Origin of the sequence: Nesterenkonia maliinae, assembly GCF_051262655.1 — a bacterium.
GTDB lineage: Bacteria > Actinomycetota > Actinomycetes > Actinomycetales > Micrococcaceae > Nesterenkonia.
In genome coordinates this window covers 506,410-621,752 of record NZ_JBIMEY010000001.1, presented here as the reverse complement: position 1 = coordinate 621,752, position 115,343 = coordinate 506,410, and the positions used below count along the sequence as shown (strand labels likewise).

Annotated in this window: 103 protein-coding genes (2 of these 103 only partly in view); 76 read left to right on the top strand and 27 right to left on the bottom strand. The window is 67.5% G+C overall.

Features of this window, described 5'->3' with window-relative positions; genetic code table 11:
* The 5 genes in view from ACHAA4_RS02870 to tatC are tightly spaced (at most 37 nt apart) and all read left to right on the top strand, a layout consistent with a single transcriptional unit that may run on beyond the window.
* On the top strand, positions 1-169 hold the final stretch of the coding sequence (locus ACHAA4_RS02870; protein ID WP_435772677.1) for an FKBP-type peptidyl-prolyl cis-trans isomerase. It extends 950 nt beyond the left edge of the window; 169 of the gene's 1,119 nt are visible here — the last part of the coding sequence; its start codon lies beyond the left edge, outside the window; its stop codon occupies positions 167-169.
* Positions 169-573, top strand: a complete 405-nt coding sequence (locus tag ACHAA4_RS02865; RefSeq protein ID WP_435772676.1) for an FKBP-type peptidyl-prolyl cis-trans isomerase — start codon at positions 169-171, stop codon at positions 571-573. The genes ACHAA4_RS02870 and ACHAA4_RS02865 overlap by 1 nt, the downstream gene beginning before the upstream one ends.
* A 25-nt stretch (positions 574-598) precedes the next feature.
* Positions 599-2,623: a helix-turn-helix transcriptional regulator gene (locus tag ACHAA4_RS02860; protein WP_435772675.1), complete on the top strand. Its 2,025-nt coding sequence runs from the start codon at positions 599-601 to the stop codon at positions 2,621-2,623.
* 37 nt (positions 2,624-2,660) lie between these two features.
* Entirely contained in the window at positions 2,661-2,975 is a 315-nt protein-coding gene (gene tatA / locus ACHAA4_RS02855) for a Sec-independent protein translocase subunit TatA (RefSeq protein WP_435772674.1), read from the top strand.
* Positions 2,976-2,980: 5 nt separating this feature from the next.
* On the top strand, positions 2,981-3,784 hold the full coding sequence (tatC, locus tag ACHAA4_RS02850) for a twin-arginine translocase subunit TatC (protein ID WP_435772673.1): 804 nt from the start codon (positions 2,981-2,983) through the stop codon (positions 3,782-3,784).
* Between the two features lie 55 nt (positions 3,785-3,839).
* On the opposite strand, the gene pepN is transcribed toward tatC, so the two are convergent.
* Entirely contained in the window at positions 3,840-6,563 is a 2,724-nt protein-coding gene (gene pepN, locus ACHAA4_RS02845) for an aminopeptidase N (protein ID WP_435772672.1), read from the bottom strand.
* Positions 6,564-6,667: 104 nt separating this feature from the next.
* The gene (locus tag ACHAA4_RS02840; RefSeq protein ID WP_435772671.1) at positions 6,668-8,740 is read right to left on the bottom strand and encodes an acyl-CoA dehydrogenase family protein; all 2,073 of its coding nucleotides are present in this window, start codon (positions 8,738-8,740) and stop codon (positions 6,668-6,670) included.
* Between the two features lie 196 nt (positions 8,741-8,936).
* Here ACHAA4_RS02840 and ACHAA4_RS02835 point away from each other — a divergent pair, with 196 nt between their 5' ends.
* The 7 genes from ACHAA4_RS02835 (at position 8,937) to hemW (ending at position 17,754) form a co-directional block, all read left to right on the top strand.
* Positions 8,937-10,229, top strand: coding sequence for an acetyl-CoA C-acetyltransferase (locus ACHAA4_RS02835; protein ID WP_435772670.1), 1,293 nt, complete (start codon positions 8,937-8,939; stop codon positions 10,227-10,229).
* Between the two features lie 7 nt (positions 10,230-10,236).
* Positions 10,237-11,598 (top strand): 3-oxoacyl-ACP reductase, encoded by a 1,362-nt coding sequence (locus ACHAA4_RS02830; RefSeq protein ID WP_435772669.1) that lies wholly within the window; start codon positions 10,237-10,239, stop codon positions 11,596-11,598.
* Positions 11,599-11,601: 3 nt separating this feature from the next.
* Complete coding sequence (locus ACHAA4_RS02825; RefSeq protein ID WP_435772668.1) at positions 11,602-12,666, top strand: MaoC/PaaZ C-terminal domain-containing protein; 1,065 nt, start codon at positions 11,602-11,604, stop codon at positions 12,664-12,666.
* Between the two features lie 120 nt (positions 12,667-12,786).
* Positions 12,787-13,833, top strand: coding sequence for a DNA polymerase III subunit delta (holA, locus tag ACHAA4_RS02820; protein WP_435772667.1), 1,047 nt, complete (start codon positions 12,787-12,789; stop codon positions 13,831-13,833).
* A 309-nt stretch (positions 13,834-14,142) separates the two neighbouring features.
* Positions 14,143-14,403, top strand: a complete 261-nt coding sequence (gene rpsT, locus ACHAA4_RS02815; RefSeq protein WP_036475968.1) for a 30S ribosomal protein S20 — start codon at positions 14,143-14,145, stop codon at positions 14,401-14,403.
* A gap of 198 nt (positions 14,404-14,601) precedes the next feature.
* Positions 14,602-16,464 carry a translation elongation factor 4 gene (gene lepA, locus ACHAA4_RS02810; RefSeq protein WP_435772666.1) on the top strand — a complete coding sequence of 621 codons (1,863 nt, stop codon included), beginning with the start codon at positions 14,602-14,604 and terminating at the stop codon, positions 16,462-16,464.
* 3 nt (positions 16,465-16,467) lie between these two features.
* Positions 16,468-17,754 carry a radical SAM family heme chaperone HemW gene (hemW, locus tag ACHAA4_RS02805; protein ID WP_435772665.1) on the top strand — a complete coding sequence of 429 codons (1,287 nt, stop codon included), beginning with the start codon at positions 16,468-16,470 and terminating at the stop codon, positions 17,752-17,754.
* A 24-nt stretch (positions 17,755-17,778) separates the two neighbouring features.
* Here the strand turns inward: hemW and ACHAA4_RS02800 are convergent, their stop codons facing one another.
* Together ACHAA4_RS02800 and ACHAA4_RS02795 are read right to left on the bottom strand one after the other, a co-directional pair.
* Positions 17,779-18,210 (bottom strand): DUF4870 domain-containing protein, encoded by a 432-nt coding sequence (locus ACHAA4_RS02800; RefSeq protein WP_435772664.1) that lies wholly within the window; start codon positions 18,208-18,210, stop codon positions 17,779-17,781.
* Between the two features lie 164 nt (positions 18,211-18,374).
* Positions 18,375-19,265: a DUF3097 domain-containing protein gene (locus ACHAA4_RS02795; RefSeq protein WP_435772663.1), complete on the bottom strand. Its 891-nt coding sequence runs from the start codon at positions 19,263-19,265 to the stop codon at positions 18,375-18,377.
* Positions 19,266-19,333: 68 nt separating this feature from the next.
* On the opposite strand from ACHAA4_RS02795, the gene hrcA reads away from it, so the two are divergent.
* From hrcA to ACHAA4_RS02745, 10 genes are all read left to right on the top strand, one after another.
* Positions 19,334-20,359: a heat-inducible transcriptional repressor HrcA gene (hrcA, locus tag ACHAA4_RS02790; protein ID WP_435772662.1), complete on the top strand. Its 1,026-nt coding sequence runs from the start codon at positions 19,334-19,336 to the stop codon at positions 20,357-20,359.
* 12 nt (positions 20,360-20,371) lie between these two features.
* The gene (gene dnaJ / locus ACHAA4_RS02785) at positions 20,372-21,493 is read left to right on the top strand and encodes a molecular chaperone DnaJ (protein ID WP_435772661.1); all 1,122 of its coding nucleotides are present in this window, start codon (positions 20,372-20,374) and stop codon (positions 21,491-21,493) included.
* A gap of 30 nt (positions 21,494-21,523) precedes the next feature.
* Entirely contained in the window at positions 21,524-22,363 is an 840-nt protein-coding gene (locus ACHAA4_RS02780; protein ID WP_435772660.1) for a 16S rRNA (uracil(1498)-N(3))-methyltransferase, read from the top strand.
* A gap of 11 nt (positions 22,364-22,374) precedes the next feature.
* Complete coding sequence (locus tag ACHAA4_RS02775) at positions 22,375-23,442, top strand: PhoH family protein (protein WP_435772659.1); 1,068 nt, start codon at positions 22,375-22,377, stop codon at positions 23,440-23,442.
* Positions 23,439-23,930, top strand: a complete 492-nt coding sequence (gene ybeY, locus ACHAA4_RS02770; RefSeq protein WP_435772658.1) for an rRNA maturation RNase YbeY — start codon at positions 23,439-23,441, stop codon at positions 23,928-23,930. The genes ACHAA4_RS02775 and ybeY overlap by 4 nt, the downstream gene beginning before the upstream one ends.
* Before the next feature lie 3 nt (positions 23,931-23,933).
* Complete coding sequence (locus tag ACHAA4_RS02765; protein WP_435772657.1) at positions 23,934-25,412, top strand: hemolysin family protein; 1,479 nt, start codon at positions 23,934-23,936, stop codon at positions 25,410-25,412.
* On the top strand, positions 25,409-26,395 hold the full coding sequence (gene era, locus ACHAA4_RS02760) for a GTPase Era (RefSeq protein WP_435772656.1): 987 nt from the start codon (positions 25,409-25,411) through the stop codon (positions 26,393-26,395). Before ACHAA4_RS02765 ends, era begins: the two co-directional genes overlap by 4 nt.
* A 310-nt stretch (positions 26,396-26,705) precedes the next feature.
* Positions 26,706-28,466 (top strand): 2-isopropylmalate synthase, encoded by a 1,761-nt coding sequence (gene leuA / locus ACHAA4_RS02755; protein ID WP_435772655.1) that lies wholly within the window; start codon positions 26,706-26,708, stop codon positions 28,464-28,466.
* A gap of 162 nt (positions 28,467-28,628) precedes the next feature.
* Positions 28,629-29,375: a DNA repair protein RecO gene (gene recO, locus ACHAA4_RS02750; protein ID WP_435772654.1), complete on the top strand. Its 747-nt coding sequence runs from the start codon at positions 28,629-28,631 to the stop codon at positions 29,373-29,375.
* A 29-nt stretch (positions 29,376-29,404) separates the two neighbouring features.
* Positions 29,405-30,211, top strand: coding sequence for an isoprenyl transferase (locus ACHAA4_RS02745; RefSeq protein ID WP_435772653.1), 807 nt, complete (start codon positions 29,405-29,407; stop codon positions 30,209-30,211).
* Here the strand turns inward: ACHAA4_RS02745 and ACHAA4_RS02740 are convergent.
* Complete coding sequence (locus ACHAA4_RS02740) at positions 30,157-31,260, bottom strand: alpha/beta hydrolase (protein WP_435772652.1); 1,104 nt, start codon at positions 31,258-31,260, stop codon at positions 30,157-30,159. The genes ACHAA4_RS02745 and ACHAA4_RS02740 overlap by 55 nt on opposite strands.
* A 54-nt stretch (positions 31,261-31,314) precedes the next feature.
* Between ACHAA4_RS02740 and ACHAA4_RS02735 the strand changes: the two genes are divergently transcribed.
* A complete protein-coding gene (locus ACHAA4_RS02735) occupies positions 31,315-32,388 on the top strand; it encodes a quinone-dependent dihydroorotate dehydrogenase (protein WP_435772651.1) in 1,074 nt (357 codons plus the stop codon).
* 29 nt (positions 32,389-32,417) lie between these two features.
* On the opposite strand, the gene ACHAA4_RS02730 is transcribed toward ACHAA4_RS02735, so the two are convergent.
* Positions 32,418-33,026 carry a DUF3043 domain-containing protein gene (locus ACHAA4_RS02730; RefSeq protein ID WP_435772650.1) on the bottom strand — a complete coding sequence of 203 codons (609 nt, stop codon included), beginning with the start codon at positions 33,024-33,026 and terminating at the stop codon, positions 32,418-32,420.
* A gap of 130 nt (positions 33,027-33,156) precedes the next feature.
* Here ACHAA4_RS02730 and ACHAA4_RS02725 point away from each other — a divergent pair, with 130 nt between their 5' ends.
* The 5 genes from ACHAA4_RS02725 to def all read left to right on the top strand — a co-directional run bounded on the left by ACHAA4_RS02725 (position 33,157) and on the right by def (position 37,769).
* Positions 33,157-33,573: a HesB/IscA family protein gene (locus ACHAA4_RS02725; RefSeq protein WP_435772649.1), complete on the top strand. Its 417-nt coding sequence runs from the start codon at positions 33,157-33,159 to the stop codon at positions 33,571-33,573.
* 388 nt (positions 33,574-33,961) lie between these two features.
* A complete protein-coding gene (gene ctaC, locus ACHAA4_RS02720; protein WP_435772648.1) occupies positions 33,962-34,837 on the top strand; it encodes an aa3-type cytochrome oxidase subunit II in 876 nt (291 codons plus the stop codon).
* 2 nt (positions 34,838-34,839) lie between these two features.
* Positions 34,840-36,564, top strand: coding sequence for an aa3-type cytochrome oxidase subunit I (gene ctaD, locus ACHAA4_RS02715; protein ID WP_435772647.1), 1,725 nt, complete (start codon positions 34,840-34,842; stop codon positions 36,562-36,564).
* Entirely contained in the window at positions 36,564-36,965 is a 402-nt protein-coding gene (locus ACHAA4_RS02710; RefSeq protein ID WP_435772646.1) for a cytochrome c oxidase subunit 4, read from the top strand. The genes ctaD and ACHAA4_RS02710 overlap by 1 nt, the downstream gene beginning before the upstream one ends.
* A 156-nt stretch (positions 36,966-37,121) precedes the next feature.
* Positions 37,122-37,769, top strand: coding sequence for a peptide deformylase (gene def / locus ACHAA4_RS02705; RefSeq protein ID WP_435772645.1), 648 nt, complete (start codon positions 37,122-37,124; stop codon positions 37,767-37,769).
* Here the strand turns inward: def and trpD are convergent.
* Entirely contained in the window at positions 37,750-38,832 is a 1,083-nt protein-coding gene (trpD, locus tag ACHAA4_RS02700) for an anthranilate phosphoribosyltransferase (protein ID WP_435772644.1), read from the bottom strand. The genes def and trpD overlap by 20 nt on opposite strands.
* A gap of 200 nt (positions 38,833-39,032) precedes the next feature.
* On the opposite strand from trpD, the gene ctaE reads away from it, so the two are divergent.
* The 4 genes from ctaE (at position 39,033) to qcrB (ending at position 43,384) form a co-directional block, all read left to right on the top strand.
* Positions 39,033-39,680, top strand: a complete 648-nt coding sequence (gene ctaE / locus ACHAA4_RS02695; protein WP_435772643.1) for an aa3-type cytochrome oxidase subunit III — start codon at positions 39,033-39,035, stop codon at positions 39,678-39,680.
* 58 nt (positions 39,681-39,738) lie between these two features.
* Positions 39,739-40,536 carry a cytochrome bc1 complex diheme cytochrome c subunit gene (gene qcrC / locus ACHAA4_RS02690; protein ID WP_435772642.1) on the top strand — a complete coding sequence of 266 codons (798 nt, stop codon included), beginning with the start codon at positions 39,739-39,741 and terminating at the stop codon, positions 40,534-40,536.
* A 62-nt stretch (positions 40,537-40,598) separates the two neighbouring features.
* On the top strand, positions 40,599-41,651 hold the full coding sequence (gene qcrA, locus ACHAA4_RS02685) for a cytochrome bc1 complex Rieske iron-sulfur subunit (protein ID WP_435772641.1): 1,053 nt from the start codon (positions 40,599-40,601) through the stop codon (positions 41,649-41,651).
* Positions 41,652-41,656: 5 nt separating this feature from the next.
* Positions 41,657-43,384: a cytochrome bc1 complex cytochrome b subunit gene (gene qcrB, locus ACHAA4_RS02680; RefSeq protein ID WP_435772640.1), complete on the top strand. Its 1,728-nt coding sequence runs from the start codon at positions 41,657-41,659 to the stop codon at positions 43,382-43,384.
* A gap of 92 nt (positions 43,385-43,476) precedes the next feature.
* Here the strand turns inward: qcrB and ACHAA4_RS02675 are convergent, their stop codons facing one another.
* The 3 genes from ACHAA4_RS02675 to hisS all read right to left on the bottom strand — a co-directional run bounded on the left by ACHAA4_RS02675 (position 43,477) and on the right by hisS (position 48,229).
* On the bottom strand, positions 43,477-44,937 hold the full coding sequence (locus tag ACHAA4_RS02675) for a replication-associated recombination protein A (RefSeq protein ID WP_435772639.1): 1,461 nt from the start codon (positions 44,935-44,937) through the stop codon (positions 43,477-43,479).
* A 67-nt stretch (positions 44,938-45,004) separates the two neighbouring features.
* Positions 45,005-46,837: an aspartate--tRNA ligase gene (gene aspS / locus ACHAA4_RS02670; RefSeq protein ID WP_435772638.1), complete on the bottom strand. Its 1,833-nt coding sequence runs from the start codon at positions 46,835-46,837 to the stop codon at positions 45,005-45,007.
* A 51-nt stretch (positions 46,838-46,888) separates the two neighbouring features.
* The gene (hisS, locus tag ACHAA4_RS02665; RefSeq protein WP_435772637.1) at positions 46,889-48,229 is read right to left on the bottom strand and encodes a histidine--tRNA ligase; all 1,341 of its coding nucleotides are present in this window, start codon (positions 48,227-48,229) and stop codon (positions 46,889-46,891) included.
* A gap of 81 nt (positions 48,230-48,310) precedes the next feature.
* Here hisS and ACHAA4_RS02660 point away from each other — a divergent pair, with 81 nt between their 5' ends.
* The 20 genes from ACHAA4_RS02660 to metK all read left to right on the top strand — a co-directional run bounded on the left by ACHAA4_RS02660 (position 48,311) and on the right by metK (position 70,052).
* Complete coding sequence (locus tag ACHAA4_RS02660) at positions 48,311-49,771, top strand: DUF349 domain-containing protein (RefSeq protein WP_435772636.1); 1,461 nt, start codon at positions 48,311-48,313, stop codon at positions 49,769-49,771.
* Between the two features lie 94 nt (positions 49,772-49,865).
* Positions 49,866-51,671, top strand: coding sequence for an endolytic transglycosylase MltG (locus ACHAA4_RS02655; RefSeq protein ID WP_435772635.1), 1,806 nt, complete (start codon positions 49,866-49,868; stop codon positions 51,669-51,671).
* Positions 51,668-52,669, top strand: coding sequence for a shikimate dehydrogenase family protein (locus tag ACHAA4_RS02650; RefSeq protein ID WP_435772634.1), 1,002 nt, complete (start codon positions 51,668-51,670; stop codon positions 52,667-52,669). Before ACHAA4_RS02655 ends, ACHAA4_RS02650 begins: the two co-directional genes overlap by 4 nt.
* An 8-nt stretch (positions 52,670-52,677) precedes the next feature.
* The gene (aroC, locus tag ACHAA4_RS02645) at positions 52,678-53,925 is read left to right on the top strand and encodes a chorismate synthase (protein ID WP_435772633.1); all 1,248 of its coding nucleotides are present in this window, start codon (positions 52,678-52,680) and stop codon (positions 53,923-53,925) included.
* Positions 53,925-54,485, top strand: coding sequence for a shikimate kinase (locus tag ACHAA4_RS02640; RefSeq protein ID WP_435772632.1), 561 nt, complete (start codon positions 53,925-53,927; stop codon positions 54,483-54,485). Before aroC ends, ACHAA4_RS02640 begins: the two co-directional genes overlap by 1 nt.
* The gene (aroB, locus tag ACHAA4_RS02635; RefSeq protein WP_435772631.1) at positions 54,482-55,645 is read left to right on the top strand and encodes a 3-dehydroquinate synthase; all 1,164 of its coding nucleotides are present in this window, start codon (positions 54,482-54,484) and stop codon (positions 55,643-55,645) included. Before ACHAA4_RS02640 ends, aroB begins: the two co-directional genes overlap by 4 nt.
* Before the next feature lie 78 nt (positions 55,646-55,723).
* Positions 55,724-56,287, top strand: a complete 564-nt coding sequence (efp, locus tag ACHAA4_RS02630; protein WP_106122754.1) for an elongation factor P — start codon at positions 55,724-55,726, stop codon at positions 56,285-56,287.
* Positions 56,288-56,295: 8 nt separating this feature from the next.
* Complete coding sequence (nusB, locus tag ACHAA4_RS02625) at positions 56,296-56,721, top strand: transcription antitermination factor NusB (RefSeq protein ID WP_435772630.1); 426 nt, start codon at positions 56,296-56,298, stop codon at positions 56,719-56,721.
* Between the two features lie 127 nt (positions 56,722-56,848).
* A complete protein-coding gene (gene pyrR / locus ACHAA4_RS02620; protein ID WP_435772629.1) occupies positions 56,849-57,445 on the top strand; it encodes a bifunctional pyr operon transcriptional regulator/uracil phosphoribosyltransferase PyrR in 597 nt (198 codons plus the stop codon).
* Positions 57,445-58,440 (top strand): aspartate carbamoyltransferase catalytic subunit, encoded by a 996-nt coding sequence (locus ACHAA4_RS02615; RefSeq protein WP_106122751.1) that lies wholly within the window; start codon positions 57,445-57,447, stop codon positions 58,438-58,440. Before pyrR ends, ACHAA4_RS02615 begins: the two co-directional genes overlap by 1 nt.
* A complete protein-coding gene (locus ACHAA4_RS02610) occupies positions 58,437-59,831 on the top strand; it encodes a dihydroorotase (protein WP_435772628.1) in 1,395 nt (464 codons plus the stop codon). Before ACHAA4_RS02615 ends, ACHAA4_RS02610 begins: the two co-directional genes overlap by 4 nt.
* Positions 59,828-60,391: a PH-like domain-containing protein gene (locus ACHAA4_RS02605; RefSeq protein ID WP_435772627.1), complete on the top strand. Its 564-nt coding sequence runs from the start codon at positions 59,828-59,830 to the stop codon at positions 60,389-60,391. Before ACHAA4_RS02610 ends, ACHAA4_RS02605 begins: the two co-directional genes overlap by 4 nt.
* The gene (gene carA, locus ACHAA4_RS02600) at positions 60,388-61,716 is read left to right on the top strand and encodes a glutamine-hydrolyzing carbamoyl-phosphate synthase small subunit (protein ID WP_435772626.1); all 1,329 of its coding nucleotides are present in this window, start codon (positions 60,388-60,390) and stop codon (positions 61,714-61,716) included. Before ACHAA4_RS02605 ends, carA begins: the two co-directional genes overlap by 4 nt.
* Positions 61,709-65,086, top strand: a complete 3,378-nt coding sequence (gene carB, locus ACHAA4_RS02595) for a carbamoyl-phosphate synthase large subunit (protein ID WP_435772625.1) — start codon at positions 61,709-61,711, stop codon at positions 65,084-65,086. The genes carA and carB overlap by 8 nt, the downstream gene beginning before the upstream one ends.
* Complete coding sequence (gene pyrF / locus ACHAA4_RS02590) at positions 65,083-66,060, top strand: orotidine-5'-phosphate decarboxylase (protein WP_435772624.1); 978 nt, start codon at positions 65,083-65,085, stop codon at positions 66,058-66,060. Before carB ends, pyrF begins: the two co-directional genes overlap by 4 nt.
* A 124-nt stretch (positions 66,061-66,184) precedes the next feature.
* On the top strand, positions 66,185-66,505 hold the full coding sequence (gene mihF, locus ACHAA4_RS02585) for an integration host factor, actinobacterial type (RefSeq protein WP_106122745.1): 321 nt from the start codon (positions 66,185-66,187) through the stop codon (positions 66,503-66,505).
* 26 nt (positions 66,506-66,531) lie between these two features.
* Positions 66,532-67,137 (top strand): guanylate kinase, encoded by a 606-nt coding sequence (gmk, locus tag ACHAA4_RS02580; protein ID WP_435772623.1) that lies wholly within the window; start codon positions 66,532-66,534, stop codon positions 67,135-67,137.
* A complete protein-coding gene (gene rpoZ, locus ACHAA4_RS02575) occupies positions 67,134-67,397 on the top strand; it encodes a DNA-directed RNA polymerase subunit omega (protein ID WP_036476028.1) in 264 nt (87 codons plus the stop codon). Before gmk ends, rpoZ begins: the two co-directional genes overlap by 4 nt.
* Positions 67,398-67,518: 121 nt before the next feature.
* Positions 67,519-68,790, top strand: coding sequence for a bifunctional phosphopantothenoylcysteine decarboxylase/phosphopantothenate--cysteine ligase CoaBC (gene coaBC, locus ACHAA4_RS02570; protein ID WP_435772622.1), 1,272 nt, complete (start codon positions 67,519-67,521; stop codon positions 68,788-68,790).
* 44 nt (positions 68,791-68,834) lie between these two features.
* A complete protein-coding gene (metK, locus tag ACHAA4_RS02565; protein WP_435772621.1) occupies positions 68,835-70,052 on the top strand; it encodes a methionine adenosyltransferase in 1,218 nt (405 codons plus the stop codon).
* Positions 70,053-70,060: 8 nt separating this feature from the next.
* On the opposite strand, the gene ACHAA4_RS02560 is transcribed toward metK, so the two are convergent.
* Positions 70,061-70,912 carry a LysR family transcriptional regulator gene (locus ACHAA4_RS02560; protein ID WP_435772620.1) on the bottom strand — a complete coding sequence of 284 codons (852 nt, stop codon included), beginning with the start codon at positions 70,910-70,912 and terminating at the stop codon, positions 70,061-70,063.
* A gap of 68 nt (positions 70,913-70,980) precedes the next feature.
* Here ACHAA4_RS02560 and ACHAA4_RS02555 point away from each other — a divergent pair, with 68 nt between their 5' ends.
* Positions 70,981-71,886, top strand: coding sequence for an EamA family transporter (locus tag ACHAA4_RS02555; RefSeq protein ID WP_435772619.1), 906 nt, complete (start codon positions 70,981-70,983; stop codon positions 71,884-71,886).
* 51 nt (positions 71,887-71,937) lie between these two features.
* Here ACHAA4_RS02555 and ACHAA4_RS02550 read toward each other — a convergent pair whose 3' ends face one another.
* Positions 71,938-72,642: a TVP38/TMEM64 family protein gene (locus ACHAA4_RS02550; RefSeq protein ID WP_435772618.1), complete on the bottom strand. Its 705-nt coding sequence runs from the start codon at positions 72,640-72,642 to the stop codon at positions 71,938-71,940.
* A gap of 86 nt (positions 72,643-72,728) precedes the next feature.
* Between ACHAA4_RS02550 and ACHAA4_RS02545 the strand changes: the two genes are divergently transcribed.
* Positions 72,729-74,747 carry a primosomal protein N' family DNA-binding protein gene (locus ACHAA4_RS02545; protein ID WP_435772617.1) on the top strand — a complete coding sequence of 673 codons (2,019 nt, stop codon included), beginning with the start codon at positions 72,729-72,731 and terminating at the stop codon, positions 74,745-74,747.
* A gap of 7 nt (positions 74,748-74,754) precedes the next feature.
* Here the strand turns inward: ACHAA4_RS02545 and ACHAA4_RS02540 are convergent, their stop codons facing one another.
* On the bottom strand, positions 74,755-75,864 hold the full coding sequence (locus tag ACHAA4_RS02540) for an alpha/beta fold hydrolase (RefSeq protein WP_435772616.1): 1,110 nt from the start codon (positions 75,862-75,864) through the stop codon (positions 74,755-74,757).
* A 77-nt stretch (positions 75,865-75,941) separates the two neighbouring features.
* On the opposite strand from ACHAA4_RS02540, the gene leuS reads away from it, so the two are divergent.
* The 7 genes from leuS to fmdA all read left to right on the top strand — a co-directional run bounded on the left by leuS (position 75,942) and on the right by fmdA (position 86,806).
* The gene (gene leuS, locus ACHAA4_RS02535) at positions 75,942-78,494 is read left to right on the top strand and encodes a leucine--tRNA ligase (protein WP_435772615.1); all 2,553 of its coding nucleotides are present in this window, start codon (positions 75,942-75,944) and stop codon (positions 78,492-78,494) included.
* On the top strand, positions 78,494-79,495 hold the full coding sequence (locus ACHAA4_RS02530) for a DegV family protein (RefSeq protein WP_435772614.1): 1,002 nt from the start codon (positions 78,494-78,496) through the stop codon (positions 79,493-79,495). Before leuS ends, ACHAA4_RS02530 begins: the two co-directional genes overlap by 1 nt.
* A gap of 147 nt (positions 79,496-79,642) precedes the next feature.
* On the top strand, positions 79,643-80,581 hold the full coding sequence (locus tag ACHAA4_RS02525; protein WP_435772613.1) for a helix-hairpin-helix domain-containing protein: 939 nt from the start codon (positions 79,643-79,645) through the stop codon (positions 80,579-80,581).
* The gene (locus ACHAA4_RS02520) at positions 80,578-83,067 is read left to right on the top strand and encodes a ComEC/Rec2 family competence protein (RefSeq protein WP_435772612.1); all 2,490 of its coding nucleotides are present in this window, start codon (positions 80,578-80,580) and stop codon (positions 83,065-83,067) included. The genes ACHAA4_RS02525 and ACHAA4_RS02520 overlap by 4 nt, the downstream gene beginning before the upstream one ends.
* A 1,156-nt stretch (positions 83,068-84,223) precedes the next feature.
* Positions 84,224-84,388, top strand: coding sequence for a hypothetical protein (locus ACHAA4_RS02515; RefSeq protein ID WP_435772611.1), 165 nt, complete (start codon positions 84,224-84,226; stop codon positions 84,386-84,388).
* A gap of 126 nt (positions 84,389-84,514) precedes the next feature.
* On the top strand, positions 84,515-85,147 hold the full coding sequence (locus ACHAA4_RS02510) for an AmiS/UreI family transporter (RefSeq protein ID WP_435772610.1): 633 nt from the start codon (positions 84,515-84,517) through the stop codon (positions 85,145-85,147).
* Between the two features lie 399 nt (positions 85,148-85,546).
* Positions 85,547-86,806 (top strand): formamidase, encoded by a 1,260-nt coding sequence (fmdA, locus tag ACHAA4_RS02505; RefSeq protein ID WP_435772609.1) that lies wholly within the window; start codon positions 85,547-85,549, stop codon positions 86,804-86,806.
* Positions 86,807-86,991: 185 nt separating this feature from the next.
* On the opposite strand, the gene ACHAA4_RS02500 is transcribed toward fmdA, so the two are convergent.
* Positions 86,992-89,349 carry an FdhF/YdeP family oxidoreductase gene (locus ACHAA4_RS02500; RefSeq protein ID WP_435772975.1) on the bottom strand — a complete coding sequence of 786 codons (2,358 nt, stop codon included), beginning with the start codon at positions 89,347-89,349 and terminating at the stop codon, positions 86,992-86,994.
* A 163-nt stretch (positions 89,350-89,512) separates the two neighbouring features.
* Here ACHAA4_RS02500 and ACHAA4_RS02495 point away from each other — a divergent pair, with 163 nt between their 5' ends.
* Together ACHAA4_RS02495 and ACHAA4_RS02490 are read left to right on the top strand one after the other, a co-directional pair.
* Positions 89,513-89,920, top strand: coding sequence for an alpha/beta fold hydrolase (locus ACHAA4_RS02495; protein WP_435772608.1), 408 nt, complete (start codon positions 89,513-89,515; stop codon positions 89,918-89,920).
* Between the two features lie 51 nt (positions 89,921-89,971).
* Positions 89,972-90,334 (top strand): alpha/beta fold hydrolase, encoded by a 363-nt coding sequence (locus tag ACHAA4_RS02490; protein WP_435772607.1) that lies wholly within the window; start codon positions 89,972-89,974, stop codon positions 90,332-90,334.
* A gap of 72 nt (positions 90,335-90,406) precedes the next feature.
* Here ACHAA4_RS02490 and ACHAA4_RS02485 read toward each other — a convergent pair whose 3' ends face one another.
* The 5 genes from ACHAA4_RS02485 to ACHAA4_RS02465 all read right to left on the bottom strand — a co-directional run bounded on the left by ACHAA4_RS02485 (position 90,407) and on the right by ACHAA4_RS02465 (position 95,242).
* Positions 90,407-91,588 carry an alpha/beta fold hydrolase gene (locus tag ACHAA4_RS02485; protein ID WP_435772606.1) on the bottom strand — a complete coding sequence of 394 codons (1,182 nt, stop codon included), beginning with the start codon at positions 91,586-91,588 and terminating at the stop codon, positions 90,407-90,409.
* 78 nt (positions 91,589-91,666) lie between these two features.
* The gene (locus ACHAA4_RS02480) at positions 91,667-91,966 is read right to left on the bottom strand and encodes a hypothetical protein (protein ID WP_435772605.1); all 300 of its coding nucleotides are present in this window, start codon (positions 91,964-91,966) and stop codon (positions 91,667-91,669) included.
* 77 nt (positions 91,967-92,043) lie between these two features.
* Positions 92,044-92,910, bottom strand: a complete 867-nt coding sequence (locus ACHAA4_RS02475) for a class II glutamine amidotransferase (protein WP_435772604.1) — start codon at positions 92,908-92,910, stop codon at positions 92,044-92,046.
* A 274-nt stretch (positions 92,911-93,184) separates the two neighbouring features.
* A complete protein-coding gene (locus ACHAA4_RS02470; protein ID WP_435772603.1) occupies positions 93,185-94,381 on the bottom strand; it encodes a glycoside hydrolase family 26 protein in 1,197 nt (398 codons plus the stop codon).
* 90 nt (positions 94,382-94,471) lie between these two features.
* On the bottom strand, positions 94,472-95,242 hold the full coding sequence (locus tag ACHAA4_RS02465) for a transglycosylase family protein (protein WP_435772602.1): 771 nt from the start codon (positions 95,240-95,242) through the stop codon (positions 94,472-94,474).
* A gap of 474 nt (positions 95,243-95,716) precedes the next feature.
* Between ACHAA4_RS02465 and ACHAA4_RS02460 the strand changes: the two genes are divergently transcribed.
* The 4 genes from ACHAA4_RS02460 (at position 95,717) to ACHAA4_RS02445 (ending at position 99,435) form a co-directional block, all read left to right on the top strand.
* On the top strand, positions 95,717-96,190 hold the full coding sequence (locus ACHAA4_RS02460; protein ID WP_106122726.1) for an Lrp/AsnC family transcriptional regulator: 474 nt from the start codon (positions 95,717-95,719) through the stop codon (positions 96,188-96,190).
* A 7-nt stretch (positions 96,191-96,197) separates the two neighbouring features.
* On the top strand, positions 96,198-97,490 hold the full coding sequence (locus tag ACHAA4_RS02455; RefSeq protein WP_435772601.1) for an MFS transporter: 1,293 nt from the start codon (positions 96,198-96,200) through the stop codon (positions 97,488-97,490).
* Between the two features lie 123 nt (positions 97,491-97,613).
* Entirely contained in the window at positions 97,614-98,492 is an 879-nt protein-coding gene (locus ACHAA4_RS02450) for an AraC family transcriptional regulator (RefSeq protein WP_435772600.1), read from the top strand.
* Positions 98,493-98,541: 49 nt separating this feature from the next.
* Entirely contained in the window at positions 98,542-99,435 is an 894-nt protein-coding gene (locus tag ACHAA4_RS02445; RefSeq protein ID WP_435772599.1) for an oxidoreductase, read from the top strand.
* Between the two features lie 46 nt (positions 99,436-99,481).
* Here ACHAA4_RS02445 and ACHAA4_RS02440 read toward each other — a convergent pair whose 3' ends face one another.
* From ACHAA4_RS02440 to ACHAA4_RS02425, 4 genes are read right to left on the bottom strand one after another with little or no spacing between them, the layout of a single operon-like run.
* The gene (locus tag ACHAA4_RS02440) at positions 99,482-99,793 is read right to left on the bottom strand and encodes a transcriptional regulator (RefSeq protein WP_435772598.1); all 312 of its coding nucleotides are present in this window, start codon (positions 99,791-99,793) and stop codon (positions 99,482-99,484) included.
* Positions 99,786-100,253 (bottom strand): hypothetical protein, encoded by a 468-nt coding sequence (locus ACHAA4_RS02435; protein ID WP_435772597.1) that lies wholly within the window; start codon positions 100,251-100,253, stop codon positions 99,786-99,788. Before ACHAA4_RS02435 ends, ACHAA4_RS02440 begins: the two co-directional genes overlap by 8 nt.
* Positions 100,254-100,295: 42 nt before the next feature.
* The gene (locus tag ACHAA4_RS02430; RefSeq protein ID WP_435772596.1) at positions 100,296-100,919 is read right to left on the bottom strand and encodes a class I SAM-dependent DNA methyltransferase; all 624 of its coding nucleotides are present in this window, start codon (positions 100,917-100,919) and stop codon (positions 100,296-100,298) included.
* Positions 100,920-100,961: 42 nt separating this feature from the next.
* Entirely contained in the window at positions 100,962-102,230 is a 1,269-nt protein-coding gene (locus ACHAA4_RS02425) for a phospholipase D-like domain-containing protein (protein ID WP_435772595.1), read from the bottom strand.
* 191 nt (positions 102,231-102,421) lie between these two features.
* Here ACHAA4_RS02425 and ACHAA4_RS02420 point away from each other — a divergent pair, with 191 nt between their 5' ends.
* Positions 102,422-102,826, top strand: a complete 405-nt coding sequence (locus ACHAA4_RS02420; RefSeq protein ID WP_435772594.1) for a phage holin family protein — start codon at positions 102,422-102,424, stop codon at positions 102,824-102,826.
* A 55-nt stretch (positions 102,827-102,881) separates the two neighbouring features.
* On the opposite strand, the gene ACHAA4_RS02415 is transcribed toward ACHAA4_RS02420, so the two are convergent.
* On the bottom strand, positions 102,882-103,331 hold the full coding sequence (locus ACHAA4_RS02415) for a hypothetical protein (RefSeq protein ID WP_435772593.1): 450 nt from the start codon (positions 103,329-103,331) through the stop codon (positions 102,882-102,884).
* A gap of 929 nt (positions 103,332-104,260) precedes the next feature.
* Here ACHAA4_RS02415 and ACHAA4_RS02410 point away from each other — a divergent pair.
* The 6 genes from ACHAA4_RS02410 to ACHAA4_RS02385 all read left to right on the top strand — a co-directional run bounded on the left by ACHAA4_RS02410 (position 104,261) and on the right by ACHAA4_RS02385 (position 111,145).
* Positions 104,261-104,896: an RNA polymerase sigma factor gene (locus tag ACHAA4_RS02410; RefSeq protein WP_435772592.1), complete on the top strand. Its 636-nt coding sequence runs from the start codon at positions 104,261-104,263 to the stop codon at positions 104,894-104,896.
* Positions 104,897-105,813: 917 nt separating this feature from the next.
* The gene (locus ACHAA4_RS02405; RefSeq protein ID WP_435772591.1) at positions 105,814-106,398 is read left to right on the top strand and encodes a nucleoside/nucleotide kinase family protein; all 585 of its coding nucleotides are present in this window, start codon (positions 105,814-105,816) and stop codon (positions 106,396-106,398) included.
* 1,432 nt (positions 106,399-107,830) lie between these two features.
* On the top strand, positions 107,831-109,222 hold the full coding sequence (locus ACHAA4_RS02400; RefSeq protein ID WP_435772590.1) for an MBL fold metallo-hydrolase: 1,392 nt from the start codon (positions 107,831-107,833) through the stop codon (positions 109,220-109,222).
* 87 nt (positions 109,223-109,309) lie between these two features.
* Entirely contained in the window at positions 109,310-109,978 is a 669-nt protein-coding gene (locus ACHAA4_RS02395) for a rhodanese-like domain-containing protein (RefSeq protein ID WP_435772589.1), read from the top strand.
* On the top strand, positions 109,975-110,817 hold the full coding sequence (locus tag ACHAA4_RS02390; RefSeq protein ID WP_435772588.1) for a sulfite exporter TauE/SafE family protein: 843 nt from the start codon (positions 109,975-109,977) through the stop codon (positions 110,815-110,817). The genes ACHAA4_RS02395 and ACHAA4_RS02390 overlap by 4 nt, the downstream gene beginning before the upstream one ends.
* Before the next feature lie 49 nt (positions 110,818-110,866).
* Positions 110,867-111,145 (top strand): metal-sensitive transcriptional regulator, encoded by a 279-nt coding sequence (locus tag ACHAA4_RS02385; protein ID WP_435772587.1) that lies wholly within the window; start codon positions 110,867-110,869, stop codon positions 111,143-111,145.
* 69 nt (positions 111,146-111,214) lie between these two features.
* Here the strand turns inward: ACHAA4_RS02385 and ACHAA4_RS02380 are convergent, their stop codons facing one another.
* The 3 genes from ACHAA4_RS02380 to ACHAA4_RS02370 all read right to left on the bottom strand — a co-directional run bounded on the left by ACHAA4_RS02380 (position 111,215) and on the right by ACHAA4_RS02370 (position 113,655).
* On the bottom strand, positions 111,215-111,649 hold the full coding sequence (locus tag ACHAA4_RS02380; protein ID WP_435772974.1) for a DUF302 domain-containing protein: 435 nt from the start codon (positions 111,647-111,649) through the stop codon (positions 111,215-111,217).
* Positions 111,650-111,826: 177 nt separating this feature from the next.
* Positions 111,827-112,996 carry an IS30 family transposase gene (locus ACHAA4_RS02375; protein ID WP_435772586.1) on the bottom strand — a complete coding sequence of 390 codons (1,170 nt, stop codon included), beginning with the start codon at positions 112,994-112,996 and terminating at the stop codon, positions 111,827-111,829.
* A gap of 74 nt (positions 112,997-113,070) precedes the next feature.
* Positions 113,071-113,655: an NADPH-dependent FMN reductase gene (locus ACHAA4_RS02370; protein ID WP_435772585.1), complete on the bottom strand. Its 585-nt coding sequence runs from the start codon at positions 113,653-113,655 to the stop codon at positions 113,071-113,073.
* A 439-nt stretch (positions 113,656-114,094) separates the two neighbouring features.
* On the opposite strand from ACHAA4_RS02370, the gene ACHAA4_RS02365 reads away from it, so the two are divergent.
* Positions 114,095-114,865 carry a hypothetical protein gene (locus ACHAA4_RS02365; protein ID WP_435772584.1) on the top strand — a complete coding sequence of 257 codons (771 nt, stop codon included), beginning with the start codon at positions 114,095-114,097 and terminating at the stop codon, positions 114,863-114,865.
* 59 nt (positions 114,866-114,924) lie between these two features.
* Positions 114,925-115,343: the 5' portion of a hypothetical protein gene (locus ACHAA4_RS02360; protein ID WP_435772583.1), read on the top strand. 349 nt of this gene lie beyond the right edge of the window; only the first 419 of its 768 coding nucleotides appear in the window; its start codon is at positions 114,925-114,927; its stop codon lies off the right edge, out of view.

Genomic DNA, 115,343 nt, shown 5'->3' with positions numbered 1-115,343 from the left:
CGCGGCCCCCGCCCCGGCACCCGAGGGCCAGCCCGAGCTCTCCGAGGAAGACATCGAAGAGATGATCGAGCAGATGGAAGCCGAGCAGGGCGGCGCCGAAGGTGCTGAAGAGGGCGCCGAGGGCGACGACGCAAGCAATGACGACGCGAACGAAGAGGAGACCGAGTAATGTCATTCGGCCAGCGCAGCTATGACCGCACCCGCCCCGAGATCGACTTCCCGGGCGACACCCCGCCCGAGGAGCTGGTCATCGAGGAGCTCATCGCGGGCGGCGGTCACACCGTCGAGCCCGGCGACTCGATCTCCTGCCACTACGTGGGCGTCTCCTGGTCCACCGGCGAGGAGTTCGACGCCTCCTGGAACCGCGGCGAGACCCTCGACTTCACCGCCGGCATCGGCCAGGTCATCCAGGGCTGGGACCAGGGCCTGATCGGGATGAAGGAGGGCGCCCGCCGCCGCTTCGAGATCCCGCCGCACCTGGCCTACGGCGAGCAGGGAGCCGGCGCCGCCATCGGCCCGAACGAGACCCTGATCTTCGTGGTGGACCTGGTCAGCGTCCGCAAGGCCTCCTGATCCGCCACGGCCTTCGAGCAGCACGGTGACTGAGACGATCGACGACGGCGGCGCTCATCCGGCAGCGGAGGAGGAGCAGGACGTCTTCGCCGACTACGGCGTGGCGCGCGCCTTCTCCCTGGCCGCGAGCATCCTCGACGCCGGAGCGGGCGGGCTGACCAAGGCGGAGATCCGCGATCGGGTCGAGCACTACCGCAGCCAGTCCGAGGAGCAGTCCGAGGACGCCTGGGAGCGGCTCTTCAGCCGCGACAAGGACCACCTGCGCAGCTCCGGGATCGCCATCGAAGAGCCTGCCGCGGACCGTGAGGACTACCGCTACCGGATCGACCCGGCGGACTACGGTCTGCCCCCGCTGTCGCTGAGCGAGACCGAGACGCTGGTGCTCTCCCGCGCCACGCAGCTCTGGGCCGGCAGCCGCACCCGCTCCTGGCTGGACCAGGCCAGCTGGGCGCTGGCCGGGCCGGCCGGGCCCGCGCCGTCGTCCTCCGCCTCGCGCTCACCCCACGATCAGATGCCCGCCGCTGATTCATCCGCCGCTGATTCGTCCGTCGCGCCTGCCTCATCCTCGGGTGCGCTGAGCTTCAACCTGGGCAGCGATGAGGAGTTCGAACGGCTCACCGAGCTCGCCGCCCTCCCGCCGCAGCAACTGATCCGCTTCGACTACACCGGCAGGGGCGCCCAGCAGCCGGCCCCGCGCCGCGTGGTGCTGCTGGACTTCGCCGCCCGCGGCCACTGGTACCTCATCGGGCACGACCTCGACCGCGGTGCGCGCAGGACCTTCCGGCTCGACCGGGTGCATGGACCGATCACCCCGCTGCGCCCAGAGCCTGCGCTGACCGAAGCCGATCGGGTCGCCATCGACGCGGCGGTCAGCACCGCGGCGGATGCCGGATCACCGTTGGACGGACTCGCCGGTGACGAGGACCCGAGGCGGCTGCTGCGCGGCGTCCTCGACGCCCATGCGGGCCCCGCCCCGAAACCACCCCGGCTCGCCCCAGCCGGGACCCCGCGCCGGGCCGATCCCGCCCACCGCAAGGTCGAACGCGTGCTGGCCATGACGGCCTACCTGATCAGCGCCGACGGCGTGCGCCCCTCGGAGCTGCTGGTCCGCCATCAGATCACGCCCAAGCAGCTGCTCAAGGACCTGCTCTCGATCCAACAGTCGGGCAGCTTCGGCCCTGGGCAGTACGGGGAGTTCATCGACATCCACCCCGCGCCGCCGCTGAACCTGGACAGCTTCACCCAGGACTACCTGGCGACCGACGCGCCGATCACCCTGGCGATGCCGTCGGCGCGCACCGGCGACGTCCTCGCCCGGCCCCTCACGCTGACCAAACCTGGCGCGCTCTCGCTGCTGATCGCGCTGAACACCATGATCAGCGCGGCGGACACGGACACCGGCGCCCAGAGCTGGGTCGCCGCCGCCGAGTCGCTGCGCGAGAAGATCGCCACCGTGCTGCCCGAGGGGCTGCAGGAGGCCGCGACCACGGTGGCCGCCGGCGCGCGGGCGCACAGCGAAGCCACCGCCGAGCTGCGCGACGCGGTGACCGGCGGCTACTGCCTGCAGCTGCGCTATGAGGACGCTTCCGGAACCATCACCGAGCGGGTGGTCGAACCCACCCACGTCTACCTCGACGGGCCGCGCACCTACCTGCAGGCCTGGTGCCGGGTGGCCCAGGGGCCACGGAACTTCCTCAGCTCCCGGATCCGGGAGCAGCGCCCGCTGACCCAGGAGCCGATCAGCGAGACCGCACGTCAGCTCGCCCAGGCACCGGCGGAGCCGCCGCGCCCGCCCCGGGACAGCGGAGCCTTCGACGTCGTCCTGCGCTTCTCTCCGGCGGCCTCCGCGCTGGCCGATCGCTATGCGCCCCAGCGACAGCGCATCCAGCCCGACGGCGCGCGGTTCATCAGCACCTGGTTCCAGAGCCGTGAGGCGCTGATCCGGCTCTGCCTCCAGCTCGGCGGGGATCTCACCGTCCTGGCGCCGGCCGAGATCCGCGAGCAGGTCACCGCGCGGGCCCGCGAAGAGCTGTCGGCCCTGGCAGGGTGATTGGCGTACGATTGGCTTCGAGGAAAGGACCTATGCCATGAACATCAGCGGCTGGCAGATCGCGATCATCGCGCTGCTCATCATCCTGCTCTTCGGAGCCCCGAAGCTTCCCAAGCTGGCCAAGTCACTCGGCCAGTCGATGCGCATCTTCCGGTCTGAGGTGCGCACCATGAGCGAGGAGTCCAAGCGGAACTCCTCGGACCCGGATTCCCCGGACGTCTCCGCCGAGCCCAGCGACGATCCGCGCCGGGATGAGCGTGCCCCCGTCGAGGGCCGCGTGCTCAACCCCAATGACCCCACCGCCGAGCAGACCCGCCGCACTGAGCGGGAGCAGCGGGGAGACCACCGCTAAGCCGCATGGCCACATCGAAGAAGCGGCGGCGCGATCCCGAGCGCACGATGGCGCTGAAGGATCACCTCCGAGAACTGCGCAATCGCCTCATCAAGGCCGCTCTCGGCATCCTGGTCGGAGCGGCCGCCGGCTTCTTCCTCTATGACTGGCTGGTCCAGGTGCTCGCCGAGCCGATCCTGGGCTTCGAGTCGGAGGGTCAGCTCGCTGAGATCGCGTTCAACACCGTGGGCGGCCCGCTCGATCTGATGATCCGGCTCTCATTGTTCGTCGGCATCGTGATCTCCTCACCCATCTGGCTCTACCAGATCTGGGCGTTCATCATGCCCGGGCTGAAGAAGACCGAGAAGCGCTATGCCGTCGGTTTCATCGCCGCCTCGGTCCCGCTGTTCCTCGGCGGCATCGCCGCGGCCTACAGCGTCCTGCCCCAGGCGGTGGGCTTCTTCCTCGCGCTGAACCCCGAGGGCACCTCCAACGTCATCAACCCGGACGTGTACTTCTCCTTCGTGCTCACCCTGTTCCTGGCCTTCGGGATCGCCATGGTCATCCCAGTGGTGCTGGTCGGGATCAACATGATGGGCCTGGTCACCGGCAAGCAGGTGCTAAAGGCCTGGCGCGGGGTGATCATGCTCATCGCCGTGATCTCCGCGCTGGCAGCCCCCGGCGGCGACGCGGTCAGCATGTTCTTCCTCGCGCTGCCGCTGACGGTCCTGTTCGGGATCGCGATCCTGCTGTGCATGCTCAACGACCGACGCCGCGCCAAGCGCGAGGCCGCCACCGACGCAGAGATCGACGAGCTCCTGCTCGACTGAGCTCCTGCTCGACTGAGCCGCGGCCCACTGAGCCAGCCCGGCCCCCGGTGCCGGCTCAGCCCTGGGCGGCCGCCTGGGCGCGGAGTCCGCGCAGCAGCTGATCCTGCTCCTCGATGAGCAGCCGGCGCAGCGCCGCGGGGGCGTCGGGATTCTCCTGAAGCCAGCGTCCGGTGCGCAGCGCCAAGGGATGCTCCGTCGGCTCCTCGCCGACCTCGAGGTCCTGCGCGCCCGGGTAGAGCCCGGAGACCACACGGGTGGCCTGCCCCTGGCTCATCCGGTTCCACACCCCGGTGAGCGCGTCGAAGTAGGCCTCGGTCTGCCGCTCGATCACCGCCGCCGTCTCCGGGTCACCGGCCACGGTGAAGCCGTCCACGGTCGCGGTGAGGTGGTCGTTGGAGAGCTCCTGACCGGCGTCGTCGGTCCCGGCCAGTGCCTGGCCGAAGGCCGCCTCCTTGACCCGGCGCTCTGGCCGTGCCGCGGCGGCGAGTCGGTGCGCGATCCGGGCCCGGGCGGTGGTCTTGGCGGCCAGCTCCGCGTTCAGCTGGTCCAGGCTCACCCGCCCATGCGCCGCCAGGGCCTGCAGGAAGGCCCAGCGCAGCTCCTCGTCGATCTGCAGCCCGGAGATCCCGTGGTCCTCCGCGCCGCCGTCGAGCAGCGCCTCGAGGAGCTCCAGCTGGGAGCCCTCCCGGCGCGAGAGCGTGGCCAGGGTGCGGGCCGTCGCGCGCTGGTGATCCCCGCCGGCGGTGCGGGTCAGCTCCGCGGCGAGCCGTGCGGCGAGGTCTCGCTGCAGCCCAGCCCGCTCATCGGCAGGGGTGTAGCGCTCGAGCGCGGTGAGCGACTGGCGCAGCAGCCCCTGGACGACGACGATCTCGCCGATGCCCAGGCCCAGCTGCTGCACGGCGGCCAGGAAGCGGCGGGCGGGCAGCTCGCCGTCGCGCACCATCGACCACAGGGCGGCCCACACGGTCGCCCGCGCCAGCGGATCCGCCACCGGGTAGGTCAGCACCGCGGCCAGCGACTCCGCGTCGAGGCTGAGCTTGGCATAGGTCAGGTCATCCTCGTTGGGCAGCAGCAGCCGGGGCTGGTCTGCCGGAACGCTGAGCTTCGGGACCACGGTGACGCCCTCCGGAGCCTCGGGGTCCAGGAAGACCTCCTGGGCGGCGTGCAGCACCAGCGTCTCGCTCGCCGGGTCCAGCACATGCACCCCGACGCGGATCTTGTGCGGCCGGGACACGGACTCGCCGGTGGCCGGATCGATGCCCTGCTCGCGGACCAGCACCCGCCCGGGGCCGGAGCCCATGCCTGCGGCGTCGAGCTCGGCGGAGAGCACCGGGACCCCGGCGGTCTGCAGCCAGGCGCGGGCCCAGTCGTCCATGTTCGCCCCGGTCACCTCTTCGAGCACGGCGAGGAAGTCGCCCAGTGAGGCGTTGCCGAAGGCGTGGCGGGCGAAGTAGCGCCGGGCGGCCTCGCGGAAGGCCTCGCGTCCGGCGTAGGCGGCGAGCTGCTTGAGCACCGACGCGCCCTTGGCATAGGTGATCCCGTCGAAGTTCTGGTCCGCGGCCTCGAGGTCGCCGATGTCCGCGACGATCGGGTGGGTGGTGGGCAGCTGGTCCTGCACGTAGGCCCAGGCCTTGCGTCCGTTGGCGAAGGAGATCCAGGAGGTGTCGAAGTCGGTGGCCTCGTCCACGGCCAGGGATCCCATGTAGTCGGCGAAGGACTCCTTCAGCCACAGGTCGTCCCACCAGTGCATGGTCACCAGGTCGCCGAACCACATATGCGCCATCTCGTGCATCAGGGTGTTCGCCCGGGTCTCATACTGGGCGTCCGTGGCGGCGGTGTCGAAGACGTACTTCTCGGTGAAGGTCACCAGCCCCGGGTTCTCCATCGCGCCGAGGTTGTACTCCGGGACGAAGACCTGGTCGTACTTGCCCCAGGGGTAGGGGTAGGCGAACTCGGCGTGGAAGAAGTCCAGCCCGCGATGGGTGAGGTCCAGCAGCACGTCGGCGTCGAAGTGCTCCGCCAGGGAAGACCGGCAGAGCACGCTCAGCGGGATCTCGACGGTCTCCCCGTCGGGGGTCGAGCCGCGGTAGTGGCCCTCGACGTGATGATAGGGACCGGCCAGCAGCGCGGTGATGTAGGAGGACATCCGCGGGGTCTCGGCGAACTCCACCCGGACCAGCGGGCTGGCGGTGCCGGCGTCGTCAGCCTCGGTGGTCTCCGCGTGCTCCAGCGGCATCCGGGAGACCGCCGGGCTGTTCGAGCGCAGCTGCCAGTGCTGCGGGCCGATGATCGAGAAGCTGAACCGGGCCTTGAGGTCCGGCTGCTCGAAGACCGGGAACACCCGACGCGAGTCGGCGGGCTCGTACTGGGTGTAGAGGTAGACCTGCTCGTCGGAGGGGTCCACGAAGCGGTGCAGCCCTTCCCCGGAGCGGGAGTAGCGCGAGGTGGAGCGGATCTCCACGGTGTTCTGCGCCTGCAGGCCGGGCAGCAGGATCCGAGCCGGCCCGACATGGGTGGCCACGTCCAGCTCCACCCCGTTGAGCACCAGGGATTCCACCGAGGCGCCCAGGTGGTCCAGGAAGGTGCTTGCACCGACCTCGGAGGCGGTGAAATCGATCCGGGTCTGCACCGGGTAGGTCGCGGCTGCGCCGTCGGGCGCGCCGCGCAGATCCACCTCCACCCCGTACTGCGTGACCTCCAGGAGTGCACCGCGCTGGGCGGCCTCCTCCCGGGTCAGGTTCTCGACGTCGGCACGGGGGAAGGGCAGCTGAGCAGTCATCCTGCCATTCAAGCAGACACCTGCTCAGCCGCCCATCGCTCACGCTTCACCGGGGCATCACTGGCCCGTCAGATCACCCTGACGCGCCCCGACGCACGCTGCGCTCACTTCCGGCGGGAGTGCAGCAGCTTCTCGTCCACCGGCGCTTCGGGGGAGGCCCGCAGCGTGCGGTAGTACTCCATGGACTCGTCCTGGCGCCGCTGCTCGGAGCCGGAGGTGATCTCCATGCGCACGTGCTCGGGGGAGTAGCCGAAGGAGTCCACGATGTCCTGGGCGTGGGGGCGCAGCCGCGCCAGCAGCCGGTTCACGTACGGGCTCAGCGTCCGGGCCCGCTGCGAGGAGATCCGGCCGTTGAGCAGGTACCAGTCCAGGGTGTCCTCGATCTTGGTCAGCGCGTAGAGGTCGCGCAGCCAGGTCATGATCTGCTTGGTGCCGGGGTCGCTGACCTTCTCGAGGGCCTCCGTGAAGGACTCCCAGAGCAGCAGGTCCGCGTGCGCCTTGGCGGCGTTGATGATCTCGTACTGGTGGTCGTTGAAGATCTCCGCCTGCTTCGCCGCGGGCAGCTTCGAGGCTGAGCGCAGCTCACCGGCGACGTCGATGACCATCTGCCGGGAGCGTTCGGTGAGCAGCTGACGCTGCACGTCGGGCTGCTTGAACCAGTTCGCGCTGCGGCGCTCATCGCCGGTGTCCTGCACCGACTGGTAGGCCCGGCGCAGACCGAAGCGGTTCATCACGGTGGACTGCGCCTGGTTCGCCACATAGCGCGAGAGCACCCCGAAGTCCGCGCCCTTGAACTCGGCGGCGTAGTCGCTGAGCAGCCGCTTGGCCACGAGCTGGAGCAGCACGTTGTTGTCACCTTCGAAGGTGACGTAGACGTCGAGGTCCGCGCGCAGCGAGACCAGCCGGTTCTCGGAGATGAACCCGGCCCCGCCGCAGGCCTCGCGGGCCTCCTGCAGAGTGTCCAGGGCGTGCCAGGTCGTGATGGACTTGATCGCCGCGGCGAGGGTCTCCAGCTCCTGCCGGTTCTCATCCGAGTCGTCCTTGCCGGAGAACACGTCGTCCAGCTTGACCAGCAGGTTCTCGTGGGCGAAGTTCGCGGCGAAGGTGGTCGCCAGGCGGGGGAGCAGCCGCCGCTGGTGCAGCTGGTAGTCCAGCAGCACCTCTTCCTCGATGGGGGAGCCGGCGGTGAACTGGCGGCGCTGGTTGCCGTAGGTGACCGCGCCGATCAGGGCCAGCTTCGAGGCGGCCACCGAGGCGCCGGTGAGCGAGACCCGGCCCTGCACCAGGGTGCCGAGCATCGTGAAGAAGCGCCGACCGGGGGAGTCGATCGGGGAGCTGTAGGTGCCGTCGGCGGCGACGTCGCCGTAGCGGTTGAGCAGGTTGGTGCGCGGCACCCGGATGTTCTCGAAGGTGAAGCAGCCGTTGTCCACCCCGTTGAGGCCGCCCTTCTGCCCCTCGTCGGTGATGGTGATGCCGGGCAGCGCCTTGCCGTCGTCGCCCCGGATGTTGGTATAGAAGCAGTGCACCCCGTGGTTGACCCCATTGGTGATCAGCTGAGCGAAGACGACGGCGTCCTTGGCGTCGTTCGCCGCATTGCCGAGGTAGCGCTTGGTGGCCGCGGGGAAGGGCGTGTTGAGGATGAACTCCTTGGTGGCCGGGTCGTAGGTCGCGGTGGTGCCGATGGAGGCGACGTCGGAGCCGTGCCCGAACTCGGTCATCGCGAACGCGCCCGGCGCCCGGAGGTCCATGGTGGCGGGAAGGAACCGGCGGTGGTGGTCGGACGATCCCAGGTGCAGCACCGCGGCGGCGAAGAGGCCCCACTGGACGCCGGCCTTGATCTGGAGCGAGGGATCCGCGGTGACCAGCTCCTCGAAGGCGGCGATGTTCGCGCCGTGGGCGTTCTTGCCGCCGAACTCTTCGGGGAAGGCGCGGTGCACGGCGCCGTCCTCGGCGAGCTGGACCATCTGCTTGAAGACCCGCTCGCGGTGGTCCTCCTTGGACATCCCCTCGACCTTGTGGAAGGAGGAGTCCTTGAGCAGCTCACGGGCCTGGCGCCGGGTGTCGGCCCAGTGTCCGAGCAGCACGTCCTCCATCACCTTCTTGTCCACACGGACTTCTTCGGCAGTGTCGACGGCGTCAAGGGTGTCGATCGGGTCGGTGACCGATGGGTGTGACATGAGGTCTCCTCAGAGTGTGGTTGAGCGACAGGCGCACGGGGCGATCTGCACCGGTTCCTCGGTGCGGGGTGATCAGTGATCCTGCACACAAAATAGTCTATGATACTGACCAGTAACAAATGCAAGACCTGCCGGACCCGCTGACCAGCGGGGGTCCCGTCAGGTGCCTGCACCCCTCGACCTAGGAGTCAGTTCCATGAGCGCACAGACCATCCGCGACGCCGTCATCATCGGCGGAAACCGCATCCCCTTCGCCCGGGCGCACACCGCCTACGCCACCGCCGGCAACCAGGACATGCTCACCTCCACGCTCAACGGCCTGGTGGCCCGCTTCGGGCTGCAGGGCGAGCAGATCGGGACCGTCGCCGCCGGTGCCGTCATGAAGCACTCGAAGAACTTCAACCTCACCCGTGAGTCCGTGCTGGGCACCCCGCTGGACCCCAAGACCCCGGCCTTCGACGTGCAGATGGCGTGCGCCACCGGCATGGAAGCCATCGGCTCGATGGCGAACAAGATCAAGCTGGGCCAGATCGACTCGGCCATCGCCGGGGGAGTGGACTCCATCTCCGACGCCCCGATCGTGGTCACCGATGAGCTGCGCGGGATCCTGATGGAGGCCAACCGGGCCAAGTCGGTCAGCCAGCGGCTCAAGGCCCTGGCCAAGATCCGCCCCGGTCACCTGGCCCCGCAGGCCCCCGGCGTCAACGAGCCGCGCACCGGCATGTCCATGGGCGAGCACATGGCGATCACCGCCCACGCCTGGGGCATCACCCGGGCCGAGCAGGACGAGCTCGCCCTGGCCAGCCACAAGAACCTCGCCGCCGCCTACGACCGGGGCTTCTTCGACGACCTGATCACCCCCTTCAAGAACGTCAGCCGCGACACCAACATGCGCGCCGACTCCACCCTGGAGAAGCTGGGCAAGCTCTCCCCGGCCTTCGGGCGTGACCTCGGCGCCGAGGCCACCATGACCGCGGCGAACTCCACCGCGCTCACCGACGGCGCCTCCGCGGTGCTGCTGGGCTCGGAGGAATGGGCGGATCAGCACGACCTGCCCAAGCTGGCGAACTTCATCGACTACGAGGAAGGCGCAGTGGACTTCGTCGACGGGGCCGAGGGCCTGCTGATGGCCCCGGCCTACGCCGCCGCCCGGATGCTCAAGCGCAACAACCTCAGCTTCTCGGACTTCGAGTACCTCGAGATCCACGAGGCCTTCGCCTCCACCGTGCTGGCCCAGATCAAGGCCTGGGAGTCCGAGGAGTTCTGCAAGAACAAGCTCGGTCTGGACTCCGCGCTGGGCACCATCGACCGCAGCCGGCTCAACGTCAACGGCTCCTCGCTCGCCGCCGGACACCCCTTCGCCGCCACCGGCGGACGGATCGTCGCCTCGCTGGCCAAGGCGCTGCACGGCAAGCCCGGCAAGCTCGGCTTCATCTCCGTCTGCGCCGCCGGCGGCCAGGGCATCACCGCGATCATCGAAGGACGGTAACCGCTTCATGGCTAAAGACCTCTACACCGAATTCGCCAACACCGGCCTCGGCCGGACGCTGACCAAGAACCTCGGTCTCCCGCGGCCGGCTAAGCTGCGTCGCCACCGGCCCGGCCGTCTGCCGATCGACGGTCCGGTCGTCGTGCTGGGAAGCTCCGACGCCGCCTCGGCGCTCGCGGATCGACTGCTCAGCTGGAACCTGGATGTGCGCAGACACGTCGGACCCAAGGAGAAGGTGGCCGGCGTCGTCGCCTGTTTTGACTCCGCATCCAGCCCCGCCGACCTCAGCAGCACCGTTTTGGAGATCGGGATGCTGCTCAAGCAGCTCAAGTCCTCGGGCAGGCTCGTCACCGTCTCGCGGGACCCGCAGGGCACCTCGGATCCCGCCGTGCGCGCCGCCCGCAGCGGCGTCCAGGGCCTGACCCGCTCGGCGGCCCATGAGATGCGCGCCGGAGGCACCGCCAACGGGATCGTGCTCGCCGACGATCTGGACCCCTCCGCGCCCGGGGTGGCCGGGGCGCTGCGCTTCCTGCTCTCCGGACGCTCGGCCTTCGTCTCGGGCCAGTTCATCTCGGTGGACAGCGTCACCGGGGCGCTCCCGGAGAACTGGGACCGCCCGCTGCAGGGTCAGGTCGCCGTGGTCACCGGCGCCGCCCGCGGCATCGGCGCCTCGATCGCCCGGGTGCTGCACCGCGACGGCGCCCGGCTGATCCTGGTCGACATCCCCGCCGCCGGCGAGCAGCTCGCCACGGTGGCCAATGAGGTCTCCGGCACCGCGCTGCAGCTGGACATCACCGCCGAGGACGCCGGGGAGCGGATCCTCGCCCACGCCGCGCAGCACCACGGGCGGCTCGACATCGTGGTGCACAACGCCGGAATCACCCGGGACAAGCTGCTGGCGAACATGGACGAGTCGCGCTGGAACTCGGTGATCGCGGTGAACATCGAGTCGCAGCTGCGGATGAATCGGGCCTTCCTGGCCTCGGACCTCTTCAACGCCGGCGCGCGCGGCCCCATGGGTCCACGGATCATCTCACTGGCCTCGACCTCCGGGATCGCCGGCAACCGCGGGCAGACCAACTACGCCGCCTCCAAGGCCGGAGTGATGGGCATGGTCTCGGCGACCGCCGCGCAGATGTCCGCCCGGCACGGCACGATCAACGCGGTCGCACCGGGCTTCATCGAGACCGAGATGACCGCGAAGATCCCGTTTGCCACGCGGGAGGTCGCGCGCCGGCTGAACTCGCTGAACCAGGGCGGTCTGCCGGTGGACGTGGCCGAGACCATCGCGTTCCTGGCCTCGCCGCAGGCCGGCGGCACCTCGGGGCTCACCCTGCGGGTCTGCGGACAGAACCTCGTGGGGGCCTGAGCCATGAGCCCTGAATCCCGAAGCCCTGAATCCCGAAGCGCTGATTCTCGCAACGCCGGATCTCGGAACACCGGATCCCCGAACACCGGATCCACGATCACTGCGATCGAGATGCCCTCGCTGAGCAGCCTCTACGGCCGCGCCGCCCTCGGCGCCGCGCGCTCGAAGCTGCGTCCCGGGGCCGGTCCGCGCACCCTGCCGGGGAAGACCGTGCTGGCCCAGCATCCAGGGGTCAGCCTGGAGGAGGCCGAGAGCTACCGTCGGCTCTTCGGCGGGGAATCCTTCGACGGCGCCCATCGCGCCGCGCTGCCCTCGGTGCTGGTCCACATCATCGGGTTCCCGGTGCAGATGGCCCTGATGAGCGAGGACGATTTCCCGTTGCCGTTGATGGGGCTGGTGCACGTGGCCAACGAGGTCGAGCACCTGCGCCCGGTACGGGTGGGTCAGCCGGTGCAGATCCTGGTCAGTGCCGAGAACCTGCGTCCGCATCGCCGAGGCACCCAGGTGGACATCACGGTCACCGTTCTCGAGCAGGGGGCAGACCCGCAGAGCGCCGACGAGGTCGGAGCAGACGGCTCGGCGGAGACCCCGGTGCTCTGGCGCTCGATCTCGACCTACCTCAGCAAGGGCATCCAGCTCGGCACCGAGATCTCAAAGGCTTCAGGGGCTGAAGAGAACGGATCCACGGCTGTGACCCGGTCCGAGGATCCCAAGTCCTTCGTCCCTCCGGTCAAGACCGCCTCCTGGCGGCTCGGCTCGGATGCCGGCCGGGCGTATGCCGCGGTCTCGGGGGACTACAACCCGATCCACGTCTCCCAGCTGGCCGCCAAGGCGTTGGGCATGCCCGCGGCCATCGTGCACGGGATGTACTCCGCGGGACGGATGCTGGAGGGCCGCGAGCCCGAGGGTGCCGGCCACCGCTGGTCGATCCGCTTCGAGGCTCCGGTGACCCTGCCCGGCACCGTGGCCTTCGCCGCACAGCCGCAGGGACCCAAATCGGTGCGGTTCACCGGATGGAACCCGCGGAAGGCCCGGCGGCACTTCAGCGCCGAGCTGCAGCTGCCCTGAGGAGAATGCGCGAACGCTGAGGTGGAGGCCAGGTCGTGGTCTGGCGGCTGATCCCGCGCTGCACCGACGGCCACCGCAGCGCCGGCCCCGCGTGGGGTCCGGACCGATAGGATGAGCCCCATGGCTTCTCAGCGGACCGGATCCTCGCGGACCGGCACACAGCGCGGCGGCAGCACCGGACGCGGCGCGAAGAAGGCCGAGGGTCTGGACTTCCGCAGCGTGACGCCCACTCCGCTGATCCTGCTCAAGGGCAACGAGGACTACCTCGCCAGCCGTGCGCTGGACCGGATCAAGCAGACGCTGCGCGCGGAGCACCCGGACCTGGAGTACACCCGGCTCGACGTCGCAGCCGCCGCGCCGGGGGAGCTGTTCACCGTCACCTCGCCCTCGCTCTTCGGAGAGGCGCGCCTGGTGCTGGCGGAGGACCTGGCCGCCATGAACGACACCTTCCTCACCGATGCCCTGGCGTACCTTCAGGAGAAGCCCGAGGACGTGACCCTGGTGCTGCGGCACAGCGGCGGCAACCGGGGCAAGAAGCTGCTGGACGTGCTGGCCAAGCGCGCCGTCGTCGTCGACTGTGCCGGGGCGCGCAATGACAACGAGAAGCTGGACTTCGTGCGCCGTGAGTTCCGCGCCGCCGGGCGTGAGATCCACGCCGACGGTGCCCGCGCGCTGGTCGCCGCCGCCGGATCCACGCTCTCTGACCTGGGTGGCGCCTGCCAGCAGCTGATGGCCGACGTCGCCGGGGACATCACCGAGGAACACGTGGACCGCTATCACGGCGGCCGGGTCGAGGCCACGGCGTTCAAGGTCGCCGACGCCGCATTCGAGGGCCGGCGAGAGGCCGCCACCCGGCTCTACCGCCACGCCATGGCCACCGGGGTCTCGCCGATCGCGGTCACCGCGGCGCTGGCCCGCAAGGGTCGGCACATCGCCGCCCTGGTGGACCACCGCGGCAGCCCCGCCGCGCTGGCCGCCACCCTCGGAGCTCCGCCCTGGCAGCTGCAGCAGGTGGCCGAGACCGCCCGACGCTGGCACCCGCTGCGCGCGGCCGAGGCCATCGAGGCGATCGCCCGGGCCGACGCCGAGGCCAAGGGTGCCTCGCGGACCCCGGAATACGCGGTGGAACGAGCCATCACGACCATCGCCTCCTCAGTCGGCCGCTGAGCTCGACGCTGCCTCGCAGCAGAGCGCGCCACTGCCCCGCAGCGTAGCTCGCCGCCGAGCGCGCAGGTGGGCTCGGACACGGGCCCGCTCGGTGGCTGGTGGACGGCTTCTCTGCTATCGTCTATAGGCAGTGTCTGGGGTTCGAAAGAGCCCCAAAACCCTGCGGCAGCAAGTCTCGCGCAGTCCTGGGCCCTCTACCTCAATGGGCTGCGCAATCGCTATGGCAACCCCACGCCACTGAAGTTTGTCTGCTGCCGGCCGACAGGGACGTATCCTCACGACCAGTGACCTCAGACAGAAAGACAACTCGTGGCAAACATCAAGTCTCAGAAGAAGCGCATTCTCACCAACGAGAAGGCGCGCCAGCGCAACCAGGGCGTCAAGTCCCAGCTGCGGACCGCCATCAAGAAGGTCCGCAACGCAGTTGCCGCCGGCGATAAGGATGCAGCGATCGCAGCCAACCGCGAGGCAGCCCGCAAGCTGGACAAGGCCGTCTCCAAGGGTGTTCTGCACAAGAACAACGCCGCCAACCGCAAGTCCGGTCTGGCCGCCACCGTCAACGCTCTGTGAGCTTGACTCTCTAGAACGTCCGCTCGACATCGAGCGAGCATCGGGGCCCTGCGCGCTGCGCGGGGCCCCGTTCGCGTAGGAGACCAGACTGCCGGGCAGTCCTGGATCGGCAGTCATGGCACAGCCGTCATGAAACAATGAAGAGCCAGGTGCAGCACATTGCCCGGCGTCTCGACGAAGCAAAGGACCCCCACCACCGTGTCACCGAAGGCCAGCAGCTCGCAGGTGCCCGCCGCCACTGACCCCAGTGTCATCCGGAACTTCTGCATCATCGCGCACATCGACCACGGCAAGTCCACGTTGGCCGACCGGATGCTGCAGCTGACCGGGGTTGTCCAGGCCCGCGATATGAAGGCCCAGTATCTGGACCGGATGGCCATCGAGCGCGACCGCGGCATCACCATCAAGTCCCAGGCCGTGCGCATGCCGTGGGAGCTCGACGGGCAGACCTACGCCTTCCACATGATCGACACCCCCGGCCACGTCGACTTCTCCTACGAGGTCTCCCGCTCCCTGGCCGCCTGCGAGGGCGCCCTGCTCCTGGTCGACGCCGCCCAGGGCATCGAGGCGCAGACCCTGGCGAACCTCTACTTGGCCATGGAGCACGACCTCAAGATCATCCCGGTGCTGAACAAGATCGACCTGCCCTCCGCCCAGCCGGAGAAGTACGCCGAGGAGATCGCCTACCTGATCGGCTGTGAGCCCGAGGACGTGCTGCGCGTCTCGGGCAAGACCGGCGACGGCGTCGAGGAGCTGCTGGACAAGATCGTCGCGGAGATCCCCGCCCCCGAGGGTGACGCCGACGCTCCGGCCCGCGCGATGATCTTTGACTCCGTCTATGACACCTACCGCGGCGTGGTCACCTTCGTCCGCGTGGTCGACGGCAAGCTCGGACACCGCGAGAAGATCAAGATGATGTCCACCGGAGCCACCCACGAGCTGCTCGAGATCGGCGTCTCCTCTCCGGAGCCCGAGCGCACCAAGGGGCTCGGGGTCGGCGAGGTCGGCTACCTGATCACCGGGGTGAAGGACGTCCGGCTCTCCAAGGTCGGCGACACCGTCACCGCGCAGAACCGGCCCGCGCAAGAGATCATCGGCGGCTATGACGATCCCGCCCCGATGGTCTTCTCCGGACTCTTCCCGCTCGACGGCTCCGACTTCCCCGTGCTGCGCGAAGCCCTGGAGAAGCTCCAGCTCAACGACGCCGCATTGAACTACGAGCCCGAGACCTCCACCGCGCTGGGCTTCGGCTTCCGCGTGGGCTTCCTGGGCCTGCTGCACCTGGAGATCACCCGCGAACGGCTCGAGTCCGAGTACAACCTCGATCTGATCTCCACCGCCCCCAACGTGGTCTACGAGGTCACCGCTGAGGACGGCGAGGTCCACCGGGTGACCAACCCCTCGGAGTTCCCCGAGGGCAAGGTCACCGAGATCCGCGAGCCGGTCGTGGACGCCACCGTGATCGTGCCCGCCGAGTTCATCGGCCCGGTCATGGAGCTCTGCCAGTCCCGGCGCGGCACCATGGAAGGCATGGACTACCTCTCCGCGGAGCGCGTGGAGATCCGCTACAAGATGCCGCTGGCCGAGATCGTCTTCGACTTCTTCGACCAGCTGAAGTCCCGGACCAAGGGCTATGCCTCGCTGAACTGGCAGGGCGTCGGCCAGCAGGCCGCCGACCTTGTCAAGGTCGACATCCTGCTCCAAGGCGACCAGGTCGATGCATTCTCCGCGATCACCCACCGCGACTCCGCCTATGCCTATGGGGTGAAGATGGCCTCCCGGCTCAAGGAGCTCATCCCGCGCCAGCAGTTCGAGGTCCCGATCCAGGCCGCCATCGGCTCCCGGATCATCGCCCGTGAGAACATCCGCGCGATCCGCAAGGACGTGCTCTCCAAGTGCTACGGCGGCGACATCAGCCGTAAGCGCAAGCTGCTGGAGAAGCAGAAGGAGGGCAAGAAGCGGATGAAGATGGTCGGCACCGTGGAGGTCCCGCAGGAGGCCTTCATCGCCGCGCTGTCTTCGGACGAGGACGCCGGCAAGGAGAAGGCCGGGAAGAAGTAGGCTTTGCCCTCCACACTTCCCCTCGGCGACCCGGTTCCCGCCGACGGCGGGTTCCCCGCCGCCGTGCAGCAGGCGCTTCCCGCGCGCGCCGAAGCGCCCTTCGGCCTCTACGTCCACATCCCGTTCTGCAGCGTGCGCTGCGGCTACTGCGACTTCAACACCTATACCGCCGAGGACCTGGGTCCCGGCGCCTCCCAGGTGTCTTACCCGGACACGCTGATCTCTGAACTGGTCTTCGCCCGCTCGGTGCTCGAGAAGATGGGCGCCCCGGAACGGCCGCTCTCCACGGTGTTCTTCGGCGGCGGCACCCCGACGCTGCTCCCGGCGGGGGAGCTCGCCCGGATCCTCACCCGGGCCCGTGAGCTCTTCGGCTTCCGGCCCGGCGCTGAGATCACCACGGAGGCGAACCCCGACACGGTCACCGCCGAGACCGCGCAGGTCCTGGCCGACGCCGGCTTCACCCGGCTCAGCCTCGGCATGCAGTCCGCCGTGCCGCATGTGCTTCAGACCCTCGACCGGACCCACGACCCCGCCAACGTCGAGCGTGCGGTCCACGCCGCGCGCACCGCAGGACTCCAGGTCAGCCTGGACCTGATCTCCGGAACCCCGGGGGAGAGCCTCGAGGACTGGCGCACCAGCCTGGAACACGCGGTGGCCCTGGCCCCGGACCACATCTCGGCGTACTCGCTGATCATCGAAGAGGGCACCGCGATGGCGGCGAAGATCAAGCGCGGCGTGCTGCCCGACATCGACCCCGACGACCAGGCCGACAAATACCTGCTCACCGACGAGGTGCTCAGCGCCGCCGGACTGCACTGGTACGAGGTCTCGAACTTCTCCACCAGCGCCGCGACCCGCTCGGAGCACAACCTGAACTACTGGGTGGACTCCGACTGGTGGGGCGCGGGTCCCGGGGCCCACTCGCACATGGCCGGACTGCGCTGGTGGAACGTGAAGCACCCCGCCGCCTACGCCCAGCGGCTCTCCACCGGCGCCACCCCGGGACACGGCCGGGAACAGCTGGCCGATGAGGACAAGACCCTGGAGCACCTGATGCTGCGGCTGCGCCTGGCCGAGGGCCTGGACGTGGCGGGGTTCAACGCGCTCCCGGAGCTGCGCCGCAGCCACGGCGAGAAGATCAGCGCCAAGAGCCTGCAGTCGCTGGTGCACGACGGCTTGATCCACGACGACGCCGCGCGGCCCAGCACTGCACATCCGCAGGGGCGAGCGGTGCTCACCCTGCGCGGGCGGCTGCTGGCCGATGCCGTGACCCGGCGACTGGCTCCCTAGCAGCCTTCCCAGGCGCGCAGCGGTTCAGTGGATCAGGCGGAGATTCAGCGGGTAGCGGTAGGGGCGGCCCTTATTGCACTGGATGCCGGCGACGAGCCCGGAGAGGGTCATATAGATCCAGAGCAGCACAGCGACGATGCCGAAGGCCCAACCGATTCCGGGAACCAGTGCGAGGATGTAGCAGGCGAGCATCACCGCCGTCAGTGGGAGGGTGAAGTTCAGCGCCTCCTTGGACTCCTGGGCGGTGAAGGGGCCGCGGTCGCGGTAGACCAGATACACCGCGAGGGCCGGAAAGCAGCCGATGAGCGCGCCGAAGTGCGAGAGCGTGGCCCAGCGCCGATCCTCTGCGGGGGTCAGCGGTGCCGCGGCGACGGAGGAACCCTTCAGGCGTGCAGATGCGTCCGCTCCAGCGTCCTCGCTCGACCGGTCACCCTGGGGTTTCTGATTATGCGCCACTGCACCTCCGTGATTGCGGCGCTGAAAGTTCAGCACCTGGCCGTTCCCGCTCGCAAGTCTAGTGACTCACCCTGGACATCCACTGGCCTCCCTGGGCGTGTCGGCGCCCGGGTTCTGTGAAATCCGTCGCAGCGACTCGGATCCTCGGGCTCAGGTGCGGGTGCTCACGGCTCCACCGTGACGAAGTCGATGAGCTCCTCCACCCGGCCCAGCAGCGCGGGCTCAAGGTCCGCGTAGCTGTTGACCTGCGCGAGGATCCGCTTCCAGCCGTGCGCGATGTCACGCTGGTTCGCGTGCGGCCAGCCCAGCGCCTGCAGCGTGCCGATCTTGATGTCCTGGCTGCGCGGAATGTCCGGCCACCGGGTCAGCCCGAGCAGCTGCGGCTTCACGGCCTGCCAGACGTCCACGTAGGGGTGGCCCAACACTGCGATGTTGCCCTTTGCGCCCTGTTGCTGCATGACCTCACGAGCGATCCGGGACTCCTTGGATCCCGGGACTAGGTGGTCCAGCAGCACCCCGACCCGGCGCTGCGGCCCGGGCCCGAACGCGCGGATCGCGCCGAGGAGGTCATCGGCCCCGTGCAGCGGCTCCACGACGATGCCTTCGATCCGCAGATCCTCACCCCAGACCTTCTCCACCAGCTCCGCGTCGTGGGTGCCCTCGACCCAGATCCTGGAGGCCCGCGCGACTCGCGCCGGAGCGTTGGAGACCGCGACCGAGCCCGAGGCTGTCCGGGTGGGCTTCGGCGCGGCGGCCCGGGGAGTGGGGGGTGTCAGCTCCACGGGTTCGCCCTCGTAGAGGAACCCGTGTCCCAGCGGAAAGGAGCGGACCTTGCCGCGGCGATCCTCGAGGCTCACCACGTGGACGCCGCCGGAGGCCTCCACCGAGATGATGGCACCGACCCAGCCGGACTCCACCTCCTCGATCACGGCGCCGTAGTCGGCGGGCATGGCGGAGACCTTGCGGAGCTGGCTCTGGCGGAGCCGGGAGAGGTCCTGTGCACCCCAGCTCGGGGTGGAGGAGGGACGCCAGTCGGGGAGGTGCGGAGCGCTCATGATCACCCATTGTAGAATTGGCACTTGTACTCGAAGAGTGCCAGAGGGTCAGGAGGTGCCACACGTACATGTCAGACACCCGTCGACTGCAGGTCCTGCGTGCCATCGTGGAGGACTACGTCCACACCCGGGAGCCCGTCGGGTCTCGGGCACTGGTGGAACGCCACGACCTGGAGGTCTCCCCAGCCACGATCCGCAATGACATGGCCCACCTCGAGGAGGAGGGCCTGATCGCCGCCCCGCACACCTCCGCCGGGCGCATTCCCACCGACCTCGGCTACCGACGGTTCGTGGACAAGATCACCGAGGTGCGCCCGCTCTCGGCCGCCGAGCGCCGCGCCATGGACACCCTGCTCGAGACCGCCGATGACCACGACGCGATGCTCGAGCACACCGTGCGGCTGCTCGCGATGCTCACCAACCAGGTCGCGGTGATCCAGCATCCGCAGCGCTCCACTGCGAAGATCCGACACATCGACGTCGTCTCGATGTCCTCGCACAAGGTGCTGACCATCGTGATCCTCTCCTCCGGGAAGGTCGAGCAGCGGATGGTCACCCTCGCCGACGCCATCGGCGACGATTCGCTGCACCGGATCGCCCAGGTCCTCTCCACCGAGCTGCATCAGCGCTCGATCTCAGCCCTGCCGCTGCCCACCGACACCCTGATCAGCCGGGTGGAGCCGATGCTGCGACCGTCGATGGCGATCATCGCCCAGTCGGTGGAGACGATCCTGGAGTCAGGCCGCGTGGATCGCATCATCATGGCCGGGACTGCTAACCTCGCCAGGTCGGGCCGCGACCTCGGTCCCTCCATCGGACCCATTCTTGAAGCGCTCGAGGAACAAGTCGTGCTGCTTCGACTGTTGACAGAGATGGAGCAGGACCGACGTGGTCTCTCCATCCGCATCGGACACGAGACCAGCCACGATTCGCTGATCGAGACCGCTGTCGTCGCAGCAGAGTACGGCGCCCATACGGGGGCCGAAGGAGCCAAGCTCGGCGTCGTCGGTCCGACCCGCATGGACTACGGCTCCACCATGTCCGCGGTGCGCGCAATGGCGCGCTACCTGTCCCGAATTCTTTCCGAAGGGTGAACGTCCACGAAGATGACGACTGACTATTACGAGGCGCTCGGCGTCAGCCGCTCGGCGTCCACCGAAGAGATCAAGAAGGCCTATCGCAAGCAGGCCCGGAAGCTTCACCCCGACGTGAACCCCTCCGACGACGCCGCCGAGCAGTTCAAGGTGCTCGGCCGCGCCTACGAGGTGCTCTCCGACCCGCAGAAGCGGCAGAACTACGACGCCACCGGCGACGAGAACGGCCGCTCCGGCTTCCCCGGTGGAGCAGGGGGCGCCGGCTTCGGCGGCTTCGGCGACATCTTCGAGACGTTCTTCGGCGGGGGAGGCGGAGGCCCCGCCTCACGCACCCGCCGCGGCCAGGACTCGCTGATTCGGGTCCGCATCGACCTGCGCGACGCTGTGTTCGGCACCACCAAGGAGGTGGAGCTGGAGACCGCGGTGACCTGCACCGTCTGCGACGGCTCCTGCACCCGCAAGGGCACGCACCCGACCACCTGCCCGGACTGCCACGGCCAGGGCCAGGTCCAGCGCCCGATGCGCTCGATCCTGGGCACCGTCATCCAGACCCAGACCTGTGCTCGCTGCGCCGGCTTCGGCAACATCATCGAAGACCCCTGCCAGGAGTGCGACGGTCAGGGTCGGGTGCGCGAACGCAAGTCCCTGAAGGTCAAGGTCCCGGCAGGCGTGGACCGCGGCAACCGGATCCACCTGGCCGGAGAGGGCGAGGCCGGACTGGCCGGCGGTCCTTCCGGCGACCTGTTCATCGAGGTCGAGGTCAAGCAGCACGAGGTCTTCACCCGCCGCGGCAACGACCTGCACGCCACCGTCTCGATCCCGATGACCGCGGCGGCCCTGGGCACCACGGTCGGCCTGGACACCTTCGACGGCGACGAGGAGCTCACCGTGAAGCCGGGCACCCAGTCCGGTGAGGTGCTCACGCTCAAGGAGCGCGGTGTGACCCACCTGCGCGGTGGCGGTCGCGGTGCGCTGAAGGTCCACCTCAAGGTCGAGACCCCCACCAAGGTCTCCGAGCGCGAGGCCCAGCTGCTGCGCGAGCTCGCCGTCGAGCGCGGCGAGGAGCGCGGGGAGTCCACCACCGAGCACCGCGGGGTCTTCGCGAAGCTTCGCGAACGCTGGGACGCGCTCTAGAGATGCGGACCACCAGATGCGCGGTCTGAGATGACGGCGCCGCTGTTCCACCTCGGCCCCGGGGCGCTTGAGAACGCCGAGGCGGCCGAGGTGGTCACGCTCAGCGGGCCCGAGGGCCACCACGCCGCCACGGTCATGCGCCTGCAGCCGGGGGAGCCGGTGCTGCTCTCAGACACCGTGGGGCGGCGCGCCGAGGGGCGCGTCCGCTCCGCCGGCGGCGGTCAGCTCGAGGTCGAGATCCTCACGGTGACCGATGAACCGGTGCTGCTGCCCCGGCTGGTGCTGGTCCAGGCGTTGGCCAAGGACCGCCGCGACCTTCAAGGCGTGGAGTCCGCCACCGAGCTCGGCGTGGACGCCGTCATCCCCTGGCAGGCCGAACGCTCCGTGGCCCGCTGGAAGGCCGGACGCGAGGCCAAGAAGCACGCCGAGTGGGTCTCCATGGTGACCACCGCGGCGAAACAGACCCGACGCACCACCATCCCAGAGGTGCGCCCGCTGCAGTCCACCGCCCAGTACCTCAAGACGGTCGCCTCGGACGGCACGGGCGTCGGCGTCGTCGTCCTGCACGAGACCGACGAGACCTCGCTCGCCGAAGCGATCGCCGAGCTGCAGGATGCTGCCCGCCCGGACCCCCAGACGGGGACCCCCGAAGACCAGCTGCAGGAGCTGCATCTGGTCGTCGGACCCGAGGGTGGGATCAGTGACCGGGAGATCGAGCAGCTCACCTCGGCCGGCGCCAAGATCGCCCGGCTCGGCCCCAACGTGCTGCGCTCCTCCACCGCCGGGCCCGCAGCACTCGCGGCCGCCCAGCTGCTGCTGGGCCGCTGGGACTGGGCCGCCGAGACTTCTCAGCCCGACCAGACCGCATAGACTGAGGATCAATGACTGAGACTTCGCAGAACCCGAGCACACCCCCCATCTCCGGAGCGGCCCGCTGCGCCACCGCCGCCGCCCTGGGCAACATCGAGCGGCAGGTCTACTTCGCCGACGCCGACACCATGTTCCGCAGCCTCGGCGCCGGAGACCTCGCGCTGCGCATCCTGCAGGGCCTCTACCCGGCCTCCTCCATCGGACTGCGCGACCAGCTGGTCACCGTGGGCGGGCCCTCCGGCGAGGTCACCGGGATCGTGGAGATCCTGAACCAGCTCAAGACGCTGGCGGCCTCCGGGACCACGGTCAGCGAGGAGATCATCGAACAGGTCACCACGATGGTCCGCGCCGACGCCGCGCAGGACTCTGCTCGCATCGTGACCACCAACATCCTGTCCCACCGCGGACGCACCATCCGGCCCAAGACCAAGAACCAGCAGACCTACGTGGACACCATCGACGAGTCCACGGTGGTCTTCGGCATCGGGCCCGCCGGCACCGGCAAGACCTACCTGGCCATGGCCAAGGCGGTCCAGGCGCTGCAGGCCCGCGAGGTCAACCGGATCATCCTGACCCGCCCCGCCGTGGAGGCCGGTGAGAAGCTCGGCTTCCTGCCCGGCAGCCTCAACGACAAGATCGACCCGTATCTGCGCCCGCTCTACGATGCGCTGCACGACATGATCGACCCGGATTCGATCCCGCGGCTGATGGAGTCCGGCATCATCGAGGTCGCCCCGCTGGCCTACATGCGCGGACGCACGCTCAACGACTCGTTCATCATCCTCGACGAGGCGCAGAACACCACCGCCGAGCAGATGAAGATGTTCCTGACCCGGCTCGGATTCAACTCCAAGATCGTGGTCACCGGCGACATCACCCAGGTGGACCTGCCGCGCGGCACCGACTCCGGGCTGCGCACCGTGATCGAGATCCTGGACGGCGTCGAGGGCATCGAGATCTCCCGCTTCGGCTCCGAGGACGTGGTCCGCCACGCTCTGGTGGGGCGCATCGTGGACGCCTATGAGCGCCACCAGGATCGGGCCAAGTCCCCCGCCGCCCGGCGCGGAGGACGACGATGACCGAGGTCCAGGTCACGGTCGAGGACAGCTCCGGCTCCGATCTGGTCTCCGGGGAGCACCTCGCCGAGCTGCTGGACCTCTCCGGGTTCCTCTACGCCAAGCTGCACCTGGGACCCGCGGTGGCGCTCTCGATCACGCTGGTGGACGAAGAGACCATCGAAGGTCTGCACCTGGACTGGATGAACCTGCCCGGCGCCACCGACGTGATGAGCTTCCCGATGGACGAGCTGATCGCCGGCACCGCCGAGGACCCGGTCATCGACGGCGTCCTCGGGGACATCGTGATCTGTCCCGCCGTCGCCGCGGCGCAGGCCAAGGCCAACGGTCACCCGCTGGGCGCGGAGCTCGCGCTGCTGGCCACCCACGGGGTGCTCCACCTGCTGGGGCACGACCATGCCGAGCCGGCCGACCGCGAAGAGATGTTCACCCTGCAGCGAGTGCTCCTCGAGGAGTTCCTCGGTCACGCTGCCCCGACGCCGACGGTCTGACCCATGGTCCTCGGTCTGCTCATCCTCCTGGCGCTGGTCTGTTCCGTCCTGGCCTTCGCGCTCTCCGCCGCAGACTCCGCGTTCCTGCGGCTGAGTCGCCGCGAGGCCGAGGAGATCGCGGAGCAGCGCGGCTCCACCGCGGTGGAGAAGATCCTGGCCCAGCCGGTGGCGCACACCCTGGCGCTGCAGACCTGGCGCTGGTTCTTCACCACCGCCGTCGTCGTCCTGGTCATCGTGGCCTCCGCGGTCGCGCTGGAAGGACTCGGCGCCGGGGCGGTGGTGGGCTCCGCGATCCTGCTGATCGGCGGGATCATCGGCGCGGCGATCTCCCCGCGGCGCATCGGCCGCGGGCACCACCTGTTCGTCGCCGCCTCCACCGCCGCGCTGGTGCGCACCCTGCGAGTCGTGCTGGGGCCGTTTCCCGAGGCGCTGAGCAGCCTCGGCGCACGCACCGTCCCCGGCACCGCGCACACCGACCAGGGCTTCTTCGACGACGAGGAGTTCCGCGAATTCGTGGCCCGCGCCTCGGAGACCGACCTGATCGAAGACGCCGAGGCTGAGCTGATCCAGTCGGTCTTCGACCTCTCCGCCACCCGGGTCCGAGCCGTGATGGTCCCACGCACCGACATGGTCACCGTGGAGTCCGGGACCAGCCTCGCCGAGGTGATGACGCTGTTCTTCCGCTCCGGCTACTCGCGGATCCCGGTGGTGCGCGGCTCCGCCGACGACATCACCGGGATGATCTACCTCAAGGACGCCGCCTTCCTGCACCACCGGCTGCGCAGCGGCGAGCTGATCAGCGCCTACACCGGTCGCGACCCGGACTCGATCATCGTCGACGAGCTCCAGCGCGACGTCCGCTACGTGCCCGAGTCCAAGCCGGTCTCGGAGTTTCTCTCCGAACTGCAGCGCGAATCCACCCATGTGGCCATCGTCGTGGACGAATACGGCGGCACCGCCGGAATGGTCACCCTGGAGGACCTGATCGAGGAGATCGTCGGGGAGATCGTCGACGAATACGACACCGAATCCGCGGAGATCGAGGACCTCGACGGCTCTCAGCGCCGACTCTCGGCCCGGATGTCGGTGGATGACTTCGCGGAGCTCTACGACCTCGACCTCGACGACGAGAAAGAGGTGGACACCGTCGGCGGACTGCTCGCCAAGGCCCTGGGCCGGGTGGCCATCGCCGGATCCGAAGTCGAGATTCCGCGCCGCCACGGACCCGGAGTGGTGCTGCGCGCCGACCGGCTCGAGGGCCGCCGCAACCGGGTGAGCCACGTGCTCGCCTGGGAGGCCGAAGAACGACGCGGCGCCAGAGCGGGGCTGGGCACCGACGCCGAGCCCGACGCGCTGCACCTCGCCGCGGTCGGGACCGGATCCGGGACCGCAGCACAGACCACAGCAGGACCCGCAGCACCGCACCACGATCGAGCCGCAGCCGCGGCCTCGGCGCACGAGAGGATCAGGTCACCCCGATGAGCCCCACACAGATGCCGCCGCAGCAGGACGGCTTCGCCGCATTCGACGAGAACTTCCGCGCCGGATTCGCCAGCCTCGTCGGGCGCCCCAACGCCGGGAAGTCCACGCTGACCAACGCGCTGGTCGGGGACAAGGTGGCGATCACCTCCTCGAAGCCGCAGACCACCCGGCACACGATCCGCGGCATCGTGCACCGCAGCGCCTTCCAGCTGGTCCTGGTCGACACCCCCGGGCTGCACCGCCCGCGCACGCTGCTGGGCAAGCGGCTCAACGGTCTGGTCATCGACACCCTCTCCGAGGTCGACGTCGTCGGGTTCTGCATCCCCGCCGATGAGAAGGTCGGCCCGGGTGACCGCTTCATCGCCGCGCAGCTGACGAAGCTGCCGCACAAGCGGGTCGTCGCCCTGGTGACCAAGGTGGACAAGGTCTCCCGCGAGGATCTCGCCGAGCAGCTCATGGCGGTGGACCAGCTGGGCCGTGAACACCTCGCCCAGGAGGGCAGGCAGGCCGGCGGCTTCGCCGAGATCATCCCGGTCTCCGCCCTCGAGGGCGAGCAGACCGAGGTGGTGGTGGAACAGCTCGCCGCCATGATGCCACAGTCACCGCCCCTCTACCCCGAGGGTGAGCTCACCGACGAGCCCGAGGCCATCATGGTCGCCGAGCTGGTCCGCGAGGCAGCCCTGGAGGATGTCCGCGACGAGCTGCCGCACTCGATCGCCGTGGTGGTCGAGGAGATGGTCCCCCGCGAGGACCGCCCCGCCGACAAGCCGCTGCTCGACGTCCGGGTCTCGATCCACGTGGAGCGCGACTCGCAGAAGGCGATCATCATCGGCAAGCGCGGCGCCCGGCTCAAGGCCATCGGCACCGACGCCCGCGCCGGGATCGTCAAGCTCCTCGGCACCCCGGTCTACCTGGACCTCCACGTGAAGGTGACCAAGGAATGGCAGCGCGACCCGAAGAAGCTCGGCCGGCTCGGCTTCTAGTCCGCCGCCGGCTCCACCGCTGAGGACGGGGGCGCCGGCGTCGTCCACATGATGAGAATCAGGGTGACCCACTGCACAGGCCCGTACCGCGTGCTACGTTGAGAGGCGTGCAGACGATACGCCAGCGAGTCCTACGACTAGAGCTTCTCCGCCGCAGCGGGGAAGAGCTCGCGCACGTCTGATCCCAGCTCACCTCTTCGGTCAAGCTCGTAGATCCAGCACAGCGCAGCACTTCCAGGTCGAATCCCCGCTGCGGAGCTCCTCCGCCTCGACCGCTCGCCCTCAGCTCGCTCACAGCAAGGAAGCTCTCATGCGCAAACTCCAAAAGACCTCACCGATGCCCTTCGGTCGGTACGTTCCCTTCGAGGATCAGATCACCGTCTCCCTGCCGGACCGCACCTGGCCCGACAAGACCATCCGCAGCGCCCCGCGCTGGTGCGCGGTCGACCTGCGCGACGGCAACCAGGCGCTGATCGACCCGATGACCCCAGATCGCAAGCACCGGATGTTCGAGCTGCTGGTCAACATGGGCTTCAAGGAGATCGAGGTCGGCTTCCCGTCGGCCTCGCAGACCGACTACGACTTCGTCCGCCAGCTCATCGAGCAGGACAAGATCCCCGACGACGTGTACATCCAGGTGCTCACCCAGGCGCGCGAAGCTTTGATCGAGCGCACCTTCGAGGCCATCGCCGGGGCGCCGCGAGCGATCGTGCACCTGTACAACTCCACCTCGGTGCTGCAGCGCGAGGTCGTCTTCAAGGCGGACCGCGACGGGATCGTGGACATCGCCACCCAGGGCGCCCGGCTGTGCAAGAAGTACGAAGAGGCCATGCACGCCGCCGCGGACACCCCCACCGAGGTCGTCTACCAGTACTCACCGGAGTCCTTCACCGGCACCGAGCTCGACTTCGCCGCGCACATCTCCGATGCGGTGGTCGACGTCTTCGGCGCCACCCCGGAGAAGCCGGTCATCATCAACCTGCCCGCCACCGTGGAGATGGCCACCCCCAACGTCTACGCGGACTCCATCGAGTGGATGCACCGGAACCTGCGCAACCGGGAGTCGATCGTGCTCTCGCTGCACCCGCACAACGACCGCGGCACCGGCGTCGCCGCCGCCGAGCTGGGCTACATGGCCGGGGCCGACCGGATCGAGGGCTGCCTGTTCGGCAACGGTGAGCGCACCGGCAACGTCGACCTGGTGACCCTGGGCATGAACCTCTTCAGCCAGGGCATCGACCCGGAGCTGGACTTCCGCGATATGAGCACCATCCGCAGCACCGTGGAGCACTGCAACCAGATGGGCGTCCCAGAGCGCTCACCCTATGGCGGCGACCTGGTCTTCACCGCCTTCTCCGGCTCGCACCAGGACGCGATCAAGAAGGGCTTCGAGCACATGGACGCCCGCGCCAAGGCGGCCGGGACCTCCCGCGACGAGATCACCTGGGCGGTGCCCTACCTGCCCATCGACCCGAAGGACATCGGGCGCAGCTACGAGGCGGTCATCCGGGTCAACTCGCAGTCCGGCAAGGGCGGGGTCTCCTACCTGCTCAAGGCCGAACGCGGGATCGATCTCCCGCGCCGCGCGCAGGTCGAGTTCTCCGGAGTCATCCAGCGTCGAGCCGACGACGGCGGCGGCGAGGTCTCCGGCGAGGAGATCTGGCAGATCTTCCAGGACGAGTACCTGCCGGTGGACTCCGCAGACCACCAGTGGGGCCACTACCGGCTGGACGAGGTCAACACCTCCTCCAACGCCGAGGGAGTGTTCCACATGGAGGTGGAGCTCCAGGCCGGCGGTCAGACCCGCTCACAGTCCGCCCACGCCAACGGTCCGATCGCCGCGCTGCTGAAGATCCTCGCCGCCGACGGGGTCGACGTGCGGCTGCTGGACTACACCGAGCACGCCATGAGCCAGGGCGGAGACGCCCAGGCGGCCTCCTTCGTGGAGCTGGCGATCGGGGAGCGCGTGCTCTGGGGAGTGGGTCTTGACCACAACACCACCCTGGCCTCGCTGCAGGCGGTCATCTCCGCGGTGAACCGCGCCCTGCGCGACGCCGCCCCGGTGGTGTGAGGGCGGCGGCCGCCCAGGGCTGACGCCGTGCTATCCCCGGGGATGCGCCGCAGCATCCCCGGGCGTGCGCCGCAGCATCCCCGGGCGTGCGCTGCAGTATCCCCGGGCATGCGCTGCAGTATCCCCGGGCATGCGCCCATGCCGCTGTAGTACTCTGCCACCATGGCCGGCTCCACCTTCGCGTCCCGCTCGTACCGGGACGCCGCGATCATCCTGCGCACCCAGAACCTGGGCGAGGCAGATCGCATCATCACCGCGCTGACCTCGGCGAACGGGCTGGTGCGCGCGGTCGCGAAGGGAGTGCGCCGTACCTCCTCGAAGTTCGGTGCGACCGTGGAGCCGTTCATGGTGGCAGACATCCAGTTCGTGCACGGCCGTTCCCTGGACATCGTCACCCAGGCCACCTCGAAGAACACCTACGGACCGCCGATCGTGGCCGACTACGACAAGTACATGGCGGCGAGCACCATGGCCGAGACCGCCGAGCGGCTCATGGACGTCGAGTCCGATCCGGCCTTCGGCGGCGCCCAGTTCCGGCTGCTTCACGGCGGGTACTCCGCCCTGGCCCGAGGAGTACACCCGGCCGACGTCGTGCTGAACTCCTATCTGCTGCGCGCCCTGTCCTCCGCGGGCTGGGCGGTCACCTGGACGGCCTGCGTGGCCTGCGGCAGGCCCGGGGCGCACACCGGCTTCCACCCGGCGGCCAGCGGACCGGTCTGCACCGACTGCCGGCCCCCGGGCACCCGGACCCTGGATCCCGCCACGGTGGAGCTGCTGCACGCGCTGCAGCACGGCCACTGGGAGCAGACGCGCGCGTTCCGCAGCGATATCCGGCATGAGGCCACCAACGTGGTGATCAGCTACGCCCAGCACCACCTGGAGCGCAGGCTGACCTCGCTGGGCCTCTGACTCTGGCCCGACATGGAAGAATGAGCACCATGTCCTTGCCCACTCACCAGGATCCCGCCCCGCACCCCGAGGGCGTCACCGCACCGAAGCTGCCCCCGGAACTGGTGCCGGCCCATGTGGGGATCGTGATGGACGGCAACGGGCGCTGGGCGAACCAGCGCGGGCTCCCGCGCACCGAAGGACACCGGGCCGGGGAGGCCGCGCTGATGGACGTCATCGCCGGAGCCATCGAGATCGGCGTCAAGCACATCAGCGTCTACGCCTTCTCCACCGAGAACTGGAAGCGCTCACCCGACGAGGTGCGCTTCCTGATGGGCTACTCGCGCCAGGTGCTGCGCCGCCAGCGCGACGTGCTGAACTCCTGGGGCGTGCGGATCCGCTGGAACGGACAGCCCGGGCGGCTGTGGCGCTCGGTGATCAAGGAGCTTGAGACCTCCGAGGAGCTCACCCGTGACAACACCCGCTTCACGCTGACCATGTGCGTGAACTACGGGGGCCGCGCGGAGATCACCGATGCGGTCAAGCTGATCGCCGCCGAGGTCGCCGCCGGCCGGATGGATCCGCGCAGGATCACCGAGAAGACCGTCGCCGCCCATCTGGACGAACCCGACCTCCCCGACGTCGACCTCTTTCTGCGCAGCTCCGGGGAGCAGCGGATCTCGAACTTCCTGCTCTGGCAGTCCGCCTACGCCGAGCTGGTCTTCATGGACGTGCTCTGGCCCGATGTGGACCGCACCACGCTGTGGGAGGCCGTGGAGATCTACGCCCGCCGGGACCGGCGCTACGGGGCCGCCGTGGACAGGTTCTCCGCTGGACGCTCGGCCTCCGGGGCGTAGGCGCGCAGCCAGCGATGCACCTCGTCCAGCGCGCGATTGCGCACCGAGGTCTCTGAGGCGAAGACGTCGTGGATCGCCCGGTGCACCCGGACCACGGTGACCTGGTCGCCGAGCTTGACCGCGCGGCGGGCCAGCAGCTCCACATCGAGCACCGAGTCTGACTCCTGCAGCTCCTCGGTCCAGTGCCGCCGGTACGCGGTGGCGCCCGAGAGCAGCACCAGGATCGGAAGCTCCAGGCCGAGGCCCTCATAGATCTTCCGGTGCCCGGCGAGCACCGCGCGCATCCAGCCCACCCGGATCGGGAAGGAGGTGCGCGGGCGCCAGCGCGGGTGCAGCGTCCATTCGCCCTGCGCCTGGTCCGAGAGCGACTGCCAGTAGTTGTCGACCGCCGGGAGCTTCAGCGCCCGAGTGGGGGAGAACTGTCCCAGCGGCGCGAGGATGCCCTCGGTGGCGGCGCGGGCCGCGACGTCGCCGGACAGCTCCAGCCACGGGCTGTTGAGCACCAGCGCGCTGATCCTGCCGGGATTTCGCTGCGCCCAGAGCGCGGCGACCAGCCCGCCGGTGGAGTGTGCCTCGATGATCGGTGCCGGGGCATCCGGGTGCAGGGCGGCGATCTCGCCCAGCGCGGCCTCGATGTCGGCGTCGTAGGTGCTCAGGTCATCGACATACCCGGCGGTCTGCCAGCTGCGCAGGCTGCGCCCGTATTTGCGCAGATCCAGCGCGTAGAAGGGGCGTCCCCAGCTCTGCCAGCGGCGAGCCATCGGAACGTTGTAGAAGTAGTCGGCCCAGCCGTGGATATGCAGCACCGGGGCCAGCTCCGGCGGGTGCTCCGGCTCGGCGGGCGTGGCCTGCGCGGCGGCGACGGCCTCGGCCTCACCTGGGCGCTCATCCTGGACCGCCTGCTGTTCGGGATCGGGGGAGTAGCTGACCAGGGTCGCGCTGACGGGCCCCTCCTCATCCTCACCGAGCGGCAGCGTCAGCCGCTTGCAGCCCGGCAGGTGGTCGGGAGACCAGACGCCCACCGGGGAGTCTTCAAGCAGTTCATCCATGGTCCCCATCCTATGAGGCGATATTCGGCGAACCCGCATCCTAGGATGGAGGCCATGTACCCCTTCCTCTTCAAGACCGTCTTCACCCGGATCGATCCCGAGAAGGCTCACCACCTGGTGATCTCCGGGCTGCGGCTGAGCCACCGGGTCGGGGCCGGCCGGGTGCTGGAGCGGCTCTGCCGCCCGGACGAGTCGCTGCAGAAACGCGCGCTGGGTCTGGTCTGGCCCTCACCCTTCGGCCTGGCCGCGGGCTTCGACAAGGGCGCCACCTCGGTGCTGCCGCTGGCGACCCTGGGCTTCGGACACATCGAGATCGGCACCGTGACCGCCGCCGCCCAGCCGGGCAACCCGACGCCGCGGCTCTTCCGACTGCTCAAGGACCGGGCGCTGATCAATCGGATGGGCTTCAACAACGACGGCGCCGAGACGGTCCGTCCGCGGCTTGAGGAGATCCGCGAGCAGATCTTCCGGCTCAAGCGCAATGGGCGGCATGCCCCGGTGATCGGGGTGAACATCGGCAAGACCAAGGTGACCCCGCTTGGCGACGCCACCGCGGACTACCTCGCCTCCACCCAGATGCTGGCACCCGTGACGGACTACCTGGTGGTGAACGTGTCCTCGCCGAACACCCCGGGGCTGCGTCAGCTCCAAGACATCAGCGCGCTGCGTCCGCTGCTCGCAGCGGTGGGCTCAGCGGCCGACGACGCCGCGCGGCGCCACGTGCCGCTGCTGGTGAAGATCGCGCCTGACCTCGCCGACGCCGACGTCGATGCGGTGGCCGAGCTGGTCAGGGATCTGGGGCTCGACGGGGTCATCGCGACGAACACGACGATCTCCCGGGAGGACCTGCACAGCGACGCCGAGCTGGTGTTGGCTGCAGGCGCGGGCGGACTCAGCGGTCCGGGGCTCGCCGAACGCTCCAAGCAGGTGCTGACCCGGCTGCGCGCCGCGCTGCCGGAGACCACCGCGATCATCTCGGTCGGGGGAGTGACCTCGGGCGAGGATGTCGCCGAGCGGCTCGCGCTCGGCGCTGACCTGGTGCAGGGCTACACGGCCTTCGTCTACGAGGGTCCGTTCTGGGTGCGCCGGATCAACCGCAGCCTCAGTCGTGTGCTGCGAAGCCGATGATGCCCCGCCGCTCGGGCGGGGGCTGAACCTCAGGCGGGGAAGTGTCCGCGAGAGACCAGCGGCTTGGGCAGGCGCAGCCTGCGGATCTGGAGCGCGCGCATCGCGGCGTAGAAGGGCAGGCCCCGTTCCCGGTTCTCGGCACCGAACTTCGCGTCGACCTTCTTGCGCACAACGCGGCCCACCCAGACGGCCTCGACCAGGACGGCGAGCACGAAGAGCCACAGGATCTGGCTGACGATGATGCGCATCTCCTCGTTCATCACGAAGGATGCGAAGAGGAAGACCAGCACCAGGATGAGCATCCACTCACCGATGCCGAAGCGTGCGTCGACATAGTCACGGACGAAGCGCCGCTGCGGGCCGCGGTCACGCGCGGGAAGGTACTTCTCTTCGCCGGTCTCCATCGCCCGGCGCATCTTCACCCGCTGTTCGGCCATCTGCTGGCGCTGCGCGGCGCGGGCGACCTTGCGATCGTTCTGCACCAGCGGTCGCTTGCGGGCCGCCTGCTGCTGGCTGCGCTTAGGGGTGGGAACGCCCTTCTTCTCAGGCTGGCGCCTGGTGTTCTGGGCTTCCACACGGGCAGCTGCAGCTTCAGCTTCGGCGGTCTTCTCGGGAGTCTTTTTCTTACGTCCTAGCACCCAGCCAGTGTAGCGGGAATAATAGGGCCGAACCCGGCGACGTGCGGGGCCGGCGGGAATGAACTGCGCAGGCCCCGGCGTTGTTACCGTAGAGCACAGGCCTGCCGCTACAACGAGAGAGGTGTATGCCATGAGCACCACCACCCAGGACACCGCTGCTGGATCCGCCGCTGAGACCGAATCAGCTGAGATCACCGGAGCGAGCGTCGATGGTTTCAAGACCCACCAGGTCGAGCTGAGCGAGACTGCAGCCGAGAAGGTCTCCTCCCTGCTTCAGCAGGAAGGCCGTGAAGACCTTCGTCTGCGCGTGGCTGTGCAGCCCGGCGGCTGCTCGGGCCTGATCTACCAGCTCTACTTCGACGAGCGTGTGCTCGACGGCGATGCGTTGCGTGATTTCAGCGGCGTAGAGGTCGTCGTGGACAAGATGAGCGTCCCCTACCTCGAGGGTGCCAAGATCGACTTCGAAGACTCGATCTCCAAGCAGGGGTTCACGATCGACAACCCCAACGCCGGCGGCTCCTGCGCCTGCGGCGACTCCTTCCACTGACCGACCTGCTGGCGACTCACTGACCAGCCTCCTCCGGGGCTGCGTCGTGCCCAGCTCCGCGCCGCCGGCGCAGTGCAGCGAGTCACAGCGTCACAAAGCAGACATATCGGCAGCAGTTTCAGGCGCTGCCCAGCACGAGTGAAACTCCGCTTCTCCTGTTTTCTACACGGGGTAGAAGCGGAGTTTTCTCGTGTCTGGGGGCCCGCCGGGGCTGGCGAACGAGCAGATCAGATGCTTCGGCCGCGGGTGTCCGTCCTCCCGGTCCTCTACAGGACGTAGTAGTCTTGAGCGCGAAGCGTCCATGGTGGCCCGATCTCTGCGCACAGCGCGGTCAGCGGCTCACGGAGTTCGCAACATTCGCACATTCGAGATAGAGGAAGGGCCGTCTGTGAGTTCGCATAAACGAACCGGCAGCCAAGGCCGTGCACTGAAGGTAACTGCACTGGCCAGCGTGGCGGCACTGGCGCTCAGCGCCTGCTCCGCGGAGAACCCCGCATCGCGGGGATGGCTCCCGGGCAATCGAGGCACGACCAGCAACACCGCGGAGATCACCGATCTGTGGGTCAATTCCTGGATCGCGGCGCTGATCGTGGGTCTCATCACCTGGGCACTGATGCTCTGGTGCATGGTGGCCTACCGTCGCCGCAAGGGGGAGACGGGCTATCCGCGTCAGCTGGCGTACAACGTGCCGCTGGAGATCATGTACACCATCGTTCCGCTGGTCATGGTCGGTGTGCTGTTCTTCTACACCAACCAGGTGCAGCGCTCGATCGATGAGCCCTATGAAGATCCGAACCTGGTGATCGACGTCCGAGGCAAGCAGTGGGCCTGGGACTTCAACTACAACTACGAGGGCGAAGAGCGCTACTTCGCCGGCGTCCAGGCCGATCTCACCGGTGAGGAAGGTGTCCGCGAGACCCTGCCGACCCTCTACCTGCCGGTGGACGAGCCGGTCACCTTCGAGCTCAACGCCCGCGACGTCATCCATTCCTTCTGGATCCCCGCCTTCCTGCAGAAGCGCGACATGATTCCGGGTCGCACCAACGAGATCCACCTGACCCCGCAGGAGCTTGGCAGCTTCGACGGCAAGTGTGCTGAGCTCTGCGGCGAGTACCACTCGGAGATGCTCTTCAACGTGGAGGTCGTCACGGATGAAGAATTCCGTGCCTATCTCGAGACCCTGCCCGAGGGTCAGCTCGGCGACGAGTATGACCGCAATCCAAACCTCCACGAAAACGTGGCCGGAACTGAAGGGGACGACTGACCGTGGCGACCCTCGAATACACAGCCGACGAAGCGCGTGATGTCTCGCGCGTCGTTCCCCGCTCCAAGGGAAAGATCATCGTCAACTGGCTGACGACCACTGATCACAAGGTCATCGGGTACATGTACCTGATCACCTCCTTCCTGTTCTTCTGCGTCGGCGGCGTCATGGCGCTTCTGATCCGTGCGGAGCTCTTCGAGCCCGGCATGCAGCTGCTCCAGACCAAGGAGCAGTACAACCAGCTGTTCACCATGCACGGCACGGTCATGCTGCTGATGTTCGCGACGCCGCTCTTCGCCGGCTTCGCCAACGTGATCATGCCGCTGCAGATCGGCGCCCCTGACGTGGCATTCCCCCGTCTGAACGCGCTGGCCTTCTGGTTCTTCCTCTTCGGCGCACTCGTCGCGATGGCAGGCTTCCTCACCCCGCAGGGCGCGGCCTCCTTCGGCTGGTTCGCCTACGCACCGCTGTCTGACACCACATACTCGCCGGGAGTCGGTGGAGACCTCTGGGTGTTCGGACTGGCTCTGACCGGCTTCGGCACCATCATGGGTGGCGTCAACTTCATCACCACCATCATCTGCATGCGCGCACCGGGCATGACCATGTGGCGGATGCCGATCTTCGTGTGGAACACGCTGATCACCTCGATCCTGGTCCTGATGGCCTTCCCGCCCCTGGCGGCAGCGCTGTTCGGACTCGGGCTCGACCGGCGGTTCGGCGGTCACATCTTCGATCCGGAGGCGGGCGGTGCCGTCCTGTGGCAGCACCTGTTCTGGTTCTTCGGACACCCGGAGGTCTACATCATCGCGCTGCCGTTCTTCGGCATCATCTCTGAGATCCTTCCGGTCTTCAGCCGGAAGCCGATCTTCGGCTACAAGGGCCTGGTCTACGCGACCATCGCCATCGCTGCGCTGTCGGTGACCGTCTGGGCCCACCACATGTACGTCACCGGAGCGGTGCTGCTGCCCTTCTTCGCGCTGATGACCATGCTGATCGCGGTGCCCACAGGGGTGAAGTTCTTCAACTGGATCGGCACGATGTGGCGAGGGTCGCTGACCTTCGAGACACCCATGCTGTGGAGCCTCGGCTTCCTGGTGACCTTCCTCTTCGGCGGGCTCACCGGCATCATCCTGGCCGCCCCGCCGCTGGACTTCCACCTCTCCGACACCTACTTCGTGGTGGCGCACTTCCACTACGTGGTCTTCGGCACCGTGGTCTTCGCGATGTTCGCCGGATTCTACTTCTGGTGGCCCAAGTGGACCGGCAAGATGCTCAACGAGCGCCTGGGCAAGATCAACTTCTGGATGCTGTTCGTCGGCTTCCACGGCACCTTCATGATCCAGCACTGGCTCGGCGTCATGGGCATGCCGCGACGCTACGCGGACTACATGGTCGAAGACGGGTTCACGATGATGAACCAGTTCTCCACCGTGTTCTCGATGCTCCTGGGCGCCTCGCTGATCCCGTTCTTCTGGAACGTCTGGATCACCTCACGCAAGGGCAAGAAGGTGCTCGTGGATGACCCGTGGGGCTTCGGCGGTTCGCTCGAATGGGCGACTTCCTGCCCACCGCCGCGGCACAACTTCTACTCGCTGCCGCGGATCCGCTCCGAGCGTCCCGCGCTGGATCTGCACCACCCTGAGCTCGCTGACCGGCACACCCTGCAGACCCCTGCGGGCAAGATCTTCGGTCCGGCGGATCAGTCGGACAAGGAAGGCGTCTGATGAAGGCAAATATCGGGTTGTTCCTAGGCCTGGGGGTCTTCGTCCTCATTGTGGCCTTCATCTACGGCTTCTGGAGCGGCTGGTCGGATCTGGCCGGGTTCCCGCTGCTGCTGCTCACCGCAGGCATGGGCTTCATGCTCTGGTTCTACCTGCGCATGGTCGCGAAGAACCACGACGTGCTGGACGGGGACAACCCGGAGGGCGAGATCGAGCACATGGCCGGCAACTACGGCGAGTTCGCTCCGTGGAGCTGGTGGCCGCTGGGCCTCGGGTTCTCCGCGGCGTTCGCCTTCTTCGGTCTGGCCATCGACTGGTGGGTGTTCTTCCTCGCACTGATCCCTGGCCTGTTCTTCATCACCGGCTGGGTGCTGGAGTTCAACCGCAAGCGCTACGCGCACTGATCACACCTCCCGCAGCGGTCACGCCGCGGACCCCGCACCGAGGGGTCCTCATGACCTGACTGGCATGAGCTGAATCGAGGAAGCCCGCCGTGAGCATCGACTCACGGCGGGCTTCCTCGTCTCCGGGAGCTCTGCGCGGTGCGTAGAATTCTGGCTATGACGATCCGCCCCATCACGATCCACGGTGAACCAGTCCTGCATCGACGCGCGCAGGAGGTCGAGCGCATCGATGACTCGATCCGCGAGCTCGTCGCCGACATGGTGGAGACCCAGGACGCCGCGCACGGGGTGGGACTCGCCGCCCCGCAGGTGGGCGTGGGCCTGCGCATCTTCACCTACAGCTTCGCCGACTCCGGAGACCAGCCCTCGCGGGGTGTGATCATCAATCCGCGGCTGCGCCTGATCGGGAAGGTCTCCAAGGAGTCTCCCGATCCCGAGGAGGAGTCTGAGGGCTGCCTGTCCGTGCCGGGGTACAACTATCCGCTCAAGCGCAGCGAGCACGTGGAGATCACCGGGATCGATCTCGACGGCGAGCCGCTGCAGTTCGAAGCCACCGGCTGGTTCGCCCGGATCCTGCAGCACGAGTATGACCACCTGGACGGCTACCTCTACGTCAACCGGCTGGACCCCAAATGGGCGCGACGCTGGAAGAAGGTCGTGAAGAAGGAAGGCTGGAACCAGTCTGGGCTGACCTGGATGCCCGGCGTCGACCCTGACCCGTTCGGCCATGATGAGCTCGACGACGGCGACGAGCCCGAGGAGACCACCTCCACCGGTCGGGGCGTCAGCTCACACTCCGGCTGAACGCCACCCAGCGGCGCAGCACCTCGGCTGCGGCCCCGGAGTCGATGGATTCCTCGGCCCGGCGCATATTGGCCCGCAGGCGGTCCACCAGCGGCCCGTCAGCGTGTTCATCCAGGCTGGTGAGCCCTGCCGCGGCATTGAGGACGACGGCCTCGCGCACCGGCCCGGGCTCCCCGGCGAGCATGCACTGGACGATCTGCGCGTTCTCAGTTCCCGAGCCACCGCGCAGGTCCTCGACCGCGACCCGGGGGAGACCCACGTCCTCCGGCTCCAGCGTGGTGTGGGAGAGCTCTCCGGAGCGGACCTCCCAGATGTCGGTGGCGGCGGAGGTGGTGATCTTGTCCCGCCCGTCCTGTCCGCGGAACACCAGTCCTCGGGTGCCGCGCATCGCGAGCACCTCGGCCATCTTCGGCGCCAGAGTGGGACTTGCGCAGCCGAGCGCCTGGGCGGTCACCCGTGCCGGGTTCGAGAGCGGACCGAGGAAGTTGAAGACGGTGCGGATGCCCAGCTGGCGCCGCACCGGCCCGACGTGGCGCATCGAGGGATGGAAGCTCTGCGCAAAGAGGAAGCTGATGCCGACCTCCTGGGCTGCCCGGGCGACGTTGTGGGTGCTCATGCTCAGGTCCACCCCGAGCGCCTCGATCACATCGGCGGCGCCGGCAGTGGTGGAGGCGCCGCGGTTGCCGTGCTTGACGACCCGCGCTCCGGCTCCCACGGCGGTCAGCGAGGCCATCGTGGAGATGTTCACCGTGCCCAGCATGTCCCCACCGGTGCCCACGATGTCCAGGGTGGGTCCGGGGATGCTCAGCGGGACCGCCTTGTCCATCATGGTGGCGCTGAGGCCTACAAGCTCCTGGGCCACCTCGCCCTTCGCGCGCAGCGCGACCAGGAAGGCGGCGATCTGTCCGTCACCCAGGGACCCGCTCATGAGCTGCCCCATCGCCCAGGCCGAGGTCGCCTCGGTGAGATGCTCTCCGGCGAGGAGGGTCTCCAGCAGCTGCGCCCAGCTTGAGGGCAGAGCTGTCGCGCCGGGCAGGGGATCAGGGGAGTGTGGAGGTTTCACAGCCCCAGACTATCGGCCCGTCCGGGTCCGGCTCCGTCCAATTTCGACACGCTGTAGAAATATTGTCGACTTTTTTGACCCGCTCCACCTTGGCGGATCCTGGGAATGGCGCGGAATCCGCCCCCTGACAAGGATCTGGAACCACGCCACAGTGGCCATCGGTGTCGCAAACGGCTGGGGTTTCAGGACATAATGATTGCGTGACGTCTGCAACCCAAGCCCCAATCGCCCCGGCGCGAACGCTGCCGAACCGCCCGAACATGGTGTCAGTGGGCACCATGGTCTGGCTCACCAGCGAGCTCATGTTCTTCGCCGGCCTGTTCGCCATGTTCTTCACACTGCGTTCCACGCAGTCTGAGATGTTCGCCGAGGGTGCCAGTGAACTGGACATCCCGCTGGCCACCACGATCACCGTGATCCTGGTTGCGAGCTCGGTGACGGCTCAGTTCGGTGTCTTCGCTGCCGAGCGGCACCAGCCGCGCCGCACCGGAGGCACATTCCAGATCAAGCACTGGGGCATGGTCGAGTGGTACATCCTCTCGTTCATCATGGGCGCCATCTTCATCGGCGGTCAGACCTACGAGTTCGCGGTGATGGTCTCCCACGGGATCACCGTCTCCTCGAATGCGTTCGGCTCTGCCTTCTACATCACCACCGGCTTCCACGGGCTGCACGTGATCGGTGGGCTCATCGCCTTCCTGTACGTGATCGCTCGGGCGTACTTCAGCGTGAAGTTCACCCACAAGGAGGCTCACGCCGCCGTCGTCGTCTCGTACTACTGGCACTTCGTCGACGTCGTGTGGATCGCGCTGTTCGGCATCGTCTACCTGCTGCCGCTGTTCGCGTGATCAACGCGTCCACGCAGCACCCCAGCTTGAATCGCATCGAAAAGTTAGGAACCGGCACGTGAAGGCACTCTCACAGAAGCGTCGCCACCCGTTAGCGGCAGTGGCGCTGCTCCTCCTGGGCCTCCTGCTCACGGGAGGGCTCTACGGCGCGGCGACCTCGATCAACGAGGCCCAGGCGACGAACACCGCCGATGTCTACTCTGCCTCGGATGTGGAAGAGGGCGAGCGGCTCTTCGTGGCCAACTGCGCCACCTGCCACGGCATCAACGCAGCAGGCTCCGACGCCGGACCCTCGCTGATCGGCGCCGGCGCCGCCGCTGTCGACTTCCAGGTCGGCACCGGACGCATGCCGATGCAGATGTCGGGCCCCCAGGCGCAGAAGAAGCCTGCTCAGTTCAACGACGAACAGACCATGCAGCTCTCGGCCTACGTCGCCTCGCTGGGCTCCGGCCCCGCCGTTCCTGACGAGGAGTACCTCGACGTCGAAGAGGGCAACATCGCCCGCGGCGGCGAGCTCTTCCGCATCAACTGCGCCATGTGCCACAACGCCGCCGCCGCCGGTGGCGCGCTGACCGAAGGCAAGTACGCCCCCTCACTCGACGGCGTGGAGTCCGTGCACATCTACGAGGCCATGGTCACCGGCCCGCAGAACATGCCGGAGTTCAACGACTCCAACATTCCGCCCGAGGACAAGCGCGACATCATCGCCTTCCTGAAGAACAACGAATCTCAAGGCGTGCCGGGCGGGTTCTCGCTGGGCTCGCTGGGACCGGTCTCGGAAGGTCTGCTCATCTGGACCCTGGGCCTGGCCCTGCTGATCGGTTCGATGGTCTGGCTGACCTCACGGTCTTCCTGATCGGCCCCGGCAGCACCTAAGCACCCGCACACGTAAACACTGAAGCAAAGGACGAGAACCATATGGGCGAGCACGGTAACGGCGGTCCGAACACGGGCGCCGTCATCAAAGCAGGTGACGGGAAGTCGAGCGGCTATGCCATCGACAATCCTGGCCTGCCCCCGCACCGCCCGCGGTTGGCTGACGCGGACGAGAAGGCCGCCAAGCGCGCCGAGCGTCAGGTCTCTGCGCTCTTCCTGATCTCGATCATCGGCACTGTGATGTTCTTCGTCGGCTACTTCGTCGTCGGCGTCACCGCCGGTGACCTCGAGATGCTGCGACTGCAGAACACCCTGCTCGGCGTCGGCGTGGCCTTCGCCATGCTGGGCATCGGACTCGGCGTCGTCCAGTGGGCCCGCGCACTGATGCCGGACCACGAGGTCGTCGAGGACCGCAAGCCGCTGCGCAAGGAAGAAGACCGCGCCGAGGCTGCCCAGACGGTCAACGAGATCGTCGACGAGACTCAGATCAAGCGTCGCCCGCTCCTGCGCAACACGCTCATCGGTGCCGCCCTGCTGGCCCCGCTTCCCGCCGTCGTCGTCTTCCGTGATCTCGATACCTCCGAGGACTTCGGACCCGAGCGGATGCGCCACACGCTGTGGGAAGAGGGAGTGCGCCTGGTCCGCGATCCCACCGGCACCCCGATCCGCGCCTCCGACCTCACCGTGGGCTCCGCCGTCCATGTGGTCCCGGAGACCCTGCGCGAGGTCTCCGGCCACGGTGACCGGCTGGCCGCAAAGGCCAAGTCCGTGGTCCTGCTGATCCGGATGAACCCCGATGACTTCGAGCCCGTGACTCCAGGCCGCGAGGACTGGAAGTACGAAGGGATCATCGCCTGCTCCAAGGTCTGCACGCATGTCGGCTGCCCGGTGGCGCTCTACGAGCGGCACACGCACCACCTGCTGTGTCCCTGCCACCAGTCGACCTTTGACGCCGCTGAGGAGTTCAAGGTCATCTTTGGTCCGGCAGGCCGGCCGCTGCCCCAGCTGCCCATCACCGTCGACGATGAGGGCTTCCTCATCGCTCGCAGCGACTTCACCGAACCCGTCGGCCCGACCTACTGGGAGCGTGGCTAAAACTCATGAGCACTCAGTCTCTAGAATCCAAGTACACCGAGGAGCAGTACTCCGAGGTGGACCAGTACCAGCCGGGGACCCGCACCGGCAGGATCGCAAACTACGTGGACACCCGCGTGGGCGGCACCGGCATGGTCCGCGAGTTCGGCCGCAAGGTCTTCCCGGACCACTGGACCTTCATGTTCGGCGAGGTCGCCCTCTACAGCTTCCTGATCACCGTGATCTCCGGGGCGTTTCTGACCTTCTGGTTCGATCCCTCGATGACCAGCACGCAGTATGACGGCTCCTATGTGCCCATGCAGGGCGTGGAGATGTCCTCGGCCTACGCCACGGCGCTGGAGCTCTCCTTCGACGTCCGCGGCGGCCTGTTCATGCGCCAGCTGCACCACTGGGGCGCCCTGATGTTCATCATGGCGATGGCGATCCACATGCTGCGCGTGTTCTTCACCGGTGCCTTCCGCAAGCCGCGCGAGCTCAACTGGGTCGTCGGTTGCACCCTGCTGCTGGCAGGCCTGGGCGCCGGCTTCACCGGCTACTCGCTGCCCGATGAGGTGCTCTCCGGCAACGGTCTGCGCATCATCGACGGCATGCTCAAGGCGATCCCGGTGGTCGGCACCTACATCTCCTTCTTCCTCTTCGGCGGCGAGTTCCCCGGCGACGAGGTCATCCCGCGGCTCTACTCGCTGCACATCTTCATCATCCCCGCGGTGATCCTGATCCTGATCGCAGTCCACCTGTTCATGGTGGTCACCCACAAGCACACCCAGTACCCCGGCCCGGGCCGCACTGAGCGCAATGTGGTGGGCTACCCGATCGGGCCGGTGTACGCAGCCAAGGCCGGCGGCTTCTTCTTCGTGGTCTTCGGCGTCCTGGCCCTGCTGGCAGGCACCTTCCAGATCAACGCACTGTGGAACTACGGGCCCTATGACCCATCCCCGGTGCAGGCAGGCACCCAGCCTGACTGGTACATCGGCTGGTTCGACGGCCTGCTGCGTCTGATGCCGGGCTATATCGGAGACATACCGCTGGAGTTCGTCCTCCCGACGCCATGGGGCGGCAACAGCGTGGCGACACCTGTGCTGGCCACGTTCATCCCGATCACCGCTCTGCTGCTCGGTCTGTTCGTCTGGCCCTGGATCGAAGCCTGGATCACCGGTGACAAGCGGGAACACCACATCCTGGACCGGCCGCGCAACGTCCCCGGACGCACAGCCTTCGGTATGGCCATGATGATCTGGTACTTCGTGATGTGGGCTGCGGCCTCATCCGACCTGATCGCGACGCACTTCTCGCTCTCGTTCAACGACGTGCTCATCTGGCTCCGGGTCCTGTTCTTCGTCGGACCGATCCTCACCTTCATCATCACCAAGCGGATCTGCCTGGCCCTGCAGCGCAAGGATCGCGAGATCGTGCTGCACGGCAACGAGGCCGGTGTCATCGAGATGCTGCCGCACGGTGAGTTCCGTGAGAAGCACACCCGGGTCAGCGACTACGAGCTCTACACGCTGGTCTCCTACGAGTCTCCCGAGGTCACCGCGGCCCGCCCCAACTCTCACGGCAAGGTCGGACTGCTGGAGAAGTCACGGGTCAGGCTCAGCCGGACCTTCTTCGAGGACCGGGTGGCCCCGGTCGGCCGCGAGGAGTACATCGAGGCGCTCTCCCACGACGACCCCGGGACTGCCGCCGAGCTGCCCGCCGGTTCCGTCGGAGCGATCGAGTCCAAGAAGAACTGAACACCTATGAGGCGCTGATCATCCGGCGCTGAACGCAGAGAAGCGGCCGTCTCCCTCGCGGGAGGCGGCCGCTTCTTCGTCACCTTGTCTGTCTATTTCTTGTCGGGGCCCCGGATGATCGAGCGCAGCTTCGCCAGCCGCTCCGAGACGGCGCGCTCCGCCCCGTTGCCGGTCGGCTTGTAGTAGTCCACTCCGATCAGCTCATCGGGCACGTATTGCTGGGTGGCGACATGATGCGGCTGGTCGTGGGCGTAGATATAGCCCTTGCCGTGGCCCATCCGGTGCGCCCCGGAATAGTGCGCGTCGCGCAGGTGCGGCGGGACCGAGCCCGATCGGCCGGCCCGCACGTCGGCGATGGCGGCGTCGAGGGCCTTATAGGAGGCGTTGGACTTCGGTGCGGTCGCGATGTGCACGGTGGCCTGAGCCAGCAGGATCCGTCCCTCCGGCATGCCGATCAGCTGCACGGCGTCTGCCGCGGCCATCGCGGTCTGCAGCGCCGTGGGATCAGCCATGCCGACCTCTTCACCGGCGGCGATCACCAGGCGCCGGGCGATGAAGCGCGGGTCCTCCCCGGCGACCACCATCCGGGCCAGATAATGCAGCGCGGCGTCGGGGTCCGAGCCGCGCAGCGACTTGATGAACGCAGAGACGATGTCGTAGTGCTGGTCCCCGTCACGGTCGTAGCGCTGCACGGCGAAGTCCATCGCCTGTTCGGCGTCCCGAGCGGTGATCAGCACGGGGGAGTCCGGCTCTGGCTCGCCGGTCGAGGCGTCCGCAGCGACATCCGCGGCGCCGTCGGGGGAGCGGCCCATGGCGACGGCGGCGGCCGCCTCCAGGGTGGTCAGCACCCGGCGCGCGTCACCGCCGGCCATTCGCAGGATGTGGTCCCGCGCGACGTCGTCGAGCTCGAACGCCGAGTTCAGTCCGCGAGTGTCCTCCAACGCCCGGGTGATCAGCCCGGAGAGGTCGTCCTGGGTCAGCGACCGCAGGGTGAGCATCAGCGACCGGGAGAGCAGCGGGGCGATGATCGAGAAGGAGGGGTTCTCTGTGGTCGCGGCGACCAGGATCACCCAGCCGTTCTCCACGCCGGGCAGCAGCGCATCCTGCTGGGCCTTGTTGAACCGGTGGATCTCGTCGAGGAAGAGCACCGTGGTCTGCCCGCGCAGGTCCCGGTCCTCCAGCGCACGGTCGATGACCTGCCGGACATCCTTGACCCCGGCACGGATGGCGGAGAGCTCCACGAATTTCCGCGAGGCGCCGCGGGCCAGCACATGAGCCAGCGTGGTCTTGCCGGTCCCCGGCGGCCCGTAGAGGATCACCGAAGAGGCGCCGGCGGGACCGCGGTTGCCCTCGGCGAGGACCCGCAGCGGGGACCCCTGTTCGAGCAGGTGCTGCTGCCCGAGGACCTCCTCCAGCGTGCGCGGACGCATCCGCACCGCCAGCGGAGTATGACGACGACGCGCACCCGCCTCACCCGTGGAGGGTGAGGCGGGTGCGTCGTCGTCGCCGAAGTCGTCGGAGGCGAAGAGATCCCCCGTGATGGGATCGGCCACTGCGCCTCCTAGAGCTGGGTTCGTAGATAGATTCGAGAGGAATCCATCCCAGATTACCCGGTGCGACTCACGCCTGGGGCTTCGGCTGTGTCTCGCCCTCTGCCTTGGCGTCCGTCTTGCCGTCCGTCTTGGCTTCGGCCTTCGGCTCGGGCTTGGCGTCGACCCCGGCCTCCTTGCGCTGCTGGGCAGTGATCGGGGCCGGTGCCGCGGTGAGCGGATCGTAGCCGCCGCCGGACTTGGGGAAGGCGATGACCTCGCGGATCGATTCCTCACCGGCGAGCAGCGAGACCACGCGGTCCCAGCCGAAGGCGATGCCGCCGTGTGGGGGAGCGCCGAACTTGAAGGCGTCGAGCAGGAAGCCGAACTTCTCCTGCGCCTCGTCCTCGGGGATGCCCATCACCTTGAAGATGCGTTCCTGCACGTCGCGGCGGTAGACGCGGAGCGAGCCGCCGGCGATCTCGTTGCCGTTGCAGACCAGATCATAGGCGTTGGCCAGGGCGGAGGCGGGATCGGTGTCGAAGGTCTCGGCGAACTCCGGCTTGGGTGCGGTGAAGGCGTGGTGCACCGCCGTCCAGGCACCGGAGCCGACGGCGACATCGCCGGCCGCCTGGGCCTGCGCGGCGGGCTCGAACATCGGGGCGTCGACCACCCAGACGAAGGACCAGGCGTTCTCGTCGATCAGCCCCACTCGGGAGGCGATCTCGTTGCGGGCGGCGCCGAGCAGTCCGCGGGAGGGGGAGACCTCGCCGGCGGCGAAGAAGACGCAGTCCCCGGGGGAGGCGCCGGTGGCGGCGGCCAGACCGGACTTCTCCTCGTCGGAGAGGTTCTTGGCCACGGGGCCGCCGAGCTCGCCGTCCTCGCCGATGAGCACGTAGGCCAGGCCCTTCGCGCCGCGCTGCTTGGCCCATTCCTGCCAGGCGTCGAGGGTGCGGCGGGGCTGGGAGGCGCCGCCTGGCATCACGACGGCGCCGACGTAGGGGGCCTTGAAGACCCGGAACGGAGTGTTCTTGAAGTACTCGGTGAGCTCGGTGAGCTCCAGGTCGAAGCGCAGGTCCGGCTTGTCCGAGCCGTAGCGGGCCATCGCGTCGTGGTACGTGATGTGCGGAATCTCAGCGGGCAGCTCCACGTCGATGAGCTTCCAGAGCCGGCGCACGAGCTCCTCGGAGAGCGAGAGGATGTCGTCCTGCTCAACGAAGCTGGCTTCGATGTCGAGCTGGGTGAACTCCGGCTGGCGGTCCGCGCGGAAGTCCTCGTCGCGGTAGCAGCGGGCTAGCTGGTAGTACTTCTCGAACCCGCCGACCTGGAGCAGCTGCTTGAACAGCTGCGGGGACTGGGGCAGCGCATACCAGGCGCCCGGGGCCAGGCGAGCCGGGACCAGGAAGTCACGAGCACCCTCGGGCGTGGAGCGGGTCAGAGTGGGGGTCTCGATCTCGGTGAAGGTCTCCTCGTGGAGCAGATCCCGGGCCACCCGGTTCGCCTCGGAGCGCAGCCGCAGCGCACGCTGCGGTCCTTCACGGCGCATGTCCAGGTAGCGGTGGCGCAGTCGCGCCTCTTCGCCGATCTCGACGTGCTCATCGATCTGGAAAGGCAGCGGGGCCGAGGTGTTGAGCACCGTGACGGTCTCGGCGATGACCTCGACCTCGCCCGAGGGCAGGTTGGGGTTCTCGTTGCCGGCCGGGCGGCGCTCCACTGACCCGGTCACCTGCAGGACGAACTCGTTGCGCAGCGGGTCGAAGTCGGCCTCCTCGCGCACCACGACCTGGGCCACGCCGGAGGAGTCACGCAGATCGAGGAAGGCGACCCCGCCGTGATCTCGGCGTCGCGCCACCCATCCGGTGAGGGTGACGGTCTGGCCTATGTTCTCGGCGGTGAGGGAGCCGGAGGTGTGTGTGCGAAGCACGGTGTCCTTCCTGAGGGATCAGTTGCTCGGTGCGGGCCTGCGGCCCGGGAGTCAGTCGGTGGCCGATTCTACTATCCGCGGGAGCGCGTCCTGGGCCGGGGGCGTCCAGCTCCCCGGGTCGGCCGAGGTCTGGGCGCCGGTGCGGATGTCCTTGACCTCGTGGGCGCCGTCCTCCTCGGTGAACCAGACATACGGGATGCCGCGGCGGTCGGCATGGCGGATCTGCTTGCCGAACTTCTCGGCCTTCAGCGCGACCTCCACATTGATCCCGCGGTCGCGCAGCGCATCGGCCACATCCTGGGCGGCGCCCCAGTCCTCGTCGGAGCGCAGCGCCACGTACACCGCGGCGGGGACCTTGCGGCTGGCGGAGAGTCCGCCCTCGGCGAGGATCCGTGAGATCAGCCGGGTCACGCCGATGGAGAGCCCGACGCCGGGGAAGGTCCGCTTCCCCTTGGAGGCCAGCGATTCGTAGCGGCCCCCGGAGCAGACCGAGCCCAGCGACTCGTGACCGAGCAGCACGGTCTCGTAGACCGTGCCGGTGTAGTAGTCGAGTCCGCGGGCGATGGAGAGATCCGCGGTGACCCGGCCCGGGACCCGCTTGTTCAGCTCCGCGACGACCTCTTCGAGCTCGGCCAGACCGGCTTCGAGCAGCTCATCGGCCTCCAGCGAGCCGAGCAGGGCGCGCACCGCGTCGACGAAGGAGGTGTCGGTGGCGCGGATCTGGGCCAGCTCGAGCGCCTGCTGCGCCTGTTCCGTCGTCGCCGCGCCGGAGGAGACCAGCTCATCGCTGACCTTCTCGGCGCCGATCTTCTCCAGCTTGTCGATGGCGCGCAGCACCGCAGTGGTGTCGGTGAGCCCGATGGAGCGGTAGAAGCCCTCGGAGAGCTTGCGGTTGTTGACCCGAAGCATGAAGTCACCGATCGGCAGCGCCTCCAGCGCCTTGGCCATGACCACGCCGATCTCGACGTCGCTGCGGAAGGGGAGCGCGCCGTCGCCCACCAGGTCGATGTCGGCCTGGGTGAACTCGCGGTACCGACCATCCTGGGGGCGTTCACCGCGCCAGACCTTCTGGATCTGGTAGCGCCGGAACGGGAAGTCCAGGTGACCGGCGTTCTCCACCACGTAGCGGGCGAAGGGCACGGTCAGGTCGAAGTGCAGGGCCAGCCGGGCCTCGCGACCTTCCTCCTCCTGCAGCCGGGAGACGGCGTAGATCTCCTTGTCGATCTCGCCCTTCTGCAGCAGCGTGTCGATGGTTTCCACCGCCCGCGACTCGATGGAGGCGAAGCCGTGGCGTTCGAACACCTCGCGGAGCGTGTCCAACACGTGCAGCTCCACCAGCCGCTCCTCGGGGAGCCATTCGGTGAAGCCGGAGAGAGAGGTGGTTCGTGCCATGAGTGTGCGCGCAGTCCTTGGGTCGTCGGGGGAGCCTGGAATCGGGCCCGTTCAGCATAACGGCTCCGGTAGGCTGGTGGCATGAGTCCTGCAGTCAAGCCCGACCACCATGAGACCTCCATCGTGGAAGCCCGCCGATTCGCCCGTGTGGATGAAGAGGGCCATGTCTACGCCCTGACCCCTGCGACCGATCACTCGAAGACCGCCGCTGCCGCGCCGCAGGACGGCGCTGCCGCCCCGGAGGACGCTGCGGCAGAGACCTCCACGGCGGAGACCTCGACGGCGGAGACCTCCGCAGCAGAGGCGCCCGCGGCAGAGGCCGCCCCTGAGGACGGTGCCGCAGCCCAGGCCGCCGGCGCCGCAGGAGCCCAGGCCGGCGAGACCTACGTGGGACAGTTCTCCGGCGCCAGCGCAGACGAGGCGCTGCACTACTTCACCCGCAAATTCGACGAGCTCTACAACCGGGCGCTGCTGCTGCGCGCCCGTGCCGCAGCCGGCGCCGATTCGGCCAAGGCGCTGCACGAGTCGCTGGGACACATCCGCAAGGAGCTCACCGACGGCACCTGGGTCGGCGACGTCGCCGCCCTGAGCGCGCTGCTGGAAGAGATCTCCACCGAGATCGACCAGCGCGCCGCCGTCGAGGCCCAGGAGGCCGAAGTGGTGCTCGCCGAGCATCTGGCCACTCGGGAACAGATCGTCGCCGAGGTGGAGCTGCTGGCCGAGGCCGACCCCACCACGCAGCACTGGAAGAGCGCCCAGGCCCGGATGAACGAGCTCTTCGAGGCGTGGAAGGCCGAGCAGAAGAAGCCGCCGCGACTGACGAAGTCTCAGGAAGACCCGTACTGGAAGAGGTTCCGCGCCGCGCGGAACCTCTTCGAGAAGAACCGGCGCGCCTTCTTCGCCTCCCGCGACAAGGAGCACGGCGACATCAAGGCCGCCAAGGAGGCCCTGATCGCCGAGGCGGAGCAGCTCAAGGACTCCGATGACTTCGGCGGCACCACCAAGGCCTACCACCGGCTGATGGATGACTGGAAAGCCCTGGGTCGCGGGGCTCGCAAGACCGACGACGCCCAGTGGGCCCGCTTCCGCGCGGCCCAGGACGTGTTCTTCGGCGCGCGGGACAAGGCCAACGCGGAGACCGATGCGGAGTATGCAGAGAACCTCACCGTGAAGCTCGCGCTGCTGGAGGAGTTCGAGGCGCTCATGCCGATCGAGAACCCCGAGGCCGTCCGCGAGAAGTACCAGGCGATCCTGAACCGCTGGGACGCCGCCGGCCGGGTGCCCCGTGCCGACATGAAGTCCATCGAGAATCGACTCAAGCGCGTCCAGGACGCGTTCCGCGACGCGGAGCAGTCGCACTGGCGCAAGACCGACCCCGAGACCATTGCGCGGCAGAACTCGATGCTCACCCAGCTCGACGACGCCATCGCTGAACTGGAAGCGGCGCTAGAAGCCGCCCAGGCCAGCGGCGACACCAAGGCGATCGAGGAAGCGAAAGAGGCGTTGGACGCGCGAAGGAGCTGGCGAGATATGTTGAAGTAACGAATAGATTACACTCGTCAAAGATCTGGCGACCCACTGGCCATTCCCCGTGGGTCTCTGGACTTGTGCCGTCGACACCCAGTGAGGACTTCGCGTGAGCGATCAACAGCCACCTGAGTCGGGCTCCCCGCGCAACCGCCGCGAGAATCGCAAGGCGCGGAAGCGTGAGCTCGATGAGCAGCGTGAACGCCAGAGTGCCGCCCAGGGGGGCGCCCCGGACGAGACGACGCGCTCGGCGCGCGCCCGCTCCGCCGACTCAGCAGCCCCCGCGGCGGACCCCGCTGCACCGTCCCCGCGCCCCGAGACAGAGTCCTCCGACTCCGTCCCCGACCACCGTCTCGCCTCGGCTCCTGCCAGTGCGCCGGGGCAGGGCTCGGTGATCTTCGACCAGGACGACTTCCCTGAGGGCAGGCTGGAACGCGAAGAGCACCACGAAGACCCAGACCAGATGGATCCCCAGAGCGGCGATCCGCATCACGCCGACCCGCGGCCGGCTGATCCCTACCCCGGTGAGGCCGCAGACTCCGAGCCCACTGCGCCCTCCGCCGCGACCCCCTTCGACCAGGTGGTGATCGGGACCGATCGGATCCTCTCCGCCGACGAGGTCGACGACGAGTCGGAGTACGCGCTCGAAGACGAGTCGGGCTTCCCCCTCGAAGATGACCTCGAGGATGATTACTACGAAGGCGCCCGCATCGATCACGACGACGACGGGACACCCCTGCTGATCTCATCCTCCACCCATGGCCGCAGCTACCAGACGGTCTCCGCCGTCGAGGGCGGTGCGACTCAGGCCGTGCTGGAGAAGCGACGCAGCAAGCGACGTCGGCGCAACCTCACCCTCAGCGTGGCCTTCGGCCTCTTCGCGCTGCTGCTGGTCGGCTTCGTGGTGGTGCTGCAGTCGCTGTTCGGCAGCAGCGGTCCGGAGGACTTCGAGACCCAGGCTGGTGAGAGCGTGGAGTTCACCGTGGAAGAGGGAGACGGGCCGGCGCTGCTGCGCTCCCGCCTGGTGGAGGCCGGGATCATCGCCAGTGACGACGCGTTCGACGAAGCGTTCGCCGAGCTCGAGGATGAGCCTTCCTTGCAGCCGGGTGAGTTCGAGCTGCGCGAGCAGATGCCCGCCGCAGACGCGCTGGCGGTCATCTTCGAGGAGGGGGAGGCGCTTCGCTACATCTCCTTGCAGGACAACACCCGCATCGACGCCGCACTGAGCTCCATCGCCGCCCAGGCCGGGATCCCCGAGAGCGACATCCGGCAGGCCGCTGAGGACCCCAGCGACTACGGCCTGCCCGAGGAAGCCGAGACGCTCGAGGGCTACCTCGCGGCCGGGGAGTATCAGCCCACCTTCGAGGCGACTCCCGAAGAGATCCTGCAGGAGATGGTGGACACCACCTTCGAGCGGCTCGAAGAGCTCGGCATCACCGATGAGGACGAGCAGTGGCGCACCGTGATCATCGCCTCGCTGCTCACCGCAGAGGGTCTGCCCGGGGACTACGAAGAGATCGCCGGGATCATCGAGAACCGGCTGGACCCGGGCAACTCCGAGACCGACGGGCTGCTGCAGATCGACGCCACCGTGATCTACGGCCTCGGCACACAGAGCGTGCAGTTCACCGAGGAAGAGCGCGCCGACGCGTCGAACGAATACAACACCTACCAGAACCCGGGCCTGCCACCCGGGCCCGTGGCCGCTCCCAATATGGAGACCCTCGAAGCAGCCGCGAACCCCGATGAGAACGACTACTACTACTGGGTCACCGTGGACCTCGAGACCGGTGAGACCAAGTTCGCCTCAGACTATGAGGAGCACCTGGGCTACGTGGAGGAGTTCAACGCCTACTGCGAGGACAACCCCGAGGTGTGCGAGGGCGAATCGACCCAGGAGAACGCCGGACCGTGACCCGCCAGGCCGCTGTGCTGGGCCACCCGATCGCCCACTCGCTCTCCCCGCTGCTGCACACCGCCGCGTACGAGCACCTGGGGCTCGACGCCCAGTATCGGCGCATCGACCTCCCCGAGGAGTCGCTGCACGACTTCCTGCGCGGCGAGGGGGCGGCGGAGGACTGGATGGGCTGGTCGGTGACCATGCCGCTGAAGGCCGCCATGCTCCGCGCCGTGGACCACCCCTCGGCACGGGTCACCGCGCTGGGAGTGCTCAACACCGTCATCCACCGGACTGACGACAGCTCCGCTGACACCTCGCACGCAACCTCCGGCGGGCCCCGGCGGACGCTCTCGGCGGAGAACACCGACGTGGACGGCATCGTCGCGGCCCTGGGCGAGGCCGGGCTGCACCCGGCGTCGTCGTCGGTCCGGGGAAGCTTCGGGATCATCGGGGCCGGCGCCACCGCCACCGCCGCGATGGCCGCCGCCGCGGAGCTCGGCTACAGCCAGGTCCGCAGCTACGCTCGGTCGATCCCGCGCGGGCTCGAGCTGGAGCCGGTGGCCGCCGCGCTGGGCCTCTCACTCAGCGTGACCGAACTTTCGAACCTGCCCCGCGAGCTGAGCACCGGCCCTCAGGGTTCCGGACGGGCTCCTCGCAAGGCTGCTGGTCTCGGACCGGTGCCGCTGGACCCGGCTGGTCCGGCTGGCGTCCAGCTCGAGGCCGTGGTCTCCACCCTGCCGCCGCGCGCCGCCGACGAGATCGCCGCGCGCCTGCCCCGACTGGACCGCCCGGTCCCGCTGCTCGACGTCGCCTACGACCCCTGGCCCTCGGCCCTGGCCCGCTCCTGGGACGCCGCCGGAGGCCGTGTGGTCAGCGGCCTGGTGATGCTGCTCCACCAGGCCGTGAAGCAGGTGGAGCTGTTCAGCGCAAGCACCTCGACCCCGGCGGCAGAGCTCTCCGAAGCGTCCCACGCCCAGATGGTGGCAAAGATGAGGCGCTCCATCGGTTTATGATGGACCCCATGTTGCGCTGGCTCACTTCCGGAGAATCACACGGCAAATCCCTCGTCGGAATCCTGGAAGGGCTTCCCGCCGGCGTCTCGCTGAGCACCTCCGCGGTGCAGGAGAAGCTGGCCCGCCGTCGCCTCGGCTATGGCCGCGGAGCGCGGATGAAGTTCGAACAGGACCAGGTCGCCCTGCTGGCAGGCGTGCGCCACGGCGTCACCATCGGCGGTCCGCTGACCATCGAGGTCGGCAACACCGAGTGGCCCAAATGGGAGAAGGTGATGTCGGCCGATCCGGTGGATCCCGCCGAGCTGGACCACCTCGCCCGCAACGCCCCGCTGACCCGGCCCCGTCCCGGTCACGCCGACTACACCGGCATGCAGAAATATGGCTTCGGAGAGGCCCGTCCGGTCCTGGAGCGCGCTTCCGCGCGTGAGACCGCGACCCGCGTCGCCCTCGGCGCCGCCGCGCAGTCCTTCCTGGACGAGCTCGGGATCACCACGGTCTCCCACACCACCGCGATCGGGCCGGTGCAGATCCCGGCCGATGCCCCGCTGCCCCGATTCGCCGACGCGAAGGCGCTGGACGCTGACCCGCTGCGCTGCTTCGACGCGGAGACCTCCGAACGGATGGTCGCCGAGGTCGACGACGCCCATCGCGCAGGGGAGACCCTCGGCGGCGTGGTCGAGGTGATCGTGGAGGGGCTTCCCCCGGGCCTGGGCAGCTACGTGCACTGGGACCGCCGGCTGGACTCCCGCCTCGCCGGAGCCCTGATGGGCATCCAGGCAATCAAGGGCGTGGAGGTCGGCGACGGCTTCGAGACCACCCGACGCCGCGGCTCCGCCGCCCACGACGAGATCGTCCTCGACGACGACGGCCAGATCGCCCGCACCTCCAACCGCGCCGGCGGCATCGAAGGCGGCATGAGCATCGGCGGGCCGCTGCGGGTCCGTGCCGGGATGAAGCCCATCGCCACCGTGCCGCGCGCCCTGCGCACCGTGGACACCGCCACCGGCGAGGCGACCACCGCGCATCACCAGCGCTCCGACGTCTGCGCCGTCCCGGCGGCCGGCGTCGTTGCCGAGGCCATGGTGGCCCTGGTCATCGCCGAGGCAGTGTTGGAGAAGTTCGGCGGCGACTCGGTGGCAGAGGTGCAGCGCAACCTGCGCAGCTACCTCGATCACCTTCCCGAGCTGGGCGGCGACCCTGCAGGCGCCGGCGCGGACGGAGATCCGCTGCAGGCCCCCGCCGCGATGCAAGACTGATGCGTCAGCCCGCAGCCGCCGAGCAGCGAGGCGACGGCCGCAACATCGTGCTGATCGGACCGATGGGCTCCGGAAAGTCCACCGTGGGCGCCGCCCTGGCCCGTCGGCTGCACCGGCCCCACGTGGACAGCGACCACTTCTTCGTCGCCCGACACGGCCCGATCCCCGCGTACTTCTCGCTGCACGGAGAGCAGATCTTCCGCGCCGAGGAGGAGAACATCGTCGCCGAGCTGCTCGACTCCCCGCGCCCCTCGGTGATCAGCCTCGGCGGAGGCTCGGTGCTCAGCCCGAAGACCCGCGAGCTGCTGCGCGAGCAGCTGGTGATCCTGCTGGACCTCACCCAGGACCAGGCCGCGCTGCGCCTGGGTGACGGCTCCACCCGCCCGATCCTCGGCGCCCACCCGGTCGAGGCGTGGAAGCGCATCTACGCCGAACGCGAGCAGATCTATCGAGACTGCGCTGATATCGTCATGACCCCGGATGATGAGCACATCGACGTGCGAGTCGATCACATCGTGCGAGCCCTCACCACCACCTCCAGGAGAGATCCAAGCGTATGAGCCACCAGGCCGAGACCGAGGCTTCCGCCCCAGCCCCTGACCCAACGATCATCACCGTCGGGGAGGGTGCGGGCTCCGGCGGCCAAGAACTGGGCTACGACGTCGTCATCGGCAACGGACTGCTCTCCCGGCTGCCCGGACTCGTCGGCACCCAGGCAGAACGCGTCCTGGTGATCCACCCCCGGGCGCTGCGCGCCACCGGCGACGTGGTCCGTGAGGACCTCGAGAAGGCCGGGTACCAGGCGCTGGTCGCCGAGATCCCGGACGCCGAGGAGGGCAAGCACATCCAGGTCGCCGCCTTCTGCTGGCAGGTCCTGGGACAGAACGACTTCACCCGCTCCGACGCGATCGTCGCGGTCGGCGGAGGCGCGGTGACCGACGCCGCCGGCTTCGTGGCCGCCACCTGGCTGCGCGGCATCCGCGTGGTCCACATGCCCACCACGCTGCTGGGCATGGTCGACGCCGCCGTGGGTGGGAAGACCGGGATCAACACCTCCGAGGGCAAGAACCTGGTCGGCTCTTTCCACCAGCCCGCCGGGGTCCTCGCGGACCTGGACACGCTGCTCACCCTGCCGCGCAATGAGCTGGTCGCCGGACTGGCCGAGGTCGTCAAATGCGGATTCATCGCCGATGAGCGGATCCTCGACATCATCGAGGCCGCCCCCGAGCAGGCGCAGAACCCGCACTCCTGGCAGATCCGCGAGCTCATCGAACGCGCCATCTCGGTCAAGGCCAAGGTGGTCGGTGAGGACGTCCTCGAGTCAGGGGTCCGCGAGTCGCTGAACTACGGCCACACCCTGGGCCACGCCATCGAGCTTGCCGAGCGCTACCAGTGGCGCCACGGCGCGGCCATCTCGGTGGGCATGATCTTCGCCGCCGAGCTCGCACGCAGCCTGGGCCGCCTCGACGACGCCACCGCCGACCGCCACCACGCGGTGCTGAACCTGCTGGGGCTGCCCACCACCTACCGCGACGACCGCTGGAGCCAGCTGCTCGAGGGCATCCGCCGGGACAAGAAGAACCGCGGCGACCAGCTGCGGTTCGTGCTGCTCAACGGCCAGGGACAGCCGACCACGGTCGAGATCCCTGACGCGTCGATCCTCTTCGCGACCTACCAGGAGATCGCCCAGCCGGAGACCGGAAGCATGATGTCACTCTGAGTCCAGCGCGCAACCCTGTAGAATCGATTGGCGCTGCGTGGAATACCCGCGCCCGTGTGACCCAAGGAAAGGCAGATTGTGGCCAGCTCGAACGACATCAAGAACGGCTCCGTCCTCAAGATGGAGGGGCAGCTGTGGAACACGCTCGAGTTCCAGCACGTCAAGCCGGGCAAGGGCGGTGCGTTCGTGCGCACCAAGCTGAAGAACATCCGCACCGGCAAGGCCGTGGACAAGACGTTCAACGCCGGAGCCAAGGTGGAGTTCGCCACAGTCGACCGATCCAACTACCAGTACCTCTACCAGGACGGTGAGGACTTCGTCTTCATGGACCTGCGCGACTACGACCAGATCACCGTGCCCGCCACCGTGGTCGGCGATGCCGCGCACTTCCTGCTCGAATCCCACGAAGTGACCATCGCGCTGCACGACGGCACCCCGCTGTACCTTGACCTGCCTCCCTCGGTGGTCCTGGAGATCACCTACACCGAGCCGGGCCTGCAGGGAGACCGCTCCAACGCCGGCACCAAGTCCGCCACCCTCGAGACCGGACACGAGATCCAGGTCCCGCTGTTCGTGGACCAGGGCACCCGCGTGAAGGTCGACACACGCACCTCCGCGTACCTCGGCCGAGTCACGGACTGATCCCCCCAGTGGCAAAGCGAAGCAAAGCCCGCCGTCGGGCGCTGGAGATCCTCTTCGAGGCCGAACAGCGAGACATGGACCCCTTCGAGGTCCTGCGGGTCCGACGTGAGCGTGCGGACCTGATCGTCAACGAATACGTCCTGGAACTCATCGACGGTGTGAAGTCCGAACAGGAGCACATCGACGAGATCCTTGCCACCTACGCCCGCGGCTGGACGCTCGAGCGGATGCCTCGGGTGGATCTGATGGCGCTGCGCATCGGGACCTGGGAGCTGCTGTGCAACACCGAGATCCCCGACAATGTGGCGGTCTCCGAGGCCGTGGCGCTGGTCAAGGAGCTCTCCACCGATGATTCGCCCAGCTTCGTCAACGGGCTGCTCGGGCGGATCCAGGTGCTCAAGCCCACGCTGGTCGAGGTCGATGACGTAGAGTGAACCCGGCGCCTCAGCTCGGCGCCGACGGCCGCGAACCCGGTCCCTATGGGGACAGGCGCGGGGCCCAAACCTGAATATCCAGACTTCCTTTAAACATCGTCCAGTGAGGCGAGGAAGGAGTCATACGGTGACACCATCACCCGAGACCTCTCATGTGATGTCCGCGTCCGACATGGACCGGGCGCTCACACGCATTGCCCACGAGATCGTCGAATCCCACCGCGGCGTCGAAGGTCTCCTGCTGCTCGGCATCCCACGCCGCGGAACCATCCTGGCCCGCCGCCTGGGTGAACGGCTGGCCCGGATCGATCCCGCCTTCGATCCCGCCCAGTCCACCGGATCCCTCGACATCACGCTCTACCGCGACGATCTGCGCGCCCACGGCGCGCGCACCCCGGAGCCCACCAAGATCCCCGGCGCCGGAGTCGACGGCGCCACCGTGGTCCTGGTCGACGACGTGCTCTACTCCGGACGCACCGTGCGCGCCGCCCTGGATGCCCTGCAGGCGCTGGGCCGCCCCGCCGTCGTCAGGCTCGCCGTCCTGGTCGACCGCGGCCACCGCGAACTGCCGATCCGCTCGGACCACGTGGGCAAGAACCTGCCCACCTCCCGCGAGGAGCGGGTCTCGGTGCTCCTCGACGAGATCGACGGCGTGCCCCGCAGCGAAGAGGCCGTGGTCATCCAGCGCGTCCGCGGTGCGGACTCCCAGGTCGGTGAGCGCTGATGCGGCACCTGCTCTCCACCGCCGATCTCAGCCACACCCAGGCGCTGAGCATCCTCGACACCGCCGAAGAGATGGCCGCCGTCTCCACCCGCGAGGTCAAGAAGCTGCCCACGCTGCGCGGACGAACCGTGGTGAACCTCTTCTTCGAGGACTCCACCCGCACCCGGATCTCCTTCGAGGCCGCCGCCAAGCGGCTCTCCGCCGATGTCATGAACTTCTCCGCCAAGGGCTCCTCGGTCTCGAAGGGGGAGTCGCTGAAGGACACGGTGCAGACCCTGGAGGCCATCGGCGCCGACGCGATCGTGATGCGGCACTGGGCCTCCGGGGCCGCCGCGCAGCTCGCCGCCTCGGACTGGACCGACTGCGCGGTGATCAACGCCGGGGACGGAACGCATGAACACCCCACCCAGGCGCTGCTGGATGCGCTGACCCTGCGCCGGGGTTGGTCCGCCGCCCAGGGGCAGGACCCGCGCGGCACCGACCTGACCGGGATGCGGGTGCTGATCGTGGGGGACATCCTGCACTCCCGGGTGGCGCGGTCCAATATCTGGCTGCTGCGCACCCTGGGCGCCGACGTCGGCCTGGTCGCCCCGGCCACCCTGCTGCCGGTGGGGGTCGAGAAATGGCCGGTCAGCGTGTACTACAGCCTTGACGAGGCGCTGGGATCGGGCCCGGAGGCCGGGCCGGACGCGATCATGATGCTGCGCGTGCAGGCCGAGCGGATGGGCGGCGCCTATTTCCCCACCGCGGCCGAATACACCCGCCGCTGGGGACTGACCGATGAACGTCTGGCCCGGCTCGAGGCCCACCGCGGCGCCGCCGGACAGACCCCGATGATCCTGCACCCGGGCCCGATGAACCGCGGAGTCGAGATCTCCGCCGCCGCGGCCGACTCCCCGATGAACCAGGTCCTCGATCAGGTCTCCCACGGAGTCTCGGTCCGCATGGCCGTGCTGCACCTGCTGCTGAGCAGCTCAGAGAGGAACACCGCATGACTCACACCCCCTCCGCCACCCTGATCCTCGGCGCCCGGCCCTACGGCGAGGCGCCGCTGGATGTGCTCATCACCGACGGCCGGATCGCCGCCACCGGCGAAGCGGCCCGGGTCCAGGCCGAGCAGCTCTCCGCCGAGCAGCCCGAGGGACTCAGCACCCTCGCGGGGGAGGGTCTGATCATGCTCCCGGGCATGGTGGACCTGCACACCCACCTGCGCGAACCAGGCCGTGAGGACGCCGAGACCGTGGAGACCGGCAGCCGGGCCGCCGCCAAGGGCGGGTTCACCGCGGTCCACGCGATGGCGAACTCCTCCCCGGTCGCGGACTCCGCCGGCGTCGTCGAACAGGTGCACCGGCTCGGCCGCGCCTCCGGCTGGACCGAGGTCTACCCGGTCGGGGCGGTCACCGTCGGGCTCGCAGGGGAGCGGCTCGCCGAGCTGGGCGCCATGGCCGAGTCCTCTGCGCAGGTGCGGATGTTCTCCGACGACGGGATGTGCGTGCACAACCCGGTGCTGATGCGCCGGGCGCTGGAATACGTCAAGACCGTCGACGGGTTCATCGCCCAGCACGCCCAGGAGCCGATGCTCACCGAGGGTGCCCAGATGAACGAGGGCGACGTCTCCGCGATCCTCGGGCTGCCCGGCTGGCCCGCCGTGGCCGAGGAGTCGATCATCGCCCGCGACGTGCTGCTGGCCCAGCACGTCGGGTCGCGGCTGCACATCTGCCACGTCTCCACCGCCGGCTCGGTGGAGATCATCCGCTGGGCCAAGGGGCGCGGGATCGACGTCACCGCCGAGGTCACCCCGCACCACCTGCTGCTCACCGACGAGCTGGTCCGCGGCTACGACCCGGTGTACAAGGTCAACCCGCCGCTGCGCACCGGCGCCGACGTCGACGCCCTGCGCGCCGGGCTCGCCGACGGCACCATCGACATCATCGGCACCGACCACGCTCCGCACCCCACCCAGGCCAAGGAATGCGAATGGTCCGCCGCAGCCATGGGCATGACCGGGCTGGAGACCGCGCTGCCCGTGGTCATCAAGACCATGATCTCCACCGGGCTCATGGACTGGCGACGCTTCGCCGAGGTCACCTCGATCAAGCCCGCGCAGATCTACCGCCACGCCCACCAGGGCCGACCGATCGAGACCGGCGAGCCCGCCAACCTGATCCTCATCGACTCGGAGTCGACGCAGGTCGTGGACCCCGCCGGTCACGCCAGCAAGGGCCGGAACTCTCCGTTCCGCGGCATGGAGCTGCCCGGGTCGGTGCGCGCGACCTTCCTGCACGGGCACCCCGTGGTGCTCGACGGCGAGCTCAACTCCCCGCTGACCCGGTCAGCGAGCGGGGCTCCGGCACGAGAGGCTGCGGCACGAGAGGCGGGCGCATGACCCTTGCCACCACCGCCGCGGACATGACCGGCACCTATCTGTTCTACCTGTGGATCGCGCTGGGCATCATCGCGCTGCTGTTGGGCCTGCTCTGGCTCGGCTGGCGCGGCCGGAAACGCCGCCAGGGCGGTCTCCCCGCACCGGACGAGGTCCCCGCAGCGCTGCTGGAGGCCCAGCCGCGCGCCGCCGCCGAGGGCATGGTGATCGGCACCGTCAAGGCTGCGGACTACCTCGACCGGGTCGCCGTCCATGGCCTCGGGGTGCGCACCAACGGACGTCTTGAGGTCCACGACCAGGGAGTCGCCGTGTTCCGCTCCGGAGCGCCGAACTACCTGATCTCTGCGGCCGCGCTGGACCATGTGCGCACCGACCGAGGAGTGGTGGGGAAGTTCGTCGAACGCGACGGCGCCGTCATCATCGGCTGGCGGCTCGGCGAGGAGTCCGTGGAGACCGCCTTCCGTGCCCGCCACGCAGAAGCCCACCAGGAGCTCCTCGATGAGCTCACATCCGTCATCAGTCCCTCCGCCAGTCCCTCCGACGAGGAGTCACCATCACCATGACCCGACACACCTCCGCCACCCAGGTCCCCGCCGCTTCCCAGCCTTCGGCCTCGACGGCCGCCCAGACGCCGGCTTCCACCCCGACCTCGGCTCCCGCGCTGCTGGTGCTCGAGGACGGCACCGTGCATCGCGGCGCCGCGTACGGCGCCCAGGGCGGCCGCCTGGGCGAGGCCGTCTTCGCCACCGGGATGACCGGGTACCAGGAGACGCTCACCGACCCCTCCTATGCCCGCCAGATCGTGGTGCAGACCGCCCCGCACATCGGCAACACCGGGATCAACGACGAGGACGCGGAGTCGCGCAGGATCTGGGTCGCCGGCTACGTGGTCCGCGACGCCGCCCGCCGCCCCTCGAACTGGCGCTCCCGGCGCACCCTGGACGAAGAGCTCAGCCTCCAGGAGATCGTCGGGATCAAGGATGTCGACACCCGGGCTATCACCCGGCACCTGCGCTCCGCGGGCTCGATGAAGGCCGGGATCTTCTCCGGAGACCAGGCCGCTCGGCCCGTCGCCGAGCTCGTCTCCGAGGTCCAGGCCCAGCCCTCGATGGCCGGAGCCCGCCTGGCCGAAGAGGTCTCCACAGACACCGCCTACGTCATCGAGCCGCGCGACCACGGCTGGACCGATGAGGTCGTCGCGACCGTGGCCGCCATCGACCTCGGGATCAAGACCATGACCCCGGTGCGGATGGCCGAACGCGGACTGCGCGTGCATGTGCTCCCTGCCGCCAGCAGCTTCGCCGAGATCGAGGCGCTGAACCCCGACGGAGTCTTCCTCTCCAACGGACCCGGAGATCCCGCCACCGCGGCGAACCAGATCGGACTGCTGCGCGAGGTGCTGGAGCACCGGACCCCGTTCTTCGGGATCTGCTTCGGCAACCAGATCCTCGGCCGCGCACTGGGCTTCGGCACCTATAAGCTGCCCTTCGGTCACCGCGGGATCAACCAGCCGGTGATGGACCACGCCACCGGCAAGGTGGAGATCACCTCGCAGAACCACGGATTCGCCGTGGATGCCCCGGTGGGCGAGGTGGTCACCGCCCCGCAGGACCGCTTCGGCCGGGTTGAGGTCAGCCACTCCAGCCTCAACGACGGTGTCGTGGAGGGCCTGCGCTGCCTGGACATCCCCGCCTTCAGCGTGCAGTACCACCCCGAGGCCGCCGCCGGCCCGCATGATTCGGCCTACCTCTTCGACCGCTTCGTCGAACTGATGACCGACGCGCGCACCGGCGCCGACACCGTCACGTCCGCCGCCGCTGACACGATCACCGCCGCTGAGACCACCACCGACACTGAGACCCGTGGAGGGAACCCACTCAATGCCTAAGCGTCAAGACCTCAAGTCCGTCATGGTCATCGGCTCCGGCCCGATCGTCATCGGACAGGCCGCCGAGTTCGACTACTCCGGCACCCAGGCCCTGCGAGTGCTCAAGGAGGAGGGCCTGCGGGTCATCCTGGTCAACTCCAACCCAGCCACCATCATGACCGACCCGGAGTTCGCCGACGCCACCTACGTGGAGCCGATCAGCCCCGAGGTGGTCGCGAAGATCATCGAGAAGGAGCGCCCCGACGCGCTCCTGCCCACCCTCGGCGGGCAGACCGCGCTGAACACCGCGATCGCGCTGGACAAGGACGGAGTGCTGGAGAAGTACGGCGTCGAGCTGATCGGCGCGAACATCGCCGCCATCGAACTCGGCGAGGACCGGCAGAAGTTCAAGGGCGTGGTGGAGCGCTCCGGCGCAGAATCCGCCAAGTCGCTGATCGTGCACTCCATGGACGAGGCGCTGGCCGCCGCCGATGAGCTGGGCTACCCGATGGTGGTGCGCCCCTCCTTCACCATGGGCGGACTGGGCTCCGGGATGGCCTACAACGAACGCGACCTGCACCGGATCGCCGGCGCCGGGCTGCAGTACTCACCGACCACCGAGGTGCTCCTGGAGGAGTCCATCCTGGGCTGGAAGGAGTACGAGCTGGAGATGATGCGCGACTCCAAGGACAACGTGGTCGTGGTCTGCTCCATCGAGAACTTCGACCCGGTGGGCGTGCACACCGGCGACTCCATCACAGTGGCCCCGGCCATGACCCTCACCGACCGCGAGTACCAGCGGCTGCGCGACATCTCGATCAACGTGATCCGCGAGGTCGGCGTCGCCACGGGTGGCTGCAACATCCAGTTCGCCATCGAGCCCGGGACCGGCCGCGTCGTCGTCATCGAGATGAACCCGCGGGTCTCGCGGTCCTCCGCGCTGGCCTCGAAGGCCACCGGTTTCGCGATCGCCAAGATCGCCACCAAGCTCGCGCTGGGCTACACCCTGGACGAGATCCCCAACGACATCACCCAGAAGACCCCGGCCAGCTTCGAACCGGTGTTGGACTACGTGGTGGTGAAGGTCCCGCGCTTCGCCTTCGAGAAGTTCCCCGCCGCGGATCCCACGCTGACCACCACGATGAAGTCTGTGGGCGAGGCGATGGCCTTCGGGCGCAACTTCACCGAGGCCATGCAGAAGGCGCTGCGCTCGCTGGAGCAGCGCGGCAGCGAGTTCGACTTCACCGTGGCCGACCCGGAGGAGCTCGAGCAGCTCCTGGAGCAGATGGCGACGGCGACCACCGAGCGGCTGCACCAGGTGCAGCGGGCGCTGCTCTCCGGCGGCACGATCGAGCAGGTCTATGAGATCACCGGCATCGACCCCTGGTACCTGGATCAGCTGCAGCTGATCAACGAGACCGCGATGGCCGTGGCGGAAGCGCCCGAGCTCGACGTGGAGGCGCTGCGTCTGGCCAAGCGGCACGGCTTCTCCGACGAGCAGATCGGCGCGCTGCGGCACATGGACGCCGCAGTGGTCCGGGGCGTCCGTCACGCGCTGGGGATCCGCCCGGTCTACAAGACCGTGGACACCTGCGCCGCCGAGTTCGAGGCCTTCACCCCCTACCACTACTCCTCCTATGACCTCGAGGACGAGATCGTGCACCACGAGCAGCCCTCGGTGATCATCCTGGGCTCCGGGCCCAACCGGATCGGGCAGGGCATCGAGTTCGACTACTCCTGCGTCCACGCCACCATGGCGCTGCGCGAGGCCGGCTACGAGACCGTGATGGTCAACTGCAACCCCGAGACCGTCTCCACCGACTACGACGTCTCCACCCGACTCTACTTCGAGCCGCTGACCCTGGAGGACGTGCTCGAGGTCATCGCGGCGGAGGAGCGCACCGGGGGAGTGGCCGGGGTCTTCGTCCAGCTCGGCGGGCAGACCCCGCTGAAGCTGGCCCAGCAGCTCGCCGACGCCGGCGTCACCATCCTCGGCACCTCCCCGGAGGCGATCGACCTCGCCGAGGACCGCGGAGAGTTCGACCAGGTGCTCCAGCGCGGCGGACTCATCGCGCCGAAGAACGGCACCGCGGTCAGCTTCGAGGACGCCAAGAAGGTCGCCGACAGCATCGGCTATCCGGTCCTGGTCCGGCCCAGCTACGTGCTCGGCGGACGCGGCATGGAGATCGTCTACGACGAGCCCGGCCTGGAACGCTACATCGCCAACGCCACCGAGGTCACTCCGGAGCACCCGGTCCTGGTGGACCGGTTCCTCGAGGACGCCATCGAGGTCGACGTCGACGCGCTCTTCGACGGCGAGCAGCTCTTCGTGGGCGGCATCATGGAACACATCGAGGAGGCCGGCATCCACTCCGGCGACTCCGCCTGCGTGCTGCCTCCGATCACGCTGGGCCCCGACGTGCTCGAACGCGTGCGGGTCGCCACCCGGGCCATCGCCGAGGGCGTGGGGGTGAAGGGCCTGATCAACATCCAGTTCGCCCTGGCCTCCGACATCCTCTATGTGATCGAGGCCAACCCGCGCGCCTCCCGCACGGTGCCGTTCGTGTCCAAGGCCACCGGGGTACAGATGGCCAAGGCCGCAGCGCACATCGGCACCGGGGTGTCCATCGCGCAGCTCCGCGCCGGCTCGGGCCACCAGCTCTCCGGCCTGCTGCCGGCCACCGGGGACGGCTCCGAGCTGCCCCCGGGCGCGCCGGTCTCGGTGAAGGAGGCCGTGCTTCCCTTCGCCCGCTTCCGCACCCCCGAGGGTCGCGTGGTCGATTCGCTGCTCGGCCCGGAGATGCGCTCCACCGGCGAGGTGATGGGCATCGACAAGCACTTCGACACCGCCTTCGCCAAGGCCCAGCAGGCCGCGAACAACCCGTTGCCGACCTCCGGCAACGTCTTCGTCTCGGTGGCCAACCGGGACAAGCGCGCGATCATCATGCCGGTCAAGCGCCTGGCCGACCTGGGCTTCTCCATCGTCTCCACCGGGGGCACCGCCGATGTGCTGCGCCGCAACGGGGTCGAGACCACCACGGTGGCGAAGATCGCCGACGCCGCCACGCAGGGCGGCACCATCCTGGACCGGGTGGAGAGCGGGGAGATCGCACTGATCATCAACACCCCCTCCGGCGGCGATGCCCGCAGCGACGGCTATGAGATCCGCGCCGCGGCCACCTCGGTGGGCACCCCGGTGATCACCACCGTGGCCGAGTTCGGCGCGGCCGTGCAGGCCATCGAGGCGCTGGGCCAGTTCAGCTGGTCCGTGGCCTCGCTGCAGGAGCACGCCGAGCGGCTGAAGCAGGCCGAACAGCGCCACCAGGCCGAGCAGTCGAAGCAGGGCCAGCAGCTGGAGCAGGCGGAACTGATCGGGCAGGGAGGCGTGTGATCTCGGGCCCGGCGGAACAGGCAGCGTCCGTCTCCTTCGGCGGCAGGCTCACCGCGGCGATGCGGGCGCACGGTCGGCTCTGCGTCGGCCTGGATCCGCACCCGCAGATCCTGAGCGACTGGGGACTCACCCAGGACGCCGCGGGACTGCGCAGCTTCTGCGCCACGGTGCTCGAGGCCTGCGCGGGCCGGGTCGGGGTGCTCAAGCCCCAGGTCGCGTTCTTCGAACGCTTCGGGGTCTCCGGCATGCAGGTGCTCAGCGAGGTCCAGCACCAGGCCCGCGCCGCTGGGATGCTCGTCATCGCCGACGCCAAGCGCGGCGACATCGGCTCCACCATGGCCGGCTACGCCGAGGCCTGGCTGAACCCCGAGGGCGACTTCGGGGCCGACGCGCTGACCGTAAGCCCCTACCTGGGCTTCGGCTCGCTGCAGCCCGCGATCGACGCCGCAGCCCGCCACCACGGCGGACTCTTCGTGCTGGCGCTGACCTCCAACCCAGAGGGCCAGCAGGTCCAGCTCGCCCGCGACCTGCAGGGCGTCACCGTGGCCGGGAAGATCGCCGTCGAGGCGGCGGCCGCCTCCGCGGCGCTGACCCAGGCCCAGCGGCGCGCCGGATCCGGCAACGCCGGGGACTCGGCGCGCTCGGAGAACTCGAACTCGCGCGCGGCCGCTGATCCACAGGACGCCCCGGATTCACCGGCAGACGCTGAGCTGGGCAGCATCGGGCTCGTCGTCGGCGCGACGACGGCGGGGCTCGCCGCAGACCATGGAATCGACCTCGCCGCCGGCCGGCTGCCGCTGCTGGCACCGGGCTACGGGGCCCAGGGAGCCGATGCCCAGACGCTGCGGACCGGCTTCGGCCCCAGCTACGCCGAGCAGGTCCTGGTGAACTCCTCACGGGGCATCCTCGGTCAAGGACCTGACCTGTTTTCGCTGACAAGGGCCATTGAGCTGGCCAAGTCGGATCTCAGCTGAGAACTCGCAGGCCGCTCTCTATTGCTGTTCACCCCTGGAGCCACTAGATTCTGCTCCATATCACCTGGTGCAGTCAGCAGAAGACCGTGACTGGCGGCGGCACCACGGACGTTGGGGGAGAATCGTGGCACTGCGAGAACTGACCAAAGAAGAGCGGGACACCGCCCGGCGCAAGGCGCTGGCCGCCCGAGTCGAGCGGGCCCAGCTGAAGAAGGAGTTCGGCAACGGGGGCATCAGCTTCGACGACGTCCTCAAACGCGCGTCCAGCTCCGAAGCAGTGGCCCGGCTCAAGACGCTGGAGCTGCTGGAGTCCCTGCCCGGCGTCGGTCGCGTGACCGCCACCAAGGCGCTGGAGGACCTGGGGATCTCCGTGAATCGCAGGCTCGGCGGACTCGGGGTCAAGCAGCGACGAGCCTTGAAGGAGTATCTGGCAGAATTGGGCTGACCATCTCAGCCCAAGGAGCCAGTGCATTGTCAGCAGTCCCCGGCAGTCCCGCCGTCACCGTGCTCGCCGGACCGACCTCCGTCGGCAAGTCGACGCTGAGCCGATTCATCCGCACCCATTATCCGGAGGTGCACTTCTCGGTCTCGGCGACCACCCGCGCCCCGCGCCCCAGTGAGGTGGACGGTGTCGACTATCACTTCATCGACCCCGCGCGCTTCGACGAGCTCGTCGAGCACGGCGAGTTCCTGGAGTGGGCCACCGTGCACGGCAAGCACCGCTACGGCACCCTGCGCTCCACCGTGGATGCCGCTCTGAAGGCCGGGAAGCTGGTCCTGCTGGAGATCGATCTGCAGGGAGCCCGCCAGGTCAGAGCCAGCATGCCCGAGGCGCAGTTCGTGTTCCTGGCCCCGCCGTCCTGGGAGGACCTGGTCTCCCGACTGGTCGGTCGCGGCACCGAATCCGAGGAGGAACAGCGGCGCAGGCTGGAAACGGCTAAGATAGAGCTTGCTGCAGAGCAGGAATTCGATGTCTCGATCATCAACGACGAGCTCGATCGCGCCGCAGCCGAACTTGTAGCACGCATGGGCTTCACCTATGCATCACCCCAATCTGAAGGACAACTCCCCAAGTGACTGAGCAGACCGAAGGCATCATCTACCCGTCGATCGACTCCCTCCTGGAGAAGAGCGCCTCGAAGTACTCGCTGGTCCTCTTCGCCTCGAAGCGCGCTCGCCAGATCAACGCGTACTACGCTCAGCTGCACGAGGGCCTCTTCGAATACGTCGGACCGCTGGTGGACACCAAGCTCAACGAGAAGTCGATGTCCATCGCGCTGCGCGAGATCAACGAGGACCTGCTGGTCAACCACCCCGCGGTCAACCCCGCCTCCTGATCAGGCGTCGCTGCTGATCAGGCGGTTCTGTTGATCAGCCATCGCTGCTGACCGGTGCCGCCGGTCGATCAGCACGACCCCGCAGTCATCCTCAAGAGTGCCTGCGGGGTAATCTGGGCGGATGCGCATCGTTCTTGGAGTCAGTGCCGGCATCGCCGCCTATAAGGCGGTCCTCCTCCTGCGACTCATGCGAGAGGCCGGCCACCAGGTCGATGTGATCCCGACCCCCGCGTCGGAGAAGTTCGTCGGACGCGCCACCTGGGAGGCGATCAGCGGCCGCCCGGTCACCACCTCGGTGTTCTCCGGCGTCGACGAGGTCCGCCACGTGCGGCTCGGCCAGGAGGCCGACCTGATCGTCGTCGCCCCCGCCACCGCCGATCTTCTGGCCCGGGCCCGCGCCGGCATGGCCGATGACCTGCTGACCACCACGCTGCTGGCCACCGAGGCACCGGTGCTGCTGGTCCCAGCGATGCACACCGAGATGTGGAACAGCGCGGCCACGACCGAGAACGTCGCCGCGCTGCGCAGCCGCGGCGTCGAGGTCATGGAACCCGCCGTCGGCCGGCTCACCGGCAAGGACACCGGACCCGGACGGCTCCCCGAGCCCGAGCAGATCTTCGCCCGGGTCACCGAGCTGATCGCCGAGCTCTCCGCCGACGGTGACCAGGGCGCGCCCGGGGCCGCCTTCTCCGGACAGCTGCAGGGCCGCACCGTGGTCATCACCGCCGGCGGCACCCGCGAACCCCTGGACCCGGTGCGCTACCTCGGCAACCGCTCCTCCGGCAAGCAGGGCATGGCCCTGGCCGAGGCCTCCGCCGCCGCCGGCGCCCAGGTGCACCTGATCGCCGGGATCATGGACGTCCAGGCCCCGGAGCACGCCGCGACCATCACCGTGGAGCACATCGAGACCGCCGCCGAGCTGCAGGCCGCCGTCCAGCGCGCCGCACCGGAGGCCGACCTGCTCATCATGGCCGCTGCCGTCGCCGACTTCCGGCCCGCCAGCTACGCCGCGCAGAAGATCAAGAAGACCGAGGACGGAGAGAACCCCGTCATCACCCTGGAGCGCAACCCTGACATCCTCGCCGAGACGGTCCAGCACCGCGGGACGACCGGAACCGGGCCCAGCGTCATCGTCGGCTTCGCCGCGGAGACCGGCAGCGCCGAGGCCGACCCGCTGGAGCTGGCTCAGGCCAAGCTGCTGCGCAAGGGCTGCGACCTGCTGGTGCTCAACCAGGTGGGGGAGACGCTGGTCTTCGGACGCGACGAGACCGAGATCCACATCCTCACCGCACCGAGGCTCAGCGGCTCCGACTCCACGGTGAGGACCCTGCGTGGGACCAAGCACGAGGCCGCCGAGGCGATCATCACCGCCGCCGCCGCTTACGTCGTGTGAAGCACGCTGGTCAGGACCGGATCGGCCTGCCGTAGGATGACCGAGTGACGAATTCCAACACCTCCGCGGCTGGGTCCTCGCTGCGCCTCTTCAGCTCCGAGTCCGTGACGATCGGTCACCCGGACAAGATCTGTGACCAGATCTCCGACGCGATCCTCGACGCGCTGCTCGCCGAGGACAAGAACTCCCGGGTGGCAGTGGAGACGCTGACCACGACCGGACTGGTCCATGTGGCCGGTGAGGTCACCACCTCCGGCTACGTGGAGATCCCGCAGATCGTGCGCAACACGTTGTTGGACATCGGCTACGACTCCTCCGCCAACGGGTTCGACGGCGCCCGCTGCGGCGTCTCGATCTCCATCGGCCAGCAGTCCCCCGAGATCTTCGCCGGAGTCTTCAACTCCATGGAGGCCCGCGGGGGCGCCGAGGACCGCCGTGACGCCCAGGGCGCCGGCGACCAGGGCATCATGTTCGGCTACGCCACCAATGAGACCCCGTCCTACATGCCCAGCGCCATCTCGCTGGCCCACCAGCTCTCTGCGCAGCTGACCAAGGTCCGTCAGGACGGCCAGCTGGCGTACCTGCGCCCGGACGGCAAGACCCAGGTCACCATCGGATACGACGGCGACCGCCCGGTCAGCCTCGACACCGTGGTGGTCTCCACACAGCACACCGCAGAGATCTCCCAGGAGCAGCTCCAGCGCGAGATCAGCGCGCAGGTGATCGCTCCGGTGCTGGAGCACACCGGGCTCGACCTGGCCTCACTCTCCGAGATCATCAACCCCTCGGGCCCCTTCGTGGTCGGCGGGCCTGTGGGCGACGCCGGACTGACCGGACGCAAGATCATCGTCGACACCTACGGCGGCTTCTCCCGCCACGGCGGCGGCGCCTTCTCCGGCAAGGATCCCTCGAAGGTGGACCGCTCCGCCGCCTACGCGATGCGCTGGGTGGCCAAGAACGTGGTCGCCGCAGGACTGGCCGACCGCGCCGAGATCCAGATCGCCTACGCAATCGGACGCGCCCACCCGGTGGGCATCTATGTGGAGACCTTCGGCACCGAGAAGGTGGACCCGGCGCAGATCTCCGCCGCCATCGACGCGGTCTTCGACCTGCGCCCGCTGGGCATCATCGAAGATCTCGACCTGCTGCGTCCGATCTACCGCGAGACCTCCAAGAACGGGCACTTCGGCCGCGACGGGGAGAACTTCCCGTGGGAGCGCCTGGACCGGGTCGAGCAGCTGAAGTCCTTCTTCAACGCCTGACCCGCTTCTCAGCGCGCGTAGAGCTCGGTCAAGAGTCGCTGCAGCGCCGCGATCGCGTCGCTGTGTTCACCTCGGTGCCACACCAGCCGCACCTCCACGGGAGGGGCGTCGGAGATCACGCGGTAGAGCACGCCGGCGCGCTGGTGCTGATGTGCCGTGGCCTCTGCGCTGACCCCGATGCCGACCCCCGCAGTGATCGCGTCCAGCCAGGCGTCGACGCTGTCGACCTCTGCGGCGAATTCCGGGCGCTGAGCCTCCGGCCACAGGGCCGGTGTGGTGGTCCCGGCCCGGGTGTCGACCAGCAGCGGGCGCCCCGCGAAGTCGGCCATCCGAATCCGACGGCGAGCCGCCCACTGGTCCTCCGCGGGAAAGCCGGCGACCCGACGCTCCACGCCCACCAGCGCTGAGTCGAAGCGCCCCGGTGGAGGTGGGGTGCGCACGATCGCGACATCCACGAGACCCTCCGCCAGCCCCGCCAGGGGTCCGGAGCCTCGGACCAGCGACAGCGCCACCTGCGACTGCTGCTCGGCCCAGGTGCGCTGCAGCGCCTGTGTGTGCCGGCCGACCGCTGCCCAGGCGTAGCCCAGACGCAGCCGCTCCAAGCCCCGGGAGTCGGCCTCCAGCTGTTCTGCCAGCATCAGCAGATGACGCCCCCGGCGCACGGCCTGTCGCCCCTGCGCGGTCAGCGCCGCCTCACGGGAGCCCCGACGCACGAGGTTCACGCCCCAGGCCTGCTCCAGCGCCTTCAGGGTCCGGGAGACCTGCGCCTGGGAGACGCCCAGGCTGATCGCGGCGTCAGTCAGGCTGCCGCCCTCGGCGATCGCCACCAGTGTGCGGATATGTCGAAGCTCCCATGCCATACGCCAAGCGTATAGCACTCCTTGGCTATGCATTTTGCGCATGTCATGGTCGGGTCGAGACTCGTCCCATGAGCAGATCAGCATCGCCCCTCGCCGGGCGTCCGGGACGAGGAATGGCCGTGATCTCGGCCAGCGCGCTGAGCACCCAGTCCGGCGCCGCCATCGGGTCTCTGGCCTTCTCCACCTTCACTCCGGTCGGGGTGGTGGCGGCGCGGCAGGTGGTCGCCAGCGTGGTGCTGTGCGCGATCGCCCGCCCGCGTTTCTGGCGGTTCAGCGCGGGCCAGTGGTGGGCCGTCGGGCTGCTGGCGTTCTTCTTCGCCGGCATGAACACGGCGCTCTACTCCGCGGTGGACCGGATCGGCCTCGGCACGGCCGTGACCATCGAGTTCCTCGGTCCGCTGGCGGTGGCGCTGCTGTCCTCCCGGCGCGCCCGGGACCTGCTCTGTGCCCTGCTGGCGCTGGCGGGGGTGGTGCTGCTGACCACTCCGGGCCCCACCAGCGACCTGCTGGGACTGGGGCTGGCCGCGGCGGCCGCACTCTGCTGGGCCGGATACATCCTCACCAACCGGCTGGTGGGGGAGCGTGTGCCCGGCGTGCAGGGCACGGCAGTCGCCACGCTGCTCTCCTCGGCCGCGATGGTCCCGGTAGCAGTGGTCATCCTGTGGGAGGTCACACTTCCACCCGAGGCCTTCCTCTATGCGGCCGCCGCCGGGGTGCTCGCCACCGCGGTGCCGTATGCCTTGGACCTCATCGTGCTGCGGCACATCACTCCGCTGGTGTTCGGGCTCGGAATGTCGTTGAACCCGCTCTTCGCCGCGGTGGTGGGGGCGGTGTTCCTGCGTGAGGACATCGACCTGCTCGGCTGGACCGGTGTGGTGCTGGTGGTGGGCAGCAACGCGCTCACACTGGCGGGAGGGGCTCGGGTGCGACCCCGGACGATCGATCTCCAGGCCGACGGCGCCGCCGTGCGCTGACCGGCGGGATGAAGCTCAGGTCCAGGTCCGGATCCAGGTTCAGGGTCAGGTTCAGGTCGAGGATCCGGCAGCGGTCCCGGCCCCAGGGAGCCGATGGTTGGAGGTGCCGCGCCAGCTGCGGTAGGCCCAGATCGTCATCGCCACCACCACGGCCCAGGACACGCCGATCACGACGCCGTTGAGGATGGTCTGGTCTGCGATGAAGGCGCCCAGCGCCACCAGGGCCACCTGTCCGGGCACGGTCGAGATGACGCTGGCCACGACGAAGTCGCGCTGAGTCACGCCGAAGGCGCCGCTGCCGTAGTTCACCGGCCAGTAGGGGACGCCCGGGGTGAGCCGCAGGGCACAGACTGCCTCGAAGCCAGCGCCCTCCAGATGTGCCTCGACCTTCTCGGCGTGAGATCCCAGCAGTCTGCGCACCGCCCGCGTGCCGAGGAACCGCGCCAGGTGGTAGGCGGCGAAGCAGCCGATGAGCACCCCGACGACCGAGAGCACGCTCCCCTCAAGCGTGCCGAAGATCAGTCCGCCGCTGACCGCCATGATGGTCACCGGGATCGGGGTCATCGCCACGACCGCGTAGACCCCGATGAACACCATCCAGCCCGCCCAGCCGAAGTCCTCGATGCGTTGCTGCAGCTCGTCCAGCGGGGGAAGCCGCAGATTGAAGGCGGCGTAGATCATGCCCGCGAGCACCGCGACGAGCAGCGCGTTGCGGATGAAGGAGCCCCACGCGGGACCGAGGGCTTTGTGGCTCATCGGCTCAACTCTCCGCATCGGTATGTGTCCATGGTGAGAGATACGATCGCAGGGCAGCAGGAATCACGGCAAGGGGGTGGATCAGCGTGGCGCAGGACCCAGCACCAGCAGCGGGGCAGCACGCGAACCAGCCTGCCCTGCTGGACTCTCTCGCCCCACAGCCCGCGCCGCAGCTTCCCGCCGGGGCCACCGATGACCTCCCGGTGGCAGAGGTGCTGCTGGAATCCGCCGTGCCACATCTCGATCGCCCCTTCGACTATGTGGTGCCGATCGATCTCGCTGAGAAGATCGTGCCCGGGTGCCGGGTGAAGCTGCGGTTCTCCGGGCGGGAGATGACCGGTTATGTCCTGCGTCGCAAGCAGGAGCCCTCCACCGCCTCGCGGCTTTCCCTCATCACGAAGCTCGTGACCGCCCTGCCGGTGCTCTCCGAGGACATCCTCAGCCTTGCCCAGCAGGTCGCAGAACGCGGCGCAGGGGTCACCGCCGATGTGCTGCGCGCCGCGATCCCGCCGCGCGCCGCCCGGGTGGAGAAGGAGTACGCCGGTCTGCGGGCCCCCACCGCCGAGCTCGACCCCGAGAATCCCCGTCGGCGCAGCGCCGCGCTCGCCTTGAAGTCCTATGGCTCGCAGTCCTGGACCCATCAGGTGCTGGAGCGGGTGCAGGAGTGCCTGGCAGGGGAGGGAGACGCCGTCGTCGTGGTGCCCGACCAGCGCGACGTGGAGACGCTGATGCAGGTCCTCACCGGCACCCTGGGCAGCGGGATCGCGGTCCAGCTGACCGCCGAGATGGGCCCCTCCGCGCGCTACCGGTCCTTCCTGGATCTGCGCTACGGCCAGGCCCGGGTCGCTGTGGGGACCCGCTCTGCGATCTTCGCCCCGGTGGCGCGGCTGCGGCTGCTGATGGTCTTCGAAGACGGCGAGCAGACCCATGCCGCCCCCCGAGCGCCGTATCACCACGTCCGGGAGGTGGCGCTGCTGCGCACGGTGCAGACCGGCGCAGAGCTGGTGATGCTCTCCACCTCCCGCAGCCTGGAGGTGCAGCGGCTGGTCGAGCGCGGCTGGCTCGCCGAGACCGCACCCGAGCGGGAGGAGCGCCGCCGCGCCGCTCCCCGGATGATCGCCACCGCAGACTCCTATGAGCAGGAGCGCGAACCCGCGTTCCGACAGGCCCGACTTCCCGCGGCGGCGTACAAGGCTGCCCGGGACGGGCTGCAGCACGGACCGGTGTTGATCCAGGTCGCGCGCAGCGGGTTCATCCCGGCGGTGCTCTGTGAGCGCTGCCGGAGCCGCCAGCAGTGCCCGCAGTGTCACGGACCGTTGAGCCTGCCGGCCCACCATGGTCAGTCCCGGACGCTGAAGTGCCGCTGGTGCGGGCTGCACCACCGCAATCACCGCTGCGCCGAATGCGGCTCGACCACCTTCCGGGCCGGTACCCGCGGCGCCGACCGCACCGCCCAGGAGCTCGGTCGCGCGTTCCCGAACACCCCGGTGATCTCCTCGACATCGGATCACCCGATCCCCGAGGTGGGCCAGGAGCCGGCCCTGGTGGTCAGCACTCCCGGGGTCGAGCCGGTGGCGGAGACCGGGTATGCCGCGGCGCTGCTGCTCGATGGAGACACCCAGCTCAGCCGGGAGGGCCTGGACGTGCCGCGCCAGGTGCTCTCCCGCTGGTTCCGTGCCGCCTCCCTGGTGCGTCCGCACAAGGACGAGGGCGGCACCGTGGTCATCACCGCCGACGCCGAGGAGCTCACCGCCACCATGGTGCGCTGGGATCCGGTGGGCTATGCCCGCCTTGAGCTCTACAACCGGCTGGAGCTGGGACTGCCGCCGGCCCAACGCATGCTAAGCCTCACCGGTGACCCCGCCGAGGCCGAGGCCTTCCTCGCCCAGGTGCAGCTGCCGGAGGGCCGCGCCTGGATCGGACCGGCCGCGCTGGACGACGGACGGCACCGCTACCTGTTGTTCTTCGGCTACGCCGAGGCCGCGGCCGTGGTCACGGAGATCCGCCGGATCCGGCGCACCCACAGCGCGGCGCCGCCGGGGGCCGCGCGCGGCGGCCGAGGCCTGCGGATCGCTATGGACGACATCGCGAGCCTGCAGTTCTGATAGTGGATCAGTCCAGCGTTGCGACGAATCGCCGCAGCGCGCGGGCGGCCTGGGCCGGCTTCTCGTAGTGCAGCAGGTGTCCGGTGTCGCGCAGGACCTCGGAGTGCGCCTGCGGGAGCATCCGGTGCAGTCGCCGCTGTCCCTCCGGGGTGCTCAGCTGGTCCTTCGCCCCCGGCACCAGCAGCACCGGAAGATCGAGCTGCTGCGCGAACTCGGTGACGGTGTGCCGACTCGAGGCCCAGTAGGCCTGCAGCAGGGTCTGCGGATCGGCGTAGCCGCTGAAATGCCGGCGGTGCTGATCCCGGATGTACGCCACCTGCTCCGGCACACGGGTGACGATCATCGAGGCGTTGGTGACCGCCTGCGCCAGCGGAGAGCGCAGCAGCGCCTGTGCCCACCGGGCGGGCAGCCACTGGCTGGATCGGTAGTAGAGGTCCACGGCGGCCGCCCCGGGCAGCAGGCTCCCGGTGAAGATGTCGTTGCTGATCGGGGCGAACAGCGCGAGCCCGGCCCACCGTCGCGGCTTCCGCGTCTGGGCGGCGGCGTTTGACTCGCTGGCGCTGGCTCCTGAGTCGGACTGCGCGCCATGCGCCGCGACCACGATCGACCCGAAGGAATGGCCCACCAGCACGTCAGCCGGCCCCAGCTCCAAGGCCGCGGCCAGGGCCTCCACGCTGGCCGCATAGGTCGCCAGAGTGTGCTCCGCAGGACCGTGCCCGGCAGAGCGAGCAGAGCTGCGCTGCAGCGGCGGGGTGGCGCCGAAGCCGGGGAGATCCGGGACGAAGACCTCGAACTCCGGCAGCGCGTCCACGATCAGCGCCATCCCGTGGTGGTCCCCGCGGAAGCCATGGATCAGCAGCAGCCGACGTGCCGGACCCCGCGACGAGGGGGCCGCGGTGGGCGCCGGCGCCTGGGCGGGGTAGTGCCAGACCGCCGCTGTGGTGCTCAGCCGGGTTGCGCCGTCGTCGTCGGTCTGGGTGTCCGATCCAGCGGTGAACCGCGTGCTCCGCCCGGTGCCGGTCCTGGAGTCTCCCGAGGCCTCCGGGGCGGCGAAGTCCAGCGGGACGTCTCGTCTGATTCCTGTTCGAGCGGGGTGCTCGGTCCACGTGCGGCTCACTGGCCAAGCCTACCGGTGAACTCAATTAGACTGGCGGGGTCCAAGATACGACCCGACGACGACGAGGTGCCCCCCAGGTGAGCCACGCGAGCGAAACCGCTGCAGCCGATACCCCTGCGACTCCGCCCAGCAGCCCTGCGGCTGACTCCCAGGGTGAGAAGAAGCAGTACTCCTTCCAGGAGATGGAGGCCCGCTGGCTGCCCCTCTGGGAGGAACAGGGCACCTTCGTGGTGGATCCGGCGGACACCCGGGAGAAGAAGTACGTGCTGGACATGTTCCCGTACCCCTCCGGTGACCTGCACATGGGTCACGCCGAGGCCTTCGCCATCGGGGACATCCCCGCCCGGTACGCCCGGCTGCGCGGCTACAACGTGCTGCACCCGATCGGCTGGGACTCCTTCGGGCTGCCCGCGGAGAACGCGGCGATCAAGAACGACGCCCACCCCGCGGACTGGACCTACGCCAACATCGAGACCCAGGCGGCCTCGTTCAAGCGCTATGGGATCAGCACCGACTGGACCCGCCGGCTGCACACCTCGGATGAGTCCTACTACCGCTGGACCCAGTGGCTGTTCCTGCAGTTCTACAACAAGGGCCTGGCGTATAAGAAAGACTCACCGGTCAACTGGTGCCCGAAGGACCAGACCGTGCTCGCCAACGAGCAGGTCGTCGACGGCGCCTGCGAACGCTGCGGCACCGCGGTGATCAAGAAGTCGCTGAACCAGTGGTACTTCAAGATCACCGACTACGCCGACCGGCTCCTCGAGGATATGGAGGAGCTCAAGGGGCACTGGCCTGACCGGGTGCTCTCCATGCAGCGCAACTGGATCGGCCGCTCCACCGGCGCCTCGGTGCGCTTCGAGATCCCCGCCGCACAGGGCGCGCCCGAACACCCGCCGGTCGAGGTCTTCACCACTCGCCCCGACACGCTCTACGGAGTCACCTTCATGGTGGTCGCCGCCGACGCGGACCTGGCGATGGAGCTGGTCACCGAGGAGAAGCGCGCCGAGCTGGAGGCCTACCGGGCCGCCCTGGGCAGCGTCTCCGACATCGAGCGGCAGTCCGCCGAGCGGGACCGCACAGGCGTCTTCCTGGGGCGCCATGCGATCCACCCGGTCACCGGCGAGGAGCTCCCGCTGTGGGCCTCGGACTACGTGCTCGCGGACTACGGCACCGGCGCGGTCATGGGCGTGCCCGCCCACGACCAGCGCGACCTGGAATTCGCCCGCACCATGGGCCTCAAGGTCCGTGTGGTGGTCGACACCGGCGAAGAGGACCCGGCCGAGACCGGCGTCGCCACCGCCGGTGAGGGCAACGCGATCAACTCCCCGGCCTGGGAAGGGCTGAGCAAGGACGCCGCGATCGCGCGCGCCATCGAGGTGCTCGCGGAGAAGACCGTGGGCGAGGCGAAGGTCAACTACCGGCTGCGCGACTGGCTGCTCTCCCGGCAGCGCTTCTGGGGCGCTCCGATCCCGATCATCCACTGCGCCGACTGCGGCGAGGTCCCGGTGCCTGAGGACCAGCTGCCGGTGAAGCTGCCCACCGGGATGCGCGGCGAGCAGCTCGCGCCCAAGGGCAAGTCCCCTCTGGCCGGAGCAACCGACTGGGTCAACGTGGAGTGCCCGTCCTGCGGGGGCGCCGCCACCCGGGACACCGACACCATGGACACCTTCGTGGACTCCTCCTGGTACTACCTGCGCTATATCGACCCCAACAACGACGCAGAGATCTTCCCCAGCGAAGAGATCAACAAATGGCTGCCGGTGGACCAGTACGTGGGCGGCGTCGAGCACGCCATCCTGCACCTGCTCTACTCCCGGTTCTTCACCAAGGTGCTCTTCGACCTGGGCCTGGTGAACTTCACCGAGCCGTTCAAGGCGCTGCTGAACCAGGGTCAGGTCCTCAACGGGGGCAAGGCCATGTCGAAGTCCTTGGGCAACGGGGTGAACCTCGGCGAGCAGCTCGACATCTACGGGGTCGACGCGGTCCGGCTGACCATGGTCTTCGCCTCCCCACCGGAGGACGACGTGGACTGGGCCGACGTCTCGCCCTCGGGTTCGGCGAAGTTCCTGGCCCGCGCCTGGCGACTTGCACAGGATGTCAGCTCCGATGCCGGCATTGATCCTGTGAATGGGGCCCAGGCGCTGCGCGCGGTCACCCACCGGACGATCCAGGACGCGGCCCAGCTGGTCGAGGACAAGAAGTTCAACGTCGTGATCGCCCGCACCATGGAGCTTGTCAACGCCGCCCGCAAGGAGATCGACTCCGGCGCCGGCGCTGCCGATCCGGCAGTGCGCGAGGCTGCGGAGGTCACCGCGCAGATCCTCTCCCTGGTCGCGCCCTACACCGCGGAGGACATGTGGGCGATGCTCGGCCACGAGCCCTCGGTGGCGAACTCAGCCTGGCCGGCCGTGGATGAATCACTGTTGGTCCAGGACACCGTCACCGCGGTGGTCCAGGTGAAGGGCAAGCTGCGCGACAAGCTCGAGGTCGCCGCGGACATCACCGAGGCCGAGCTCGAGGCACAGGCGCTCGCGCTGCCACGGATCCAGCGCTACATCGCCGAAGGCGGCGGGGTGCGCAAGGTCATCGTGCGCGCACCGAAGCTGGTCAATGTCGTGACGGGCTGATGAACCCCCGGCCTGCGGAACGCAGCCAGCAGAGTCTGGTCCGATGGCGCGGCGCCATCGAGGCCGACCTGCTGGCGCGGCGGGCCGCAGCGCCGGGGCGCAAGCCCAATCTGCGCCGCAAGAAGGGACGCATCGCGGTCGTCACCGATTCCTCCTGCTCGCTTCCGGTGGACCGCGGCACCCAGGAGGTGCTGCTGGGTCCTGTAGGGGCGAACATCATCTCGGTGCCGCTCCCGGTGATGATCGGAGAGCAGATCTATCCGGAGACCAGCGAAGAGCTTGACCGGGACCTGCCGCTGGCACTGGCGCAGGGGGATCCGGTGCGGACCTCACGCCCGTCTCCGGGGCGGCTGCTGAACTCCTATCAGGCGCTGCAGGATCAGGGATACGCCGGAGTGGTGTCCATCCACCTCTCCGCGAAGCTCTCCGGCACCGTGGAGGCTGCCCGGTTGGCCGCGGGCCAGCTGGACTTCCCGGTGACCGTCGTCGACTCCCGCCAGGCCGGCCTGGGACTCGGACACGCCGTGATCGACGCGGCGATCACCGCCCAGCTCGGCGGCACCTTGGAGGCGGTGGCCGAGGCCGCCACACGCAGCGCCCACGCCGCAGAATCAGTGTTCGTGCTGCCCAACCTCGATCAGCTGCGCCGCGGCGGCCGGATCAACGCGATGTCCACGCTGATCGGTGGGCTGCTCTGGGTCAAGCCGCTGCTGCAGCTCGTCGACGGCGAGATCCAGCCCGTGGAGCGACCCCGCACCATGCCGCGCGCGCTGGAACGGCTCCAGGCACGGGTGGCGCAGCAGGCGCACGCGATGGACGCTCCGCGGCTCGCGGTGCACGGGTTCGGCAACCCCGCCCAGGCCCTGGAGCTCGCCGAGGCGCTGACTCCGCTCTCCGCCTCCCCGGTGCCGGTGGTGGATCTTCCCCCCGTCCTGGGCGCGCATCTGGGCCTCGGCGCCCTCGCGGTGTCACTGAACCCCGCCCTCCCTGCCGATCCCTGAGACTCCACCCTTCCTGACGCCCCACCCGGAGCTGTTCACTCGGACAGGTTTTCCCCAACGCCGGTCCGACGACGGCGCCGCAGCGGTCTGCGCACAGCCCGGCCCCCTTTCGCGCAGCTGCGCCGACCGGCGCACTAGCCTCGCCCCATGGAAGCCTGGGCCGAGGATCAGCTGACGCGGCGCGAACGGCTGCGCGCGGAACGGGAACTCGAGCACTCCGCCCCAGCGCGGATCCGGTTGAAACTCGCCGGAGTGGTGGTCCTCGTCATCGCGCTGCTGACCTGGCTGGCGGTCTCCTGGCTCAGCAACTCGGGCCCTGCGGGAGTCCCTGTCCCGGACCCTCCGTCGCTGCAGGGCGCTGGGCACCCTGGAGCTGCCTCGGCGGAGACCGAGGAGTCATCGGGTTCGTCGGGGGCGTCACCCCCGAATGCTTCCCAGGCCCCCGGAATCCCAGGCGCTGGGGAAGAACCAGGTGGTGGGGAAGAACCAGGTGGTGGGGAAGAACAAGATGGTGGGGGAGAACCCGGTGGAGGGAGTCAGTCGCCGGGCACCGCCGAGGGGACGCCGGGCGTGCAGGAACCGAGTCCTGTCGTGGTCCACGTGGGCGGCGCCGTCGCGGATCCGGGGGTGGTGGAGCTGCCCTCCGGGGCACGGGTGCATGAGGCGATCCAGGCCGCCGGTGGGATGACCTCCGCGGCAGATCCCGGGGGGCTGAATCTCGCGGCTCCGGTCCTGGACGGCACGCTGATCTGGGTGCCGACGCCGGAGGAGCTCGAGACTGGGATCGGACCTCCGGCGGCCGGGCAGGAGGCGGCCGGCCCACCGGGGGCAGAGGCGGAGTCCGGTTCGGGGTCGGGTGCGGCGCCAGGGGAGGAGGCGGCACCAGGGACCGGGGCGTTGATCAATCTCAACACCGCCGATGCCGCGACGCTGGATGAGCTGCCCGGGATCGGTCCCGCACTCTCGGAGCGGATCATCAGCTATCGCGAGGCCAACGGCCCCTTCGGATCGTTGGAGGAGCTTGCCGGGGTCAGTGGGATCGGGCCGGTGATCTTGGCCGACGTGGAGGGCCTGGTGACCTGGTGACAGCCAGCAAGCCGCTCGATCTGCGGCTGCTTCCGGCCGCCTTGGCATCCTGGGCCGCGGCGCTGGTGGCGGTGCATCTGCCCTGGGAGCCGGCTCTTCAGCTGGGTTGGATCTTGCTGTGCACGGGCGCGCTGCTGAGCGTGAGTGTCGGGCTGTTCAACCGGCTGGTGTCCCATCCGGTGACGTTGCATGCGCTGCTCTGCTGCGTTCTGACCGGGGTCGTCGCACTCCAGGCGGGGACGGAGGCCCGGGCGCATGTGCAGAGTGGGTGGGAGCAGGCGGTGCAGGGGGACGCCCCGGTCACGGTGACACTGCGGATCTCGGGCCAGCCGGAGCTGCTGGCAGCCCCGGGATTCGGCGGTGAGGCCCGAATCATGGCCCGGGCGTTGGTGGAGACGGCCACCCTGTCGGGGGAGCAGCCCCCTGTGGTTGTGGACGCCCCTGTGGTGATCATCCAGGACGCTGCAGCGCAGGCTGGCGGTGCCGACGCTGCAGACCCCGCAGGTGCCGCAGACCCCGCAGGTGCCGCAGACTCCGGCGGGAGGGCCGCCGCCGAGGACCTGCCCCTCATCACGGGTCAGCGCTATCAAGGACTGGTGCGGCCCAATCCGACGGACCCGGGCCAGCGGGAGACTGCGGTGCTCTTTCCCTTCGGAAAACCGCTGGAGCCGCTTCCTGCCGACGGTCGCGCCGAGTTCACCGAGATCTTCAACGGACTGCGCTCCGCCACCGCGGCGGCTTCCTCCCATGCGTTGGGCGACGCCCCCGCACTGCTGCCGGGGCTGATCCTAGGGGACCGCACGCACCAGGATGAGGAGCTCAGCGAAGCGATGCGCACCGCGGGCCTGAGCCACCTGACCGCGGTGAGCGGCGCCAATTGCGCCCTGGTCATGGGTGCGCTGATGGGGCTGCTCCGGCTGGTGCGGGCTCCGCGCTGGATGACGGTTCCGGTCGCGCTGATCGGTCTGGTGCTCTTCGTGCTGCTGGTGCACCCGGAGCCCAGTGTCATCCGCGCCGGGGTGATGGGCAGCATCGCCGCAGTGTCGCTCTTCGCCGGTCGCGGCCGGGCAGCGTTCTCGCTGCTCTGCGTCTGTGTGCTCGGGCTGCTGGTCTTCGATCCGTACTACGCGATTGAACCGGCGTTCCAGCTCAGCGCCGCCGCCACGGCGGGGATCGTGCTGATCGGCACCAGGATCCGGGAGCGGCTGGAGGGGTTCCTGCCGGCGGTGCTCGCGGCTCCGCTGGCCCTGGCGTTCTCGGCCCAGCTCTTCGTCACACCGGTCTTGCTGCCGCTTTCGGCAGCGATGAGCACCTATGCGGTGCCGGCCAATGTTCTGGCCGCGCCGTTCGTCCCGTTCATCACCGTGCCGGGGACCTTCGCGGCGGTGATCTCCACGACTCTGCCCTGGTTGGCGGTGCCGATCCTCTGGTGCTGCGGTTGGGCCGCAGCCTGCCTCGGGCTGATCGGCAGGATCGCTGCCGGGCTTCCCCGGGCCACCGCGCCGTGGCCCGAGGGCTGGCTGGGCTGGGCCCTGGTGGTGCTCTACGTCTGCGCGGCCGTGGTGCTGGCTTGGGGTCTTGTGGATCGGTTCCGGCGTTGGCAGGTGGTTCTCCTGGTGATGGCCGCGGCTGCGGTGCTCGCGCTGGTGCTTCCGGTGGCGGCGCTGGTGCCCTCGCGCGGTCTGGATCAGTGGCGGGTGGCGCTGTGTGATGTGGGTCAGGGGGACATGCTGGTGATCCGCACCCGGGAGGATGCCGGTGTGGTCGTGGACACGGGGGAGGACCCGCTGCTGGCCGATCGGTGCCTCGAGACGCTCGGGGTGAGCACTGTTGAGGCGCTGGTGCTCACCCATGAACATCGCGACCATTACGGAGGCACCGCCGGGGTCATCGAGGACCGCACACCGGAACTGGTCCTGCATGCCGGCAGCGCGAAATGGGAGGTGGCAGCCGAGGTCGAGTCTGTGAGGGAACTGCCTCCGGGCGTACTTGTGCATCGGCCCCAGGCTGGCGAGACGTTCGAGTTCACAGAGCAGCTCAGTGTGCGGATGACGGTGTGGGCTGCGGAGTCTCATCATGCTGAGGCCAATGACAACTCGCTGGTGGCTCTCTTCGAGATCGCGGATCCGGAGCTGCCCGACGGAGTGGTGGGCTCAGCAGCTCAGCCCCTGCGCCTATTGACTCTGGGAGATCTGGAAGAAGAGGTGGCGGCGTCGTTGCTGCGCCGAATAGGGGCGCCTGCGGGGATTCACCTGCTGAAAGTCGCCCATCATGGAGCGGCCAACGGGGGTACGCAGGTGCTGGAGGCGAGCCGTCCCGCCGCGGCGCTGATCGGAGTCGGAGAGGACAACAGCTATGGACATCCCTCGGAAGAAATCCTGGGCACTCTGGAGGGTCTCGGCGCTACGGTCTACCGCACCGATCTACATGGCACCGTGGTTTTCAGCCTCGGGGAAGAAGGGCTTACCGCGGTTGCGCTGCCTTGACTTGTGCGCGTGTCAGGCGTGCTTGTGAAGCATCCTGGTTGTCCTCCCCACCTCCTGCGATTCCGACGAGTTGGGTATCCAGTTTTCCCGTGTTGGGTCGGGTCATGCGACCCCCTGGCCGGGTTGGACGAACAGGTTTCGCGACTTCCAGTGCAGAGACCTTGGAGCCTTCCGGATCGAGATGCCCAAGGGTCGCTCACATTGCCGACATCCCGAGGCTCGACCTGGTCGGACTTCGGACGCGGAAGACCCCTCCGAGTAGCTCGGGGGAGAGCGCGTGGGGAGTGCAAGCCAGGTTGGTGTAGTTGAGACGGGCCTGGCAGACCCTACTTCCAGTGTGCGCCGGTCCTCCCATCCGTGGTTGGCAGGTGACTGGTACAGTCGCGTCATTGTCAAGTGAATCGCACGGCTCAGGTGCCGCGCTGATCGGAACGGATGATTGGATGAGCTGGCTGGGCTCGGATCCTTAGCTGGCTCCGGCTTATACATGACGAGGTAAACCGGTCGGCAGTGATTCCTGGACCAAACCACGCGTCCAATGAACTCACCCGAGCGTCACCGAGCTTTATGGCTCGGCCCAACCCACATTGCAGAGCACTTGAACTCTGGTGTTGCGGCACAGCATTCAAGACCGCACGGAAAGTTAGCGATGAAGAAACTGACACCGATACTTCTGATTGTGATCGGGGCAACGCTCATGACCGTACAGATTTACACAGAGAGCGAACCCGGAGCCATCCCGCTAGCGTTGATCGTTCTCGGGGTCAGTTTGTACTTCATCGCGCGACTTCGAGATCGGCGAGATCATGAAAATTCTCAGTGATTGAGCAGCTTGCGGTCCTTCTGTGACCGTGAGTGTATGGATTCTCCAGGCAGAAATCGCGCCGCACAGGCACGCACGATCTGAGCTCGAGAGCTCCATTTCAGCCAGACGCCGCACCATGTCCGGGGTGGGGCGGTTGAGGGACTCGTTGAGAGACAGTCGGGTCTCTGGGTCAGCCGCTGCGTCTGCTTGCGATGGGCGACACGGAAGAAGACGTGGCGGCGTCGTTGCTTCGCCCGGCGGGAGTGCCCGGGAGGGTTCATCTGCTCAAGGTCGCCCACCATGGGGCCGCCAATGGCGGCACCCAGCTGCTGGAGGCGACCCGGCCTAGCGGTGGCGCTCATCGGGGTGGGGGAGGAGAACACCTACGGACACCCCTCCGCGGAGATCATCCGCACCCTGGAGGGTCTCGGTGCCTCGGTTTGTTGCACCGATCTGCACGGCACGGTGGTGTTCAGCCTGGATGAGGAAGGGCTCGAGGCGCTCGCGGTTCCTTGAACCGGTCGACGACATGTGAGGTCCCCTCGGCCTCTGCTCTGAGCCTGAAAAGTTCTTGAAAATTGCCTGATCGGGGGAGAGACTATTGCCATCAACCGCTTTTCTCAGCGTCGCGGGGAGGCGATCGTGAGTAGTGTGGGGTTGCTCTACGTCGGTGGGGTGTTGATCATCAATGGACTGATGTTGCTCGGTGTCGTGCCTGGCAAAGCCGCCGCCGCCATGAACTTGTTTGTCGGGGCAATGCAGGTCGTGTTTCCGACGATCATCCTCGCGCAGTCTGATGGCGACCCCGGGGTCATACTGGGCGCATCGGGGCTGTTCCTCTTTGGTTTCACCTACCTGTACGTTGCGTGGAACCTCCTGACCGGTGCACCCGGTGAAGGTCTGGGCTGGTTCTCCCTCTTTGTCGCGGCGTGCGCCACGGTCTACGGCACCCTCCACTTCACTCTGATCGATGACCCGTTGTTCGGGGTCATCTGGTTCTCCTGGGCAGTGCTCTGGTTCATGTTCTTTGTGCTGCTCGGCCTCGGCAGAGACAGCATCCAGCGTCGGACCGGCTGGTTCACCGTGTTCCTCGGCATCTTTACCGGGGCAGTTCCGTCATTCCTGCTGCTCACAGAGAACTACCCGAACACCGATGGATCAGCCCTGGTCGGCGCTGCACTGGCAGTGGGGCTGTTCATTCTCGCCTGGCTCCTCGGCGCGCCAAAGAGAACAGGCATCTCCCGCGACAACAGCACGGTGGATGCTTCGACCTGAAAAACGCCCTTTCGAGTGTCCGACAGCAACAGGATGGTGAGGTCATATGCCGATCTACAGCTTCAAGTGCGAGCACGGTTGCAGGTTCGACGCCTCCTACTCGATGGACGCAGTTCCGCGGCATCGACCCTGCCAGTATTGCGAGGCATCGGCCGTCCGGCTCGTCACCTCCGTGAACCTGTCCCGAGCAGGTAGTCCGGCGTTCAAAGCGGTCGAGGGTTCCCTGCGAAGTGCACACGAGCCGGACGTTGTGACCAGGCTGCCCGGTCAGGCCGGACGGCCGGCTCCGATCACTCGGGACCCGCGTCACGCAAAGCTCCCGCGGACCTGAACGGAGGTTCTTCTGCCCACCATGTGACATGACCACAGGCAGTGTTGAATTCAGAAGGAGAAGTAGAGATGCCAAAAAACCTGTTCAAATTGGATTCCTCCAAGAAGTTCGGCGACCAGGAGAAGCTGGGCCACAATCGCTGGCACCCCGAGATTCCACCCGTGGCGACGGTGAAGCCCGGCGAAAGTTTCCGTGTGGACTGCCGAGAATGGTTCGACGGTGCCATCGAGAACAACGATTCCGCGGAGGACATCCTCAATGCCCCGTTGCTCACGGTCCACGTGTTGAGCGGACCGTTCCACGTCGAGGGGGTCAAGCCCGGGGACCTGCTCATCGTGGACATTCTGGACGTCGGTCCGATCCCGCAGGAAGACGAGGGTCCGCTCGCCGGACAGGGCTGGGGATACACCGGCATCTTCTCAAGGAACAACGGGGGTGGATTCCTCACCGAGCAGTTCCCCGACGCCTATAAGGCAGTGTGGGATTTCTCGGGACAGACTGCGACGTCGCGGCACGTCCCAGGCGTCTCCTTCACCGGCATCATCCATCCAGGACTCATGGGCACCGCGCCCTCCGCGGAGCTGCTCGCGAAGTGGAATGCTCGTGAGGGGGCCCTGATCGGGACAGATCCAGACCGGGTGCCTCCACTCGCGCTTCCCCCTGAGTCTGAGCATGCGGTCCTCGGAGGTCTTGACCACGGCGAGTGGGACAGAGTCGGCTCTGAGGCGGCCCGTACAGCTCCACCTCGTGAGAATGGGGGAAATCAGGACATCAAGAACCTCACCAAGGGGAGTCGAGTCTTCTATCCGGTGTTCGTCGACGGCGCCAATCTCTCTCTCGGGGACCTGCACTTCTCGCAGGGAGACGGTGAGATCACGTTCTGCGGGGCCATCGAGATGGGCGGCTTCATAGATCTGCGGGTCGATGTGATCAAGGGCGGTATGGAGACCTACGGCGTCACAGAGAACGCGATCTTCATGCCCGGCAACGTCGATCCGCAATACAGCGAGTGGCTGGCGTTTTCAGGCACCTCCGTGACTCTCGACGGTGAACAGCGGTATCTCGACTCCCACCTGTCCTACCAGCGCGCATGTCTGCACGCCATCGACTACCTGACGAAGTTCGGCTACAGCCCGGAGCAGGCGTATCTGCTGCTCGGCGCGGCGCCGATCGAAGGGCGACTCTCGGGCGTCGTCGATATTCCGAACTCATGTTCCACGGTCTATCTGCCGACCGCGATCTTCGACTTCGACGTTCGTCCGTCCGCGTCGGGTCCCGTGCAGATCGACCCAGGCATCGGTGCACCCAGTGCAGCGAATCAGAAGTAGCCTCCGCCTGAGGTGAATGGGTGAGTGCCCCTGCGACGGCAGAAGCTGTTCGAAGAGCCAGCGGGGGCGCTCACCCAGGTGAAAGGTGCGGAACACCCATCTGCCCAGAGTGGGTGAGGGTTGGTCACCCACGGCGAGGCTGACAGTACCGGGAAGGGCCCGGGCCGTGGACTGCAGTTCAGCGGTCAGACTGTTTCAGGCATGTTCTCCTGCTTGTTCTCCTCGCTGCTGCCGCCGGCGGGACCCTCGGCCGCGCGCTCCAACCGGATGATCACGCCTTTCGACACCGGAGTATTGCTGCCCTGGACGGTGTCATCGAGCGGCACCAGCACGTTGCCCTCCGGGTAGTAGACCGCGGCGCAGCCACGAGCCGTGGGGTAGGACACGGCACGGAATTTCCTCAGCACCCTGTCTTTGCCGTCCCGGTACTCGCCGTGCACATCCACCAAGTCACCAGCAGTGAAGCCGAGCAGAGCCAGGTCCTCAGGGTTCACGAGGATTACGTGCCGTCCCTTCTTGATCCCCCGATACCGGTCGTTGTAGCCGTAGATGGTGGTGTTGAACTGGTCATGTGAGCGCATGGTCTGAAGAATCAGTCGACCGGGCGGGCAGTCCATCGGATCCAGCTCATTCACGGTGATCATCGCTTTGCCACTTGGCGTGTTGAACGTGCGGGAGTCCCGCGGCCCGTTCGCCAGCAGGAAGCCGTCCTTCTCCCGGATGCGCCGATTGTAGTGCTCGCAGCCCGGCACCACATGGGAGATGTGATCACGGATGAGATCGTAATCATCTTCGAATCCCTGCCAGTCAGCTGCGATCTGGCTCCCGAGGGTCGCGTGGGCTATGCGGCTGACGATGGCGATCTCGGAAAGCAGGTTCGGCGCCACGGGTTCGACCCGGCCTTCGGAGGAATGGACCGCGCTGACGGTGTCTTCCACGGAGACGAACTGCGGACCGGACGCCTGCACATCGATCTCGGTGCGGCCCAGCGTCGGCAGTATGAGTGCTTCCTGACCCACCATGGTGTGGGATCGATTCAGTTTCGTGGAGATCTGCACGTTCATCTCGAGGTTCTGCATCGCTGCCTCGGTTGCCGCGGTGTCAGACATCGCGGCCGCAAAATTGCCGCCAAGGGAGAGGAAGAATCTGATGTCGCCGTCCCGCATTCCTCGCACTGCAGCGACCGAGTCGACCCCGTGCTCGCGTGGAGGTTCGAACGAGAATTCCTTCGCGAGGCTATCGAGGAAGGATGTCGGCATCTGTTCCCAGATTCCCATGGTGCGGTCACCCTGGACGTTGGAATGGCCGCGAATCGGTGACGCACCAGCTCCTGGTCGGCCGAAGTTTCCACGCAGGAGGAGCAGATTGATGATCTCCTTGATCGTCCCGACACCGTTCTTCTGCTGGGTGACGCCCATCGCCCAGGTGATGATCACCGAGTCGGCATTGATGTAGCGGTCGGCCAGTTCATCGATCTCTTCGGAACGCAGCCCCGTCGCTTCCAGCACGGTCTGCTCCTCCAGGTGTGACAGGTGTTCACGCAGCGCGCTGAGACCCTCACAGTGTTGTGCGATGAATTCGTGGTCGAGCACGCGGCCAGGGCTTTTGTCCTCAGCCTCGAGCACCCGCTTGGAGAGAGCCTGCAGCAGCGCCATGTCGCCGCCTGCTCGGATCTTCAGGAACTGATCAGCCAGATCGGTGCCTCGTCCGATGATGCCCTTGGGCTTCTGTGGGTTCTTGAACCGGCGCAGGCCTGCCTCGGGCAGGGGGTTGACCGCGACGATCTGACCGCCGTTCTCCTTCTGCTTCTCCATCGCGCTGAGCATGCGCGGATGGTTGGTCCCAGGGTTCTGACCTATCAGGATCATCAGATCGCAGGTGAGGAAATCGTCGTACGCGACCGTCGCCTTGCCGACGCCGATGGTCTCACCCATTGCCACGCCGGATGATTCGTGGCACATGTTCGAGCAGTCGGGCATGTTGTTGGTGCCGAATCCGCGGATGAACAACTGGTAGATGAACGCCGCTTCGTTCGAGGCACGGCCGCTGGTATAGAAGGCAGCTTCATCAGGGGAAGAGAGTCCTTTGAGTTTTTCGGACACTATCTTGATGGCCGTGTCCCAGTCGATGGGTCGATAGTGTGCATCACCCGCAGCCTTGTAGACGGGCTCTGTGAGTCGGCCCTGCATCCCGAGCCAGTACTCGGAGCGGCCCCGCAGCTCGCTGATCGGGTGTTCGGCCCAAAAGTCTGAGGCCACCGTGACCGGTGTGGCTTCCCAAGTGACGGCTTTGGCCCCGTTCTCGCAGTACTCGAACGTGCTCCGGTGATCGGCAGGGTCCGGCCATGCGCAGCTCATGCAGTCGAATCCCTGTTTCTGATTCATGGAGAGCAGCGTGCGCGCACTGCGCTCGATTCCCATGTGCTTGAGCGCCGGCTGCATCGAGTGATAAACACCTTGCATTCCGGCAGCCCACTTCTTGGGCTCCTCGATCTCGAGATCGTTCTCGTCAGCTTCATCCACGGGAGGGTTGGAGCGAGTCATGGGACATCCCTTCTGGGCCGCGTCTCGTTGGACAACGGTCCTACCTGTGCCATTGTGACTCACCAGCCGCCTCAAGGCCCCAGGTGCCGCCCCTCTGCACTGAGATTTCGGATGAAGCTGGTGAGGTGAGCCTCGAGAGTGCGTGGCGAAATAGACTGAGGATATGAAGCTCGTTGAGGTCGACGGTATCGAGCTCGAAGTCAACGACGTGGGGTCGGGGGATCCGGTCGTGCTGGTGCAAACAGCTCTGACCGCCGATGAACTGGCGCCGCTGGCCAGGCACCTTGCTGAGCTTGGGGTGTACCGAGTCATCGTCTATCACCGGCGCGGGTACGCGGGCAGCCACCCGGTCCGAGGACCGGGGTCGATGCCCCGGGATGCCGCGGACTGCCGGCGCCTGAACGACGCGCTGCAGCTGGGGCCGGTGCACATCGTCGGCTATTCCTACAGCGGGGGCGTCGCGATGCAGCTTGCCCACGACACTACCGAGCACGTTCGGACACTGACCCTGATCGAACCTCCCCCGGTGCATGTGACAAGCGCCGGTTCGTTTCGGTCAGCGAACGCCTGACCCCAGGACATCAGACGGGTGCGAGGGCCTGACGCGGCGCTCGGCGACTTCATGACCAGGATGATCGGGCCCGAGTGGCGAACGGAGATCGAGCAGATGCTTCCCGGAGCGGTCACCCAGATGCAGGCCGATGCCAGGACGTTCTTCGACACTGACGTGCCGGCGTTGTTGTCCTGGCGCTTCGACGCCGAGGACGCCCGGCACATCGACTGCCCGGTGCTGCACATCGGCGGCCGCGAAAGCGGACCCTGGTTCACTGAAGTCCGCGCGCTGATCCTCACGTGGTTCCCCCACGCCGAGGACGTCCTGCTGGCCGGGGCCGATCACTCGCTCGTCTTGACTCACGCCCCCGAGATCGCGGGCGTGATCGCGGACTTTCTCTACCGCCACACGCTCCCGACCCGTGGCAGTTGAACGCACCGGCATAGAGAGATTCATGAACCTGCTGCGAGCCATATCAGGCGCCAACTCCCATGCTGGAGACCATCACCCCGGGTGATCTTGGGGGCGGACCTGCCCAGGGTCCTGCAGCCACGCGCTCAGGACCCGGCAGGCCAGGTCGAGGTTGCCCATCTGGCAGTGCTGGTCGGCCCGCTCCGCCTCGGTGAACATGCGCACCGTGACGGTGCGAGCCGCTGTCAGCGCCTGAGCCTGTGCCCTCGTCAACGACGGCGGCTGGAAGGCGTCATGCTCGCCGCACATCAACAGCACGTCCTGAGTCACTCGGTCGCTGCCCAGGTGCTCGGCGTTCATCCCCATGAACCAGTCGACCACATCCACAGGGTCGTCGCTGTCGAGCAGGTACAGGGTCTGTTCGACCACGGCGCGCAGCGTCGGCGCCAGCCGAGCTCGGGTGCGCACACTCCATCGCATGAACCGCCGGTGCCCCACCATCGTGCGGAGTGGACCGCGCAGCGGAGCGGGCACCCGGTACAGCAAGTCGTACACCGGCGGCCAGGAGACGACCCGGTCGATGCGCGGCTCGCGTCCTGCGGCACGAAGGGCCCAGTACCCACCCATCGAGATGCCGACCAGCGCCGCCCGCTCGAGCTGGAAATGGTCCAGCACCGCGCTGACCGGCTTCTCCCAGTCATGATCGAAGGTCAGTCCGCTCAAGGTCCGGGCGCCGCCCTGTCCCGGACCTTCGAAGGCGACGACGTCGAATCCGGCCGCGGCGATGCGCTGCCATACGGGATAGAACTCCTCGATCACCGAGTCGAACCCGCCGTGCACCAGGACCGTGGCCGCAGCGGGTGATCGGGTCGTCGGCAGCAGGTACGCCGGCAGGGAGGCGCCGGCGAAGGGGACGTCGTGGCGCACCACACCCCCACCCGCGACCAGGTCGTCGAAGAGGCGTCGGTACCGGCGGTAGCGCTCTGCCTTCTCCGCCGAGCGAGGTGGAGTGAAGAACTCGGCGATCCGCATATATCCCGTGGCATGCACGGCCCGGCCTTCTGCGGCCGCCTGCCTCGACAGGGCCTCGAACACGACGACGCAGTCGGCTGCCGAGCGCACTCTGGAGGCTGCGGCGAGCAGCTCCTCGCGGTCGGCGAAGCCCAGGGCATGGGCTCGGTTGAGCTGGTAGTTGATGTAGCGGCGGCGATGGAAGCGCTCGAAGCCGACCGGCAGGTCCATCAACTCATGGGCAGTGCTTGATGCTTCGGACATTGAAGACTCCTTCGTCATCATGAACCGGGTCGCGTGAGCTTCACTGGGTGTTGGCGTCCTCGAAGCGTGAGGCAATGGTCAGGCGCCCCCGAACCCACTGAGCAGGAACCAGAAGACGAGTACACCGACCATGCCGGCGAGCAGGCCCCACCCGGCACCGATCAGGGCTCTTAGAGTTGTGGAGGCGCCAGTCGGCGCCAGGGCTGGCAGGGCAGACCCACATACCGCACCGACGACTGCCATGACACCAGCGTGCACCGAGAGGATCCAATTCTCGGTCCCCGGGCCGTCCAGGAACGATGCCGCCACCGGGAGACTCAGGGCCCCCGCACCGAGCAGCAGGACGACACCGATGACGCGTTGGAAGGCCCCGGACATGACGTGCCTCCGAATGAAGCGGAAACGCGTGGGCGCCCCGTCGTGGACGCTTGGGCGGTCCATACATCATCCCGGGTTCAGGCGGTGGAGACGCGGTCTTGGCGGCCCGCGGCGCTCGGCGCAGAGGGCGCAAAAGGGTGCAGCTCCACCTCGCCGCCACGGACGACGACGCATGTCGCGTCCGGTACTTCCTGCCATGCGCCCCGGAGGTCCCCCAGCGGTTCCGAGACCACCAGCCGGGTGTCGTCGGAGAGTCCCTGGAGCATCGGGTGGTCCGGGTACTGAGCGCGGAGCGTCGCGACGTCGTTGCTGTGGAAGAGCGACCGCGAGCTGCCCTCGCTGGAGTAGCGAAAGGCCCAGGTCGTGTCGCCGTCGGTGGTGGCGACCGTCATCTGGACGGGATGCTCGACCCCGTGGCGGCGTCCGACGTCCTCGATGAACCCGACTGCTGCGGCGACTGCCGCGCGTGGGTCCCGTTCCAGCCCGAAGGTCAGTGCGAGATAGAAGAACAGCTCGGAGTCGGTTGAGCCTTCGATCTCGGGATAAAGGCTGGGCTCCACTGCCATGGCCAGATCACGCTTCATCGTCAGGAAGTCGGTGAGCAGCCCATTGTGCATCCACAGCCACCGATCGTGGCGGAACGGGTGGCAATTCGTCTGTTGGACGGCCGTGCCGGTCGTGGCACGGATGTGTGCGAACACGTGGCCGGCGGAGGCCAGTGCCGCGAGCTCACGCAGGTTGCGGTCGTGCCAGGCCGGCTCCGTGCTGCGGAAGACCCCCGGAATCGGTCCAGTGCCGTACCAGCCAACCCCGAACCCGTCGCCGTTGGTGGTCTCGGCTCCCAGGCGCGAGTGTTTGCTCTGCATGACCAGGGAATTGGTGGGTTTATAAAGCAGGTCATCCAACCGTACGGGGGAACCTGAATACGCCAGCCAGCGACACATCTCGTCTCCTTGCACTCAGGGCGGACCTGAACACCACGACGGGCCGACCCACCGTGACCGTTCGACCGCGACCCAGCCGATGAAGACGGTAGCTTCGAACCTGCACCTGCACCTGCAGTGCGACGGCCCGCGGCGATTACATTCTACGTCTGGGTGAGGTGCGGCACATCACCCGCGGAGGGTGAATCCTCGCCTCGCGCCCGCCGATCATGGTCATCCGCGGCGGAGGCGCTGCGCAGAGGCTCCATTCTTGAGGTGACCTCCGTGGCCCGACTCACCCGGTCCGGTTCACGTCCTGGGCTTCGGCGACCCAGTCAGGAAGATCGCTGCGGAAGGCGTGGGCGATGTCCTGATCGGTGCTGACCGACCAGCGCACCAGGCCGTCGACCTCCGGCTCGTCCTTGTCCCAGTTGAACCAGTTGATCAGACGCAGCTGGGGGAACTCCGAGCGCAGATCCTCGGTGAAGATCTGCTGCCACCACTGCCGTTTGATCTCCAGGGCCAGCTCGGGGTCTGCGTCTGCGGTGACGAACGCGGCGGTCTCGGGAATGGCCAGCGGCTTGTCGCGGTCCGCGGAATAGACCTCGTAGAAGTCCGGGAGCATGCTCTCATCGCCGGCGAGTCCGGAGTAGGTCCCACGGAGCTGCTCGGCGAACTTCGCGGGTTCGGGGAGGTCGTTGCTGCCCCAGGGATGCGAGTCTCCCCAGTGATAGAGCGACATTCCGACCCAGTCGACGACGTCGTCGCCGGGGTAGAAGGGCTCGTAGGGATCATCGCGCTGGGTCAGTTCGCCGTCGCCGTCGGTGTCCAGCAGCTCGAAGTCGGTGGTGCCCGGGTCGGGAGCGTACTGGCCGCCGACGAAGGGGTATCCGCCCCCGTAGTTCGGCGCCCAGATCATCTCGGTGCCGGTGGTCCGCTCGCGCACCGCGGCGGCGACCTCGCGGAAGGCCTCGATATAGGCCTCCGGCTGCATGCCCCAGGGGTACCAGGAGCCGTTCATCTCGTGGGCGAAGCGCAGCAGGACCGGCACCTCGGCGTCATTGACCTCCACGAGGATATCGATCAGCTCGGTGATCGACTCTTCGGTGACGGCCTCGAGTCCCTCATGCGGTTCCAGCGTGAGCATGAGCACCCCGCCCATTCCGGCGACCTGGTCGGCCGCGCCCCGGACGTTCTCGGCATCGGTCGCGGAGAACGGCATGTGGATGAAGGACACTGCGGCGCCGGGAGAGACTCCTGTGGTGGTCGCGAACTGCTCCAGCGTCTCAACGCCCCAGTCGGGATTCAGCCCGATGGTGGGACGGTCCGCCGGGAGCGCCTGCGTCGGACCGGCGAGCGGCTGACCGGTGGGGGAGGAGTCCTCTGCTTCGGTCCCCGCCTTAGGGGGCACCGAGCATCCGAGCGCGAGGGCGCTCACGGCTGCGGTGACCAGCAGGGGGGACAGACGGGCGGGTCGCAGACGTGGCCGCACAGGGCTCCTCACTTCAGTGGACAGACAGCTAGGGGGCGTCAGCTATGCGCTGACGCCCCCTAGTGGTGTGCCGTGTGGCACAAAGTTCAATCAGCCGGCTGCGGGCAGCTTCAGCTGATCGCCGACGAAGATCAGGTTCGGATCCTGGACGGTGTCAGTGTTGGCGTGCCAGATGTCTTTCCAGTCCAGGCCGAGAGCGTTGGCGATGCTGGACAGCGAGTCGCCGGCCTGCACGGTGTAGGTCTCGCCCGAGGTCTGAACCTCAGCCTGCGGTGCCTGCTGCACTGGAGCCTGCTGCACGGGCTCGGGAGCAGGAGCCGGTGCGGGCTCGGGAGCAGGAGCCGGTGCGGGCGCGGGCTCAGGAGCGGGCTCTGGGGCCGGTGCGGGCTCAGGAGCGGGCGCGGGCTCTGGGGCCGGTGCGGGCTCGGGAGCGGGCTCTGGGGCCGGTGCGGGCTCGGGAGCGGACTGCTGCGGTGCCGGCGCGGACTGTGCGGGAGCAGTGTTGCCGCCGCCGCCCGGGTTGCCGGAGAGGCCGAGCTGTGCGGAGCAGGAAGGCCATGCGCCCCAGCCCTGGATCTCCCAGAGTGCGTGTGCGCGGCTGATCTGCTCGGACTTGCTGGCATTGCTGGGGAGACCGGAGCCGCCCACTGCCTGCCAGGACTGCTGGGAGAACTGCACGCCGCCGTAGTAGCCGTTGCCGGTGTTGATCGACCAGTTGCCGCCGGACTCGCACTGTGCGAGCTGGTCCCACTGGCTCGAGGCGCTTGCGGCCGGAGCCTGAGCGACGACGGCTGCGCCGGCCAGCGTGGCAGCAGCGAGTGAGCCGCCGAGAACCTTCTTGAAAGTCTGCTTGGTCTGCATGAGAGTTGAGTCCCGAAGTCCCTGCACTCGTGACCCTCCCGGGCCGTCCTAGTGTCACCGTCCGCCTTCATGATGTGTAGCGGTCAAGTTTCACCCGAGTCGGCATGGACGGTGGTGGGCAGCCGACTCCGGTGCTTCCTGATGCCGTGTGGTGGGCCTGGGAACGGAGGCCCAGTCGTCACAGCTGCATCACAGAAGATGTCCGTTAACCAGTAAAAGGTCTCGATTTGATTGCGTCAACCGGGGTCTGGGTGACCTCCGCCGCTCAAGAATCGCGGAATCACGCGGAAAAAGCTTCGTTACCTGGCCGTTATCAACGTTTCTGTGAATAACATGTGAGTGATCCGTCTGTGATGAAACGGGAGTACCAAGAGGCTGCTCCGGCGTCATGACGCCCCAGCGGGCCGCTTCCACAATGTGGGAATTTTGGTGCTCCAACCGCCGAAGAGCCGAATCTGGTGCAAGAATCAGACGATGGACGGTGTGGATCGCGCAATCATTTCTGCGCTGCGGGAAGACGGACGAATCTCCAACGCGGCGTTGGCCCAGAAGGTCGGACTCACCGCCGGTCCCTGCCTGCGCCGCGTCCAGCGACTCGAGGCCGAGGGCGTCATCCTGGGCTACACCGCCGACATCAACCCCGAGTCTCTGGGCCAGTCCTTCGAGGTCGGTCTCGACATCGAGCTCAAGTGGGGAGACCGCGAGACCGTCGAACGCTTCGAGGACACCATGGCAGGCTATGAGGAGGTCCTCGAGCTGCTCCGGCTCTTCGGCTCGCCGGACTATTTCGCCCGCGTCGCGGTGGCCGACCTGCATGCCTATGAGCGGTTCCTCACCAAGAAGGTGCTGACCATTCCGGGGGTCCAGGGCACCGACTCCGCCTTCCCGATGAAGATCATCAAGAGTCAGCGCCCACATCTGAACACCGGGAAGTCCTTCGACGAGTGAGTCGCGCATGAGCGCGGCCGGAGAGTCTGTTCCTCGGCGTCTGCCGCATCTGCTGATGGTCGTCACGGTGCTGATCGTGGCGGCCAATCTGCGTCCCGCGATCACCGCGGTGGGTCCGCTCATCGAACGCATCGGTGAGGACACCGGGCTGGGTCCGGCAGCCCTGGGACTCCTCGGCGCCATTCCCGCCCTGGGCTTCGGCGTCGTCGCGCTCTTCGTGGCCGCGCTCGGGCGCCGTTGGGGCGTAGAGCGGACGATCTTCGTCTCGCTGCTGCTGCTGGGACTCGGCACGCTGCTGCGGTCCCTGCCGCTGGGCAGCTTCTCGCTCTTCGCCGGCACGGTGATCCTCAGCGCGGCCATCGGTGTGGGCAATGTGCTGGTCCCGGCGGTGGTCAAACGCGACTTCCCCGCCCGGGTGCCGATCATGACCGGGCTCTACACCGCGATGCTCGTCGGCTGTGCCGCGGTCGCCTCCGGCACCGCGGTCCCGGTGGCCGCCGCCAAGGGGTGGGAATTCACCCTCGGAGCATCCGCCCTCTTCGCGCTGGTCTCTGCCGCCCTCTGGGGAGTTCGGCTCGGAGGCCCGCGGGGAACCGGATCCGCCTCTGCTGCGACGCCTGACCGCTCGGACCTCCCGAGCTCACCGGCAGCCCGATCATCGAGTGCCGGCGCAGCGGACGCCGGCGCAGCGGTCCCCGATCCAGCGCCGCCCGCAGCGCGCCTCCGGGGCGGCACGATGTGGCGCTCCGCGGTCGCCTGGCAGGTCACCGTCTACTTCGCTCTGCAATCCGGGATCTTCTATCTGATGCTGACCTGGTTTCCTGCCATCCAGACCTCCCACGGGATCACCGAAGCCGCCGCCGGCTTCTGGCTCGGGGCCTATCAGGCCATCGGGATCCTCGCGAGCCTGGTGATGGGTCCGATCATGCAGCGCGCCCAGGATCAGCGCGCGGTGGTCGTGGTGCTGGCGGGCATCATGTTCATCGGAGTGCTCGGCATCATCTTCCTGCCCGCGGCGATGCCCGCCTGGGCGCTGATCGTCGGCTTCGCCTCCGGCGGCAATCTGCTGGCAGGTCTGACCCTGATCAGCATGCGGGCCCGGACCTCGGCGGAGGCCAGTCGCCTTTCCGGCATGGCTCAGGGCGTCGGATATCTGCTCGCCGCCGTGGGCCCGCTGCTGGCCGGCACGTTGTTCGAGTTCACCGGCTCCTGGTCCCCGGTGCTGTGGATCATCGCGGCCGCCGTCGTCGTGATGGCCGTGGTCGGGCTCTTCGCCGGGCGCCGAGTGGACGTGCTCTGACGACGGATCACCGGCTCTTGACCGGAGCTCCCCGGGGTGTCGGGCGCAGGCCGATCGGATCGGACAGGGATAGTCGGGTGCAGAGTCGCCTCGACGACCAGGCTGGATCAGGAAGGGGAAACCGTGATCGCAGCACTGAACAAGGTCGTGAGCTTCATCGAGGAGCGCCTCGACGAGGAGATCGACGTCGTCGAGCTCACCCGTGAGCTCGGCACCACCGAGTACCACCTGCGTCGGATGTTCTCCTCGCTGGCAGGCATGCCGCTCTCGGAGTACATCCGACGACGGCGCATGACCGTGGCCGCCGCGGAGGTCCTCGCCGCCGGTGACCTGCTGGGCACTGCGGTGCGCTACGGATATGGGTCCACGGAGGCCCTCAACCGGGCTTTCCGCGCGGTGCATGGCATCAGTCCTGCAGAAGCACGCCACCACGGAGGCCCCCTTCAGTCACAGCCACAGCTCAGGTTCCACCTGACCGTCGAAGGGAACGCTCCCATGGAAACACGCATAACCGACCGCCCCGGCTTCCGCCTGATCGGCCACTCCGCCCGGGTTCCACTGATCCACGAGGGGATCAATCAGCACATCCAGGCGCACATCGCCTCCCTGCCCGAGTTGGAGCATGCCCGCCTGAAGTCGCTCAGCGATGCGGAACCGGCTGGGATCCTCCAGGTCAGCGCGGATGTCGATCCCGACTACACCGAGGCCAGCGAGCTGACCTACCTGCACGGCGTCGCGGTCACCGAAACCACCCCGGTGCCAGAGGACCTCAGCGTCATCGAGCTGCCGGCCGGGGCATGGGCGGTGTTCCGCACGCAGGGCCCGCACCCGGAGGCGCTGCAGTCGACCTGGGCGGCGACGGCCACCGAGTGGTTCCCCTCGAACCCCTGGCGGCTGCGCCCCGGACCGTCGATCGTGGCCGTCCTCGACCACGCAGCCGATTTCAGCACCGCCACCACGGAACTGTGGATGCCGGTGGAACGTGCCTCGCACCTCAGCTGAGCATGCTGAGCAGGTTTGTTCTGTGGTGACTCATCAGTAGTCTCATGTGATGGATCACCTCCCCTGGACCGCCGCAGACCTCCCAGTGCTCGACGGCCGCACAGCCGTGGTCACCGGAGCCACCAGCGGGGTCGGCCTCGCCACGGCAAGCGCACTGGCCCAGGCAGGGGCCCATGTGGTGCTTGCCGTGCGGGACGCCGAGCGTGGCGATGCCGTGGCGGCGACCATGTCCGGAAGCACCGAGGTGCGACGCCTCGACCTGGCGGACCTGGCCTCGGTCCGGGATTTCGCCCAGTCCTGGAGCGGCCCGCTGGACCTTTTGATCAACAACGCGGGTGTTGCGGGCGGACGAGGCGCGGTGACCCAGGATGGATTCGACCTGCAGTTCGGGACCAACCACCTGGGTCACTTCGCGTTGACGAACCTGCTCCTGCCCCATGTGCGCGACCGGGTCGTCACCCTCGCCTCCGGGGCGCATCGGGCCGGTGACATCCACTTCCAGGATCTCGCGCTGCGCACCCGCCGGTACTCGCTCGCCGAGACCTATGGCCAGTCCAAGCTCGCAAACCTGCTCTTCACCCTGGAGCTTGAACGCCGACTGCGCCGCTGCGGATCCGAGGTCCGGTCCCTCGCCTCGCATCCTGGCTATTCGGCGACCAATCTCGGCATCAAGGGTCGCAGCAAGCCGCTCGTCGCCACGGTCAATCTCGCCGGACGGCTTCTGGCGCAGACCAGCGAACAAGGAGCGCTTCCCACGCTTTTCGCAGCCACCCAGGACCTGCCTGGAGCCAGCTACGTCGGTCCAGACGGTCGCTGGGAGCTCCACGGCAGCCCTGCCTTGGTCGGTCGCTCGGCCCGGGCCAGTGACCCTGCCCTGGCGACCCGGCTCTGGGAGGCCTCCGAAGAGCTCACCGGCGTCCGGTTCGATCTGGACCTTGAGTAGGTCGCTCGCGAGCCGCGCATGCCGGCTCGAGGAGCGCTGATCTCAGTCAACGACGCGTGGCCGATCCTGCGATCTCCTGCAGCGCCTGCACATGGGCCGCGAATGCGTCCCGTCCGGTCTTGGTGAGCGAGAGCCAGGTGATCTGCCGGGAGTCCCCGCGTCCCGCGGAGGAGGCCTTCCTGGAAGAGACGTACCCTGCGGCCACGAGTGTCTTCAGGTGCTTGGAGAGGGTCGCATCGGAGATCTCCAAGGTGTCGCGCAGCACCGCGAAGTCGAGATCATCCACCGGTCGCAGCAGTCCGCAGATCCGCAGCCGGATCGGGGCGTGGATCGTCTCGTCGAATCTCGCTTCAGCCATGCCGCAGTCTGTCCCAGGCAGAGCGGTAGGCGATACCGGCGAGCCACGTCGTCGTCGCGAAAGCCATCAGACTGGTCAGCGCCACCGCCCAGGTCATGGTGGAGGCGACGAGGCCGAGTGAGACGCTGAAGAGCCCAAGGCACACCGCGATGATCCCGGCGACCGAGAAACCAGCGCGGGGGCCTATGGTGCGCAGGCGCAGGCCGGTCTCGCGCTGAACCAGGTACGTGACCACAAGGACGCCGACCAGGGCCAACCAGCCCGAGGTGGGTGGTTCGTAGTTCTCACCCGGAGTGGTGCCTGCTGCAGTGGAGACCCACCAGGCGGCGAGGCAGCCGTAGGCCGCCAACAGCGCTCGAGGCACCTGGATCGCCGAGGCCAGACCTTCGCGGTCATCAGTCAAGGTGCCCAAGGCCCGAGCGGCGTCCTCGGGTGAGGTGTGGATTGAATTCGTTTCCATAGCGGAAAGTCTATTCTTCGCTTTCCGCTGCGGCAAGCGATTTCAGGGTGCAGAAGTGTGGGCTTGTGGTTGCGCGGTGATCGAAGCATGGGCTCGACGCCCTGGATCTTGGCGGTGGTCGGTCTCCAGAATCATGAAGCCCGATTCGACGAGCCGCTCCCGCATCGACTCGATCGACCATGAATACGCGGTGCTGATCTCATGAGCGAACGGCGTCGCGTCGGGACCGTGGAAGAAGCCGATCAACAGCCGTCCCTCCGGCCGCAGGGCTCGGTGAAGTTCCCGGAGAATCTCAGGCAGGTCGGTGGGCGGGGTGTGGATCAGCGAGTACCAGGCCAGGATTCCGGCCTGCGAGCCGTCGGGGACGTCGAGTGTCGTCATCGAGCCCTCCCGGAAGGTCACATCGGGGAACCGCGAACGCGCGGGGCCGATGAACTCCGGCACCAGATCCAGGCCGGAGATGTCGACCCCGAGGGATCGCAGGTGGGCGGTCCAATGCCCCGGCCCGCATCCCGCGTCGAGCACCGGACCGACGGGCAGGTCCTCGGCCCAGAGGGTGATCTTCTCGCGATCCCGCGGATCCATCTGATCCATGGTGCCCAGCGCGGAAGAGTATTCGGCGGCCCGCCGGCCGTAGGCGACGCGCAGGTGTTCTTCCTCGGTCACGACGGCGGTGGAGGCTTATGAAGCTCGGTGTGAACTCGCAGGTCAGAGCACCGGGCGGAACGGGATCAGGGCCCACTCGGTCACTCGAGCCATCGGTCGACGTTCCCGCCACCGGTCAGCGATCACGAGCTCGCAGTGTTCGCGGTCGCTCTCGAAGACCCGCTCCATCTCCGCGGCGAAACCCGCGTCGATGACTTCGAGGTTGGACTCGTAGTTGAAGGACAGGGACAGCCGGTCGATGTTCGCCGTGCCGATCGTCGACCACTCGCCGTCGATCGTCGCGGTCTTCGAGTGCATCATGCTGCTGCCGAAGAGCTGGATGGAGATCCCGGAATCGAGCATCTCACCGAAGAAGCCCCGGGAGACCCAGTCGGCGAGCACGTGGTTGGAATCCTTCGGCACCATGACCTGGACGTCCACCCCACGCTCTGCGGCGAGTTTCAGAGCCCGGAGGATCTGCTGGTCAGGGATGAAGTAGGGCGTGGAGATCCAGATCCGCCGATTGGCCCGCTCAATGGCCTTCAGATACATGTTTCGGATCGGGTAGACCAGGTCCACCGGCAGGTTGGCGACTACGCGGACCGAAGGATTCCAGCTGTCGGGGGCGATCCACGGGATCTGCTTGGCGGCGTCACGATCCTCGTTCCACAACCGGGCAACCGTCTGGCGCAGCCCCCAGACGGCGGGACCGACCACCTTGAGGTGGGTGTCGCGCCACTTCTTGGCGTAGAGCGCGCCGATGTTGTAGCCACCGACGAAGCCGACGGCATCGTCGATGACCAGGATCTTGGAGTGATTGAACCCGGTGGAGCGCACCGGGGCCTTCCAGAAGCTCCTGCCGGCCGCGGGCATGCGGAACACGTGGACCGCGTCGTCGAGCTGCGCGTAGAACGCAGACTTCACCACCAGATTGGCGAACCCGTCGTAGATGATGAAGACCTTCACGCCGCGACGCGACGCGGCGTTGAAGGCGTCGATGAATCGCTGGCCGACCTCGTCATCCTTCCAGATGTAGGTCTTCATCAGGATCAGATCCTGCGCGGAGTCGATCGCCTCGAGCATGTCGTCGTAGAGCGCTTCACCGTCGGTGTAGATGTTCATCGGTGACTCTTCGACGTCGGTGTCGAAGGTCCCCGGACGGGGTGCATCACGATCTTTCCGGTGCCGGTGCTTGATGAGGTCAAGCGCCACCACTGAGAGGGCCGTGATCGTCGGCACTGCCAGAGCAGATCCCACCACCGCGAGCGGAAGCGCGGTGGGCGAAGTTCGCCGACGGACGAGGTGTCGCTTGGGGGTCGTGAAGAAGCTCATGCCGCCACTCTAATTGGCCTGAGCAATCACCTGCGCGTCAGACCGGGTGCCGTCCAGCCGAGATCTCTTGACGTGATGTCCACCAGGGTCTCTCATGGAGTCATCGACTGGGTCCGTGTCACCTTCTACGCAGGGTTCCGGCCAGTTGGACCCAGACGGCCGTACCCGGAAGAGAGCCCGTCATGGTGCGCATGCTGCTGCAGGCCGCAATCAATATCGTGGTGGCCGCCGTTGCTCTGCTGGTCGCCGCGAGTCTGATCGACGGCGTCACTCTCGAGCCCACCGGATTCGTCACTGCCGTCGTCGTCTTCGTCCTGGCGCAGGCCATCCTGGGGCCCTTCGTGTTCAACATCGCCCGTCAGTATGCCTCGGCCATCCTCGGCGCGGTCGGCCTGGTTTCGACCCTGTTGGCTGTGTGGATGGCGACCCTGGTCGCGGATGGCCTCACTCTCTCGACACCCATGGCGTGGATCCTGACGCCCCTAGTGGTCTGGATCGTCACGGCCCTGGGCACCTGGATCTTCGGATACCTCGTGCTCAAACGCTGGTGGGACAAGCGTGCCGAGGAGAAGAACATACGCCGCTCGATGGCCTGAAGGTCTCGCGGACAGCGTCCGTTCAAAGGGGTGCTCCTCGCGATCAGCGAACTCGTCAGTCCCTTGCCAGCCCGAAGCGCTGAGTCAGGTCTCCTGGATTCTGGAGGGCAGGGGCCCGAGTCCGAGTAGAAACCAGCCAGGCCGCGAACGAGTTGGCCTTCTGGATCTCGCGGAGCGTCAGCCGAGCCCGGTTCGTCACAACGACATCGCAGAGCTGGGTGACGTCGGCTCCGCGGACTGTGGCCTGCACCCTGGTCGAGACCGGACCCAGGTCGAGTCCTGCGGCAGCCAAAACCGCCCAGGACATCTCAAAGATCCGGGAAGCGGGCCGTGGAGCGGTCTTGGCGGTGAATTCCAACGATGACACGCTTGCCCACGGGAGCGAGACGTCCAGATCGTGGAGGACCAGGTCGTCCGGCTCGAAGGTCATGTGGGAGGAATCCGCCGAACCTGCGATGAGCCGGTCATCCTTGATGGCGAACAATCCGTAAGTCTGTGCTGTCAATGGATCTCTCTCGAGGTGTAGATGCGCTTTTGTGCCCGATTCTATTGCCATGATCGAAAGAGCAGGTCGACGTTTGCTCTCGAGGTGGTGAGGGCTCAGTCAGGTTTATCCGCTTCGTCCTTCCCCGGGTGACAGCGGATCGCCCAAGGTCGGTGCGGAGCTGATCATCGACGGTGCCCGCGACGGTGACGCGGCCAGTCGACCTGCCAGCGATCGCGGGCGAGAGTCTCAGTCCCGACCGGGGTCGTGGACTGTGCACCCGGCGTCCGCAGCAGGCACCCGGAGCCGAGGTCGATCTCTATGCAGACTCAGGGGAGTGCTGAGCAGGCGAAGCGAACGTCGTACGACACTCCTGTCTCTATAAACCGTCGTCTCAGACTCACCGCAGAAGAACTGGCCGCCCAGACTCGCAAGCCCTGTAGGCAGATTGGAAGTCAGCTCGACTGCGAACCAACCGATCTTCCCTCGCGTGGCAGAGCCCTTGACTCCTTCTTGGGCCCGGCGATACAGCCACAACGCACCGCCCCGCGCCGACGGGAAGACCCGCTTGCCGCAGCAGTACTAGCTCTCAGTCTGTTCCGCCAATCCGGCAGGACGAGTGTCAGTGTTGTCACATTCTCCACACCTCACAACAAATATGTTGACAGCATGTGTACTTTAGTTACTATTGTGCTTAAGCTACTTAAAATTTGAAACAGCAACTAACGTTGGCCGCTCTCTCCACGTGGAGGTCGGGCCTGGAAATAGGAAGGTCCGATCCATGCTTGATCACCCCACCAGGGAGGTAAGTGCCCCCCAGAAACTGCTTGCTGAATTTGCTGGTCTACGTAGAGCGCGCGCCGATCCGTTGCTGACGGACTCGAAGTTGTCGGTCGCAGAACTGGTGAGGGAAGCAGTGCCTCCCACTTCGGCGACAACCAGGCCGTCGAGTGGTTGGATTGACAGGCCTACGAGTTCATGGCGAGCAGCCCTGGGGCGGACCGAGCAGCGAGACGGTATCCGTCGCTTTGAATCCGGATGTGATCGCGTTGGAACCTAAAGACGATGCGCCACTCGATATCCGGGAGGCTTTCGCCGAACACGGGGAAGCCCTCTTCCGGTTCGCGCTCAACGCCCTGAGTGACCGCCACGAGGCCGAAGACTGTGTCCAAGAGACCTTCATCCGGGCCTGGCGGAACCGCGATCGCTACAGCAGCTCACGCGGCTCGACACGTACGTGGCTGTTCGCCATCGCACGAAACCTCGTGATCGACTCGCTGCGGGCTCGCGCCCGTCGCCCAGCGCCCACGGAGCAGGAGAAGGTGGAGTGGGCGAGTGAGCCAGTGACCGAGGACCTTCGCATTGTGGAACGGTTGGCTCTCTATGAGTCTCTGGCCACTCTCTCGGAGGAGCATCGCCAGGTCATTGTCTCAGTGCAGCTGTACGGGTTGGGGTACCAAGAGCTGTCAGAACAGACCGGGGTTCCAGTTGCGACGTTGCGGACGCGAATGTACTACGGGCTGAGAGCTTTGCGAGTGGCATTGGCAGACGATGGTCCCAACGGAGAGCGGCCTCCCCGAGGGTAAGAGCTCACCACGGGTCGACAGCGGGTGAGCGCAGTGCGAGCAGGGCTGCCTCGAGGCGTTTGGCCTGATAGCTCCGGAGCTCCGCGAAAGCTGTGCGGTCATGGTTGATCTGTGGTGAACACTGGCCTTTGCCAGTATGGACCTGGATTGTCGCCTAAACATTAGTCTTGCAAGACGCCTGGGAGGCAGTCTGAGGCCTACTCCATCCTCCGAATTAAGTACTAAGTGACGTCGGCCGGTGGCGCGTTCTTCGCATCGCTTGATCGCCGAGGTCCAGTTATAGAGTGGAGCCCGAAAGGCTCATCGCGTGAGGAGCAGTGGCGATTTTGAGTGGTTCCGAGATCGGTGTATAGCCGGGTGGTCGCTCGGCGCGTAGCAGGCTGATCGAAGGTGGGCTGAGACCTAGAGAGCGGGTCACAATTGGCGCACTGGTGCTGGTGCTAGTTGAGGTGACCGCAAACCGGGCGTCTCACCCGATGCAAGGTGTGGATGCCGATTAGTCCACAGGGGGCGATGGACTCTCGACGGCTGGATCGTAGCGATGCAGAGCGCGGAGGTTCGGGCGGGATGAGGTGAAACCAGGGTGCGGCGAAGCCAGGAGGATCAGATGGGCTTACCGTTCGAGATCAGCTCCGGGGGAGAGGATGCGCCGTCCCTACCCGTGACGGGCCAACCGCGGGCTGGCCCCCACCCGCACATCCATTCGGACGACAGAAGCGGAGGAGAGGCATGACCAATGGGAGCAGCCGGTTTGAGCGTGATAACCCACGACAGGAGCCGCGATCAGGGACAGGTGAAGTGGGGTGAAGGCGCCGGGTGGCGACCAACGTCTCATCCAAAGTCAGGGAACAGCTTGTCAACCGTGCGGTTCCCATCGTTCACATGCTCGTCCTGGGCCCCAGCGGGGGCGGCGAACCATGCTTGTCGTTCTGGTCGGAATCGACGGGGCTGGCAAGACGACGGCAGGACAACTGCTTGCCCAGCGGCTTAGAGCGAACGAATTTCCTGCGGTCTTCACCAGAAACAGCTCCGGACGACGCAGCATCACGGCCTGGTGTGTGCGGCGGAACTTCAACCCTTCGGTGCGTCTGCTCGACGCTGCAGAAACCAGCATCCGCTGCATCAACGTGCTCGTATCCCACCTGCGCGCACTAACCGGCAGCCGTGTCGTGATCATGGACCGGTACCTCTACTGCCAATCTGCATTGAGGCGAGCGAGGGGTCTGAAACCGGGCCGGTCCCTGACCCTTTTGCTCAAGGTCTTGCCCACTCCCGACATCGTCTTCCACTTCGATGTCCCAGTGGGGATCGCTTACAGCAGGGTTCAACGGCGAGCCACTGACGCCGAAACCCTCGAGCACCTCCAAGCCCTCGACGAGGCCTACTCAGAGCTCGCAGAGTTTCCGACGTTCATCACCATCGATGCCAGCAACCCTGCCGAGCAGCTCGTGGAAGACATGCTGTTGGAGCTTGGGACGCGCGGTCTGGGACTTCCGTCATGAGCCTGCCAGTGTGCCGGGAGAGGCCAGAACCTCCCGAGTTCTGGTTTATTCGACGTGTTCGACCACCCCGTAGGACTCCATTAGATTCATAATCCACTGGGTTTCGGTGAACCTGACCCAGCCGTCGAGAGGGTAGCTGTGTTGCGTCTGGCTTCTTGCTGTCTTGGGCCTAGTTGGCTGTGTCTGCGGGCCATCGCACGGCGGTGTCGCAAAATGCTGTCGTCCCAGCGCGTGAATGCTCGCAGGCCGCATCGATGAGTTCCCGTTCCCCGATGCGCCCTCCAAGGTCTACCTCGGTCTCCACGGCCTTGTTGCCCTGACAGTCATACGCCGACCCATACAGGGGTTCGACGCTGGCTCGGATGTCAATCGAGTCGTCTCTACGGTCAATATCGACGTCGGAGATTTCCCCTGTTTCGCCGCTCGCACACCCCAATCGGCTCACGCTGATTTCCACGGTGGAATCTCCGTTGTCGATCTCCCCGGGGTTGGTCAACTCCCAAGTCGCGAGGCTCACGTCGATCACCTCTTCGAGAGTCAGCGACCTAGAGGGGCCATGGGGCCCAGGTGCACCCTCGCCTCCGCAGGAAGCAAGGGGAATCGCAAGGGCAAGAAGGGCAACGTGGATGCTTCGGAGGCGCATATAGGCCTTCGCTGGAGGTGAGAGGTTTCGCTCGTCAGTTCCAGTTTAGGTGGGTCGTCTCTGCTCGCGCCGGCAGTGGGTTAACTCGATGCTCCTAGCGGCGGAGGTGTGGAGCTAGCTGGTGTGACAGTCAGTCGCGCAGTGGAAGCATCCATTGGCGGTGGAATGGCCAGCTTGCTTGGCTGCTCGAACGGCGCCTGAACACGATGGGTGGTATCCCAGTGATGCTCGATTCTCCGTTGCTGGAAGGCAGCTGCGACGGGAATCGACGTCGTGCACCTCGTGGTCCCCGTTGGCCTGTTGATTCTTGTTGACACAGTAGTTCGGCACGGTTTCTCCATAAGAGGAGGAAATGGTATGCGTCACACGATCAGGCGTAATGCTGGTGCCTTTATGGTGGGCGATCCCCCTAAATGTCTAAGTATCGGATTCCAATTCTTTTCGTAGACGCGGGCGTCGCGGATAAGGGGCGTTCACCGTGCTTTTAATCGGGCGGGGTATACGTGCACCCTGGACTCAGTATCTGTATGGAGTGGTTCTGGGGTGGGGGAGTGCCCGGTGAGCGACCGGCTATCGGGCAGTGTTGGCACGGGTGTGGCCAAGTCAGAAGAGGTTTGGCGACCGAAGTCCGGTTGGCCTCATCTACCTGCCGCGCTACGGATCCACGCGGTTTATGAGGGGAGACGTGGGTATACAGACCCCACATTTGCATACCCCCTGGGGTATGTGTCAGACTCGTGGATATACCCCCCGGGGTATCAAAGATTTCCACAGAAAGGACGCGACCTCATGCTTCTGGAACGCATCTACGACGAAGACCTGGCCCAGGCCAGCTACTTCATCGGCTGCCAGGCCACCGGCGAAGCCATGGTCATCGACGCCCGCCGCGACGTCGGCGAATACTTCGACCTCGCCGCAAACCACGGCATGCGCATTTCCAAGGTCGCCGAGACCCACATCCACGCCGACTACCTCTCCGGCACCCGCGAACTCGCAGCCGCCGCAGACGCCGAGGCCTATGTCTCCGGCGAGGGCGGCGAGGACTGGCAGTACGGCTTCGACGCCACCCGGCTGAAGCACGGCGACGTGATCACCCTGGGCAACATCCGCGTGGAGGCCCGCCACACCCCCGGACACACCCCGGAGCACCTGGTGTTCCTGGTCACCGACGGCGCCTTCAGCAACGATCCCGGCTACATGATCTCCGGAGATTTCGTCTTCGCCGGAGACCTCGGCCGCCCCGACCTCCTCGACGAGGCCGCCGGGGGAGAGGACACCCGCTTCGAAGGTGCCAAGCAGCTCTATGCCAGCCTGAAGAACGAGTTCCTCGCCCTGCCCGATCACATCCTGGTCTACCCCGGTCACGGCGCCGGCAGCGCCTGCGGCAAGGCCCTGGGCGCACTGCCCGCCACCACGGTCGGCTACGAGCGGACCAACGCCTGGTGGTCCAAGCACCTCGCCAACGATGACGAGCAGGGCTTCATCGACGAGCTCCTCGACGGCCAGCCCGACGCACACGCCTACTTCGGCCGGATGAAGCGCGAGAACAAGGACGGCCCCGCCGTGCTGGGTCCGCTGTCCCCGCTGCAGGCGTTCACCTCGGATCAGGTGCGCAGCGCCCTTGAGGAGAACCGGGCGGTCTTCGTCGACACCCGCCCCAACGACCAGGTCAAACAGGGCACCGTGGTGAGCGCACTGAACATCCCCGCTGGCGGAAAGTTCGCCAGCTTCGGCGCCTGGGCCTATGACCCGGAGACCGAGACCCAGCCCCTGATCCTGCTTGCTGAGGGCCAGGAGCAGGCCGAGACCATGCGCAACCATCTCATGCGGGTGGGCATCAACCAGGTCAAGGGTTACACGATCAGCCTCGCCGATCTGCCCAAGATCCAGCCGGCGACGATCACCCCGGAGGAGGTCGAAAACTTCGAGCCTGCGCTGCTGCTGGATGTACGCAACAAGTCCGAGCACTCAGACGGCCACATCCCGGGCTCCAAACAGCTCAGCGCGGGACGCGTGCTCTGGCACCAGGACCAGCTGCCCACCAGCGGTCCGATCGTGACCTACTGCCAGTCCGGGACCCGGAACTCCGTGGCCGCCAGCGCGCTGCGTCGACAGGGCCACGACGTCCGGGAACTGGTCGGCAGCTACGCCGGCTGGTTGGAATACAAGCACTCCAACTAAGACACACACGTCAGTTCAAGCGGGCACCTCGGAGACCCGAGGTGCCCGCTTGAACCCCATTCGTTTTCGAGAGGAACCTCCTGCCCTATGGCTACCACCACGAACCCCGCAAGCACCGGCACCACGTCGACGCCGGCCTCCGCGGCCACCGCACTGATGAGCCCCACGGAACTCGCCGAGAAGCTGCAGTCCCGGCAGTCCCCCCTGCTGGTCGATGTCCGCACGCCCGCGGAGCACGAGTCGCTGCGGGTCCCCGGATCCCACAACGTCCCGCTGGACCTGTTGCAGAAGAACAAAGACACCCTGGCCGAGCAGTTCACCGGAGACATCGTGCTGATCTGCCAAACAGGCAACCGCGCCAACCAGGCCCTGCAGCACCTGCGCGCCGCAGGCGTGGACACCGCTCGAGTGCTCGACGGCGGCGTCGTCGCCATGGAGGCACAGCACAGCCAGCACACCCACCGGGGCCAGCAGCGCTGGGCCATGGACCGCCAGGTCCGCATGGTCGCCGGATCACTGGTACTCACCGGATTCCTCGGCAGCAAGCTCATCTCACCCAAGGTCGGCTACCTCGCCGGCGCCATCGGGGCCGGGCTGACCTTCTCCGCGCTCACCGATTCCTGCGCGATGGCCGCAGCGCTGAACAAGATGCCGTGGAACAAGGTCGAGGCTGACCCGACCGTGGAGAAGCTGCTGGCCGAGATCCCCCGCTCCACCGCGATCCAGACAGCCCAGACCAAGGCGTCGCGGGGATGAGCACCGGCCTGATTCTGGCGATGATCCTCGCCGTCGGGATCGGGCTCTCCCTGGGCCTGCTCGGCGGCGGAGGCACCATCCTGGCGGTTCCACTGCTGACCTACGTGGCAGGCTTCCCGGCCAAGGAAGCGATCGCGGCCTCGATGTTCATCATCGGGGTCACCTCCCTGGTGAGCGTGATTCCCCACGCCAAGCGCGGCAACGTGCAGTGGCGCACCGGATTCATCTTCGGAGCCGCCGCGATGGCCGGAGCCTTCGGCGGCGGACTACTGGGGGCCCAGCTGCCCAGTGTCGTGCTCATGGTGGCCTTCGGCATCATGATGGTCGCCACCGCGCTGGCCATGATCCTGGACCGCAAAGTCACCAAAACCGGTGAAGAGCGGAAGAAACTACCCCTGGTCAAGATCCTCGCCGAAGGACTCGTGGTCGGGCTGGTGACCGGCATGGTCGGCGCCGGCGGAGGGTTCCTCGTGGTCCCCGCCCTGGTGCTGCTGGGCGGACTCTCGATGCCCGCCGCAGTGGGCACCTCGCTGCTGATCATCTCGATGAAGTCCTTCACCGGCCTCGCTGGATACCTGACCTCGGTGAGCATCGACTGGGGGCCGGTGCTGGTGATCACCGTCATCACCGTGGTCGGGGCGCTCATTGGGTCTGCGCTGGGCAAACATGTCCCGGAAAAGGCGCTGAAGAAGGCCTTTGGGTACCTGGTGCTAGCGATGGGCGTGGTGGTGTTCCTCCAGGAGCTGCCCCTGGCATATGGGCTCACAGCAGCCGCGGTGATTGCCGGGCTGCTGGGGACTCTGCTGTACCGACGGAGCCGAGAATTGTTGACATCATAGAGACAATCGGTAGCAGACAATAGGCAGTGCGAGCAGCAGGGAGAGAACCATGAGAGAAGCCGATCCGGAGACCCAGCGCAAGATCGTGAACCGTCTGAAACGAGCTCGCGGCCAGCTGGACTCAGTGATCAACGCCGTGGAGAACGGCGGAAGCTGCCGCGACGTCGTCACCCAGCTCTCGGCCGTGTCCACCGCGCTGGATCGCGCCGGGTTCGCCGTGGTGTCCTCAGCGATGCAGTTCTGCGTCACCGAACCAGAACGGGCCGCAGAGACCGAGGACGGACTCACAGTGGAAGAGCTGGAGAAGCTGTTCCTCTCCCTGGCCTGAACAGGGAACAGGCCGCCAGACGGAACCGGGTCGATCTCTGGCATGGCGAGGCCGACTAGCCTTAGCTCGTCATGGAGATTCAGGCGTGATGGGGTCGCCGTTGGCCGGTGAGGTTAAGGCTGCACGCAATCGAGCGTCGGCGTCGTCAGCGACCTCGCGCACCTGGGGAGCGTCGCTGAGCTGCACCAGCGTCTGAGGATCGACCGCATCGATGATGCTCTGGTCGTCTTCGACATCGCGACGGACCACGACATTGCACGGCAACAATGCGCCGAGCTCAGGCGCGGCGGCGAGGGCCTTACTGGCTAGTCCTGGGTTGCAGACCCCCAAGATGACGTAGTCACCGAGGGCCTCAGCGGATTCCGCGCCTAGTTTCTTCTCAAAGGTGGTCTTGACATCGGTCTCACTGAGGATGCCGAAGCCCCGTTCTGCCAAAGCTTCGCGGGTACGTTCTACGGCTTCGGCATAGGGCAACCGGAGAGTGATGGTGCGGGCATAAGACATGATCGTCTCCTCCTCGGTGGCGCTTTTCCAGGATCCGGGGGATCTGCTGAAGGTTTGGTTGTCCTGAGGCATGGGGCCGCTGTACTCAAGTAGATGCTCGCTGGGGGCCCGTCTTGCGAGCACTTCAGATACGGTCTGGAGACCGATGCGCGCTGAGGGATCGGTGGATTCTGGCGGTCATTGCAACAGGAGGTCTTCGATCAGTTCGATCGGCTTCCGAAACCCTAGTCTTTTCCGCGGTCGATCATTAAGTTCCTGGGCTACCCAGTCCAGGTCCGCTTCGCTGTGAACGCTGAGGTCCGTGCCCTTGGGGAAATACTGCCTCAGGAGTCCATTGGTGTTCTCGTTGATCCCTCGCTGCCAGGGCGAGTGTGGATCGCAGAAGAAGATCTCAATCCCGGCGTCGATCTTCACCGTCTTCCAGTCGCGCATCTCGATCCCTTGGTCCCAGGTCAGTGAATGTCGCAATGCTTCAGGCAGAGTTTTGATGTTCGCGGTCAGCGCGTCTCTCATCTGTTCGGCCTTATACCCATCTGGTAGATGGATGAGCATCGTGTAGTTGGTGCTGCGCTCGACCAAGGTCCCGATCGCGGAGCCGTTGCCTTTTCCGATGATGAGGTCACCCTCCCAATCCCCAGGAACGGCACGGTCCTCGACGTCCTTGGGGCGTTCGGAGATGTTGATCATGTCCGGGATTCGGTTTTTGCGCTGCCCGGCCTTCCTGCACGGGCGTCGAACGGCCCTGCCGGTGCGCAGACACGCGGCCAGGTCCCGCTTCAGCGCACCACGTGATTGCACGTAGAGGGACTGGTAAATGGTCTCCGGGGACACCTGCATCTCCAACTCGTCGGGGAACTGACGGCGTAATCGCCCACTGATCTGCTCGGGCGAGTACTTCTTCCTCAAGTCAGCCTCCACCCTGGCACGCAGCACCCGATTCGTGTGAAGCTTCGCAGGCTTGGGCCGAGAGGCACGCTGATAGGCCAGCACCTGAGCTGAAGTCGCGCGGCACTGAGCGCCGGGCAGAGTGTTGCGTCGGAGCTCCCTCGACACTGTCGAGGCTGATACTCCGATCACTGCTGCGATCTGGCGCAGCGAGTGGCCTTGAGCTCGCAGGACGGCGATCTCCTCCCGCTGGGCGAAAGACAGACACCGACCTTTGAGATCACGGCCCCGTCGGGGTCTGACGCCCCCTGCGCCGAGGAGCACCCGGCGCCCCGTCCGTCTGCTGGTCTCGATCGGGAGAACAGCGTCAGTGATGAACTCACCGGCCTGCATCCCAGTCCAGAACACCTGGAGAAGATCCGGTCTCACGAAGATCGAGTAGCCCGTCATATCAACACCCATCTGCTAAGTGTTGCAATCACCGCAAGAACCCAAGGATCGTCTATCGGGCGCATCTTTGTCTCCGTAGCGGGTGCTTAGATCTCCCAGTCGGAGCTGTAGGTGCGGTCAGCGAGAAGTTCTGAGATCTCGGCGTGGACGCTCATCGTCTTGGCGAGATGATCGGCCCGCCCGGTCTCCAGCACGTCGGGACCTTTCCAATCTCGTTCGGAGATATAGGCCGTGTACGGGTTGATGACGCATTTGAAGTCGAGCATGAGTGAGTGGCCCAGCGCCGCAGTGGCCATGTAGGAATGCGGCAGTCCAGCCGCGCAGACGAACGTCACGACCTTGTCGAACCAGGCTGCGACTCTGCCGTTCTCGCCGGTCGCCCCGGTTGCCTCAATCAGTGACTTCACGGTCGCTGCGGGGGCCCAGTTGTAGACCGGGAAGGCAAGCACAATACCGTCGGCGCGACGGATGATGTCGTGCAGCTCGGCGAAAGTAGTGCTCTCAAACACTTGATCGTTGTCAAACGCCGGGAGCTCGTAGTCAACGAGATCCACCATTCTGGATTGATGCCCCTGTTTCCTGAGCAGTTCAGAGCTCGCTAAGGCCAGGTCACGGCTTCGACTTGTCGGGTCGAGGCTGCAGGACAGGACGGGAAGGTTTAAGGCGGGCATTTACCTAAGGTATCCGGGTCCTGGTGTTCCTGTTCTGCGGGATTCGGGCGGCGCCTGAGTGATGTCTTCTAATTCGTAACGGATCTCCGAACCCTCCGAGGCGCTGTTGTGGCGCGCTTGGAAAAATCGTCCGTTGCGGGATTCTGCGGATATTGGGCCGGTGAGAGGTGCCTCGTCCGTCGCCTCGCAACCCAAGGGTTATGAGACGGTCACGGTGGAGCGCCCGCTCAACAGGCAGGCCGCTGAGGTTGTCTACGGCATGATCGGGGGACGCGAGTTCCAAGCGAGTCGCATCAGGACTTCACTCGAAGTGTGGACAGGCATGAGTATTCTGGTGCTAGCGGCCTCGAGGTCGGCGTCGTGGATTTCGCCCAGTTCGAGGATGCCTCAGTGCTCACCGGCTGCGCCTATGAGAAGGGCTGGTGCTGTGACTCGACGGGTGTTCAAAGAAGATGCCTGGCGGTCGCTGGAGCCGAGGGAGAAGGGCCTGGTCCTCGGCGTGCTGGTGGGCGCTGTGCTTGCCCTGCTGGATTGGCAGCCCGCCTGGTTGGCCGCTGGCGTCCTGCTCGGTGTGGGGGTCGGCCACATCGTCGGCCTCCGAGAGTCCTCGCGGCACAAGGCCCATCGCCCCCCAGGACACAAGACACTGGTGCGCGGTGAGAGTCCCGATGCGCAGGAGACGCCCGAGCACCGGGAGGAGCGGCTGCGCAGTGCCGCCTGGTTCCGGGCCACTCGGATGATCGAAGGCAGGACCGACCGTGCTGGCACGCTCGAGGAGATCCGGGACACTGTCCCGGGCTTCACTCCTGGACGCTACGAACATGAACTCGACGAGGCCCTGGCACGCATCAAGGAGTCTCAGGTTGGTGTCCGGGCCAGGAGGGTCAAGCTCGTCGAGGAGGCCCGAGAGATGGATGTACTCGATGCAGTTTTCGCTCTCCGGTACTTCAACGCCCGGTTCTCGGGGCATATCGGGCAGTACGGCCTCGGACCCATCGACATCATCGAGGCTCTGGGTGACCTGTACCCGCAGGAGGTTATCGAGGAGGCGGCTGCCCGTGCCTCCGCCCTGATCTCGGAGGGCATCGACATGGGCATCGGTTCCTGGGATCACAGACCCAACGCTGCCTACCTGCGCCAGGCCCACCCCGGATTCAACGACCGGGCGGTGAGCGACGCCCTGGACTGGGGCCACATGATCCACCGCTGAGCAGCAGTGCGAGACCCCCGGCCGAGGACCAGGCAGACACCATCGTGACAAGGACGTGCATGAAGAATTGGCAGCTTGCCTGGCAGATGATGACCTCGATACAGAAGACGGTGTTCATCATGCTCATCGTCTGCGCAGTGTGTGTCCTGGTTCTCCCTGAGACTCCATACTTGGTCCGCATGGCCGGTCTGGGTGCCATCGGCGCGTGGATAGTCATCCGTCCTCGCCGCAGCCGCGCTCTCCATCCTCCCAAGGCCTCCTCCAGCCACCGCCCCCGGGCTCAGCCGAGGGTGCTGACCGAAGCCGAGCGCAACACCAGGCTGCGCGTGGCCGCCTGGCACAACGGCCGCCGGATGGTTGCAGGGCAGAAAGACCGTGCTGGGGCGCTGAAGCAGATGTCAGAGACCATCCCAGACCTACCCCTGGAGGGCTACGAACTCGCGCTTGACGAAGCCCTTACCCGGATCCATGGGCACAA

Excerpts from the sequence above, each read along its gene's own strand:
- ACHAA4_RS02865 (WP_435772676.1), top strand. The coding sequence starts at position 169 with ATGTCATTCGGCCAGCGCAGCTATGACCGCACCCGCCCCGAGATCGAC.
- tatA (WP_435772674.1), top strand. The coding sequence starts at position 2,661 with ATGAACATCAGCGGCTGGCAGATCGCGATCATCGCGCTGCTCATCATC.
- tatC (WP_435772673.1), top strand. The coding sequence starts at position 2,981 with ATGGCCACATCGAAGAAGCGGCGGCGCGATCCCGAGCGCACGATGGCG.
- pepN (WP_435772672.1), bottom strand. The coding sequence starts at position 6,563 with ATGACTGCTCAGCTGCCCTTCCCCCGTGCCGACGTCGAGAACCTGACC.
- ACHAA4_RS02840 (WP_435772671.1), bottom strand. The coding sequence starts at position 8,740 with ATGTCACACCCATCGGTCACCGACCCGATCGACACCCTTGACGCCGTC.
- ACHAA4_RS02835 (WP_435772670.1), top strand. The coding sequence starts at position 8,937 with ATGAGCGCACAGACCATCCGCGACGCCGTCATCATCGGCGGAAACCGC.
- ACHAA4_RS02830 (WP_435772669.1), top strand. The coding sequence starts at position 10,237 with ATGGCTAAAGACCTCTACACCGAATTCGCCAACACCGGCCTCGGCCGG.
- ACHAA4_RS02825 (WP_435772668.1), top strand. The coding sequence starts at position 11,602 with ATGAGCCCTGAATCCCGAAGCCCTGAATCCCGAAGCGCTGATTCTCGC.
- holA (WP_435772667.1), top strand. The coding sequence starts at position 12,787 with ATGGCTTCTCAGCGGACCGGATCCTCGCGGACCGGCACACAGCGCGGC.
- ACHAA4_RS02795 (WP_435772663.1), bottom strand. The coding sequence starts at position 19,265 with ATGAGCGCTCCGCACCTCCCCGACTGGCGTCCCTCCTCCACCCCGAGC.
- hrcA (WP_435772662.1), top strand. The coding sequence starts at position 19,334 with ATGTCAGACACCCGTCGACTGCAGGTCCTGCGTGCCATCGTGGAGGAC.
- dnaJ (WP_435772661.1), top strand. The coding sequence starts at position 20,372 with ATGACGACTGACTATTACGAGGCGCTCGGCGTCAGCCGCTCGGCGTCC.
- ACHAA4_RS02780 (WP_435772660.1), top strand. The coding sequence starts at position 21,524 with ATGACGGCGCCGCTGTTCCACCTCGGCCCCGGGGCGCTTGAGAACGCC.
- ACHAA4_RS02775 (WP_435772659.1), top strand. The coding sequence starts at position 22,375 with ATGACTGAGACTTCGCAGAACCCGAGCACACCCCCCATCTCCGGAGCG.
- ybeY (WP_435772658.1), top strand. The coding sequence starts at position 23,439 with ATGACCGAGGTCCAGGTCACGGTCGAGGACAGCTCCGGCTCCGATCTG.
- ACHAA4_RS02765 (WP_435772657.1), top strand. The coding sequence starts at position 23,934 with ATGGTCCTCGGTCTGCTCATCCTCCTGGCGCTGGTCTGTTCCGTCCTG.
- era (WP_435772656.1), top strand. The coding sequence starts at position 25,409 with ATGAGCCCCACACAGATGCCGCCGCAGCAGGACGGCTTCGCCGCATTC.
- leuA (WP_435772655.1), top strand. The coding sequence starts at position 26,706 with ATGCGCAAACTCCAAAAGACCTCACCGATGCCCTTCGGTCGGTACGTT.
- recO (WP_435772654.1), top strand. The coding sequence starts at position 28,629 with ATGGCCGGCTCCACCTTCGCGTCCCGCTCGTACCGGGACGCCGCGATC.
- ACHAA4_RS02745 (WP_435772653.1), top strand. The coding sequence starts at position 29,405 with ATGTCCTTGCCCACTCACCAGGATCCCGCCCCGCACCCCGAGGGCGTC.
- ACHAA4_RS02740 (WP_435772652.1), bottom strand. The coding sequence starts at position 31,260 with ATGGATGAACTGCTTGAAGACTCCCCGGTGGGCGTCTGGTCTCCCGAC.
- ACHAA4_RS02735 (WP_435772651.1), top strand. The coding sequence starts at position 31,315 with ATGTACCCCTTCCTCTTCAAGACCGTCTTCACCCGGATCGATCCCGAG.
- ACHAA4_RS02725 (WP_435772649.1), top strand. The coding sequence starts at position 33,157 with ATGAGCACCACCACCCAGGACACCGCTGCTGGATCCGCCGCTGAGACC.
- ACHAA4_RS02710 (WP_435772646.1), top strand. The coding sequence starts at position 36,564 with ATGAAGGCAAATATCGGGTTGTTCCTAGGCCTGGGGGTCTTCGTCCTC.
- def (WP_435772645.1), top strand. The coding sequence starts at position 37,122 with ATGACGATCCGCCCCATCACGATCCACGGTGAACCAGTCCTGCATCGA.
- qcrA (WP_435772641.1), top strand. The coding sequence starts at position 40,599 with ATGGGCGAGCACGGTAACGGCGGTCCGAACACGGGCGCCGTCATCAAA.
- qcrB (WP_435772640.1), top strand. The coding sequence starts at position 41,657 with ATGAGCACTCAGTCTCTAGAATCCAAGTACACCGAGGAGCAGTACTCC.
- hisS (WP_435772637.1), bottom strand. The coding sequence starts at position 48,229 with ATGGCACGAACCACCTCTCTCTCCGGCTTCACCGAATGGCTCCCCGAG.
- ACHAA4_RS02660 (WP_435772636.1), top strand. The coding sequence starts at position 48,311 with ATGAGTCCTGCAGTCAAGCCCGACCACCATGAGACCTCCATCGTGGAA.
- aroC (WP_435772633.1), top strand. The coding sequence starts at position 52,678 with ATGTTGCGCTGGCTCACTTCCGGAGAATCACACGGCAAATCCCTCGTC.
- ACHAA4_RS02640 (WP_435772632.1), top strand. The coding sequence starts at position 53,925 with ATGCGTCAGCCCGCAGCCGCCGAGCAGCGAGGCGACGGCCGCAACATC.
- aroB (WP_435772631.1), top strand. The coding sequence starts at position 54,482 with ATGAGCCACCAGGCCGAGACCGAGGCTTCCGCCCCAGCCCCTGACCCA.
- ACHAA4_RS02615 (WP_106122751.1), top strand. The coding sequence starts at position 57,445 with ATGCGGCACCTGCTCTCCACCGCCGATCTCAGCCACACCCAGGCGCTG.
- ACHAA4_RS02610 (WP_435772628.1), top strand. The coding sequence starts at position 58,437 with ATGACTCACACCCCCTCCGCCACCCTGATCCTCGGCGCCCGGCCCTAC.
- ACHAA4_RS02605 (WP_435772627.1), top strand. The coding sequence starts at position 59,828 with ATGACCCTTGCCACCACCGCCGCGGACATGACCGGCACCTATCTGTTC.
- carA (WP_435772626.1), top strand. The coding sequence starts at position 60,388 with ATGACCCGACACACCTCCGCCACCCAGGTCCCCGCCGCTTCCCAGCCT.
- carB (WP_435772625.1), top strand. The coding sequence starts at position 61,709 with ATGCCTAAGCGTCAAGACCTCAAGTCCGTCATGGTCATCGGCTCCGGC.
- coaBC (WP_435772622.1), top strand. The coding sequence starts at position 67,519 with ATGCGCATCGTTCTTGGAGTCAGTGCCGGCATCGCCGCCTATAAGGCG.
- ACHAA4_RS02560 (WP_435772620.1), bottom strand. The coding sequence starts at position 70,912 with ATGGCATGGGAGCTTCGACATATCCGCACACTGGTGGCGATCGCCGAG.
- ACHAA4_RS02555 (WP_435772619.1), top strand. The coding sequence starts at position 70,981 with ATGAGCAGATCAGCATCGCCCCTCGCCGGGCGTCCGGGACGAGGAATG.
- ACHAA4_RS02550 (WP_435772618.1), bottom strand. The coding sequence starts at position 72,642 with ATGAGCCACAAAGCCCTCGGTCCCGCGTGGGGCTCCTTCATCCGCAAC.
- ACHAA4_RS02530 (WP_435772614.1), top strand. The coding sequence starts at position 78,494 with ATGAACCCCCGGCCTGCGGAACGCAGCCAGCAGAGTCTGGTCCGATGG.
- ACHAA4_RS02525 (WP_435772613.1), top strand. The coding sequence starts at position 79,643 with ATGGAAGCCTGGGCCGAGGATCAGCTGACGCGGCGCGAACGGCTGCGC.
- fmdA (WP_435772609.1), top strand. The coding sequence starts at position 85,547 with ATGCCAAAAAACCTGTTCAAATTGGATTCCTCCAAGAAGTTCGGCGAC.
- ACHAA4_RS02500 (WP_435772975.1), bottom strand. The coding sequence starts at position 89,349 with ATGACTCGCTCCAACCCTCCCGTGGATGAAGCTGACGAGAACGATCTC.
- ACHAA4_RS02495 (WP_435772608.1), top strand. The coding sequence starts at position 89,513 with ATGAAGCTCGTTGAGGTCGACGGTATCGAGCTCGAAGTCAACGACGTG.
- ACHAA4_RS02490 (WP_435772607.1), top strand. The coding sequence starts at position 89,972 with ATGACCAGGATGATCGGGCCCGAGTGGCGAACGGAGATCGAGCAGATG.
- ACHAA4_RS02485 (WP_435772606.1), bottom strand. The coding sequence starts at position 91,588 with ATGTCCGAAGCATCAAGCACTGCCCATGAGTTGATGGACCTGCCGGTC.
- ACHAA4_RS02480 (WP_435772605.1), bottom strand. The coding sequence starts at position 91,966 with ATGTCCGGGGCCTTCCAACGCGTCATCGGTGTCGTCCTGCTGCTCGGT.
- ACHAA4_RS02475 (WP_435772604.1), bottom strand. The coding sequence starts at position 92,910 with ATGTGTCGCTGGCTGGCGTATTCAGGTTCCCCCGTACGGTTGGATGAC.
- ACHAA4_RS02465 (WP_435772602.1), bottom strand. The coding sequence starts at position 95,242 with ATGCAGACCAAGCAGACTTTCAAGAAGGTTCTCGGCGGCTCACTCGCT.
- ACHAA4_RS02460 (WP_106122726.1), top strand. The coding sequence starts at position 95,717 with ATGGACGGTGTGGATCGCGCAATCATTTCTGCGCTGCGGGAAGACGGA.
- ACHAA4_RS02455 (WP_435772601.1), top strand. The coding sequence starts at position 96,198 with ATGAGCGCGGCCGGAGAGTCTGTTCCTCGGCGTCTGCCGCATCTGCTG.
- ACHAA4_RS02445 (WP_435772599.1), top strand. The coding sequence starts at position 98,542 with ATGGATCACCTCCCCTGGACCGCCGCAGACCTCCCAGTGCTCGACGGC.
- ACHAA4_RS02440 (WP_435772598.1), bottom strand. The coding sequence starts at position 99,793 with ATGGCTGAAGCGAGATTCGACGAGACGATCCACGCCCCGATCCGGCTG.
- ACHAA4_RS02435 (WP_435772597.1), bottom strand. The coding sequence starts at position 100,253 with ATGGAAACGAATTCAATCCACACCTCACCCGAGGACGCCGCTCGGGCC.
- ACHAA4_RS02425 (WP_435772595.1), bottom strand. The coding sequence starts at position 102,230 with ATGAGCTTCTTCACGACCCCCAAGCGACACCTCGTCCGTCGGCGAACT.
- ACHAA4_RS02420 (WP_435772594.1), top strand. The coding sequence starts at position 102,422 with ATGCTGCTGCAGGCCGCAATCAATATCGTGGTGGCCGCCGTTGCTCTG.
- ACHAA4_RS02405 (WP_435772591.1), top strand. The coding sequence starts at position 105,814 with ATGCTTGTCGTTCTGGTCGGAATCGACGGGGCTGGCAAGACGACGGCA.
- ACHAA4_RS02400 (WP_435772590.1), top strand. The coding sequence starts at position 107,831 with ATGCTTCTGGAACGCATCTACGACGAAGACCTGGCCCAGGCCAGCTAC.
- ACHAA4_RS02395 (WP_435772589.1), top strand. The coding sequence starts at position 109,310 with ATGGCTACCACCACGAACCCCGCAAGCACCGGCACCACGTCGACGCCG.
- ACHAA4_RS02390 (WP_435772588.1), top strand. The coding sequence starts at position 109,975 with ATGAGCACCGGCCTGATTCTGGCGATGATCCTCGCCGTCGGGATCGGG.
- ACHAA4_RS02385 (WP_435772587.1), top strand. The coding sequence starts at position 110,867 with ATGAGAGAAGCCGATCCGGAGACCCAGCGCAAGATCGTGAACCGTCTG.
- ACHAA4_RS02380 (WP_435772974.1), bottom strand. The coding sequence starts at position 111,649 with ATGTCTTATGCCCGCACCATCACTCTCCGGTTGCCCTATGCCGAAGCC.
- ACHAA4_RS02375 (WP_435772586.1), bottom strand. The coding sequence starts at position 112,996 with ATGGGTGTTGATATGACGGGCTACTCGATCTTCGTGAGACCGGATCTT.
- ACHAA4_RS02370 (WP_435772585.1), bottom strand. The coding sequence starts at position 113,655 with ATGCCCGCCTTAAACCTTCCCGTCCTGTCCTGCAGCCTCGACCCGACA.